This window comes from Chlorobium ferrooxidans DSM 13031 (genome assembly GCF_000168715.1).
Taxonomy (GTDB): domain Bacteria; phylum Bacteroidota; class Chlorobiia; order Chlorobiales; family Chlorobiaceae; genus Chlorobium; species Chlorobium ferrooxidans.
The window spans coordinates 1-115,343 of sequence record NZ_AASE01000005.1; the positions used below are offsets into that span (position 1 = coordinate 1).

Annotated in this window: 75 protein-coding genes, 2 pseudogenes and 1 CRISPR repeat array (1 of these 78 running past the window's edge); of the genes and pseudogenes, 52 read left to right on the forward strand and 25 right to left on the reverse strand. The window is 51.3% G+C overall.

Annotated features, from left to right (window positions below):
* From CFERDRAFT_RS04090 to CFERDRAFT_RS04155, 14 genes and pseudogenes are all read left to right on the forward strand, one after another.
* Positions 1-475, forward strand: a 475-nt coding sequence (locus tag CFERDRAFT_RS04090) for a PstA family ABC transporter permease (RefSeq protein WP_006365946.1), incomplete at its 5' end; no start/stop codon positions are given.
* 6 nt (positions 476-481) lie between these two features.
* Complete coding sequence (gene pstB, locus CFERDRAFT_RS04095; protein WP_006365947.1) at positions 482-1,342, forward strand: phosphate ABC transporter ATP-binding protein PstB; 861 nt, start codon at positions 482-484, stop codon at positions 1,340-1,342.
* Positions 1,343-1,360: 18 nt separating this feature from the next.
* Positions 1,361-2,037: pseudogene (phoU, locus tag CFERDRAFT_RS04100) on the forward strand (phosphate signaling complex protein PhoU).
* Positions 2,038-2,142: 105 nt separating this feature from the next.
* On the forward strand, positions 2,143-2,874 hold the full coding sequence (locus tag CFERDRAFT_RS04105; protein WP_006365950.1) for a PhoU domain-containing protein: 732 nt from the start codon (positions 2,143-2,145) through the stop codon (positions 2,872-2,874).
* Between the two features lie 207 nt (positions 2,875-3,081).
* Positions 3,082-3,300 (forward strand): hypothetical protein, encoded by a 219-nt coding sequence (locus CFERDRAFT_RS11660; protein ID WP_050770625.1) that lies wholly within the window; start codon positions 3,082-3,084, stop codon positions 3,298-3,300.
* Positions 3,284-4,186 carry an efflux RND transporter periplasmic adaptor subunit gene (locus CFERDRAFT_RS04110; protein WP_006365951.1) on the forward strand — a complete coding sequence of 301 codons (903 nt, stop codon included), beginning with the start codon at positions 3,284-3,286 and terminating at the stop codon, positions 4,184-4,186. Before CFERDRAFT_RS11660 ends, CFERDRAFT_RS04110 begins: the two co-directional genes overlap by 17 nt.
* The gene (locus CFERDRAFT_RS04115) at positions 4,183-7,299 is read left to right on the forward strand and encodes an efflux RND transporter permease subunit (RefSeq protein WP_006365952.1); all 3,117 of its coding nucleotides are present in this window, start codon (positions 4,183-4,185) and stop codon (positions 7,297-7,299) included. The genes CFERDRAFT_RS04110 and CFERDRAFT_RS04115 overlap by 4 nt, the downstream gene beginning before the upstream one ends.
* 79 nt (positions 7,300-7,378) lie before the next feature.
* A complete protein-coding gene (locus CFERDRAFT_RS04120; RefSeq protein WP_332248023.1) occupies positions 7,379-7,696 on the forward strand; it encodes a DoxX-like family protein in 318 nt (105 codons plus the stop codon).
* On the forward strand, positions 7,697-8,977 hold the full coding sequence (locus CFERDRAFT_RS04125; RefSeq protein WP_006365953.1) for a hypothetical protein: 1,281 nt from the start codon (positions 7,697-7,699) through the stop codon (positions 8,975-8,977).
* Positions 8,978-9,057: 80 nt separating this feature from the next.
* Positions 9,058-9,927: a glycosyltransferase family 2 protein gene (locus tag CFERDRAFT_RS04130; RefSeq protein WP_006365954.1), complete on the forward strand. Its 870-nt coding sequence runs from the start codon at positions 9,058-9,060 to the stop codon at positions 9,925-9,927.
* Positions 9,928-9,947: 20 nt separating this feature from the next.
* Positions 9,948-10,706: an SDR family NAD(P)-dependent oxidoreductase gene (locus tag CFERDRAFT_RS04135; RefSeq protein WP_006365956.1), complete on the forward strand. Its 759-nt coding sequence runs from the start codon at positions 9,948-9,950 to the stop codon at positions 10,704-10,706.
* Between the two features lie 228 nt (positions 10,707-10,934).
* Positions 10,935-12,215, forward strand: coding sequence for a hypothetical protein (locus tag CFERDRAFT_RS04145; protein ID WP_040433123.1), 1,281 nt, complete (start codon positions 10,935-10,937; stop codon positions 12,213-12,215).
* 339 nt (positions 12,216-12,554) lie between these two features.
* Positions 12,555-16,211, forward strand: coding sequence for a DUF3683 domain-containing protein (locus CFERDRAFT_RS04150; protein WP_006365959.1), 3,657 nt, complete (start codon positions 12,555-12,557; stop codon positions 16,209-16,211).
* Between the two features lie 94 nt (positions 16,212-16,305).
* The gene (locus CFERDRAFT_RS04155) at positions 16,306-18,966 is read left to right on the forward strand and encodes a cation-translocating P-type ATPase (protein WP_006365961.1); all 2,661 of its coding nucleotides are present in this window, start codon (positions 16,306-16,308) and stop codon (positions 18,964-18,966) included.
* Between the two features lie 13 nt (positions 18,967-18,979).
* On the opposite strand, the gene CFERDRAFT_RS04160 is transcribed toward CFERDRAFT_RS04155, so the two are convergent.
* Both CFERDRAFT_RS04160 and trmH read right to left on the reverse strand, forming a co-directional pair.
* On the reverse strand, positions 18,980-19,375 hold the full coding sequence (locus CFERDRAFT_RS04160; protein ID WP_006365963.1) for an NUDIX hydrolase: 396 nt from the start codon (positions 19,373-19,375) through the stop codon (positions 18,980-18,982).
* A gap of 24 nt (positions 19,376-19,399) precedes the next feature.
* Positions 19,400-20,047: a tRNA (guanosine(18)-2'-O)-methyltransferase TrmH gene (gene trmH, locus CFERDRAFT_RS04165; protein WP_006365964.1), complete on the reverse strand. Its 648-nt coding sequence runs from the start codon at positions 20,045-20,047 to the stop codon at positions 19,400-19,402.
* A gap of 306 nt (positions 20,048-20,353) precedes the next feature.
* Between trmH and CFERDRAFT_RS04170 the strand changes: the two genes are divergently transcribed.
* Positions 20,354-21,427, forward strand: a complete 1,074-nt coding sequence (locus CFERDRAFT_RS04170; RefSeq protein ID WP_006365965.1) for a metallophosphoesterase — start codon at positions 20,354-20,356, stop codon at positions 21,425-21,427.
* Between the two features lie 166 nt (positions 21,428-21,593).
* Here CFERDRAFT_RS04170 and CFERDRAFT_RS04175 read toward each other — a convergent pair whose 3' ends face one another.
* The 5 genes from CFERDRAFT_RS04175 to CFERDRAFT_RS04195 all read right to left on the reverse strand — a co-directional run bounded on the left by CFERDRAFT_RS04175 (position 21,594) and on the right by CFERDRAFT_RS04195 (position 25,978).
* A complete protein-coding gene (locus CFERDRAFT_RS04175) occupies positions 21,594-22,247 on the reverse strand; it encodes an HAD family hydrolase (protein WP_006365966.1) in 654 nt (217 codons plus the stop codon).
* A 49-nt stretch (positions 22,248-22,296) separates the two neighbouring features.
* Positions 22,297-22,947, reverse strand: a complete 651-nt coding sequence (locus tag CFERDRAFT_RS04180; RefSeq protein WP_040433140.1) for a class I SAM-dependent methyltransferase — start codon at positions 22,945-22,947, stop codon at positions 22,297-22,299.
* A 67-nt stretch (positions 22,948-23,014) separates the two neighbouring features.
* Positions 23,015-23,935, reverse strand: coding sequence for a C1 family peptidase (locus CFERDRAFT_RS04185; RefSeq protein ID WP_006365968.1), 921 nt, complete (start codon positions 23,933-23,935; stop codon positions 23,015-23,017).
* 139 nt (positions 23,936-24,074) lie between these two features.
* Positions 24,075-25,457 carry an argininosuccinate lyase gene (gene argH / locus CFERDRAFT_RS04190; protein WP_006365969.1) on the reverse strand — a complete coding sequence of 461 codons (1,383 nt, stop codon included), beginning with the start codon at positions 25,455-25,457 and terminating at the stop codon, positions 24,075-24,077.
* 143 nt (positions 25,458-25,600) lie between these two features.
* Positions 25,601-25,978 (reverse strand): rhodanese-like domain-containing protein, encoded by a 378-nt coding sequence (locus tag CFERDRAFT_RS04195; RefSeq protein ID WP_006365970.1) that lies wholly within the window; start codon positions 25,976-25,978, stop codon positions 25,601-25,603.
* A gap of 253 nt (positions 25,979-26,231) precedes the next feature.
* Here CFERDRAFT_RS04195 and CFERDRAFT_RS04200 point away from each other — a divergent pair, with 253 nt between their 5' ends.
* The 10 genes from CFERDRAFT_RS04200 to CFERDRAFT_RS12445 all read left to right on the forward strand — a co-directional run bounded on the left by CFERDRAFT_RS04200 (position 26,232) and on the right by CFERDRAFT_RS12445 (position 35,623).
* Positions 26,232-26,462 (forward strand): metal-sensitive transcriptional regulator, encoded by a 231-nt coding sequence (locus tag CFERDRAFT_RS04200; protein WP_040433141.1) that lies wholly within the window; start codon positions 26,232-26,234, stop codon positions 26,460-26,462.
* A 5-nt stretch (positions 26,463-26,467) separates the two neighbouring features.
* Positions 26,468-27,793 (forward strand): TolC family protein, encoded by a 1,326-nt coding sequence (locus CFERDRAFT_RS04205; RefSeq protein ID WP_006365972.1) that lies wholly within the window; start codon positions 26,468-26,470, stop codon positions 27,791-27,793.
* A 12-nt stretch (positions 27,794-27,805) separates the two neighbouring features.
* A complete protein-coding gene (locus CFERDRAFT_RS04210; protein ID WP_006365973.1) occupies positions 27,806-28,228 on the forward strand; it encodes an efflux RND transporter periplasmic adaptor subunit in 423 nt (140 codons plus the stop codon).
* Entirely contained in the window at positions 28,225-31,455 is a 3,231-nt protein-coding gene (locus tag CFERDRAFT_RS04215; RefSeq protein ID WP_006365974.1) for an efflux RND transporter permease subunit, read from the forward strand. Before CFERDRAFT_RS04210 ends, CFERDRAFT_RS04215 begins: the two co-directional genes overlap by 4 nt.
* Positions 31,452-31,760, forward strand: coding sequence for a hypothetical protein (locus CFERDRAFT_RS04220; RefSeq protein WP_006365975.1), 309 nt, complete (start codon positions 31,452-31,454; stop codon positions 31,758-31,760). The genes CFERDRAFT_RS04215 and CFERDRAFT_RS04220 overlap by 4 nt, the downstream gene beginning before the upstream one ends.
* Positions 31,761-32,000: 240 nt before the next feature.
* On the forward strand, positions 32,001-32,402 hold the full coding sequence (locus CFERDRAFT_RS04225) for an OsmC family protein (RefSeq protein ID WP_040433125.1): 402 nt from the start codon (positions 32,001-32,003) through the stop codon (positions 32,400-32,402).
* Positions 32,403-32,429: 27 nt separating this feature from the next.
* Positions 32,430-33,581 carry an NAD(P)/FAD-dependent oxidoreductase gene (locus CFERDRAFT_RS04230; RefSeq protein ID WP_006365977.1) on the forward strand — a complete coding sequence of 384 codons (1,152 nt, stop codon included), beginning with the start codon at positions 32,430-32,432 and terminating at the stop codon, positions 33,579-33,581.
* Positions 33,582-33,685: 104 nt separating this feature from the next.
* Positions 33,686-33,889: a YgaP family membrane protein gene (locus CFERDRAFT_RS04235; RefSeq protein WP_006365978.1), complete on the forward strand. Its 204-nt coding sequence runs from the start codon at positions 33,686-33,688 to the stop codon at positions 33,887-33,889.
* A gap of 82 nt (positions 33,890-33,971) precedes the next feature.
* On the forward strand, positions 33,972-35,426 hold the full coding sequence (locus CFERDRAFT_RS04240) for an NAD(P)/FAD-dependent oxidoreductase (RefSeq protein ID WP_006365979.1): 1,455 nt from the start codon (positions 33,972-33,974) through the stop codon (positions 35,424-35,426).
* A 38-nt stretch (positions 35,427-35,464) separates the two neighbouring features.
* The gene (locus CFERDRAFT_RS12445; protein ID WP_006365980.1) at positions 35,465-35,623 is read left to right on the forward strand and encodes a hypothetical protein; all 159 of its coding nucleotides are present in this window, start codon (positions 35,465-35,467) and stop codon (positions 35,621-35,623) included.
* Positions 35,624-35,806: 183 nt separating this feature from the next.
* Here the strand turns inward: CFERDRAFT_RS12445 and CFERDRAFT_RS04245 are convergent, their stop codons facing one another.
* The 3 genes and pseudogenes from CFERDRAFT_RS04245 to CFERDRAFT_RS12630 all read right to left on the reverse strand — a co-directional run.
* Positions 35,807-36,478, reverse strand: coding sequence for a DUF1847 domain-containing protein (locus CFERDRAFT_RS04245; RefSeq protein WP_006365981.1), 672 nt, complete (start codon positions 36,476-36,478; stop codon positions 35,807-35,809).
* Positions 36,479-36,512: 34 nt separating this feature from the next.
* A complete protein-coding gene (locus tag CFERDRAFT_RS04250; RefSeq protein WP_040433126.1) occupies positions 36,513-37,148 on the reverse strand; it encodes a flavodoxin family protein in 636 nt (211 codons plus the stop codon).
* 101 nt (positions 37,149-37,249) lie between these two features.
* Positions 37,250-37,659, reverse strand: a pseudogene (locus tag CFERDRAFT_RS12630) (AAA family ATPase); the annotation flags it as partial.
* Between the two features lie 587 nt (positions 37,660-38,246).
* Here CFERDRAFT_RS12630 and CFERDRAFT_RS04260 point away from each other — a divergent pair.
* Both CFERDRAFT_RS04260 and CFERDRAFT_RS04265 read left to right on the forward strand, forming a co-directional pair.
* Positions 38,247-38,801 carry a hypothetical protein gene (locus CFERDRAFT_RS04260; RefSeq protein ID WP_040433127.1) on the forward strand — a complete coding sequence of 185 codons (555 nt, stop codon included), beginning with the start codon at positions 38,247-38,249 and terminating at the stop codon, positions 38,799-38,801.
* Between the two features lie 12 nt (positions 38,802-38,813).
* Positions 38,814-39,215 (forward strand): helix-turn-helix domain-containing protein, encoded by a 402-nt coding sequence (locus tag CFERDRAFT_RS04265; protein WP_006365983.1) that lies wholly within the window; start codon positions 38,814-38,816, stop codon positions 39,213-39,215.
* A 2-nt stretch (positions 39,216-39,217) separates the two neighbouring features.
* On the opposite strand, the gene CFERDRAFT_RS04270 is transcribed toward CFERDRAFT_RS04265, so the two are convergent.
* Positions 39,218-40,435 carry an NADH:flavin oxidoreductase gene (locus CFERDRAFT_RS04270; RefSeq protein WP_006365984.1) on the reverse strand — a complete coding sequence of 406 codons (1,218 nt, stop codon included), beginning with the start codon at positions 40,433-40,435 and terminating at the stop codon, positions 39,218-39,220.
* A 298-nt stretch (positions 40,436-40,733) separates the two neighbouring features.
* On the opposite strand from CFERDRAFT_RS04270, the gene vapB reads away from it, so the two are divergent.
* Positions 40,734-40,967, forward strand: coding sequence for a type II toxin-antitoxin system VapB family antitoxin (gene vapB, locus CFERDRAFT_RS04275; RefSeq protein ID WP_006365985.1), 234 nt, complete (start codon positions 40,734-40,736; stop codon positions 40,965-40,967).
* On the forward strand, positions 40,967-41,368 hold the full coding sequence (vapC, locus tag CFERDRAFT_RS04280; RefSeq protein ID WP_006365986.1) for a type II toxin-antitoxin system tRNA(fMet)-specific endonuclease VapC: 402 nt from the start codon (positions 40,967-40,969) through the stop codon (positions 41,366-41,368). Before vapB ends, vapC begins: the two co-directional genes overlap by 1 nt.
* A 455-nt stretch (positions 41,369-41,823) precedes the next feature.
* Here the strand turns inward: vapC and CFERDRAFT_RS04285 are convergent, their stop codons facing one another.
* Positions 41,824-42,036 carry a hypothetical protein gene (locus CFERDRAFT_RS04285; protein ID WP_040433128.1) on the reverse strand — a complete coding sequence of 71 codons (213 nt, stop codon included), beginning with the start codon at positions 42,034-42,036 and terminating at the stop codon, positions 41,824-41,826.
* Between CFERDRAFT_RS04285 and cas1f the strand changes: the two genes are divergently transcribed.
* From cas1f to CFERDRAFT_RS04325, 8 genes are all read left to right on the forward strand, one after another.
* Positions 42,037-43,008: a type I-F CRISPR-associated endonuclease Cas1f gene (gene cas1f, locus CFERDRAFT_RS04290; protein WP_006365987.1), complete on the forward strand. Its 972-nt coding sequence runs from the start codon at positions 42,037-42,039 to the stop codon at positions 43,006-43,008.
* On the forward strand, positions 43,005-46,331 hold the full coding sequence (gene cas3f / locus CFERDRAFT_RS04295; RefSeq protein ID WP_006365988.1) for a type I-F CRISPR-associated helicase Cas3f: 3,327 nt from the start codon (positions 43,005-43,007) through the stop codon (positions 46,329-46,331). The genes cas1f and cas3f overlap by 4 nt, the downstream gene beginning before the upstream one ends.
* 59 nt (positions 46,332-46,390) lie before the next feature.
* Positions 46,391-47,740: a type I-F CRISPR-associated protein Csy1 gene (gene csy1, locus CFERDRAFT_RS04300; RefSeq protein WP_006365989.1), complete on the forward strand. Its 1,350-nt coding sequence runs from the start codon at positions 46,391-46,393 to the stop codon at positions 47,738-47,740.
* Positions 47,713-48,672: a type I-F CRISPR-associated protein Csy2 gene (gene csy2, locus CFERDRAFT_RS04305; protein WP_198002396.1), complete on the forward strand. Its 960-nt coding sequence runs from the start codon at positions 47,713-47,715 to the stop codon at positions 48,670-48,672. The genes csy1 and csy2 overlap by 28 nt, the downstream gene beginning before the upstream one ends.
* Positions 48,673-48,714: 42 nt before the next feature.
* Positions 48,715-49,761: a type I-F CRISPR-associated protein Csy3 gene (gene csy3 / locus CFERDRAFT_RS04310; RefSeq protein WP_006365991.1), complete on the forward strand. Its 1,047-nt coding sequence runs from the start codon at positions 48,715-48,717 to the stop codon at positions 49,759-49,761.
* Positions 49,762-49,765: 4 nt separating this feature from the next.
* The gene (gene cas6f / locus CFERDRAFT_RS04315) at positions 49,766-50,326 is read left to right on the forward strand and encodes a type I-F CRISPR-associated endoribonuclease Cas6/Csy4 (protein WP_006366022.1); all 561 of its coding nucleotides are present in this window, start codon (positions 49,766-49,768) and stop codon (positions 50,324-50,326) included.
* A 130-nt stretch (positions 50,327-50,456) separates the two neighbouring features.
* Positions 50,457-57,031: a CRISPR direct-repeat array (repeat unit 28 nt; unit sequence GTTCACTGCCGGACAGGCAGCTTAGAAA).
* 506 nt (positions 57,032-57,537) lie between these two features.
* Entirely contained in the window at positions 57,538-58,638 is a 1,101-nt protein-coding gene (locus CFERDRAFT_RS04320; protein ID WP_006365992.1) for a glycerol dehydrogenase, read from the forward strand.
* 185 nt (positions 58,639-58,823) lie between these two features.
* Positions 58,824-59,162, forward strand: a complete 339-nt coding sequence (locus CFERDRAFT_RS04325) for a zinc ribbon domain-containing protein YjdM (RefSeq protein WP_006365993.1) — start codon at positions 58,824-58,826, stop codon at positions 59,160-59,162.
* A gap of 35 nt (positions 59,163-59,197) precedes the next feature.
* On the opposite strand, the gene CFERDRAFT_RS04330 is transcribed toward CFERDRAFT_RS04325, so the two are convergent.
* The 9 genes from CFERDRAFT_RS04330 to argC form a co-directional block, all read right to left on the reverse strand.
* Complete coding sequence (locus CFERDRAFT_RS04330) at positions 59,198-59,527, reverse strand: hypothetical protein (RefSeq protein WP_050770630.1); 330 nt, start codon at positions 59,525-59,527, stop codon at positions 59,198-59,200.
* A 57-nt stretch (positions 59,528-59,584) separates the two neighbouring features.
* Positions 59,585-59,803, reverse strand: a complete 219-nt coding sequence (locus CFERDRAFT_RS04335; protein ID WP_040433130.1) for a hypothetical protein — start codon at positions 59,801-59,803, stop codon at positions 59,585-59,587.
* A gap of 32 nt (positions 59,804-59,835) precedes the next feature.
* On the reverse strand, positions 59,836-60,324 hold the full coding sequence (locus CFERDRAFT_RS04340) for a DnaA N-terminal domain-containing protein (protein WP_040433132.1): 489 nt from the start codon (positions 60,322-60,324) through the stop codon (positions 59,836-59,838).
* Between the two features lie 306 nt (positions 60,325-60,630).
* Entirely contained in the window at positions 60,631-61,833 is a 1,203-nt protein-coding gene (locus CFERDRAFT_RS04345; RefSeq protein WP_006365995.1) for an argininosuccinate synthase, read from the reverse strand.
* A gap of 16 nt (positions 61,834-61,849) precedes the next feature.
* A complete protein-coding gene (locus tag CFERDRAFT_RS04350; RefSeq protein WP_006365996.1) occupies positions 61,850-62,296 on the reverse strand; it encodes an arginine repressor in 447 nt (148 codons plus the stop codon).
* A 13-nt stretch (positions 62,297-62,309) separates the two neighbouring features.
* Entirely contained in the window at positions 62,310-63,326 is a 1,017-nt protein-coding gene (gene argF / locus CFERDRAFT_RS04355) for an ornithine carbamoyltransferase (RefSeq protein ID WP_006365997.1), read from the reverse strand.
* Entirely contained in the window at positions 63,323-64,246 is a 924-nt protein-coding gene (gene argB / locus CFERDRAFT_RS04360) for an acetylglutamate kinase (protein WP_006365998.1), read from the reverse strand. Before argB ends, argF begins: the two co-directional genes overlap by 4 nt.
* A 33-nt stretch (positions 64,247-64,279) precedes the next feature.
* The gene (gene argJ / locus CFERDRAFT_RS04365; protein ID WP_006365999.1) at positions 64,280-65,485 is read right to left on the reverse strand and encodes a bifunctional glutamate N-acetyltransferase/amino-acid acetyltransferase ArgJ; all 1,206 of its coding nucleotides are present in this window, start codon (positions 65,483-65,485) and stop codon (positions 64,280-64,282) included.
* 101 nt (positions 65,486-65,586) lie between these two features.
* Positions 65,587-66,618 (reverse strand): N-acetyl-gamma-glutamyl-phosphate reductase, encoded by a 1,032-nt coding sequence (gene argC, locus CFERDRAFT_RS04370; RefSeq protein ID WP_006366000.1) that lies wholly within the window; start codon positions 66,616-66,618, stop codon positions 65,587-65,589.
* A 230-nt stretch (positions 66,619-66,848) separates the two neighbouring features.
* Between argC and CFERDRAFT_RS04375 the strand changes: the two genes are divergently transcribed.
* The 4 genes from CFERDRAFT_RS04375 (at position 66,849) to CFERDRAFT_RS04390 (ending at position 71,791) form a co-directional block, all read left to right on the forward strand.
* Complete coding sequence (locus CFERDRAFT_RS04375) at positions 66,849-67,748, forward strand: PstS family phosphate ABC transporter substrate-binding protein (RefSeq protein WP_006366001.1); 900 nt, start codon at positions 66,849-66,851, stop codon at positions 67,746-67,748.
* Between the two features lie 150 nt (positions 67,749-67,898).
* Positions 67,899-69,191: a GGDEF domain-containing protein gene (locus CFERDRAFT_RS04380; RefSeq protein WP_006366002.1), complete on the forward strand. Its 1,293-nt coding sequence runs from the start codon at positions 67,899-67,901 to the stop codon at positions 69,189-69,191.
* Positions 69,188-70,459 carry an ABC transporter permease gene (locus tag CFERDRAFT_RS04385; RefSeq protein ID WP_006366003.1) on the forward strand — a complete coding sequence of 424 codons (1,272 nt, stop codon included), beginning with the start codon at positions 69,188-69,190 and terminating at the stop codon, positions 70,457-70,459. Before CFERDRAFT_RS04380 ends, CFERDRAFT_RS04385 begins: the two co-directional genes overlap by 4 nt.
* An 81-nt stretch (positions 70,460-70,540) precedes the next feature.
* Positions 70,541-71,791, forward strand: a complete 1,251-nt coding sequence (locus tag CFERDRAFT_RS04390) for an ABC transporter permease (RefSeq protein ID WP_006366004.1) — start codon at positions 70,541-70,543, stop codon at positions 71,789-71,791.
* Between the two features lie 123 nt (positions 71,792-71,914).
* Here the strand turns inward: CFERDRAFT_RS04390 and CFERDRAFT_RS04395 are convergent, their stop codons facing one another.
* The gene (locus CFERDRAFT_RS04395; RefSeq protein ID WP_006366005.1) at positions 71,915-72,982 is read right to left on the reverse strand and encodes a CobW family GTP-binding protein; all 1,068 of its coding nucleotides are present in this window, start codon (positions 72,980-72,982) and stop codon (positions 71,915-71,917) included.
* Positions 72,979-73,614, reverse strand: a complete 636-nt coding sequence (locus tag CFERDRAFT_RS04400; protein ID WP_006366006.1) for a GNAT family N-acetyltransferase — start codon at positions 73,612-73,614, stop codon at positions 72,979-72,981. The genes CFERDRAFT_RS04395 and CFERDRAFT_RS04400 overlap by 4 nt, the downstream gene beginning before the upstream one ends.
* Before the next feature lie 291 nt (positions 73,615-73,905).
* On the opposite strand from CFERDRAFT_RS04400, the gene CFERDRAFT_RS04405 reads away from it, so the two are divergent.
* Genes CFERDRAFT_RS04405 through CFERDRAFT_RS04415 form a run of 3 tightly spaced genes read left to right on the forward strand, consistent with a single transcriptional unit; the run spans position 73,906 to position 76,063 of the window.
* Positions 73,906-74,556, forward strand: coding sequence for a TMEM165/GDT1 family protein (locus CFERDRAFT_RS04405; RefSeq protein ID WP_006366007.1), 651 nt, complete (start codon positions 73,906-73,908; stop codon positions 74,554-74,556).
* A gap of 53 nt (positions 74,557-74,609) precedes the next feature.
* Positions 74,610-75,281 carry an ABC transporter ATP-binding protein gene (locus CFERDRAFT_RS04410; protein WP_006366008.1) on the forward strand — a complete coding sequence of 224 codons (672 nt, stop codon included), beginning with the start codon at positions 74,610-74,612 and terminating at the stop codon, positions 75,279-75,281.
* On the forward strand, positions 75,278-76,063 hold the full coding sequence (locus CFERDRAFT_RS04415; protein ID WP_006366010.1) for an ABC transporter permease: 786 nt from the start codon (positions 75,278-75,280) through the stop codon (positions 76,061-76,063). The genes CFERDRAFT_RS04410 and CFERDRAFT_RS04415 overlap by 4 nt, the downstream gene beginning before the upstream one ends.
* Here the strand turns inward: CFERDRAFT_RS04415 and lgt are convergent.
* Positions 76,046-76,903, reverse strand: coding sequence for a prolipoprotein diacylglyceryl transferase (gene lgt / locus CFERDRAFT_RS04420; protein ID WP_006366009.1), 858 nt, complete (start codon positions 76,901-76,903; stop codon positions 76,046-76,048). The genes CFERDRAFT_RS04415 and lgt overlap by 18 nt on opposite strands.
* 131 nt (positions 76,904-77,034) lie before the next feature.
* Between lgt and CFERDRAFT_RS04425 the strand changes: the two genes are divergently transcribed.
* Together CFERDRAFT_RS04425 and CFERDRAFT_RS04430 are read left to right on the forward strand one after the other, a co-directional pair.
* Entirely contained in the window at positions 77,035-78,231 is a 1,197-nt protein-coding gene (locus CFERDRAFT_RS04425; protein WP_006366011.1) for an ATP citrate lyase citrate-binding domain-containing protein, read from the forward strand.
* A 59-nt stretch (positions 78,232-78,290) separates the two neighbouring features.
* A complete protein-coding gene (locus CFERDRAFT_RS04430) occupies positions 78,291-80,123 on the forward strand; it encodes a citrate/2-methylcitrate synthase (protein WP_006366012.1) in 1,833 nt (610 codons plus the stop codon).
* Positions 80,124-80,135: 12 nt separating this feature from the next.
* On the opposite strand, the gene CFERDRAFT_RS12320 is transcribed toward CFERDRAFT_RS04430, so the two are convergent.
* Entirely contained in the window at positions 80,136-80,276 is a 141-nt protein-coding gene (locus tag CFERDRAFT_RS12320; RefSeq protein ID WP_156777992.1) for a hypothetical protein, read from the reverse strand.
* Between the two features lie 750 nt (positions 80,277-81,026).
* Between CFERDRAFT_RS12320 and CFERDRAFT_RS04435 the strand changes: the two genes are divergently transcribed.
* The 6 genes from CFERDRAFT_RS04435 to CFERDRAFT_RS04460 all read left to right on the forward strand — a co-directional run.
* On the forward strand, positions 81,027-82,619 hold the full coding sequence (locus CFERDRAFT_RS04435) for a ShlB/FhaC/HecB family hemolysin secretion/activation protein (RefSeq protein WP_040433135.1): 1,593 nt from the start codon (positions 81,027-81,029) through the stop codon (positions 82,617-82,619).
* Between the two features lie 187 nt (positions 82,620-82,806).
* The gene (locus CFERDRAFT_RS04440) at positions 82,807-83,553 is read left to right on the forward strand and encodes a SapC family protein (RefSeq protein ID WP_006366015.1); all 747 of its coding nucleotides are present in this window, start codon (positions 82,807-82,809) and stop codon (positions 83,551-83,553) included.
* A gap of 55 nt (positions 83,554-83,608) precedes the next feature.
* A complete protein-coding gene (locus tag CFERDRAFT_RS12325) occupies positions 83,609-95,170 on the forward strand; it encodes an autotransporter-associated beta strand repeat-containing protein (protein ID WP_006366017.1) in 11,562 nt (3,853 codons plus the stop codon).
* 37 nt (positions 95,171-95,207) lie between these two features.
* A complete protein-coding gene (gene cobU, locus CFERDRAFT_RS04450) occupies positions 95,208-95,723 on the forward strand; it encodes a bifunctional adenosylcobinamide kinase/adenosylcobinamide-phosphate guanylyltransferase (RefSeq protein ID WP_040433148.1) in 516 nt (171 codons plus the stop codon).
* Between the two features lie 653 nt (positions 95,724-96,376).
* Positions 96,377-108,787, forward strand: coding sequence for an autotransporter-associated beta strand repeat-containing protein (locus tag CFERDRAFT_RS12330; RefSeq protein WP_198002397.1), 12,411 nt, complete (start codon positions 96,377-96,379; stop codon positions 108,785-108,787).
* 733 nt (positions 108,788-109,520) lie between these two features.
* On the forward strand, positions 109,521-115,343 hold part of the coding region annotated (locus CFERDRAFT_RS04460) for an autotransporter-associated beta strand repeat-containing protein (protein WP_040433138.1) (this coding region is incomplete at its 3' end). The annotated region continues 20,341 nt past the right edge of the window; 5,823 of 26,164 annotated nt are visible.

Genomic DNA, 115,343 nt, shown 5'->3' on the forward strand with positions numbered 1-115,343 from the left:
CGAATCGAAAAGTGTTATTGCCGGTTCGCTCACGCTTGCGATCATGATTCTGCCGACCATTATCCGAGCGGCTGAAGAGGCGATACTTGCCGTTCCGAAAACCTATCGTGAAGCATCGCTCAGTCTCGGGTCAACCAAATGGAACACCATTGCCACCGTGATTCTTCCGGCAGCGCTCCCCGGTATTCTGACCGGCGGGGTGATCAGTCTCGGCCGTGCAGCAGGAGAGACCGCCCCGATTATCTTTACCGCCGCCGTCAGTGTCGGTTCCGCGATTGGTCTGGCCGATGTCTTCTCCTCTCCGACCCCGGCGCTTTCATGGAACATCTACAACCTTGCCAGTGAGCATGAAGCCGCCGCCCAGATCCGTCATGTCCAGTACGGTATGGTACTTGCGCTGGTGAGTATTGTTCTGCTCCTGAATCTCTCGGCGATTGTATTGAGAGCACGTATCTCCAAAAAATTAAAAGGTTAAAGAATAATGCTCATGACAGATGATGTTACGGTGACGTCACCCGATGTGCCGGCACAGAAATCCACCAGGGAGATCTATCTGCCCCCGGCCCGGAAGAAGATAACCGGAGGAGGTACTCCCCACATTGTTGCCAAAGAGTTCTCGATCTATTACGGGGAGTTCGAAGCGGTAAAGAAGGTCAGTGCCGATATTCTCTCAAAATATGTGACGGCCATTATCGGACCGAGCGGATGTGGCAAGAGCACCTTTTTACGCTCAATAAACCGGATGAACGACCTGATTCCAAATTGTCATACCACCGGAGCCCTGCTCTTTGACAATAACGATGTTTATGGGAAGTATACCGATGAGGTGCTGTTGCGCAAGAAGGTGGGCATGGTTTTCCAGAAACCCAATCCCTTCCCGAAATCCATTTTTGACAACATTGCCTACGGGCCCCGTCTGCATGGCGTCAATGACAAAAAAACGCTGGCTGATATTGTAGAGCGGAGTCTGAAAAAGGCGGCGCTCTGGAGCGAGGTGTGCGACCGGCTCGACAAGAATGCCCTCGGTCTCAGCGGAGGCCAGCAGCAGCGACTCTGTGTTGCCCGTACGCTTGCCGTTGAGCCTGAAGTGCTGCTGCTGGATGAACCGACCTCGGCGCTTGATCCGAAAGCTACGGCGAAGATCGAGGATCTGATCCAGGAGCTGCGGGGCAGCTATACCATCATGATTGTGACTCACAACATGCAGCAGGCTTCACGGGTCTCGGATTACACCATGTTTTTCTATGAGGGGATGCTGGTCGAGCATGCTTCAACCGCACAGCTCTTCACCAATCCCAGGGACTCGATGACCGAAGATTATATCACTGGAAGATTCAGCTAACGAAACCTATTCACTCCTATGTCAGACCGCCCGGTTCATGAACTTATAAAAGAGCTCTCGCTTGTTCTCGTACAACTTTCCGACAAGGTGCTTGAGAACTTTTTCAATGCTCTGCATGCAGTCAAGCACCAGGACGAACAGAGTGCCCGACGTATCAGGCTGGTCGATGACGAGATAGATGCAGCCGAGGTACGGCTTGAAGAGCGCTGTCTGGCTTTTCTTGCCCTGCAGCAGCCGGTGGCCAGAGATTTGCGTACCATCTGTCACCAATTATAAAAATCAATGATGATCTTGAGCGTATCGGTGACCTGGCCGTTCACATTATCGACCGGATGCCGGAAATCAGCCCGGAAATGCTGAAATCGTTTGAGTTCGAGAAGATGGGAGTACATGCCGGTGAAATGGTGAAAAAATCCATTCAGGCTTTCATCTCAAAGGAGAGACGTCTGGCTGATCAGGTGTGTGCCCTGGATGAAGAGGTTGATGTGATGCACCGTACGGTCTTCAAAAGGGTTACCCTGTTGATGAAAAGTCCTGACTCAGCGGTCGATGAGCTTATGGCTGCATTGAGCATCTCCCGCTACATTGAGCGTATGGCTGATCATGCCACCATGATTGCCCGTGAGGTGATCTATCTGGTGACCGGTGAAATCGTCCGCCATCAGGAGGGGTTTTATGATCAGCTGGAAGAGTAAAAAGAGCGTGATGTTGTTTTTTTCTTGCAATTAATCCCGTATCTCAGCTAAATTAGGGCCACTTCGGATTTTCTTAAAAAATATAACGCATGGTGCTTGAACCCTATGGCTAAACTGTTAGGAAAAATTTTCGGTGAATCTCCGAAAACATCAGCAACCCCGACCGCTTTTACCATCAAGATTGACCCGGTCAAGTTCAATCTTGCCACAAAACCCGAGGGTACCGTTTATGTGCAGCTTGAATCACTCAAGCAGAAGCTCACCAAACTCTCTTCGAACGTTGAAAACAACCTGATGCTCTCCATTCGGGCATCAACCAAGAAGAACGTTGAGCTTGCCTCATCAGCGTTCAAGTTTGATGAAGAGTATATTCGTAAAGGGAAGTTTGAAGTGGAATATCTTACTCTAGCCTACGCGACATTCCAGAATCTCGGTGAAGGGGATATCAAGTCGGTTAAAGATGCCCGAATGATACTCAGGGAACTTGAGAAAATTGCGCAGATAGCACTCAATATTGCGGATAAAGCCGAATATGTAGAGTTTGCAAATGTGCAGGAGCTGCATAAGGATGAGTACGGTCTGAAACCGATGGGCGACATTACCGCAGAAATGATCAAGAAGTCCGTGGAGGCTTTCGTAAGCGGAAATGCAAAGCATGCCAGTGAAACGCTGGTGATGATGAATGAGATCCAGTCACTTTACGATAGTGCGGTGGCGAAGATAAAGGCATCGGTGAATGATCAGAATATCACCAATCTTACCGGTATCCTTTCCGTTATTGAGCATGTCAAGGCGGCAGCAGATATCTCCTGTTCCATAGCAACCCATTTCTGTTGAGCTGATGCCGGTTAAAGCTTTTTTCCTCCGGCTTCCCTCTGGCGGATTTATCGATTGATTGTGATAAAAAAAGCGAACCGTAGTTCGCTTTTTNTTATTTGAAAATCAAAAGAGATGATAGTATTTCCTGAATTTACGGGGCTTGTAAAGCTTTCGTTACGAAACGTATGCCGATCTTGCCCATGACCATCTGATGAATTCTGAACAATGAAGAATGTTCGATCAACAGCCGGAAGGCTGATGAAAAACAAGCCGCTTTCTGTTTTTCTGTTTCTTCTGCTGCTCCTTGCTCTTTTTGTATTTATGCAGCGCCGTGAGCCCAAAAAAGTGGAGTCAAAGCTTTTTTTTGACCGTATTCCTGTTTCGGTAACCCGGAATTTCCAAAGCGGCTCTCAGAGACAGCCTGAGCATGACCGGTACGGTTGAAGCAATCAGGGAAGCGGATATTTTTTCGGAAACGGGGGGACTGGTAAAAAGGGTTTCTGCTGAACCCGGAGCACAAAAAAAGATCGGTGAAGGACTTTTTCAGATTGATGATGAGCTTGCCTCTGCCCGCCACAAGCAGGCAGAGCTGAACTACAGGCAGGCGAAAAAAAATGTTGAGCGATACACTACCCTCTACCGTGAAGGTGCGGTTGCTCTTTCCGCCCTGGAAGCGGTGCAGCTTCAGTGTGAAGGTGCTGAAGCCGAGTTTGTGGCGGCCAGCCGGAAATTCAGCAACTCAAGGATCAAGGCCCCTTTTTCAGGCGTTGTAAGTTCGCGTTTTGTTGAACAGGGTGAGCTGGTGCATGAGGGGATGAAGGTTGCCCATATGGTTGATCTGTCGAGTGTCAAGATCATTGTTTTTGTCTCTGAACGCGATATCATCAAGTTCACTCCGGGAGTTGCTTTAACGGTAACCTCCGATCTCTATCCGGCTGAGCGTTTCAGCGGCAGAGTAGGTTCGGTAAGTGACAAAGCGGGACGTGATCACACCTACAGGGTAGAGGTGGTGCTGAAGAACAGTGAAAAATCCGGTTTCCGTTCAGGAATGTTTGCCCGGGTGCTCTATCGTGGCGACGGCATGCGCGAAGCGCTCCTGGTTCCCCGAGCAGCTCTTCTTACCGGCATCCGTAATCCTGAGGTTTTTGTGGTACGCAACGGCAAAGCTTTTTTGAGGAAAATTGTCGCCGGTCTTGAGCTGCAGAAGAGCGTAGAGGTTGTCAGCGGACTTGAGGAGGGTGACAGTGTGGTGATCAGCGGTCAGGATGAGCTGCGCGACGGATTCGATGTGACGGTTATCACCGGGAAGAAGACCACTCCTCGCAAATGACACTGACTGAACTTTCCATAAAACGGCCGACACTCATTGTCGTGCTCTTCAGTGTGCTCGGTATTCTCGGCCTTTTCAGCTACCGTCAGCTTCAGTATGAGCTGTTGCCGAAAATGACTCCGCCGGTTGTTACGGTTTCAATCCGCTATCCCGGGGCCTCCCCCGGCGAGGTTGAGACATCGCTGACAAAGCCGGTTGAAGAGGCGGTTTCGGCAATTGAAAAAATCTCCTCTATTACATCGACTTCGTCTGACGGCCTCTCGATTGTTGCCATTGAGTTTTCCAACTCCGCGGATATCGAGAAGTCGCTGCAGGATGCACAGCGCAAGATCAATGAGGTTCGCGACCGCTTTCCCGGAGAGGCAAAGGCTCCGGTCATTACCCGCTTTGCGCTTGACGAGGTGCCGGTACTGCGTATCGGGGCAACCTCATCCCTGCCGGATACGGAGTTTTATCAACTGCTCAAGGATAATGTCAAGCCTTTGCTTTCAAGTGTTGACGGCGTCGGCCAGGTCTACCTTCTGGGGGGAAGTGAGCGGGAGATCAGGGTAAATATCGATCTTGAAAAGCTTCAGAGTTACAGTCTGACGGTTCCCGATGTTCTCAAGGAGGTCGGAAAGGCCAATCTTGATTTTCCGACCGGAAAAATTGATGATCGTGACAAGCAGTTTGTTGTCAGGCTTGCCGGCAAGTTTACCACTATTGAAGAGCTTCAGGCTCTTGCCCTGCGCTCTTCGGCCACAGCCGGAACGGTTTATTTGCGTGATGTGGCGGAAGTCGAGGACGGGTTCAAGGAGATCACCTCACTGACAAGGGTGAACGGCCGCAGTGCGGTCGGTATCGTTATCATGAAGCAGAGTGATGCCAACACGGTTGACGTAAGCCGTCTTACCAGAGTTGCACTCTCCCGCCTTGAAACCCTTTACAAGGACAGGAACCTCTCGTTTGATATTGCCCAGGATGCGTCAACTTTCACGCTTGAAGCGGTAACGGCGGTGCAGCATGACCTCTTTCTTGCCGTGCTGCTTGTCGCACTCGTTATGCTGCTCTTTCTGCACAGTCTCAGAAATTCTCTCATTGTGCTGGTCTCGATTCCGACATCGCTTGTCACCACCTTTATCGGTATGTACCTGTTCGACTTCTCCCTGAACCTTATGACCCTGCTCTCTCTTTCGCTGGTGGTCGGGGTGCTGGTTGATGACTCGATTGTGGTGCTTGAAAATATCTACCGCCATCTTGAACGGGGTGAAGAGCCTCGTGAGGCGGCTCTTGCCGGACGAAACGAGATCGGCTTTACAGCACTCTCCATAACCCTGGTTGATGTGGTGGTGTTTCTTCCGCTCTCTCTGGTCAGCGGGATTGTCGGCAATATCCTGCGTGAGTTCTCGATTGTCATGGTGATCTCCACACTGGTCAGTCTGCTTGTCTCCTTTACCCTGACTCCGCTTCTGGCCTCCAGATTCTCAAAAGTTGAAAAATATTCCGGTAAAAATCTGCTCGAACGTTTTGCCATCGGTTTTGAACGGAATTTTCAACGCATGCGCGAAACCTATCTGAAGACGCTTCAATGGAGTCTGAAACATCCATTGAAAGTTATGCTCTCTTCTATAGCACTGCTTTTTGCCTCGTTCAGTCTTCTGGCACTGGGCCTCATCGGCGGGGAGTTCATGTCGGTCTCCGATCGTGGAGAGTTTTCAGTGAAACTGGAGCTTGAACCGGGCACAAGGCTTGAAGATACCAATCGCCTGACCCGTATGGTTGAGCGCCGTCTCTCTCAGATGCCGGAGGTGCAGAAGCTTCTGGTGACGGTCGGAGCATCGACTGAAGGCTTTTTCAACCAGAGCGCCGACAATATTTCGGAACTCAATGTAAGGCTCTCCTCCAAGGAGGAACGGTCGAGTTCAACCAATGAGATTATGCAGAAAATCCGTGTCGGCCTGAAAGATATACCCGGACTCAAGACAAGCATCAATCCTATCGGTATTTTCGGAACCGCAAATGAGACACCGGTTATTGTCATTATCAGCGGCCCCTTGAGGGCGCAGGTGACGCGTGTGGCTGAAGCTCTCAGAGACAGCGTGAAAACCATTCCCGGAACTGCTGATGTCAAGTTGACCTCATCACCCGGCAGTCCTGAAATGCGTGTTGTCGTTGATCGGGAAAAAATGGCCTCTTTCGGTCTCTCCATTGCCGATGTCGGAGCTGCACTTCGCACAGCCTATGCCGGAGACGAGGCGGGAAAATACCGCGAAGGGGAGAGTGAGTACGATATCAGGGTTATTCTTGACAAGTATTACCGGCAGGATACCGGAACGCTTTCCGAGATCACCTTTCGCACCCCGCAGGGAGAGATGGTTCGTCTCGGCCAGTTTGTCTCCTTCGAGCAGGATCGGGGTTATACCATTCTTCAGCGTAAAGACCGTAACAATGCCGTCTGGGTAAAGGCCCAGGTTATCGGCCGACCGGTAGGCAGTGTAGGGCAGGATATTGAGCGGGTTCTCGGCAATATGAAAAAACGAGGAATCATGCCCTCTACGGTAAGCCACGCCTATGAATCGGACCTGAAACGGCAGGGTGAGTCTTTTACCACCATGCTGCTCTCATTTATGGTTGCCATCATCTTTGTCTATCTCATCATGGTAGCTCTTTATGACTCCTACGCCTGGCCGATGGTCGTGATGTTCTCCATTCCACTTGCCATTATCGGCGCTCTTTTTGCCCTTGCCATCACCGGTAAATCGCTCAGTATATTCACCATACTCGGCATCATCATGCTGGTCGGTCTTGTGGGAAAAAATGCCATTCTGCTGGTTGATTTCATCAACAAGTTCCGACTTGAGGGGATGGAGATGCATGAAGCGATCATTGAATCGGCAAAAGAGCGACTGCGGCCGATTCTCATGACCACCCTGACGCTTATTTTCGGGCTGCTGCCGATTGCACTCTCGGGCAGCTCGGGTTCCGAGTGGAAGTCAGGTCTTGCCGTTGCCCTTGTCGGCGGACTTGCCAGTTCGATGTTTCTCACGCTGCTTGTTATTCCGGTTGTCTACGTCTGGTTTGACAGGCTGCTTCAGAAGATTTCCGCCTTACGGCACAAACCCCAAGTCAAGTGAAGAGATTATTTTCAAACCAGACTCCTGCTCTTCTGATCTGCCGGGCAGCGCTCTCCTTTTCCTGGATCTATCAGGAGCTGTGCCTAAACTACTCTTTTGCAGCAGCGGCGAAACCGAACTTCTTGGCCACATTATTCCTGTCTATGCATGGGCATGCCTTGCTGTTACCTGGATGGGTGTTGCTGAAATTGCCTTCGGAGTGCTCCTGCTTGTTGCCCGGCGAGGTTGGGTCTTTTGGCTCAATGTGCTAACTTTAAGCGGACTGCTTCTTTTTGTCGCCCTGTTTGAACCCGGTATGTTTACCCTGCCGTTCAATCCCCTGACGCTTAATACGGCCTTGATTGCCCTGTCGATCATTGCTGTGATGGAATTGAAAAAATTAAACTCAGGAGTCTGAATGAAGCCGAATGATTTTGATGGTCAGTTGAGCACTATCGCCAGGCTCTTTCTTTCGGTATCCGTAACTGTTGTCACGGTTGCTGCTTTTATTGGAGCAGCAGGGGCCTGGACAGGCAATCTCTTTCTTTTGAAGCTGCATCCCTATCTGTTCTTTATCGGTTTCGGCAACTCGGCCATACTGCTGCTCAACAGGTATCTGACCTCAGCCATCTATCCGGAACTTGCTGTTGACCCTCAAAAGCAGCTGCGCTATCTCTTTGCTGTTCTCTCCTCGCTCGGGCTGATTACGCTTGCGCTCTTTATGGATTGGCCTCTTTTGAAGGCATTTACCGGCCTTTTACTCATCATTGTTGTTTCGGGTCCTCTCCGGGAGATTTTTACCACGCTTTCTGTGGCAAAAATCTGGAAGGAGGTCTCGGTTCGATATTATATCTTTGATGTTCTTTTTCTGCTTGTAGCCAATCTCGGGCTCTTTACGCTCGGTCTTAAAGAGGCCTTTCCCGATTCGGGAATTATTCCTTTTTTTGTGACCCAGTCATCATATTTTCTCGGCTCCTCCTTTCCGCTCAGTATCAGTGTGATGGGCTTTCTCTATACCTATGCCTGGAGCCGTTCGTCAAAAAAGGAGCTGATCAAGCGGTTGTTCAGTATCTGGTTTTATGTTTTCGTTGGTGGCGTTCTCTTTTTTCTGATTGTTATTCTTGCGGAATCCTATCTGGCAATGATGCTCATCAGCCATCTTCTGCTGCTCGGCGTCATGGCGCTTCTCGGAAGTTTTGCCCTCTATCTCCATAACTTTTTCAAAAAGAACTTTCACCATCCGGCACTCGCTTTTCTGTTGAGCGGCCTTTCGCTTCTCTTTGCAACAAGCGCTTTCGGAATCATGAATATCTTCTTCATGAAGGGGATTCATTTCGGCACCAAACCCCCGATTCCTCTCGACCGAATGTGGATTTATCACTCGCATACCCATGCCGCTCTGCTCGGATGGATCACCTTTTCATTTACCGGTATACTCTACATTGTCCTGCCGGCCATTGTACGCCGGAACTCGCTTGAAACGCTTCGAAGCGAGCTTGCTCTCTCCTCACTCCTTTCGCAACTCACCATGCAGCGGGCATTTAAACAGCTTACGGTGATGATGCTCTCGGCAATTGCGGTACTGCTCGCGTTTTTTCTCGAAAACAACATCCTGCTCGGCGCAGCCGGTTTTGTTTTCGGAATGTCAGTCTACTATCTCAGGATTAATCTCAACCGGGAACTCGACCGGCAGGCATAACATGCAGCCGGTTTGCCTCACTTCCCGGAGCACAGATACCGGCGGCATGTAACGATTGTTCAACTGGAGGATATTGCTCTATGGTATTTATACCCCGGCCATATGTCACGGTAGCCATACCGATGTACAATAATGGACGTTTTATCAGAGAAACAATCAATTCGGTACTGGCTCAGACCTTTACCGATTTTGAGCTCCTGATCTACGATGACCAATCTACCGATGACTCATACGAGATTGCATCGTCATTCATGGACAGACGCATCAGGCTCTACCGCAATGAGGAGAACCTCGGTCCGGAGGGTAACTGGAACAAGGCGATCAGCAATGTACGGGGCAGGTATGTCAAGCTGCTCTGCGGTGACGACATTCTTTTTCCGCACTGTCTTGAAAAACAGGTTGCTGCCTTTGATGAACCGCTGAACAGGGGCGTGAGTCTTGTGAGCAGCCAGAGGACCATCATTGATCCCGAAAGCAAGACCCTTATTAAAAAGCTCAATTTTATTGATGCAGGACGCAAGGATCCTGTTGAAGTGATCCGCAAAATTGTCCGCATGGGGACCAACATCATCGGAGAGCCTGTCTGCGGACTTTATCCTGCCGAACTGATTGAAAAAACAAGAGGGTACAGCGCGATTGTTCCCTATACCATCGATCTTGATTTCTGGATACAACTGCTTAAACATGGTGATCTTCTTGTTATAGATGAACCGTTGTGTGCATTTCGCATCTCAAACCTCTCCTGTTCGTCAAAGATAGGGGAGCTTCGCTATCAGCAGTTTCTGGAGTTTATGGTACAGGTGGCCTCTGATGAGAGTCATGAGGTTACCGATCTTGATCTCTTTATCGGCAAAATCAACTGCGCGGTACAGTCGATGACCAGCTTTATGGGATTCAGACTTTTTGCCGCGCCATCTTCCGAACGGAAATCCATGACGGTTCCGTCGTAATGCAGCATAAGGGAGGGCCCATGCGGCTGACAGGGAAAATTTCGCTCATAACCGGCGCAGCAGGGGGAATCGGAAGGGCTGCGGCACTCTGTTTTGCCGCTGAAGGAGCCATTGTGATTGCCTCCGACATCAACACGGCCGGATGCGATGAAACACTTGCTCTTCTTGAACTTGCCGGGGGAAGCGGGATGTCGGTGAGGGCCGATATGATGCATGAGGAGGAGATTTGCGAACTCTACGGCAGGATTCTGGAACGCTATGGGAAAATCGATATTGTGGTCAACATTGCCGGAGGGGACTGTGAGCCTGCGGCTGATGCTACCGGAATCGATTATCTGAAGATGAGTGCCAATCTTGACCTGAACCTGAAGTCCTGCATCATCTCCTGCCGGGAGGCCGCCCGCATGATGAAGAGTCAGGGTTCCGGCCGGATCGTGAATATGAGTTCGCTCGTATACCGTGGCAGTCCGAACCAGTTCTCCTACTCTGCGGCCAAGGGAGGGATCTATGCCTTTACCCGTTCGCTTGCCATGTCGCTCGGACAGTACGGCATAACCGTCAATGCACTTGCGCCAGCCCTTGTCGAGGTGCCTGCATTTGTTGCGGCTCTCGGGCCGGAACGCTGGGAGATGCTCAAGAGGGAGTGTGCAATGCGTTACCCGCTCGGCCGGGTTGCAACACCGGATGATGTTGCCCGCTGTGCGCTTTTTCTTGCCTCCGATGATGCTGCATTTATTACCGGTCAGATCATCGAGATTTCCGGAGGCGCGAGACTCTGAAACTTCCGGAACAGGGAAAAACCGCCAATTCTCATATTTTATTGATATCTGCCCTTTATTTATGCGTTTAAGAGTTTCAAAACGTCTCTTTTTCTTGTGATTATGTTTATGTAGTGCGTATATTGAGAGTAAATGAGATGCGGCGCATTGCTCTTTTTTTTGCTGCTGAATCCCTGTTTCTGTTTCAAACGTGAAGTATCGTTTCCCTCAACCAGAATACCATCAGTCATGAAGCCGATTCGCATTAATAACTACTGTTTTGACCGTATCCATGCATGGATACAGTATGACTGGCAGATCCCCCAGTTCATGGAGGTGGTCATCGAAGTTTTTTATCCTGAAAACCGCAAAGCAGAAGGCCTTGTCATGTTCAACCACGGCTTCCTGATCGGCAACGACCTGCTCTTTTATCCAAAAAAAATTATCGGTGCCTTCACTGATGACAATCCGCTTTTCGGTATCAATCCTTCAGCCTACTACAATTACTCCTCGGCAATTGTTGAAAAAAACTGGGCCATGGCCTTTGTTACCACCTCGCATATGCAGTTTGAAGGGGTTCCCTGGATTGATATAGGCGGCAATCCGAGAGTCGGACAGGAGGCCTATGCTGCAGCCTCCTATCTCATCAAGTATGGTGCTACCGATTTTTTCTTCCGGCAGGAAGAGAAAAACCGGGGGCTTGAAATTTTTGATCCAAATGCGGCCGAAAAAAACCGGTTCATGAAGCCGGGATGTAATAATGTGATTTTTGCCGGTCACTCAGTAGGCGGTGCGCATGCACAGGCAGCAGCCTGCGGCTTTGAGACACTGCAGGAGCTTGGAAGAAAATCATACCGGTTATTCGATCCGGTGATTTTTGATCGTGAGTTTTTACCGGAATACACGGAACGGATGTCAAAATGGCAGCCGCACGAGAGGGCTAATCCGGTAGGACTTTTGCAGCTTTCACCGGTTGACCAGAAAATCCTTCCTCCGTTGATTCCCGGTATGCAGCCATACCGCGAAGCTCTTGCTGCAAAAAAGCTCCCGATTCTGATGATTGTCGGCCAGTATGACTGTGCCTGCCTCAACAGTAAAAACTCCAACCCTCCCGCATGGTCTGCTACTCCGGGTGACACCAATACCCAGTTCGCTCAGCTTGCACCAGAGGGGAGCAACTCCTGGGCAGTGGTTGCCAATGTTGCTCGCGGCAGTCACAGTGGCTACCTGACTGAAAACAGCGAGTTGTGCGCTCTGGCTGACTCTGCGAAAAACTGTCCTGCCGGTGTTGGAAAAGATACCTACAAGTCATGCGGAGAGGAGAGCCTCTTTGTCAATGCCCTGCTGAAGGAGTTCATCAATATCTATCCTTCGGAAGGCGGCTTTCAGGGGGAGTTCTGCGACTGGATCAAGAGCGACTGCATACAATGGCTTAACCGCGAAAATCCCATTGGCAGCCTCAATCTGCTGCCAATGAATGGCGGGGGATATATCGATTATGCAGGCAAGTCCACCCGCTGCAAGCCGTAACCGTTCAGCGCTTTCATAGCGAAGAATGCGCCCTTTATTCGCCCGGAACAGGAGAAGTGTTCCGGGCGTTTTGTTTCCGTTCATCCACTTGAGCATTTGCAACTGCCCAGGAGATATTTTTTTCGGAATGTTCAACCTTTGAATGCGGTTTATTACCTTAAGGGACTGCTGTTGATTGTCGCGAGTGATGATCAATTGAACTATCGGTTTTATTGAGATTTCAACCCCTGTTATGCTGCGTCACCTCTTTCTGCCTGAAATCTGCATGGAAGAAAATCCGGAAACCATGATCGGGTTTCGGGATCAGCCGATGCAGGGGAACATTTTTTCTTTCTATCCATGACCTTAATGACAGGCCCTGAATCAGTGATTGCCGCCATAACTGCCCCGCGTGAAATCCCGTTCAACTATACCTCTGCCGGTGACCGGCAGGCGATCTCCTTTCTTATGGGTCCGGAGATTGTACGACTGCTTGATGAACTGCGCGAACGGCGGGTGACCGGGCGCTCTGCACGGTTGATGATGGGCATTATCGGCGAAATTCTTATTCACCGGCGCAACCCCTTTCTTTTTCAGGAGCTGGTAGACTCTCCAACCCGTCGCCGGCGGCTTTTTGAACGGGCATTCCAGGAGCTCGACACGATTGCCGGCTCTGCCAACGGCGAGACAAGGGTGACGGTTATTGTTGCCGCAGTACGGGAGCAGCTTGAGCGATTCCGTTCGGCTGTCAAAAAAACTCCGGAGCTTCGCCGCCGCCTGAAGCGCGAACTCGGCGCGGTTGTCGGTCCCGGAAATGTGCTTTTTGATCCCTTCTCCCTTGCTGCCCATGCAACTGATGCCACGGACTGGCGACTTCATCTGCCGTCAGCGGTTGTGACTCCTGACGAGGAGTCACAGGTTGCTCCGCTGATTACGGCTATTGCCGGTATGGGACTCAACATTATCCCCAGGGGGGCCGGTACAGGCCTGACCGGCGGGGCTGTACCGCTCCGCTCCCGCTGCGTGATTATCAATATGGAAAAACTTAACCGGATCAGGGGGATTTCGGTTCGCGACTTTACGCTTGACAACGGTATGTCGGCAGAGGCTTCGGTGATTGAGGTCGAGGCCGGTGTGGTTACTGAAAAAGCGATGGAGGAGGCTGATGAGCATGGCCTTGTTTTTGCTACCGACCCGACCAGCGAGTGGTCCTGTACGGTGGGCGGCAACATTGCTGAGAATGCCGGCGGGAAGATGGCTGTTCGCTGGGGTACCTGCATCGACAATCTGCTTGAGTGGAGGATGGCCATGCCCTCAGGCGAGAACTGGACGGTAAAACGGGTCGATCACCGGCTGCGTAAAATTCTGCATGAAGACCGGGTCACTTTTGAGGTGTGGAGCGATTCGGGCACACAGCTTGAATGTATTGAACTGCTCGGTACCGATATCCGTAAAAAAGGGTTGTGGAAGGATATTACCAACAAGGCGCTCGGTGGTGTTCCCGGTCTTCAGAAGGAGGGAACCGATGGAGTCATCACCTCTGCTGTTTTTGTGCTTTATCCCAGGTATCCCGAAAAAAAGACGCTCTGTCTGGAGTTCTTCGGGCCTGATATGGATGAAGCCAGCCGGGTTATTGTTGAGCTCTCGAAAATATTCCCGCTGCTTTCCGAGAATCGCGAAGCTCTGCTTGCCCTTGAGCATTTTGATGATGAGTATATCCGTGCTATCGACTACAAGGTCAAGGCCCCGAGAGCACAGACTCCCAAAGCAGTGCTGCTCATTGATATTGCCGGCAACAGCCCCGAAGAGGTGAAGAGCGGAGTTTCGCGGGTGGAGAGTCTGCTTGAGCACCATCCCAATACCCTTATGTTTGAAGCCGGGGACAGTGCCGAAGCGGTACGGTTCTGGGCGGATCGCAAAAAGCTCGGAGCCATTGCCCGGCGGACCAATGCCTTCAAGCTCAACGAGGACATTGTTATTCCCCTTGAAGCGCTTGCGGAATTTTCACGATTTATCGATGAGCTCAATATTGCCGAAGAGCGGTATGCACAACGACGGTTTGTCAAACGGGCCGCTGAAATTCTTTCGACGTCGAAGGTCAAGGATGATGATAGCCGGTTTGCCTCCAAGATTCCGGCAGGAGTGGAACTCTGTGGTTTGTTTGACGAAAAGATTGGTTCACTTTCGCCTGAAGCCCTGCGCATGCATACGATCATCGATGAGCTCCGCAGGGAGCTCGGCGAGCTGGTACAGGGCTATCCTGATATTGAATCCGCTCTGGATGGAGCATACCATCAGGTGCGGGACCGCCGTATTGTGCTGGCTACACACATGCATGCCGGTGACGGCAATGTTCATGTCAATGTGCCGGTTCTCTCCAACGATCGCCCCATGCTTGAGCGGGCGGACAAGGTGATTGACCGGGTTATGGAAAAAGTGGTTGCGCTGGGAGGCGTTGTTTCCGGCGAGCACGGTATCGGTGTTACCAAGCTTAAATACCTTGACAAGGCTATTGTCGAGGAGCTTAGAGCGTATCGTCTCAAGGTTGATCCGAAGGGGATGATGAACCCCGGTAAACTTGACGATTTTGAGGCACTTGAGCACATTTTTACCCCCTCCTTCAATCTGCTTGAACTTGAGGCGCATATTCTCAAACGGGCACAGATCGAGGAGCTTTCAAAGAAGGTCAACTACTGTATCCGGTGCGGCAAGTGCAAGACCGACTGCTGCGTCTACTATCCGGCAAGGGGGATGTTCTATCACCCGCGCAACAAGAATCTGGCGATAGGTTCGCTTATCGAAGCGCTGCTTTTTGACGCCCAGCGCGAGCGTACAACCGATTTTGATCTGCTGAAATGGCTTGAAGAGATTGCCGATCACTGCACGATCTGTCACAAATGCCTCAAACCCTGTCCGGTGGATATCGATACCGGCGAGGTTTCGGTGCTCGAACGGGAAATTCTTTCGGAGTGGGGTTTCAAACACTCCTCACCGGTCACGGAATTGACCCTGAGCTATCTTAACAGCCGCTCACCGGCATTTAACTCGCTCTTCCGTAAAACGGTGCTCCGCGCAGGCGGAATGGCCCAGCGGGCCGCGCACAGACTCTCTGCACCGCTTCAGCCGGAAAATGACCCTCCGGCACTCTATCCGCTCAGACTGCTTCGTTCTGCCGTGCCTCCTGTGCCGGAAGATACCCTGCGTGACCTTCTTCCTGAGTGCGGCCCCGACCAGGTACTTGTTTTTGAACCGGCGGGTGAGGTGAAAGGCAATATATTCTACTTTCCGGGATGCGGTTCCGAACGTCTGAACTCCACCATCTCGATGGCGGCCATTCATCTTCTGCTTGAGCTCGGCACAAGGGTGGTGCTTCCTCCTCCATTCCTCTGCTGCGGTTTTCCTGCGCATGTCAATGCCAAGAGCGACCAGTATTCGAGTATGGTACTTCGCAACACCGTGCTCTTCAGCCAGATCCGGGAGATGTTCTCCTACCTTGACTTTGATGCCTGTGTGGTTACCTGCGGCACCTGTATGGAGGGGCTTGATGCTATTGAAACCGGCAAGCTCTTTGGCGGCAAAATTATCGATGTTGCCGCCTACGGCATTGAAAAAGGATTGAAACTTGATGCACAGGGTGAGTATCTCTACCACGCTCCCTGTCATGACTCTCTTAACGGCAAGGCTGCAGAGACCCTTGGAGCAATTGGTGGTTTCAGCAGAGTGACTCCGGTGCCTCACTGCTGTTCGGAGGCCGGTACGCTCTCGCTCTCACGGCCCGACATTACCGATTCCATGCTGCATCGCAAAAGGGATGCCATTCAGGAGACGAGGGAGCACACGGCGAGCACGATCATTCTGACCAACTGTCCCTCCTGTGTGCAGGGGCTTGGCCGGAATCTTGACCTTGGAATAGAGCCGCTCCATATTGTGGTTGCACTGGCCGAAAAACTATCCGGTCCGGGTTGGCGTGACCTTATGCTGAACCAGGCCTCCAAAGCCTCCAGGGTGACGTTTTAACAGAACGTGACAGCCACGGTTATTATCGGGTGCCGCCCGACGCCGTAATCGGGTTTCGGAACAAACAGATGAGATCCACTTACCGGAGCTGAATATGATTGTTATGGTCTGGCATTCACTCTCTGCTGAAGAGACGCAACAAAAACTCGCATCAACTTCCGAGGGGCTCAGCTCCATTGAGGCGGTTTCACGGCTCGGCATATACGGACCGAACCGGATTGAGGCCGAGCGCAGGGCAGGAGCCTGGAAGCTCCTTCTTGATCAGTTCCGCAATGTGCTGATTATCACCCTTCTCATTGCAACACTTCTCTCCGCCTTTCTCGGTCACACGCTTGAGGCTGTAGCCATTGCTGTTATTGTTCTTTTTGCCGTGCTGCTCGGCTTTATACAGGAGTTCAAGGCAGAGAAAGCCATTGAGGCGCTTCGCCAGATGGCGGCTCCGCTGGCCAGAGTTCGACGTGACGGAAAGGAGGTTACCGTCAATGCTGTCGATCTGGTTCCCGGTGATCTCCTGATGCTTGCTGCCGGAGACCGGGTTCCGGCAGACGCGAGGCTGCTGCAAGCGCTCAACCTGCGTGCCGATGAGGCTTCACTGACAGGGGAGTCACTTCCTTCTGAAAAAGAGGCCGCCGCTATTCTCCCTGAAGCTGCAGGCCCCGGTGACCGGCGCAATATGGTTTTTGCCGGCACCTCAATCAGTTACGGGCGTGCCACCGCTGTGGTGGTCTCAACCGGTATGCAGACCGAGTTCGGCAGGATTGCCGCCATGCTGCAGCAGGTTGAGAGCGAAAAAACGCCCCTTCAGAAAAATCTTGACAAGGTCGGTTCGGCGCTTGCCCGTGCCGCTTTTGTTATTGTGCTGGTGATTGTTGCGCTCGGTGTTTTTCGCGGCCAGTCATTTATCGAGATGCTTATTTTCGGCATTGCCCTTGCCGTAGCCGTTGTACCCGAGGCGCTCCCTGCTGTTGTCACCATCTCCCTTGCCCTCGGCGTACAGCGGATGGTGAAGCGCCATGCCCTCATGCGCCGCCTCTCCGCGGTTGAAACCCTTGGCAGCACAACCGTTATCTGTTCCGATAAAACCGGTACCCTCACCCGTGACGAGATGACGGTACGGGTGCTCTATACCTCCGGTACCCTCATTGAGGTAAGCGGTTCGGGTTATAATCCGGAAGGTTCCTTCACGGTTCCCGGAGGAAAACCCCTTCCTGAAAGCCTGCATGAGCTGCTTTTAGCTGGCGTACTCTGCAACGATGCCCGGATGGTGAAAGAGAGTGAAGGGGGGTGGACGGTCGCGGGTGATCCGACCGAAGGCGCACTGCTTGTTCTGGCCCGGAAGGCCGGATTGCAGGAGGATCAGCTTCAGATCGAGCATGAACGGCTTGATGAGCAGCCCTTCTCTTCTGAAACCAAACGGATGATGACCACCAATCGGGACGGCGATTCAGTCAAAACCATTGCCAAGGGGGCGCCGGAGGTTCTGCTCGATCTTTGCACTCATGTTCGTATCGCTGAAGGTGTTCAGGAGCTGGATGAGGTGAAAAAATCGGCACTCCTTCTTGAAGCGGACGGGCTCGGCAGAAAGGCGCTTCGGGTGCTTGCTCTTGCTGTGAAACCCGGAGCTGCATTTGATGGTGCTGCCACAGGGATGACCTTTCTTGGTTTTGCAGGCATGATCGATCCACCGAGAGCTGAAGCTGCTGAAGCCGTCCGGCAGTGTATTGCCGCGGGTATCCGTCCGGTCATGATTACCGGAGACCACCCGCTGACAGCCGAAGCTATTGCCGGTGAACTCGGGATTCTCGCCGACGGCAGGGTAGTGACCGGCATGATGCTTCAGGGGATGAGTGACGAAGAGCTCTCCCGTTCGGCCGGTTCGATATCGGTCTTTGCGCGTGTGGCGCCCGAACACAAACTCCGCATTGTTGAAGCTTTGCAGAAAAACGGAGAGGTTGTGGCCATGACCGGTGACGGGGTGAACGATGCTCCCGCCCTCAAGAGAGCCGATATCGGCATCTCCATGGGCATTACCGGTACCGATGTTTCAAAGGAGGCATCGGCCATGATGCTCACCGATGACAACTTTGCCTCCATTGTTGCCGCCGTTGAAGAGGGGCGGGGGATTTACGACAACATCAAGAAGTATCTGACCTATCTGCTCTCCTCCAATATCGGCGAGCTCGGCCTGATGGCTTTTGCCACCCTGATGGGTATTCCTCTCCCCCTTACCGCCGTGCAGATTCTCTATGTCAATCTTGCCACTGACGGGTTGCCGGCCCTTGCTCTTGCCGTTGACCCGGCTGAAGAGGGTATCATGCTCCGTCGGCCTACCGATCCCAAAAAGGGGATATTTACCCGCCCGGTGCTTGCCCTGATGCTCACGGGCGGTATCTGGTCAACCATAGTCAATATCTCGCTCTTTCAGTGGGCGATGGCTTCCGGTCGATCGCTTCAGGAGGCCATGACCATGACCTTTGTCTCCCTTGTCCTGATCCAGTTTTTCAAGGCCTATAACTTCCGTTCCGAAACAAAATCGATCCTGCATCGTCCCTTCGCCAACAAATGGCTCAACATCGCCATCCTCTGGGAGCTGGTGATGCTTGCTGCCATCATTTTCATTCCGGTACTCCGCAAACCCTTCGGCACCTTCCTGCTCACCGGCGAAGACTGGCTCATTGTGATCTCTTCGGCCGCGACGGTTGTGCCTGTCATTGAACTCCTCAAATGGTTTTTGCGCAAGGGATTATTCAGGTGATTTCGCTCTTGAGTCAAGGGTTTAATGCGGCGAAAAAGTCCGAAACCACCAGGTTGAAGCCGTAGGCAAGTTCGGTATTTTCAACGTCACTTCGGCTGAACCACCGGAGCATCTCTCCTTCATGCAGCACAATTTCCTCAATGTTCAGTTCAGCCTGTTTCAGGAATACATACTCTGTCCGGTCTGAAAAATCATAGGAGCGAAAGAGTGTACACCCCTCAACATTGATCTCAATCTCTTCCATCATCTCCCTTGCAATGCACTCAGCAGGAGTTTCACCCGGCTCTACATGACCACCGGGCAGATCCCACATTCCGGGGTAGGGAATGGTGGGGATGTTATCGCGGAGCATGAGCAGAACCTGTTGCTTGCTGTTATGGAAGATGATACTGGTACCGGTGTGTTTCATGGAGATACAGTTATTTAATCATGATCAGCAAATTCTGCCCTCTTCATCAAGCCGGGGATACGGCGTCCCTTCCTGCCGGAGTTCACGGCTCAGACGCGGATATGCCAGTTCAAAAAGAGTCTGGTGGAATAATCCGGGTTCCATCTGCAAGGAGTCATACATCCCTTTTGCGCTTCTCTGACGCTGGGCTTCAAAAAGAATAAGAGCTGTGGCTACCGAGACATTGAGGGATTCCACCATCCCGAACATGGGAATTGCAATCGTCTGGTCCGCACCATGAAGTGCAGCTTCGGAAATCCCGTCCCATTCGGCACCGACAACAAGGGCGGTCGGCATCGTATAGTCGATGTTTCTGAAGTCCATGCACCCGGCACTGCTGGATGCAACAAGGATCTGCATATTCTGGTCGGAGAGCTTTTTATACACCGTTGCCATCTCATGGTAGAGGTGGAGGGTAGTCCATTTGCTTGCCCCTGCCGCCGCATCCTGCTCTGTATAGATCGATTTACGGTATGAAACCGCATGAAGCTCACCGATACCGACCGTATCGCAGCTCCTGATAATGGCCGAGAGGTTGTGTGCCTTGTTGACATTGTCCATGACAACGGTCAGGTCCGGCTGCCGATGAAGCAGCATGTGCCGGATTTTGCGGAATCGATCAGGAGAGATCATGATGGAAATCTGTAATGAAGAACAAGCAACCCGTTTTTTCGTGTTGCTTCAATTTTATGGATACGCTTCAGTTCCCGACCGGGGGGTGACACTACCCGATCCGACGGGGCCGGTTGCGAGGGTAAAAAAAAATAACTATATCAATAGTAAGTGTTTTAACGGGAATGGTTAGTAAATTTCAAACAATAATAACAGGGGGATAGCCATCAGCATCATCCCTCTTTCGGAACCGTATGAAGGAGAGCGTCGGGTTGGCCGGCGGGTGAAGTGTTCAGTTTCGCGCCGCAAGGATCTGCCTGTAATACTATGAGTATTCATGATAAAAAACATCCCCACCTTGACCGGCTTCTCAAGAAAGCAACGCCGGTAACTCTTGATCCATCATCAAGGGTGCTTATACTGAGTGACTTGCATATGGGCAATGGTGGCAGGCGTGACGAGTTTCGCCGAAATGCCGAACTTGTCAGGACCATGCTTGAGAGCTACTATCTGCCCGAAAAATATAATCTGGTGCTTAACGGTGATATCGAGGAGCTGCTGAAGTTTCCTCTTGACAGCATCGTTTCAGAGTGGAGTGCGTTGTACGATCTCTTTCTGAAGTTTCAGCAAAACGGGTTTTTCTGGAAAATCTACGGAAACCATGATTCGGGTCTGATTGAGGAGCCTGATTACCCGCTTGCTTCATCGATGATTGAATCGCTGAAATTTCATTACGGCGATGAAACACTCCTGCTCTTTCACGGCCATCAGGCTTCGGTACTCTTTTGGGAGACCTACCCGATTGTCAGCCGCTCAATCATCTTTTTCCTTCGCTATATAGCCAAACCTGTGGGTATACGGAATTTTTCAAGCGCCTACAACAGCCGCCGGAGGTTTGCCATAGAGAAGTCAATCTACGAGTTTTCAAACCAGGCCAAGATTGTCTCTATCATCGGCCATACCCATCGTCCCCTCTTTGAATCGCTCTCGAAAGTGGATTTTCTGAACTTTCGTATTGAAGAGCTCTGCCGGGCCTACTCGACAGCCGGGAGTGAAACCCGCGCGACTATCGAAAGAAAAATTGCAGCCCTGAAAACAGAGCTTGCAGCCTGTTACAAGGAGGGTAAAAAAATAGGTCTCCGGAGTGGCCTCTACAATAACCTCACCATTCCCAGTGTCTTCAACTCCGGTTGTGCTATCGGAAAACGGGGCATCACTGCGCTTGAAATCGAAGGGAGCAAGATCAGACTGGTCTACTGGTACAACGGCAAACAGAGCCGGAGATTTACCAGTGATCGCGATAACCGCCCCGTTGAGCTTGGTTCGACCGGTTTTTCACGGGTTGTCCTGAACGAGGACTCGCTTGACTATGTCTTCTCCCGACTCCACCTGCTCGCCTGAGGGAGACCGCTATTAATCTGTTCCGCAATTCGATAGCTTCGTTGGGCGGTGCTCGAAATCCTCATGTACTGCATGTACATTCCGGTTTCTTCGCTCCGTTCGCCTCGCTCTCTAACTGCTCACGACAAATAATAGCGGTGCCCTGAACGCCTCCCACTGCTTCCAGTCACTTTTCAATCAGGGTGATGATATCGTCCGGGTGGGCGGCAAGACTTTTGGCGCCGAACTCGAGCAGTTCGCTTTCGGGACGGAAGCCCCAGAGGACGCCGAGAGGGTAAAATCCGGCTCTTGTGGCGGTCTGCATGTCGATGCCGCTGTCGCCGACGTAGAGGATCTCTGAGGGCTCGGCACCGAGTTCTGCTGCGACAGAAAGGGCGCTTGTCGGGTCCGGTTTTGAGGGTATGCCGTTTCGCTGACCCATCACCACATCAAACTTCCAGTTCCCGAGAAGTTCCTCCGCACAAAGCAGGGTGAATTGATCAGCCTTGTTTGAAAGAATCGCTGTTTTTATTCCCCTCTTTTTCAGGGAGTCAAGCATTTCGGCTATGCCGGGATATGGTCGTGAATTGATGTTCCAGTTGAGTGTATACTCTTCCATAAATTCGGGTAGCAGTCGGTCAATAATATCCACGGTGGCGACACCTTCAGGCAGTGCCTTTCTGACCAGCTCTCTCATGCCGTGGCCGACCAGATAGCGACACTCGTCGATTGAGTGGGTGGGGTAGTTGTGCCGGGCAAGCACCGAGTTGAGTGTTGTGAGCAGATCCGCGAGGGTGTCGAGGAGGGTGCCGTCGAGATCGAATATAACCGCCTTGAACATAGGTTGTTTTCTGTTTATGGAGCGTGATGCCGGGATGGAGTTTTACCTTTTATCCTTTTGTTGCTGTGCAGAGAAATACGGGATACGCTGTTGTTTTTCCCTCACTGCTTTTCTTGTTCATGGTGTAAATCGTGTTGAACGAAATGCCTTGTAAACCCGCAGCTTCCATCATGGCCGTCAGTTCAGTGCGATCAAACCCGTGATGAACCTCTTCGTTCGGGTCGTCATGAAAGTGGCCGTCCTCACGCTCAAGATCGGCAATGGCAATGGAGCCGCCCGGAGCAAGCAGCGTCGCGATACGGCGGAGAAAACCGGCAGTATCTCTGATATGGTGGAGCGTCATGCTGCTGTAGATCAGGTCGAATGATTGTTGCCGCTCAACCGATGCAGAAGGGGAGGAGAGGTCGAGCAGGGCGGTCTCAACATTCAGGAGGCCGAGCGAACGGATTTTTTCCTGAAGAACATGCAGCATCTCCTGTGAGGTGTCGATGGCAGTCAACTGTTTGACGAGTGGGGCTATTGCCATGGAAACAAGCCCGGTTCCGCATCCGGCTTCAAGGGCCTGCATGGTTTTTACGGGAGAACATCTTGCGATGATTGCCTCTGCAACGGCTCCGGCCAGCCCCCTTCGGCGGGGATCACTATCCCACATTGAAGCTTCGGTATTGAATTTTTCAGTGCTGTTCCAGTTACCATTCATAGCGTTGAACATCAGATTTACTATAGGAGGAGGTTCAGGTCGTCCTGTTTTTCACTTACGGGCACCCCTATGCCTTGAAGATGCCCGTGTCGATCCACTCGTTTTTCAAAAGCGACCACCAGTCAATAGCCACCCCTTTCAGCACATACTCATAGGGGAGCCAGCCGTACCCCTCCATACCCCAGCCGCTGCCCCAGGAGTTTCTGATCAGCAGGGCTCCTTTTGTCTCTTTTGCTTCGATGGAGCTGTTTTTAATCCTGATGGAGTCATCATAGCCGACCGCAACAACGGCATGGCCTCCGACAACTTTTTCACCGGCTGCAGGAAACGGTATCATTCCGGATTTTGCTGCCTGTACAACAGAGCTGAATACCGTGAAGCCGAACATTGAGGGGAGACCGGCCGAAAGATTTGATTTGATCGTTTTCAGCAGCTCTTTTTCCCCGATTCCGGGAGCGTCCATTCGGTAGTAGCTTATTGCCTGAAAACTCTGGGCATAGGCGTAGCAGAACGCTGAGGGCTCTTTATCGAAATCAGCAACAACATAGGGGTAGTACTCTTCCGGCGGCACACCGAAAAGGACCAGTGCGCCCATGGTAGAGCGGATAAAAGCCCCGGAATCTCCACGCCATCGGAGCAGGTTTCGAGTGGTCTTGTAGAGGAAAAGCCTGGAGGCATCGGTATGCTTGCCAAAGGCCCGACGTTCAAAATACTCGACGATTCCAATGCCGGCGTGTGCCGTGCAGGAACCAATGGTAAGCTGGTTTTCAACAGGTGAACACCATGGCCGCAAATCTGAGGAAGAAGCAAGAGCGGGAGCAGGTTTTGCTACACCGACCTGTGAAAGCATGCTCTTGACGGAGTTTTTCTGACCCAATTGCTTGAGGTCTGTTGAGACTTTATTATGCTCGGCCGTGTAGTCCCTGAAATCGGGATAGTCCGGCAGCCATCCCATTCCCGGACCTCTGTTTTCTGCTGACTGAACCATAGAGCTCTCTCCGTCTAAGTTGCGTTGCGTGTTTCAGTAAAACATACAATTCATTACCGGCGGGTGTGGTGCATCTCTCTGGAACGGGGAGATGCTCACCTGAACAGTCGGTGTTTTTTTATATCCGGGCGGTTTCTGCTTAAAGCTTTTTTCTGGCCTCAACGATCTGCTTGGCCACCGAGTTAAATGAACAGCTTCCATGTGATTTTTTGGAATTCACACTTGCATCAGCTTTAAGCGCCGGATAGATATCCTCATCAATTGCCTCGGAGAACTCCCTGAATTGTTCAACCGGGATATTCGGCAGGGTGACGCCGGAGGCAATGCTCCAGGTGACGATTTTCCCGGTGATGCGGTGAGCGTCACGGAAAGGAACCTGCTTGCGGACAAGGTATTCTGCGATTTCAGTGGCAAGGCTGAGATCCTCATTGGTGAGTTTGGCCAGCTTCTCCTCCTTGAGGCGGGTATGCTCAAGCAGCCGGGCAAAAATTTCAACACTGCCGAGCGTTGTTTCGGCACTGTCGAATAGCGGCTGTTTGTCCTCCTGCATGTCGCGGTTATAGGAGAGCGGCAGTCCCTTCATGATGGTCAGCATTGCCATGAGATTGCCATAGACCCGGCCGGTTTTACCTCTGACCAGTTCGGCGATATCGGCATTTTTCTTTTGCGGCATAATGGAGGAGCCGGTTGCAAAGGCATCGCTGATCTCAAGATAGCCGAACTCGTACGAGCTCCAGAGAATCAGATCTTCGGCAAACCGGGAGAGGTGCATCATGATGACCGAGCAGGCGGAGATGAACTCGATGACCGTATCGCGATCGCTGACGGCATCAATGCTGTTTGCAAAGAGATCGTCAAAGCCAAGAAGCTCGGCACTGCGCTTTACGTTGAGCGGCAGGGTGCTGCCGGCAAAAGCCGCTGCACCGAGTGGAGAGATATTCACCCGTTTCATCAGGTCACCGAGTCGGTCACGGTCACGGAGAAACATGTTGAAATAAGCAAGGTAGTAATGTCCTGCAGATATGGGTTGGGCCCGCTGCAGGTGAGTATAGCCGAATATGATGGTGTCGCGATGGGTTTCCGCCTTTTCGACAAGTACCTTCAAAAGTCCGCTGATGGCACCCTGAAGCTCCTCAATCTGGCGGCGCATGTAGAGACGGGTATCGGTTGCGACCTGGTCGTTACGGCTTCTTCCCGAGTGGAGTTTGCCGGCTACTGCCCCAATTTTCTCCTTGAGCCGGTTTTCAATAACCGTATGGATATCCTCATCTTCCCACTCCGGAACCAGTGAACCGCTGCTCAGCTCCACTTCAATTTCGCCGAGTCCGGCAATGATCTGTGCAGCATCTCTATCACTGACGATACCCTCTTCAGCAAGCATGGTGACATGGGCAACGGAGCCTCTGATATCCTCACGATAGAGCTTCTTGTCGACATGAACCGAGGAAGAGAAGAGGAGAGCGCCCCGGTCAAAGGGTTCTGAAAATCGGCTCTGCCAGAGTAGTTCTTTATTCTTGCTCATAAGGGTACCAGGTTGAAAATGGGAATGAAACTGCCTGAAAATAATAAAATCAGGGGAAAAAGAGTTCCATTGATGTGTTCAGACCGATATGTTTGAGATAAACCACATCCATTTTCTCATGAGGTTATCCCGCTTCACCGCTGTTATGACATCCTGCTGAAAAGCTTCCTGAACCATGACCCGGTTGCCGGTTTCAGCTCTTTTTTGACCGGAAGCCCCTCTTTTTCCCAACCGGCAATTCCATGCTGCATATTAACCACTCTGGAGTAGCCGTTGTTCACCAGAAAACGGGTCGCTACCATGCCGCGATTTCCTACATGACATGCGATCACGACCTTGCGGTCAACAGGTATCTCCTGAAACCTCGTTTTCAGCTCGCGCAAGGGAATCTGTAAGACATTGGAAACGTCAAAAGATTTTTTTGAAACCTCCTTCGGCTCACGGACATCGACAAGCAGTGCGCCTTTTTTAATCAAGGCAAGAGCTTTAGCGGGGCTGATTTCCTGACTGTTTTTCATCATCTGTTTTTTTGCTGGTTTTGTGTTTTCTGGTTTGGATAGCTTATGGAAACGTTCTGATAAAAGACTTTGTTTTTAAAAGTCAACAAGGGAATCGAAAGAACGTTCTGTCTGTCAACGGTATCGAACTATTCAGTCGGCTTTGATTGAAATAAAATCTCTTGCATATGATAGACATTTTTGTGTAATATACCAGTACGGGGTATGGGTATATTAAAAATAAACGTATACTATCATGGTTGCAACCACGGATTCTATGAAAGATGTGATTATGAGACTGAGAAGGGTTGCCGGTCAGATTGAGGGATTGACAAGGATGATTGAACGCGAAGAGGAGTGCAGTCAGATCATCACGCAGTTCCAGGCCGCCAAGGCAGCTCTTGACAATACCTTTTCGCTGGTCCTTCACCGTAACCTCAAGGGGTGTATGAGTCAAGGTGATTCGGAGAGTGTAGAACAGATTTTAAAACTTATTTCAAAACAGTAATCATCATGAAGGTCTACAAGGCGTTGATCGCTTGTTGTGTTGCGGGCGCTCTCGGCTCTCCGCAACTGGCAGCAGCAGGCGATAAGACAATGAAACTCTCTTTATCCGAAGCCCTTACGATGGCTCGTGAAAACAATTACACCATCAAAGCCGCACGCAGCAAGGTTGACCAGGCTGAGGCAAGAATTGTTCAGAGCCGTCAGTCATATCTGCCGAAAGTAACCTTGTCGGAGACTTTTGTTGTCACCAACGATCCCGGCGCTGCGCTGGTTCTGAAGCTTCAGCAGAATATTGTGCAGCAATCTGATTTTGATCCGGCCAAGCTCAACAATGCCGATGTCATCAACGACTTCAATACCTCCATTCAGGTCATGCAGCCGGTTTACAATGCCGATGCGGCAATTGGCAGAAAGATGGCTTTTACAGCCAAAACTGCCCAGGAGCATATGACCGCCCGAACAGAGGAGTCTATCGGACTTCAGGTTACCAGAGTCTACTACGGTCTTATTCTTGCCCGCAAGAATATTGATGCCATTGAGCAGTCGATCCGGACCATGCAGGCGCACAGCAATGAGGCCGCCAGGGGGTTCAGTGCCGGTTTACTGCCCAAATCAGACAAGCTCTCCACTGATGTGCGCCTCTCCGAGCTGCTTGAGCAGAAAATGATGATGCATGATGAGATCAAAAATGCAACGGATGCGCTGAAGGTGATGCTGCGCCTTGATTCCGGAGTGACAATTGTTCCTACCGGTGATCTTGTTATTGACAGGGTTCTTCCTTCGGGCAGTGATAAAGCGGTTTCCGAAAACCGTTCCGATCTCAAGGCTTACGAAACCTATCAGCAGGTGGCACGCTTGCAGGAGGAGATGATCCGGGCTTCGAAGCGTCCCCGTTTGAATGCATTCCTTCAGACCAACCTGCATAGCGATAATATTTTCAGTGGCGGTTCCAGCTGGGCGCTCGGTATGAATATGCAGTGGAACATTTTTGACGGTATGGCAACCGCAGGTCGTATTCAGGAGGCGAAAGCACAGGAGCGGGAGGCGATGTATAACTATGAAGCGGCAAAGAGCGGCAGTATTGCTGAAGTTGAAAAGTCGATGCGCTCACTGAAAACATCGAGAGCCAGAATCGCCGTTGCCCAGAAATCGCTCGAAGAGGCCAGGGTAAGTCTTGATTATATCAGTTCACAGTTCAAGACCGGTATGGCCATGACCTTTGAACTCCTGATGCGCGAACAGGCCCATACCTACGCCAAAATGAGGCTGAACCAGGCGAAATTCGATTACTGCATGGCCAAAAGCGAGCTGGCATACTACAGGGGAAACTAAACAGCAATCAATATGAGGAGTACGAATAAAAGAGCGATGCGGTTTCTGCTTCCGGTTGCCATTGCCCTGCTTGTGTCGGGGTGCGGCAATCAAGCCGGGACTCATGCAGTAAAAGAACGGGAGCCCGCACCGGTTGCGGTCGGAACGCTTGTACCTGTGCGAACCAGCGGGGAGGCGGGAGGGCGTGAGGTGCTGCTTGTACCGGCCTCTTCGGTTTTCCGTAATGGAGAGCTTGCAGGTGTTCTTGTTGTTGGCAACGATCAGCGGATCACCCGCCGCTGGATCAGGATTGGACGCATCGTAAAAGGCGATGTTGTTGTCCTCGGGGGAGTAGATAAGGGAGAGCTTGTGGTGGGAGAGTATAACCCGGAGCTTGGTGAAGGAGTAACTGTAATAAAGAGTCCGAAAAAGACTGAGGAGGCAGAGAGCAAATGAATGAAGGTATTGCCGGTAAACTTGCAAAACAGTTTATCAATTCAAAAATAACGCCGCTACTGATGGTGGCATCGCTTCTGGTTGGCATTATGGCGACGTTTATGACGCCGCGTGAAGAGGAGCCTCAGATTGTGGTGCCGATGGTTGATCTCTATATACCCTATCCCGGTGCAGCGCCTGCAGAGGTTGAAGCCCGTGTGGCAAAGCCGATTGAGAGGACGCTGACCGAAATTCCCGGAGTCGATTATGTCTACTCCACCTCAATGCCCGACTTTGCTCTGGTGACGGTTCGCTACAAGGTTGGCGAAGATGCCGAGCGCAGTATGGTAAAGCTCTGGTCTACCCTGATGAAAAATATGGACAAGATGCCTCCCGGTGTCCAGTTCCCGCTCATGAAAAAGGTCTCTATCGACGATGTTCCGGTGCTTAATCTCACCTTCTGGAGCAAGACGAAGAGTCCCTATGAGCTTCGTCAGAGTGCAGTAACGGTGGCTGATGAACTGAAAAAAATAAGCAATATCGGTGATGTGGAGATAAAGGGCGGATTGAAGCGCCAGGTGAAGATTGAGCTCAACAAAGCCAAACTTCAGCAATTCAATGTCAGTCCGATGCAGATTGCCCGCCAGATTCAGCAGGGCAACAGCCAGATGACCTCCGGTGATTTCAAGCAGATGAACGAGGAGCTTGTTGTCCGGTCGGGGAAATTTCTTGAAAGCGCTGAAGAGGTCTCCAATATTGTTGTAGGAATCTACGGATCCGCTCCGGTCTATCTGCGTGATGTAGCCACCATTGTTGACGGCCCTGAAGAGGTCAATAACTATAACTTTTTCGGTTGGGCAGCGGCAGCCCCGAAAGGCTCGGTTTCCGGAGAGTATCCTGCAGTGACGCTTACCGTAGCCAAGCGCAAAGGCGGAGATGCCTCGGTACTTGCCGACAAGGTTATGTCGAGGGTCGAAGGGCTCAGAAAGACGGTTATTCCTTCAGGTATAACGGTGACTGAAACACGCAACTATGGCGCAACGGCTTCCGAAAAGGTGTTCACCCTTCTTGAGCACCTGCTCATGGCGGTTGTGGCGGTTACGATTGTTGTCGGCTTTTTCCTTGGATGGCGGGGCGCACTTGTGGTGCTCGCTTCAGTGCCGATCACCTTTGCCCTTACGCTTCTGATCTACTACCTGCTTGATTATTCGCTCAACAGGGTAACCCTCTTTGCGCTGATTTTTGTTACCGGTATCGTTGTTGATGACTCGATCATCATTGCCGAGAACATTCACCGCCACTTCGCCATGAAGCGGCAGCCGAAGCTGCAGGCAGCCATTACCGCCATCAATGAGGTCGGCAACCCGACCATTCTGGCGACCTTTACGGTTATTGCCGCCGTGCTTCCGATGGTCTTTGTTTCAGGCCTCATGGGCCCCTATATGAGTCCTATGCCGATCGGAGCTTCGCTGGCCATGATCTTCTCGCTGCTCGTAGCCCTTATCGCTACCCCATGGCTCTCCTATCGTCTTCTGAAAACCGAAGAGGGTCATCATGAAGAGTACGATATTACCAAAACAGGTTACTACAAGCTCTTCAACAACATCCTCTCCCCCTTTATCGAGAGCAGTTTCAAGAGATGGCTCGCTTTCGGTGTGGTTGGTCTGATGCTGGTCGGAGCCATTGCTCTGGTGCCGCTGAAGGCTGTACAGATGAAGATGCTTCCGTTTGACAACAAGAACGAGTTTCAGGTGGTTATCGATATGCCTGACGGAACCTCGCTTGAGCAGACTGCAAGAGTTGCCAAGGAGGTAGCATCCTACCTGAAAACGGTTCCGGAGGTAGAGAGCTACCAGTACTATGTCGGAACCAATGCGCCGATCAATTTCAACGGTCTTGTCCGTCACTACTACCTTCGCCAGAAGGCAAACATGGCTGACATCCAGGTTAACCTTGTCCATAAGGGAGATCGCAAGGCCCAGAGCCATGATATAGCCAAACGGGTCAGGGCTGATGTCCAGAAGATTGCCCTTCGCTATAACGGCAACGCCAAGATTGTCGAGATTCCTCCAGGACCTCCTGTGCTCTCGACCCTTGTGGCTGAAATTTACGGCCCGTCACAGGAGCAGCAGATAGCACTGGCAAAACAGGTGAAGCAGGTCTTTGAAGAGACTCCCGGTGTTGTTGATGTGGACTTCCTGGTTGAAGAGGACCAGAAGGTCTATAACCTGGTGGTAAACAAGGAGCGTGCAGCGTTCCGCGGTGTCAGTGCCGAACAGATCGCACAGACGCTGCGTATGTCGCTGGCGGGAATGGACGTCGGGGTGCTGCATACCGACAAGCAGCTTGATCCGGTTGCCATTCAGGTAAGGCTTCCGCAGTCAGGAAGAACCTCCCTGCAGGATCTCTCGGGGATATTTGTGCAGTCGCAGGGTATGGGAACCCTGACAACCCGTCTGCGTGCCGGTCAGATGATTCCGCTTTCAGAGCTGGTAACGGTTCAAGAGAAAATTCAGGACAAGAGTATCTATCGCAAGGATCTGCGCAGGGTTGTCTATGTGACCGCCGATGTTGCCGGTGCGACCGAGAGCCCGGTCTATGCGATGCTTGATATGGATAAAAAGATAGCGAAGCTCAAGCTTCCCGGCGGCTACTCCATCAGTCCGCTCTACACGGGATCGGGTGTGTCGGATGATAAACTGTCGATGAAGTGGGACGGAGAGTGGCAGATTACCTTTGAGGTCTTCAGGGATCTCGGTACGGCGTTTGCCGTCGTGCTGGTCATCATCTATCTGCTGATTATCGGCTGGTTCCAGTCCTTCAAGACGCCGCTGATCATGATGATTGCCATACCGTTGAGCCTTGTAGGTATTATTCCGGGCCACTGGCTGCATGGTGCATTCTTTACCGCTACAAGCATGATCGGCATGATTGCGCTTGCCGGCATTATGGTGAGAAACTCGGTACTGCTCATTGATTTCATTCAGATCCGCAGAGCGGAGGGAGCTGATCTCAAACAGGCGGTTATTGAGTCAGCTGCGGTAAGAACCCGGCCTATCATTCTGACCTCCGGAGCCGTGGTTATCGGTTCGGTTGTCATGCTTTTTGATCCGATTTTCCAGGGTCTGGCCATCTCGCTGATCTGGGGTGGTGTGCTTTCAACCATCCTGACGCTTGTTGTTGTGCCGCTTGTCTACTATATGGCGGAAAAGAAGTCTACAGTAACTGTAAAGAATAAAAGTAAATGAAATTTCTTGCCGTTATGGGACACGAGGAGAGCCGCCCGAAAGTGCGGGCTCTCTTCAAGGAACATCAGGTGATGATGTTCAGCAGCTTTGATATTATGGGGTGCAACTGCGAAAGCCATGGTGCCGAACAGCACTCCTGGTGGCCGACCGATGCCATGCCCGGAGCCTATTCATCACTCTGCTTTGCCATTCTGGATGACGAGAAGGCTGATGCAATCATGCTTGAGCTCGAAAAGAATCCGATAGCTGTCGAGAAGGATTTCCCTGCACGGGCGTTTCTTATGAATGTTGAGAAAACTGTATAAGCGACTCACCGGACGGTTGCAGGAGCGCCGTTGTCCACCGGATTACTACCATGCGATCCGGATTGTAAGCACGGTTTTCGGGGTGGCCACATGAACGAATGGAAGTCGACGGTTTACACTGACGACTTCCACATGTGGTTGACTATCAGAGGATAGGTGCCGTTAGCCATTAACTGTTTGCTCTCCATTAGTTCCTCACTAAATCAGAGCGTTTTTATTGCAACCACATTCTACTCTATCATGAAAAGCGAAATGATTGTAACATTCGGCGGCGGCAAAAAGGTTGATGCCGAGTTTAACGGGTTTACCATTCACACCGATCAGGCTGAATATGCCGGCGGAGAGGGTTCCGCACCCGAGCCTTTTTCCCTTTTTCTTGCCTCAATCGGCACCTGTGCCGGGATATTCGTTTTATCCTTCTGCCAGAGCAGGGGTATAGCCACTGATAAGATCCGGATTGTTCAGACTCATGTTGTCAAAGAGTCGGGACGCGGTATAGGGAAAATCGAAATCGCCATTGAACTGCCTGAAGATTTCCCTGAGAAATACAGGGATGCCGTTATCAGTGCAGCCAATCTCTGTGCGGTAAAAAGGCACATTATGGAGCCACCTGAATTTGTCGTGACAGCGGTTACTCGGTAACGTTCATTGCATAAAAAGAGCGTATCAATGCATAAGGTGCTGATTCTGGGTGGAGGCATTGGCGGAGTTGCTGCTGCCATCGCACTTCGTAAACAGGGTGTTGCTGTTGAGCTGGTTTCCGAGCGGGACTATCTCTTTATCTATCCATTGGCGATCTGGATACCAACAGGAGGAGCACAGTTCAGGGATATCGGGATTCCGTTATCAAAACTGGCCAGAAAGCACGGGTTTTCGCTCACCATTGACAAGGTCATTGCTCTCGATAGCGAACGGAAAACCGTCACTCTTGAAAAAACAGGTGTTCGTGATTCGGCGGCTTTTGTTGTGATCGCTCTTGGCGCATCCAAAATGAAACACGATGGCATTGAGCATACCACGTCAATTTGCGGCAAGCCGGAAGATTCACTGGTGCTCAAAGCAAAGATTGAAGCGCTGATCGAACGGGGAAGCGGCAGCATTGCATTCGGATTTGGCGGCAATCCAAACGATCCAAGCGCAGTTCGTGGCGGTCCGGGATTTGAGCTCTTTTTTAACCTGCATCATCACCTTACAAAACTCGGTATCAGAGAGCGGTTTGAGATGACCTTCTTTGCTCCCATGGCCGAGCCGGGCGCACGAATGGGCAAGAGGGCGTTTTCGGCAATGGCGGCCATGTTTGAAGCTGACAATTTTACCACCCGTTACGGGAAAAAAATCAGCCGTTTTGAAGCGGATGGTATTGTGTTTGAGGATCAGAGCAGGCTGAAAAGCGACCTCTGCATGTTTATTCCAGCCAGTGACGGGCATGAGACCGTCAGGAGATCAAACCTGCCCCAAAACAGTGCAGGGTTCATTCGCATCGACGATTACTGCCGCATTGAGGGGGTCAGGGGATGGTATGCAGTCGGTGATGCAGCAGCTCTTGAAGGTCCGGAGTGGAAAGCAAAGCAGGGGCATCTGGCTGAATTAATGGCACACAATGCCGCCGTTAATGCTTCAGTAGAGCATTTCGGGAGGAAGGAAGAGATGAGAGGGTATCAGGAGCATTTGAATATTCTCTGCGTGATGGATATGGGGGACGGCGCCGGATTTGTCTACAAAAACAGCAAAAGAGAGCTCTTCATTCCTATGCCGGTTGTTGGACACTGGCTGAAAAAAAGCTGGGGTCACTACTATAAACTCTCCAAGCTCTGGCTCTGATAACGTGCAGGGCTTATCGCACGGCACAGTGCCAGCGAGTCAGGGAAGTAAGCATATACAGGGAATTAACATTCGTTTTACCTAACCATTAACTACCTCTTTCCATGAATATCGACAGGCTTGTCTTCGCCATTGCGGGGGTTTTCATTCTTGCATCTGTTTTGCTCTCCATCTATCACAACCAGAACTGGCTCTGGTTCACCGGTTTTGTGGGGGCAAACCTATTTCAGGCGGCATTTACAGGCTTCTGCCCCCTGGCCAAAATCCTTAAGGCGGTTGGTGTTGTACCCGGTCACGCGTTCAAATGACCTTCCGGCAGTTGAGTAATTAACCTGCTCAATCAGGCATGATTGAAGCTTCATTCAGAATCTTTGAAAACATTACATCACTATGGCAAAAGTTGTGGTTTTAGGAGCCGGTGTGGCTGGGCATACCGCAGCCTCGTTTCTTAAAAAGAAACTTGGCAAACATCATGAAGTTGTCGTTGTTACCCCGAACAGCTACTATCAGTGGATACCCTCAAATATCTGGGTAGGTGTGGGTCAGATGACGATTGATGATGTCCGCTTTGAACTGAAAAAAGTTTATAACCGCTGGGGCATTATCCTTAAACAGGCCAAAGCGGTGGAGATCCATCCTGAAGGCGACGGAGAAACAGAGAAGGGGTATGTGACGATTGAGTATACCGATGGAGTGCGAAACGGAGAGATCGAAAAAGTTGACTATGATTACCTGGTCAATGCAACCGGGCCAAAGCTGAATTTTGAGGCTACAGAGGGGCTTGGACCTGATAAAAACAGCTTTTCGGTTTGTACTTACAGCCATGCAGCTCACGCATGGGAGAACCTGCAGGAGATATTCAAAAAGATGCAGGCGGGGCAGAAGCAGCGTATCCTGATCGGCACCGGCCATGCTATGGCAACATGCCAGGGCGCGGCTTTTGAATATATCCTGAATGTGGCCTATGAAATTAAAAAGCGCGGGCTCACCGAGATGGCTCAAATCACCTGGTTGTCCAATGAGTATGAACTGGGCGATTTTGGCATGGGAGGCGCATTTATTAACAGAGGCGGCTACTCAACCCCGACCAAGATCTTTACGGAATCCATCATGGCCGAGTACGGCATCAACTGGGTACGGCGTGCCGGAGTCTACAAGGTTGAGCCCGGCAAGGCATATTATGAAACGCTTGCAGGTGAAGAGCGGATACAGGAGTTTGATTTTGCGATGCTTATTCCCTCATTTTCAGGTGTCGGGCTGACCGCATTCGACAAGGCAGGTACTGACATTACCGACCAGATGTTCGCTCCGAACAAGTTTATGAAGGTTGATGCCAATTATACGGCGAAAGCGTTTGAGGATTGGAAAGCAGAGGATTGGCCATCAATATATCAGAACCCTCTGTTTAAAAATATCTATGCTCCGGGAATTGCCTTTGCCCCTCCGCATCCGATTTCGAAACCTATGACAAGCCCGAATGGACGGCAGATTTTTCCGACGCCGCCACGCACAGGAATGCCTTCCGGTGTTATGGGAAAAATTGTGGCGCTTAATATTGCCGAAAAGATTCAGGGCGCAACAGAGCATCGCCATAAAGCCTCAATGAGCAAAATGGGTGCTGCCTGTATTGTATCGGCAGGATTTGGTTCGTTTGATGGACTTGGCGCTTCAATGACCCTCTTTCCGGTTGTGCCTGACTGGGAAAAGTACCCTGAGTGGGGACGCGACATGAACTACTCGGTTGGAGAGGCGGGTCTGGCAGGACATTGGATAAAAGTAATCCTGCACTATCTGTTCTTCCATAAGGCAAAGGGCTATCCCTTCTGGTGGCTGATTCCTGAATAACGGTTTTCTTTTATAATAATCTTAAAACCTCAAAAGCCATGGGTACCAATAAAGTCAAAGCCTATTACGACGAAGCCTATCCTCCGGTACCGTCAGCAAGCACCCTCTACTGGAGGAAAAACCTGCTCTGGCAGCTGGTTCGCTTTGTTATTCTGAATGTGAAGATGCTTCGCATTGTTGCTGGCGGACACTCCTGACAACCGCTATGGATTGATTTTGAAAGCATGAACAAAGCAACCCGAGCTGACGGCAAAAGTTGCTTTGTTCATCTCTTCCATGAGAGAAAAGAGTGGAGAAATTGCCCGGAAGCGTTACAATGCTCCAGAAAGGGGGGAGTAGCCGCTATTGCCTGATCATGAGATCGCATGGCAACGCTAGGCTTATAATTTGCGCCCTGCGGTAAAAAGGCGTTTATAGTAAAATCCGCTGGTATAGAGCGCTGCCGCCGGGTTGTGTCCGAGCAACCGATCCTTGGTGATCAGTGTGGTAACGGGAGCGTCGGAATACTTCATAAACAGTGAGTCATGGCCGACACAGAGACCGATGATCACATTCAGCTCTGTTTGCTCCTGATTCAGCAGCTTCGCCTGCAGGATCGGATTGCAAAGTGATTCATGCGATCCCTTCTGAATTTTCAGATTCTCGCCGATCCCTATTTCGCTTTTATCGACAGAGCCAACCTTGCAGATGACCGAGTAGGGTTCGAGATCGTTGATTGTAAGTACCCTGGCAAAAATCCGTGACTCCTCCGATAAGCCTATGCATGTTGCAAGGCCGATCTTTTTTGCCCCGATCCGGTTGGCAAAGGCAATAATCTCTTCAACACGGGTCAGCTTGCCGTAGTAAGTGCCTTCAACCTCGGCGGAGGCGCGTGCTATTCTGGCATCAAGTGTTTCTCCCCGGTACTGCCCGGTTACCGAGTCAAGCTCTTCACTCCCGACAGCTTCGGTGGGGCAGAAATCCGGAAATCGGCGATCCTGCCGATAGCAGTTCAGGAGCCCGCAATCCGAACAGCCAGAGTGTTCCTCTCCTGGGGTGTTTACTTTTGTCATGATTGCATAGTGGATGAATGACGCACGCCCTCTTCTACCTGATGAAGCTGGTCATAATTTTGCTGACCGGTTCCGGCCCCGGAAGCGTGTTTTTTGTTGCTTCACGCATCCTGAGCAGCCACGCCATATTGCGACCGAGCACCTCCATAATCTGCACACCCTCACCATCCTGTAATACCTCTCCCGGTGTCCTTCCGTGGGTGATGTTCCAGTAGTTTGATGTTGCCTGAATCATCTCCGCAAAGGTGAGATAGTGGTTGAGGCAGTCAAATGTTGACGAGCCGCCCGTACGCCGAACCGCTACTACCGATGCAGCTACTTTCTGACGAAAGAGACCGCCATTGCATGCTGCAACATAGAATACCCTGTCGAGAAAACATTTCATGGTTCCGGCGACACCGGCAAAATAGACCGGTGAACCGAGAATAATTCCGTCAGCGTTTTTGATCTGCTGGATCCATTCATTCAGCGGATCCGAGGTGATGCTGCACTTCTCATCCCGATTTCTGGCACATGCCCCGCAGGCCATGCACCCTCTGACCGGCTTGTTGCCGACATGGATAATTTCAAACCCGATGCCGTTTTTCTGCAACTCGCTGCCGACACCGGCAAGCGCATGAAAGGTGTTGCCATCCTGTTTCGGACTGCCGTTGATCGCTATGACGTTCATTATGTTTTGCATGGGTTTGCGGTTATCTGCGTTCTTCCGCATAAAATATAAAATCCTGATGTCGTTGCAATGAGTCCTGTAATAGCAGCCGGGGAGAGGTGTCCTGCGTCGCAGAGTTCTGCAATTGATAACGGCAGAAGCTTCAGCAGTGCGGATCTTCCTGCAAGTGACTGGCTGATCTGGCGGTTCAGTTCAAATTGATGGCTTCCGGTCAGTATGAATTCGCCAGCGGTTTTGTGTTCATCGGCACGTACCAGGTCCATGAAAGTAATTCAGGCACACGCTGCGCTTTATCAAGAATGGCGCCATCCGGAAACTTTACCAAAAATCCTGCCGGATCATGCTGTGCAAAATTACGAATATCGGGTCGTTCCAGATTACGGTAAGGTGTTTCAGGAAAAGCTGTTCTGCAAAGAGTCGTTTTACCTGATTGCCTTGGACCGGTAAGCGTAACAACAGGATATTGTGTAGCCCTGTTCTGCAGGGTAGCCAAGAGCTGACATGCAAACATTTCATGCAATATTAAAGTTCAACTTTAGTGTTGCATGAAATCGTTTCATAATCAAGATAATCGGAAGGCAATTGAATTTGCGGTAGCACACAGCGTGAAAAGGCCACACGTTCACCTGGCGCTATAACGACGTATTGAGTGAGCCGGATTTTAACCCTCACGGTCAGGATTGTTGTTACACAACGGAAAATTTGCTTCCTGACGGGGCAGGTCGCAGGGCAATTCAGATAGCGTGTGATTGATAGCAAATTTACTCAAAATCCGGCATTCAGCATTCAATATCTCCTCAAGGTGTCATGCCGAACTGCAAGGAGGCATCTCTGTGCAATGCGGTTAGTGTTATGTAACTGTTACCGATGAATACCGTCCCCTCATTTGAATAAACGTTAAGGGCCAGAAGCCTGTAATGCAAGCTGTTTTTTTGTGCGTGATGTAAAAAATATGTAAATAATAAGTATCAGTTAGTGCCGTGCATGAAAAGTACGGATTTGGTCGTTGGCACTTCATTGCGATAGCCAACGATATTAGAGACATCAGAACCCGATTGCTCGATAAAATCCAGAAAATAAACTTATAGGTTGATTGTGATGGAGCTGATTCCTATATTTCCAAAAGAAAACCCAAGATTATTTGCGGTTAAATATGATGGGGAATCAGCAGACGAATACCACCGGATATTCGATCTGTGGAGTGACGTCGAGTACCTTGAAAGGTTTTTTCAGGACAATCCGGAAGATCTTTCAAAAGGTTACTACCGGTACCAATCTGTTGACGCAGCAGTTGAAAAAACCATTAACGACGCTGAATCTCTTGAGGATTATTTGCTGTACCTTGCAGCACGTTCATTCAGAGATCCTTTCAGTTTGCAGACGCTTTTCCAACCACTGAACAGTCACGAAACACATCTTGTGAGTATGCAGAAGAGCAAGGCGAAGTACAAAAAGAGCCCTTGGCTTCGTTTATATGCAGTTCGTATTGCTTCTGACCTGTTTGTCATTACCGGTGGCGCGATAAAACTTACAAAGTTGATGGAAGAGCGGGAACATACCCAACAAGAACTCTGCAAGCTTGATCTTGTCAAGAATTTTTTATTTGATCAGGGGCTTTTGGATAAAGATGATTTTGAATACCTGAAAACATAATAACTATCAATTATGGCCGTTGACAACATTCATGAAAAAATTGCAGCCATAGCCTCAAAAGAACTCTCCGGTTGGTTGAAAGATGCAGAGTGGCGAGTTGAAAACAGGGCGTGGTTAAAACATTCACAGGCTATAGCTCTGCGGATTTTGAGAACGTTGCGCGCAAAAAACATCTCACAGAAAGAGCTTGCCGAAAAAATCGGCGTTTCACCCCAGCAGGTTAATAAAATTGTTAAAGGCAGGGAAAACCTCACGCTTGAAACCATTGCAAAGCTTGAAACGGCCCTTGATGTTGTGCTTTTGACGCTGCCACCGTCAGGCGAGATCACCGGTGATAAACCTTCCAAAACCGCCAATGTGCCCCAAAAAACCGCGGTGAAAAAGCCTGTAGCGAAAACCCTGAAGTCTGTTTGAAGTTACACCCTCTGGGGTATCCGGCCGTTCCAGCAGCGGAGCGGCTCTTTTTCGATCATGATTGCGCAATAGTTGCACATGGTGCATCGCGAGGCATTCCGGCTTCCATCCTCAAACTTTTTCGCGATGGAGGGATCATTGATGAAAGGGCGTGACATCGAGACGAAATCGGTGGCTCCATCCGCAATAGCCTTTGAGGCATCTTCCAGTGTGTGAATGCCACCGACAGTAATGACCGGGATCGAAACACCCTTTCTGATGGTGGAGGCAACGTCGAGGTTGTAGGAGCGGTATGGTTTCGGGCTCGCAGGACTTATCATCGGCAGGATTCGGGCAATCACAGGTCTCAGCAGCTTTGGCAGGGCAGTCAGCTTGAAATTGGCAGCGAAGAGCGCTTCGGCGGGTATCCGGGGGCCGCGCATGACCGCCAGTCCTTCGCCAATCGTACCTGAAGAGATCTCCACGGCAGAACATCCGGATGCCTCAAGCATCATGGCGACCTTTACAGCCTCTTCCGATCGCATCCCGCCGGGCATACCGTCGTACCCGTTCATTTTTGCCAGTACCGGATAATTTCCGAGTTTTTGGCGGATGCCCGCCATAATCTCCGAAACGATCCTGAAGCGGTTCTCAGGAGAGCCGCCCCAGCGGTCCCTCCGTCGGTTGGTGTAGCCGGAGAGGAACTGCGCGAGCAGATACCCGTGCGCCAGATGCAACTGCACCCCGTCGAAACCTGCGGTCTGCGCTCTCACAGCAGCATTAATAAATGCATCGATGATCTCCCTGATGCCATCCTCTGTCAGCTCCATAGGAACCTCCTCGCTGAAATATCGGTCCCGTACCGGCGAGGGAGCAACCGTTTTCATACCGGTTACCGCCGAACGGGTCTGAGCGCCGCAGTGGGCAAGCTGTATGATTATCGGCACCCCCTCGTGATGCACCGCATTAACGAGCTTCCGGTAAGCGGGCACCAGCGCATCGCTATGCATCATCAGCATTCCGGGGAAACTGCACCTGCCCTGCGGATTTACACCCGCATATCCGGTCACAATCGCGCCGGCGCCGCCCCGTGCGAGGCGGAGGTAGAGCTTTTCAAGCGACTCCAGCGGAGCACCCTCAGCATCGGCCATGCCCTCATGCGTCGCCGAACGGATAAAACGGTTGCGAAGGGCTATGCCGCCGATATGCGCAGGTTCAAAGATTCCGGGAGATTCCGTCATGAAAGAGAAGAGTGATTACTGTATTTGAAACGGCAGTTTGTTCAATCTGGATAAAATAATGATATATCCCGCAACATTCACAGGATGGAGCATATGAGTGAGTGCACTGGTTTCTGACAGGAATGAATGTTGTCCCGGAATGTGGCCCTCCATGGAGAAGTACTGCAGCGTCGCAGCCATGCTCCGCGGCTCCGGATGCAACATAACCTGGAGCTCCGAACTCGTTTGAATGACGATTGCCTTTGTGGTGATTATTTGCTATATACTCTGAGTATATCCATTGACTCATGAGGCAAAAATGACTACAACTACCGTATTTATCAATAATCGCTCTCAGGCAGTCCGATTACCTGTTGATGTCCGGTTACCGGAAAATGTTAAAAAGGTAACGATCAGGGTAAAAGGCAATGAACGGATAATAGCTCCTGCCGGCCAGTCGTGGGAGAGTTTTTTCCTGGGCACGCAAAAGGTGACGGATGATTTTATGGAGGAACGTGACGATCAGGAACAATCAGAACGGGAAGCATTGTAATGCTGCGCTATCTTCTTGATACCAATATTGTCATGTATACTCTTAAGCGTCGTCCAATCGAAGTATTGGAGGTGTTCAACAGAAACGCAGAGCGAATGGCCATCTCGGCAATTACATTGTCCGAACTCTGTTATGGTGCGGAAAAGAGCAGCAATGTGAGTGCGAATCTTTCGGTGATTGAAGATTTTTGTAGCAGGCTTGAGGTTTTGCCATATGGCCCTAATGCATCATGGCATTATGGTGCTATACGTGCAACCCTTGCAAAAACCGGTCAGACAATCGGGGTTAATGATCTTCATATCGCCGCTCACGCCCGCAGCGAAGGCCTGATTCTGGTTACCAACAACATCAAAGAGTTTATCCGTGTTCCTGCTCTGCAGATAGAGAACTGGGTACAGTAACCTGATCGTTTACTCTTCTTCTATTGTACCATTCAAAATCCGGCATTCAGAATGCAATATCTCCTCAAGGTGTCATGCCGAACTGAAGGGAGGCATCTCTGTGCAATGCGGTTTGTGTTATGTAACTGTTACCGATGAATACCGTCCCCTCATTTTTGGTTGCCCATACCCTCGGGCGTCGCCGAACGGATAAAACGGTTGCGAAGGGCTATGCCGCCGATATGCGCAGGTTCAAAGATTTCGAGGGATTCCGTCATGAAAGAGAAGAGTGATGAATGTCTTTTGACGTGGCTATATGGTCGATCCGGATAAAATAATGATATAACGCACAAAATTCACAGGATGGAGCATATGAGGGAGTGCCCTGGCATTACAGAGTGAAGCCGGTTCATATGTCCAGACAATGCGGCGCATTGGTTTCTGACAGGAATGAATGTCGTCCCGGAATTCGGTCATCAGATTTTAATTGTTGTTTTCCCCCCTTCAGAAAGCTGTAACGCAAGCTCTTTCTTGTGCTTGGTGTGAATATTTTGTAAATAAGAAGTGTCGGCAGACGGAGTTGCGAGCATTCGTTTCATAATGCCTGTTGCCTGCATCATTGATTCACGACGATCACTCTTATACGACTTGATAGCATTGTACCAGCTTATAAATAAGGTGATAAGCATATGCAGGATATTTCCCCATCGGACCTTAAAACAATATTGCATTCCAAACGGGCAAATATTTATTACCTGGAACATTGTCGTGTACTAACGAATGGTGGTCGAGTTGAATACTTAACCGATGCTGGTAAAGACTCTCTATACTGGAATATTCCCATTGCTAATACTACGACGATACTTTTGGGTACGGGTACTTCAATTACGCAGGCGGCTATGCGTGGCTTAGCTAAAGCAGGAGTTTTGGTAGGGTTTTGTGGTGGTGGCGGGACCCCATTATTCAGCGCTAATGAATTTGATTTTGAAGTATCGTGGTTTTCGCCTCAGAGCGAGTATCGCCCCACAGAATACCTGCAATCCTGGGTTAAGTTTTGGTTCGATGACTCGCTACGCCTTGAGGCAGCAAAAGCCTTGCAACTGAAACGCTTGAACTTTATACGTTCTCACTGGTTTCACCAAGAGTTGAGTGCTGATGGCTTTTTAATTGATCACGCAGAGTTGAAATATACCCTTGATAAATTTTGTGACGATCTGCCTTTAGCGCAAGATACCACGCAGTTGCTTACCATGGAGGCGCGTCTGAGTAAACTGCTTTTCAGGTTTGCCGCCAGAGCAGTCAGTTATGGTGGCTTCGTGCGATCAAAGAGAGGCCAAGGCTCTGATCCAGCGAACAGGTTTCTCGATCATGGTAATTATCTGGCATATGGTTTGGGCGCTACAGGTACTTGGGTATTAGGTTTGCCACATGGTTTAGCGGTATTACATGGTAAAACACGTAGGGGAGGTCTTGTTTTTGATGCTGCGGATCTTGTAAAAGACTCGCTGGTTTTGCCGTTGGCTTTTATTTCTGCGGTACGTGGTGACGATGAAAGTGACTTTCGTCAGGCATGCATCAGGAGTTTCGTCAAACATGATGCTCTTGATTTTATAATTGATTCTTTAAAGGAGATCGCTTTAACTACCGGGGGAGCAAAATGAATGTTTTGTTCGTATCGGAATGCTCTAAAAATGCCCTACCTGAAACTCGCAGGATTCTTGACCAGTTTGCCGAGCGGTTTGGCAGCCGTACATGGCAAACACACATCACGATGGAAGGCCTCAATACCGTAAAAAAATTACTGAAACGTACGGCAAGGAGAAACAGCGCAATTGCATGTCACTGGATTCGGGGTCGGGATCGCACAGATTTGGTTTGGATTGTTGGGAATGCCTCTCAGTTTAATGAGCGTGGTATGGTTCCTACAAACAGTACAGAGCGTGATGTGTTACGAAAAAAAGATGAAAATGACTGGCATACCATACAGGATATCAAGATTTTGGCGTCAATCAGCGCACTTTTTCATGATTTCGGCAAAGCAAATCAAGGTTTCCAGAAAAAGCTTACCAGTAAAAAGCCTCTTGCTGACGCTTACCGCCATGAGTGGGTTTCATTGCGTCTATTTCAGGCATTTGTCACCAAAGCGATCATTGGTTTTGCTGATGATAATCGTGCAAAAGATATCGCTTGGTTAACCTGTTTGGCTGACCTTGGGAAGGGTAAGTCCGGCAAAGAACCGAATACTTTTTTTAACGCACTGGTTAAGGATGGCTTGGAAGACAATGCCCCAGTTAGTCCGTTTACAACGTTGCCGCCGTTGGCTCAAGCAATAGCCTGGCTTATTGTAACCCATCATCAACTGCCAAAACAACAGTGGCAACAATTGGATGGCCGGTTGCAAAAACCTCAGTTCAATCCAAAGCGGCTTAACTCTTTACTGGGGCAATTAGGTCCGGAGTGGAACGCGTCTCGTACTGAAGCGAGTAAACAGGAGAAGAGCCCTTTTTGGGCATTTAACAAACTGCCGATTAACAGCGTTCAGTGGCAAATACGTGCCCGATATCTGGCTGATTCAGCATTAAAACAGCCCGGTCTGCTTTCTGCAAACTGGCTGGACAATATCTACTCATTGCATCTTGCTCGGTTGGGACTGATGCTGGCTGATCATTACTATTCCAGTTTGCCTGAACAACCTGAACTCGGTGATGTCGGGTTTCCGCTCTTCGCCAATACTGACCGTGACACTGGTAAATGTAAACAGCGACTTGATGAGCATTTGCTTGGCGTGGAAAATAATGCCAGGAGGGTTGTGCAACTGCTGCCAATGCTTGAGCGATCTTTGCCACGGATTGCTCGACACAAAGGGTTTAAACAACGCTCAATTGATGAACGATATCTTTGGCAGGATAATGCCTATGACCTTGCCTGTTCAATACGTGGACAGGCAGTTACTAATGGCTTTTTTGGTATTAATATGGCTTCTACGGGCAGCGGTAAAACGTTTGCCAACGCCAGAATCATGTATGGCCTGGCAGATCCGCTAATCGGTGCCAGATTTACTATTGCTTTGGGTTTACGGACGTTAACCTTGCAAACGGGCGAAGCATATCGAACACGACTTGGATTAGAATCTGATGACTTGGCGGTTATGGTTGGCTCCTCAGCCGTTAAGACGTTGTTTTCACTGGAATCAGATACAAAGCAGGAAATTCAGAGTCAGGCAACTGGTTCAGAATCGGCTGAATTGCTGTTACCGGATAGCTATAATTATGTTCATTTTGATGGCGCTTTGGATATTGGCCCTCTGAAACGCTGGATCCAAACCACGCCTTCTGCTCAGTCCTTGATTGCCGCACCTATTCTTACCTGTACGATCGATCATCTTATCGGAGCAACCGAAGCGACAAAAGGGGGAGGGCAGATTGCCCCGATGCTGCGCTTATTGACGTCAGATCTGGTTTTGGATGAACCGGATGATTTTGATATAGCTGATCTACCAGCCTTGACCCGACTGGTACATTGGGCTGGTTTGCTGGGTTGCAAAATCCTTCTCTCATCGGCAACACTTCCTCCCTCTTTGGTTGAAGGCTTGTTTAAGGCATACAGTGCCGGGCGAGCTGAATTTCAAAAAGCAAGAGGTATTCCCGGGCTGCCAGTTAATATCTGCTGTGCATGGTTCGATGAACATAAAAACAGCGCTATATCCAGTTGTCATCATGAATCTTCGAGTTTTCGTCAAACACATGACAAGTTTGTTGCCTCACGTCTTAAAAAATTGAGTACAGCGCCAGTCCGGCGGCGAGCGATCATCGTGCCGTTAACAAGCGATAACAAGCAACAGAATAGTATACGGGCAGATGTCGCCAAGCAGCTTTATACCCTGTTGCACCAGTTACATAAGGATCATCACAGTGTTGACCCTCAGACACAAAAGAAGGTAAGTTTTGGATTGATACGGCTGGCCAATATTGATCCTCTCATTGACATTGCCCAAACTCTTTTTTCTCTTGGTGCCGAGCAAAATCACCAGATCAGGCTCTGCTGTTATCATTCCCATCACCCCTTGTTGGTTCGTTCAAATATTGAATCAAGCCTTGACCGTTTGCTTGATCGCAAAGAGCCCGAGAAGATTTTTCAGGATCCATTGCTGCGAACAATGATTGACGCAACCAGTGAAGACAATCTTCTTATTGTGGTTTTGGCAACGCCGGTAGCAGAAGTGGGTCGAGATCATGATTACGATTGGGCTATTGTGGAACCCTCGTCAATGCGTTCAATCATTCAGTTGGCTGGCCGGGTTAAGCGCCATAGACCTGAACCCTGTGTTACGCCAAATATCTATCTTTTGGGTACCAATATTAAAAGCCTTGAACACCGAAAGGGCAAGGCGACTTATTGCCGTCCTGGGTTTGAGACGGAATCTTTTTTGCTCAACACACATGATCTTGAAAATCTCTTAAATCCAGAGCAATACGTCGAAATTGATGCTTCACCGAGAATTATGGCAAGCAAAACCCTTTTGCCGAAAGATAATCTGGCTGATCTTGAACATGCAAGATTACAAGCATTGATGCTTGGTCAGGATAATGTTTTTGATGTTCCGGTCAATATATGGTGGGAATCTCAGGCGGTTTTGGCCGGTGAGTGGCAAAGGGCAACACCATTCAGAAATGATCCGCTGGGTAGACAACGGTTCGGGCTGCTCCTTGATGAATATGAGGAAGTCGCTTGTTTTTATGATCTGGAAGGGGCTATTCCAAAGGCTACTGATGGACTGTTTCCACGCATGGAGCTGGTAAAAGGTGAGCGCATAAACCCTTTTATAGAATCGGATTACCTGACAATGGTAAACACTTTGGCTGAACGCTTGTCAATTGACCGTAGAACATGCGCACTTCGCTTTGGGTGGGTGGATCTGCCAAAAAGAGGTGCTGAGCAAGGATGGCAGTACCATCATGTCCTGGGATTTCGCAGATTTTGCTGAAGAAATAACGTGACCGAGAGAAGAAGACGCAATCAAGAACTCTTAAATGACCGAATGAAATGGAACAAAACAACTCTGTTATGACCGAGGCGGCGGCTTTAAAGGATTTGATGCACAATTTTCTGCAGGAACGACTTGATAAAAAACTCGATGAGCTACAAAAGGAGGAACATAAAAAAAGCGCGACGATCATCCTTGATGAGGAGCTTGAAAAACTCAAAGATAAATATGAGGGAAAAAAGCAATCCCTGATTGAAAGCTATCAGCTCGAAGTATGGCTTGACGATGCAGCGAAACGTGTAAGGCAAATAACACTCGTGACTCATGCCATCAAATATCAAAATCCTGATGCAAAGGGGAGTTCTCTGTATGCAGCAATGGAAGAGAGAGATTCATTTTGTGTATCTACAGCATGCTTAGAGCATCCGGCTAATGATGTCGTTGGTAATGCCGCAGCATTGGATGTATACAAGTTTTTACAACTGAGTTTGAGTGATAACGGGGAGACTATTCTGTCCCGGATTTTTCGTAACGATGAAGCTTTACGTGCAGCATTGCCTGCTTCAGATGAGAAAAAAGAGAGGTGGTTCCAAGAGTTTAGTGCTATCAGGAGTCCTAAAATACTACCAACCACACATACCTTAGCAAAACAGCTTTACTTCCCGGTAGGTGATGGTAAATATCATCTGTTGGCCCCCTTATTTCCGTCCGCTTTGGCACATGAGGTTTACCTGAAGGTTCAAACCCGCTTTGATGATGAAACCAAAGAGGCACGCAAAGCAAAGCGGGAGAGCAGATATCATCCACATGGTTATCGCGACTATCCGAATCTGGCTGTTCAGAATTTTGGCGGAACCAAGCCACAAAATATTTCTCAGTTAAACAGTGAGCGCAGAGGGCAGGCTTTTTTGCTGCCATCACTTCCACCCATATGGCACTCTTCGGCAGTTCGTCCGCCCCTTGGAGTTGAATCTGTATTCCCGAAAATATTTGCAGGCAGGGTAAAGCGTCTTACCCATGAACTCAAGAACTTTTTGGTAAAGGTACAAGATCGCGAGAGTAATGCTGAGATGCGTCAAACAAGAGTGGAATTAGTTGGAAAAATTATAGACGAGTTACTACAGTACTCCTCGGAGGTTCAAGGCTTACCTCCAGGTTGGTCAACAAAGCCTGAGTGTCTGCTTGAAAAGGCACAGTTGTTCTGGTTGGATCCAGAACGAACTGATGACGAATGGCAACAGCAAAGGGAAGCAACAGGTTGGGAACAGCAGATAATCTATGAGTTTGCCAACTGGCTGAATGCAACCTTGCAAACTGATTATCTCCGATTTGGCGATGATGAGCGACAGGAATGGAAAAAACTTTTACAAAAAGAGCTGGCATGGCTCACACCGGAGAAAGCTCTATGAACCAGAATCCTGATGCGTTATTGGTATTGCCCTGGTTGCGGGTTCAAAACGCGAACTGTATTTCCAGCCCGTTGACCTGGGGGTTTCCTGCCATGTCAGCCATCCTTGGCTTTGTACACTCCCTGGAGCGTAAACTAAAACCACGATACACGGATCTGGGTTTTAGTGGTGTGGCTGTAATCTGCCATCGTTTTGAACCACAGATATATTCGCCTGATCGTGGTGATAAAGTTTTCCGCTTAACCCGTAATCCGCTCAACGAGAAAGGGGAGTCACCTTCTTTTGCTGAGGAAGGTCGAGCGCATATTACCATAAGTTTGTTAATTCAGGTTAAGAGTGAAAATTATTCAAACAATCTGAATCTATCCCAAAAAGAAGAAATGGCGGAGGAGATATTAAAGACTGCGCAAGGGTTACGACTTGCAGGAGGAAGCATCTTGTCTCCATTTACGAAAAAGTCGAAGGTTCGGTTGAGCGATTGGGATGTTATCGGGGATGCGCTTAAAGCTGAACTTCGTCGTTTATTGCCGGGCTTTTTACTGACCAGCAGAGAAGATCTGCTGAGCGAACGTACCACAGAATTGCAAACACTCGATCCTGAAGCAACATCTCTCGATGCGTTGCTTGATTTTTCCAGTCTCAACTATGAACCGATCAGTACGGAGCCCGATGCAGATGTTGTTGAATGGCAAGTACGTAAAAAACCTGGTTGGATTGTTCCTATTCCAGTTGGATACCGCTCTATTTCAACATGTTATGGTGCGGGGGAGGTTCTTAATGCTCGTGACACTGAAACTCCATTTTCCTTTGTTGAATGCATCTTTTCTCTGGGGCAATGGATCAGCCCGCATCGCTTAACCGATGCCGGAAAGATTTTCTGGAAGCATGAGGCTGATGTGGAAAAAGGCCTTTACCGCTGCATTTGTTCGTAACAATAATTTTTTATAACCGCAATAATTTAAAGAAGGTGAACCATGGCTGACATTAAAACCGCTTCAGTATTGGCTTTTGAACGTAAACTTGATCCTTCGGATGCCTTGTTTTTTGCCGGAAAATGGGCAGAGCGATCTGATTCCCACAAATGGCCACCAATAACAATTCGTGAAAAAGCAGTGCGCGGTACTATCTCTAATCGGCTTAAAGCTAAAGATTCCGATCCAGCAAAACTTGATGCTGCCATTGAAAATCCGAATCTTCAGCGTGTGGACGTGGCAACGTTACCAAATGATTGTGATACCCTGAAGGTTCGCTTTACCCTGCGGGTTTTAGGTGGTGCTGGCACTCCTTCAGCTTGTAATAATTCAGCATACAGAGAAAAACTGAGCCAGATTGTTCAGGGTTATGTGCAGGAAAAAGGATTTGGCGAACTTTCACTGCGCTATGCCTACAATCTTGCCAATGGCCGGTTTCTATGGCGCAATCGTTTGGGTGCAGAGGCTATTGAGGTGTTGGTTAGTAACCGAGATGGTGAGAATGCGAAAACATGGGATTTCGATGCCTTGAAATTCGGATTGCGTAATTTTGACGTTCCCCCGGTGTCCAATGAAGCCATAAAAGATTTAAGCACCGTAATTGAATCAGGGCTTGGGGGTGATGGTTATGTGTTATTGGATGTCGTGGCTTTTGTTCGCATCGGAGATGGTCAGGAAGTTTACCCAAGCCAGGAATTAATTTTAGATAAGGGGAGTTCCGGCAAAGGCCAAAAGAGCAAAACGCTCTATGCGATAGCAGATATTGCAGCCATGCACTCCCAGAAAATCGGTAATGCTTTGCGTACCATTGATACTTGGTATCCTAACGCAAACGACCCAGATAGTGTAGGACCTATTGCTGTCGAACCATATGGCTCTGTCACTACTGTTGGGAAAGCATACCGTCAACCTAAAGAAAAAGCTGATTTCTATTCTTTACTTGATGCCTGGGCAACTCGCGACAAAGCCCCCGCTGAAGAGGGAGCCCAGCATTTCGTGATGGCAACGCTGATAAGAGGCGGAGTGTTCGGCGAAAGCGAAAAGGAGTGAAAATATGAGTCATTATATAGAGTTTCGGATTCTCCCTGACCCGGAGTTTCCTGCAAGCATCATTATGAATCTCCTTTACAACAAGTTGCACAAGGCTCTGGTTCAGACGGGCAGCACCGATATTGGTGTGAGTTTTCCTGACTTCGACAATAAGAGAAACCGACTCGGAGAGCGATTAAGATTGCATGGCAGGGAAGTTCATATAAAATATTTGATAAACAATCTTTCATTGGCAGCACTTCTGGATCATCTGCGTGTGGGTGATGTTCAAGAGGTGCCAACGAGAGTCAGGCATGTTTCGGTGAAGCGGATACAATGTAAAAGCAGTGCGGAGCGAATAAGGCGACGACAAATCAAGCGTCATCAACTTTCTGATGAAGATGCACTGACCCATATTCCGGATTCTATTCAGAAACAATTAACCCTGCCTTATGTGACATTGAAAAGTGACAGCACTGGACAATCTTTTCGGTTATTTATTGATCAGCAGATAGCGGAAAATCCTGTGACTGGCACATTTAATGCCTATGCTTTAAGCAATGGGGCAACCGTCCCGATGTTTTAACCCTTTTTTTATCGGCATCCTGTTGCTCGTTAATAGATCAGGGTAAAAAGATCATTCTCCAAAAAGGGTGTTTCGCTTAAATAACCAGATAAACTCTTTTTGGAGAATGGTTTATTTGAAAATATTTGTAGTTCACTGCCGGACAGGCAGCTTAGAAAGGAACAACGGTATCCCCGAACCGCCGCTCAGCGTTCACTGCCGGACAGGCAGCTTAGAAAAAGTCCCCGCTCCGATTTGATCATCTTCAAAAGTTCACTGCCGGACAGGCAGCTTAGAAACGACCGACTTGCTTACCGAAACAGCCTCAACAGTTCACTGCCGGACAGGCAGCTTAGAAACGAGGATTTCCTCTTCGATTTTACGGATGGTCGTTCACTGCCGGACAGGCAGCTTAGAAAAAGGGATATGGACAGGCTGGTTGCCGGATCATGTTCACTGCCGGACAGGCAGCTTAGAAAACAAGGCACAGTAATACGCAAATCGTTATAAGCGTTCACTGCCGGACAGGCAGCTTAGAAATCTCAATGGATCGCTAGACCTTGATGAATTCCGTTCACTGCCGGACAGGCAGCTTAGAAAGGAGAAGTCTTCTACAAACGTCCCGAATATGCTGTTCACTGCCGGACAGGCAGCTTAGAAACCGGGAAACTTAACGTTAATCGAACATCGTTACGTTCACTGCCGGACAGGCAGCTTAGAAATCAAGGTTGTCCGGGCAGAAGAGGCTGATTTAGTTCACTGCCGGACAGGCAGCTTAGAAATGTATCAATGCTTCAACTCTGGCAGATTCTATGTTCACTGCCGGACAGGCAGCTTAGAAATTTTATCCACGATTTAACCAAAATGATTATGCGTTCACTGCCGGACAGGCAGCTTAGAAACGTTTGATACGGGGGTTTTGCGGGTAGAACTGGTTCACTGCCGGACAGGCAGCTTAGAAATGAGAGCAAGTGTCGGCGCAAACGGATCAAAAGTTCACTGCCGGACAGGCAGCTTAGAAAAGATACTACGACTATATGCTCGAATGCAGTGAGTTCACTGCCGGACAGGCAGCTTAGAAATGGGATTGCTGCTGGATGGTTCGATAAATTCAAGTTCACTGCCGGACAGGCAGCTTAGAAAAACCGCCTCAAGGATCGATGCTCCATAATTATTGTTCACTGCCGGACAGGCAGCTTAGAAAGCTGTACACGCACACTGTAAGCGCCGGTATCCGTTCACTGCCGGACAGGCAGCTTAGAAAGTCGATACCCGGAACTCTTGCAATGCGGATTCGTTCACTGCCGGACAGGCAGCTTAGAAAGGAAACTCGCGGGCTCTTGTGCTACAACCTCAAGTTCACTGCCGGACAGGCAGCTTAGAAATTTCGACCGGCTGACCATCTACCTCGAACTGCGTTCACTGCCGGACAGGCAGCTTAGAAAACTCGGCAACATCATTCACCGGCACATCAACAGTTCACTGCCGGACAGGCAGCTTAGAAATCGGCCTGGCCTCTGAACTCATAAGCAAATAAGTTCACTGCCGGACAGGCAGCTTAGAAAATAGTGTGGCAAGCTTGTCAGAAACATATAGGGTTCACTGCCGGACAGGCAGCTTAGAAATTGACGACAAAACTGAGCTGCTCCTTTTCCGGGTTCACTGCCGGACAGGCAGCTTAGAAAGTTGCACAAGGCCTTCTTGATCGCATCCTCGAGTTCACTGCCGGACAGGCAGCTTAGAAAACCGTAAACTTTTTTATAAGCTTCGCCCTGGTGTTCACTGCCGGACAGGCAGCTTAGAAATAGTAATGATTTAGCAGAAGTGCCGAGAGGCAGTTCACTGCCGGACAGGCAGCTTAGAAAAAGGTACCGGTTACCATTAGTCAACGCCCACCGTTCACTGCCGGACAGGCAGCTTAGAAATCCGACGTTTACCGATGTTGAGTTGCAGGCGGGTTCACTGCCGGACAGGCAGCTTAGAAACGCTGCTGCAATAGGAGGTGCAGCAAAAAGACGTTCACTGCCGGACAGGCAGCTTAGAAAATAATGCGGCAAGCTGGTCAGAAACATATAGGGTTCACTGCCGGACAGGCAGCTTAGAAATGTGTAGCTCTTACTGCTGCATCTGCTTGCTGGTTCACTGCCGGACAGGCAGCTTAGAAAAGCGATACCCATAACTATACCGTGTTCAACGAGTTCACTGCCGGACAGGCAGCTTAGAAATGTTCGCCCATGAATTTCTGGAAGTTGTCCCAGTTCACTGCCGGACAGGCAGCTTAGAAATACCAAAGTCGGTGGCCTCGTACACACCTCTGGTTCACTGCCGGACAGGCAGCTTAGAAATGGAAGGCCGGAACGGACATTGCGTTTACGCTGTTCACTGCCGGACAGGCAGCTTAGAAACCTACAAAAAAGTTCTATCTCAATCGCGGGTTGTTCACTGCCGGACAGGCAGCTTAGAAATTGATCTCAACGGGCACACAAAACCATAAATCGTTCACTGCCGGACAGGCAGCTTAGAAATTTCGGAATGGCACACCAAGCATCCCGTAATCGTTCACTGCCGGACAGGCAGCTTAGAAAGGAAACTCGCGGGCTCTTGTGCTACAACCTCAGTTCACTGCCGGACAGGCAGCTTAGAAATATATGATGCGGGTAGATATGGCACAAGTGGAGTTCACTGCCGGACAGGCAGCTTAGAAACCAACCAGAGCATCCACCTGCGCCTGAGCCGTGTTCACTGCCGGACAGGCAGCTTAGAAAGCAAGATCCCGGTTACTCTCCTTGCCGTCCCGGTTCACTGCCGGACAGGCAGCTTAGAAAAAAATCTGCAAGTAACGATGTTCGAGTCACATGTTCACTGCCGGACAGGCAGCTTAGAAAACCATGCCGCCGATGTAATGTCTACACCTCCAGTTCACTGCCGGACAGGCAGCTTAGAAATTTGTCCCGTAACCGGCCACGACTTGCCCGGTGTTCACTGCCGGACAGGCAGCTTAGAAAGGATTGCTGTCGGGGGTTAATGGGTTGTCGGAGTTCACTGCCGGACAGGCAGCTTAGAAACGGAGATTGAGCTCGCTCATAGCTTCCGGTCTGTTCACTGCCGGACAGGCAGCTTAGAAAAGCTACTGAAATGGCGGCTTGTGAGAACCTGGGTTCACTGCCGGACAGGCAGCTTAGAAATGCATAAACGGTTTCCGGGCGGGCACTGGACGGTTCACTGCCGGACAGGCAGCTTAGAAAAGGAACAATGCACCCTGCGCTGAGTGAATTAAGTTCACTGCCGGACAGGCAGCTTAGAAAAATGCCTGTCTACAGTGTACCTGGTCTTATAGGTTCACTGCCGGACAGGCAGCTTAGAAATTTTGAGGCCAAGGTAAGGCAGAAGTGAAATAGTTCACTGCCGGACAGGCAGCTTAGAAATGAATAACGAAATCTATGCTCAGGGAACATCTGTTCACTGCCGGACAGGCAGCTTAGAAATCCTGATCCAGAAGTTAATGCCATCACTTGGCGTTCACTGCCGGACAGGCAGCTTAGAAAGACACCGAAGAAACGACAGGAGGCTTGGCTGGGTTCACTGCCGGACAGGCAGCTTAGAAATTATTGATTACACAACTGGTGAAGTTCATGAAGTTCACTGCCGGACAGGCAGCTTAGAAATGAAAGTGTCTCCGGGGAGTGCTTCATCAGCAGTTCACTGCCGGACAGGCAGCTTAGAAAATTAACCCCCGACAGCAATCCGGACACTCCGGGTTCACTGCCGGACAGGCAGCTTAGAAAGGTTCGTTGAGAGTGCGGTCGGCACTGGCGACGTTCACTGCCGGACAGGCAGCTTAGAAACGATAGCTGCTCAATCTCCATGAGGATCTTCAGTTCACTGCCGGACAGGCAGCTTAGAAAGATCAGTGGGGCTAAAACCTATCTTACAACAAGTTCACTGCCGGACAGGCAGCTTAGAAATCAGAACGAGCGCTGAACATCTTTCCAGACTCGTTCACTGCCGGACAGGCAGCTTAGAAAGTTGCCGTAAGTCTCAAGCGATCCGCGCAACTGTTCACTGCCGGACAGGCAGCTTAGAAAGATAATTGTTATCAAAATCTGAATGGGTTTTTGTTCACTGCCGGACAGGCAGCTTAGAAAGGAATCGCGGTTGCTGCGCTCCTGATTTATAAGTTCACTGCCGGACAGGCAGCTTAGAAAGGTTGATGCGGTATTCGGTGGCGAATCAGACCGTTCACTGCCGGACAGGCAGCTTAGAAACGGAGGTCGAGCGCGAGACGACGGATGAGATTGTTCACTGCCGGACAGGCAGCTTAGAAATCAGACAAAAGAGGTGCTGAAAACAGCCAAGTGTTCACTGCCGGACAGGCAGCTTAGAAATGCCTCGCCCATTCGTTTTGAGTTGAGATTATGTTCACTGCCGGACAGGCAGCTTAGAAAAACGTATATCCGACGAGGCCAAACTACTCGAAGTTCACTGCCGGACAGGCAGCTTAGAAACAGTGCAATTCAGCCTTGTAGACTTGCCCTGAGTTCACTGCCGGACAGGCAGCTTAGAAAAGAATGGGTCGCTTATTGCGATTGATTGCCAAGTTCACTGCCGGACAGGCAGCTTAGAAATTTAAAAAGGCCGGTCTCACCCCTGCCAGTGCGTTCACTGCCGGACAGGCAGCTTAGAAATCTGAGATACTCCGGAAACCATTTCACTACTAGTTCACTGCCGGACAGGCAGCTTAGAAAACTTTATGCCACGCTTGCTCAGCAAATGGTATGTTCACTGCCGGACAGGCAGCTTAGAAATTGACGAGATAAAGGCGGCGTTTGATGAGGTCGTTCACTGCCGGACAGGCAGCTTAGAAATGGCAGGCGTCGCAATCCGCTTGTACTCTGTCGTTCACTGCCGGACAGGCAGCTTAGAAAGCTGAGGATGGAACCTTTAAACATGGGAGTGAGTTCACTGCCGGACAGGCAGCTTAGAAAATTCTCCGGCAGATGGATTTTAACGGTATGATGTTCACTGCCGGACAGGCAGCTTAGAAAACCGATGATGCAGGAACTTGAGTTGACTGAAAGTTCACTGCCGGACAGGCAGCTTAGAAAATACAATTTCAAGGGGTTTTTCATCATTGATTGTTCACTGCCGGACAGGCAGCTTAGAAATCCACAGTTATGGAACCGATGCAGTTATTGTTGTTCACTGCCGGACAGGCAGCTTAGAAATATACTTTTGGCGGAAACAATGCCGGGATTGGGTTCACTGCCGGACAGGCAGCTTAGAAAATTTTGATTTTTGTAAAATTGTTGATCAGTTAGTTCACTGCCGGACAGGCAGCTTAGAAATTTGATGCGTGGCAGTGTTGAGAGGGCTGTGCGTTCACTGCCGGACAGGCAGCTTAGAAACAGCGCGGAGCATCACCAGTCAAAGCGTTTTCGTTCACTGCCGGACAGGCAGCTTAGAAAGAGCTCGCCAAAGCCTTAGGTGTAGCTAAAACGTTCACTGCCGGACAGGCAGCTTAGAAAAAGTTTCTTGGACGTAACTGATTCAATGACTTGTTCACTGCCGGACAGGCAGCTTAGAAACGATACTACGACTATATGCTCGAATGCAGTGAGTTCACTGCCGGACAGGCAGCTTAGAAATAAGTATTTGAGCATCATTTACAGCTTTTGTATGTTCACTGCCGGACAGGCAGCTTAGAAACATTGTCGAGAGTATTCAAGTTTACAGCCGAGGTTCACTGCCGGACAGGCAGCTTAGAAAATCAACGGCTGCACAATCGGCATCATCCTTGTGTTCACTGCCGGACAGGCAGCTTAGAAAGGTCGAAAGACGGATCGTCTGTAACGAACGAGGTTCACTGCCGGACAGGCAGCTTAGAAAGATTATTCCTGCTATTTTTGGGTTAGCAAGAAGTTCACTGCCGGACAGGCAGCTTAGAAAGACGTCAAACCCGTCACAATCTTATCCATCAAGTTCACTGCCGGACAGGCAGCTTAGAAAGAAAGCATCGCACGGGTACCGGTCATCTTTGTGTTCACTGCCGGACAGGCAGCTTAGAAAGACAAGGCCTGGGCAGCTTCGCGGCGTCCCTGGTTCACTGCCGGACAGGCAGCTTAGAAAGGTTTCGGGTCAACCATGTCAACCGCGGAATTGTTCACTGCCGGACAGGCAGCTTAGAAATCCGCCGATCAATTCGCTTGCCATCCCGACAAGTTCACTGCCGGACAGGCAGCTTAGAAACCAGGCTAGCTGGATTGGAGAAACCACATTCGGTTCACTGCCGGACAGGCAGCTTAGAAAATGAGGATTAGAAGTATTTGATGTATGAGAAGGTTCACTGCCGGACAGGCAGCTTAGAAAGTAGACTTCCCGGTCCCCGATGGCGACGTAACGTTCACTGCCGGACAGGCAGCTTAGAAATGTGAAGATATTGCAAAAGCCTTCAAGAAAGCGTTCACTGCCGGACAGGCAGCTTAGAAAGGAAAGTGTCGGAGAGTGGCGGGGCGCGGGTTGTTCACTGCCGGACAGGCAGCTTAGAAATCAAGCATCCGAAGCTGCTTCGGTGATGCCATGTTCACTGCCGGACAGGCAGCTTAGAATGCAAAGTTCAAGGGGTCTGGCCGGGTACTTGTGTTCACTGCCGGACAGGCAGCTTAGAAAAGCGATACCCATAACTATACCGTGTTCAACGAGTTCACTGCCGGACAGGCAGCTTAGAAATGATTTCGCCGGAGCATGTGGGGAGTGACGTTCATGATTTCGTACACTTGCGTTAGCGAGGCAAAAGTGAATAGCTGATTATTGACCAAACGAATGTTTGACTTTGCGCATCTGGGTTGCAAAGGCCTTGATGTGTTCATCCCATGCGTTGTGCAAGACAGGGGCAAAGTCTGCTCTATTCGGCCATACGGTTGTTCCTGCTTCATCGTCAACAGTCGCTTGTCTGAAAAAGTCATGATCGCGTAGAGGTGTATAGAGTTCACCAAACAAAACGGATTCCAGATTGAGCTTTTCAGATCAAGTCCGCTTGCGGGAGATCCTTGAATTCCTCAACCAACTACTCTCCGTCCCGACTGACAACAAATCCTTTATGCATTGAGGTTTGACTATGATTCCTGAATCAGGTAAACAGAGCGGTGCATGCATAAAAAGGGGTGATAAACGCTATTCTCTGGTTATATTTTCTGATATGGTTTGACAACGCGATTATCTGAAGGAGATCTCCTATGCTGCAGAAGGCTTTGTTTCCGGGCAAGTATATCCAGGGCGCAGGGGCTCTCGGAGAGTTGCCGGCTCTTGTCAGGCTCTTTGGCAACAGGGGGATGATTCTTGCTTCTCCTTCTGTTTATACTGCCGTTCTTCCTGAGAGCGGGCTCGATCTGAAGGGCAGTTCGCTGCAAGCAGAACGATTCGGCGGGGAGTGCAGTGAAAAGGAGCTGTCGAGGGTGGCTGCACTTATTGCGGAGAACAGGGCGGATGTGCTTGTCGGCATGGGAGGCGGCAAAACAATTGATACGGCGAAAATTGCTGCTGACCGGGCGGGGATTCCGGTTATTATTGTGCCGACCATCGCCTCCACTGACGCGCCGTGCAGCGGTTGTGCCGTTATCTACACTGAAGAGGGGGTGTATGAATCGGCCTGCTATCAGAAATCCAATCCGGCAGCCGTGCTGGTGGATACCGAAATTATTGCAAAAGCACCCGTTCGTTTTCTTGTTGCCGGTATGGGCGATGCACTGGCGACCTGGTTCGAGGCAAACTCATGCAGCAGGACACAATCATCAAACGAGTGCGGCGGCCTCAGCACCCTGACCGGGCTCAGCCTCGCAAGGCTCTGTTATGATACGCTTATTCAATATGGCCCGAGCGCAAGAATAGCTGCCAAGCAGCACATCATAACACCAGCTCTGGAGCATATTGTGGAGGCCAATATTCTGCTCAGTGGAGTCGGTTTTGAGAGTGGCGGTCTTGCAAGTGCCCACTCCATTCACAACGGTCTTACGGCACTGGCTGAAACACACGCCTTTTACCACGGGGAGAAGGTGGCTTTCGGTTTGCTTGCAGGCCTTCAGCTCACTGATGCCTCGCCGGATGTATCGGAGCAGGTCTACGCTTTTTGTGAGGAGGTAGGCCTTCCAACCACCCTTGCCGATATCGGTCTTCGTGATTTCGACCGTGAACGATTGATGCCTGCCGCAGTAAAAGCCTGTGCACCCGCTGAATTCATTCATCACGAAGCGGGCAGCATCACCCCCGAAAAAGTCCTTCAGGCCATGCTCATGGCTGACGCTATCGGAGCATCGAGAAAAAAGAGGCAAAACGCATAGCTCTCGATTTTTGCTGTTTTACGGTTATCGCGCCGTACACTTTTCCGGACGGAAGAGAAGGGAGAGCGGAGTGTCTGGTTTATGAAAAATGATTGGTATGGTGTGATGTTTTCGGGAACCCTTTTGTTGAAAATTCTTATTATGTCGCAAAAGTTTTTGCTGTTAAATCTTGAAACAGGAGCATCATGAGTGACTTGCCTAACTGCCCGAAATGTAACTCTGAATATACCTATGAGGTCGGGGGACTGTTGACCTGCCCTGAGTGTGCCCATGAATGGACGGCTTTGTCCGGTGCTGCTGATGAGAAGGTGCGTGTCTGGAAGGATGCGAATGGTACCGTTTTGCAGGATGGCGACACGGTTACGGTGATCAAGGATCTCAAGGTCAAGGGCTCTTCATCGCCGATCAAGGGCGGCACGAAGGTGAAGAACATCCGTCTCATCGAGGGTGACCACAACATTGACTGTAAAATTGATGGCTTTGGCGCGATGGAGTTGAAGTCGGAATTTGTAAAGAAAGCCTGAATTGGTCTGGACGCTTTATTTATGACATTGTACGATCATTTAAAACTGTCAGCCAAAGCAAGGTCAACCGACGGATTTATACCGGGCGCAAGATAATTCAATGGCTCTCCATTTTTTCTTGAAGCAAGCAGAACGGGTTTGCCTTCGCAACTGCTGTTGTCGAACACCATAAAAAGATCGGCTTGTGGAGCAAACCAGCGTAATTGTTCATGGGACGTCCTGTGACGTTCAATTGCTTTTGCTGCATCTACGGAATGTCCTCCTTTTTCGACGCGTTCGCTGACACGCAGCGGTGACAATTCCGGGGGATAAAGTGATATATAAATTAGTCCGAATTTGAAGCCACGGGCCTTTGCTTTGGTCACGTCATCCCTGTATTTGCCCGTTGATAACACCGTTTCAACGACAAAACTTTGTCCGGCTTATATGCAGTTATCAACTTCGGCACCAACTGCAATGGCGGCTTTCAGATTGAGGTGGTTTGGTGGGTCGTCTGGAAACTGTTTTCGAAGTTCGAGCGTCCGTTCATCAGCGTTGAGTTTAACAAGGCCATGATCGCCAAGGTTCTTGAGAAAGGTTTCAGCAAAACCGGATTTACCGGCACCATTCGGACCAGCGATAATCCACATCCACTTTGCCATATGTGTGCTGGATTAGCGTATGTTGAGTGAGTTTATTGTTTGGAGTGTTCGCGAACAAGCAATTGACCGCAGATTGAGCCATGCGTAGTAATGCCAAGTCTATCATTTTCTTCAACAGCCTTCCCTGCAGCCATGACAAATGACGTTTGTGCGATTGCAATCAAAGTATCGGCTTCATCGGAAATTCCAGTCGTAACCGTCCCACCTTGTGATTTATCTTTGGAGATAGAATAGATCAATCTTGAATTCGGGCTGATTACATCATTGATAACCGCTTTTAATACGGATGAGTAGTTTTTAGCAATCCAATCATAGAAAAATTGGCTCGGTACCTCAATTGTCAGTTCGTGTCCGGAGAAGCTTAATGGTTTGATCGGGGAGAACCATGTTTTGAACTCCAGTGGGTCTGTTTTTTCTTTTATGGTTACCATGCAAGTATCCCATACCTGTTGTGCTTTTGAGGTATCTTGCTTCTTTTGTGTTTGCGGATACTTGATAAACGCCTTTGAGGTAATGCTCATATTTAACTCCTGAAGGCTGGCGCAGTGTCGTAATCGTGGCTATTAATAACTTAAACCTTGTGTCTGCGATGAAATATAGCTGATTGCTGTTTCTTTGTTAATACACCGGATCGGGTAACAATATAGTGATTATTAACGAACAAAGAGCAATGGCAAAAAGTTGTTGCTCTTTCAGACGTGGTTTACACTTTTCCATGGCAGTAAATGCAGGGGGAGTGCAGAAATCTCTCTGTATCGGTTTGGGGAACAATCAGTTAACGCGCAGGCGCATTGGTGTGCCTGCGCGTTTTTGCTGATGGCCGGGGATCAATAGCCGGGATTGACTTCACTGAAGGTTTTCAGTCCAAGCCCGTAGAGATGGATAAAGCCTGCGGCAGCCTTGTGGTTGAAGGTGTCGGCTTCAGTATAGGTGGCCAGCTCTTCGTTGTAGAGCGAGTATGGCGAGTTCCTGCCGAGAAGGGTGACGCCGCCCTTGTAGAGTTTCAGGCGCACAAGTCCGGTTACCGGGTGCTGTGTTTCGTTGACGAAAGCATCAAGCGCCTTTCTCATCGGTGAGAACCAGGTGCCGTTGTAGATCAGGTTGGCATAGTCCTGGCTGATGTTCTTCTTGTACTGGAAGACCGATTTTTCGAGTGTCAGTCTCTCCAGTTCGCGATGGGCAAAGTGGAGGATTGTGGCTGCCGGAGCTTCGTAGATCTCTCTTGATTTGATACCGACCACACGGTTCTCGATCATATCAAGCCGTCCGACACCGTTCTTTGCGCCGATCTCGTTCAGGCGGATGATGAGGTCCAGGCCGCTCATTTTTTTGCCGTCAAGCGAAACCGGAATACCTTTTTCGAACTCAATCTCCACAACAGTTGGAGTATCGGGCGCTTTTTCAGGTGACGTGGTGATCTGATAGGCATCCTCGGGAGGAGCAACCATCGGATTTTCAAGCACTCCGCATTCGATACTGATACCCCAGATGTTCTCGTCAATCGAGTAGGGGCTTTTCTTGGTGGCCGATACCGGAATGTTGTGCTCAAGGGCATAGGCGATCTCAGCCTCCCGTGAGGTGAACTCCCATTCACGAAGCGGAGCAAGCACCTTGAGGTGCGGCGCAAGAGAGGCGAAGGTTACTTCAAAGCGGACCTGATCGTTGCCTTTACCGGTGCAACCGTGAGCCAGCATGGTGCAATCTTCAGCAAGCGCGGCATCCACGAGGGCTTTGGCAAGCAGCGGGCGTCCAAGAGCCGTGGCAAGCGGGTAGACATCCTCATAGAGTGCACCGGCCTTGAGTGCGCGCCAGATGTACTCTTCGACAAACTCCTTGCGGAGGTCAACAAACTGGAATTTTGATGCACCTGTCGACAATGCCTTGCTCTCAAGGCCCTCGATCTCTTTGGTCTGGCCGAGGTTGCCGGTTACGGCCACGATTTCGGCATCGTATTTGTCTTTCAGCCATTTGATCATGACGGAGGTATCGAGTCCGCCCGAGTAGGCTATTGCAATTTTTTCCTTGCTCATATCAGTTGTTGTGTTATCAGTGTTTGAAAAGGTTGTTTTGAATATAGGCGATCACTTCCGAAATATTCTCTACGGAAGCAGGAATAACGAGAACCGTATCATCTCCGGCAATGGTGCCGATGATGAGCGGGTTTTTAAGCTGATCGAGATAGGAGCCTACCCCGTGCGCCCTGCCCGGCAGGGTTCTGATGATGATGGCTGTTTCATTGGCTTTTACGGCAAGCACCTCAACTCCGACCAGCCCCTTGATAATGCGTCCGGCGTTATCATCCGGCAGTGCCATCCGGTAACCGCTGTTTGTGCGTGAACGCACAAGGCCCAGTTCGGCGCAGTCTCGCGAAAGGGTTGCCTGGGCAACAGCCATTCCGCTGTTGTGGAGCAGTTCGAGCAGCTCATGCTGATTTCCAACCTGATGCTGCTGCAGAATCTCCATGATTTTCATCTGTCTGGCATGTTTGTTCATTCCTTAAGCTCCTTCATGCCTTGATTTTTTTTGCGGCATTGAGCAGCCGGTGGGTCAGATGAAATTTTCTGTACTCTTCATGGTTGAGCAGTTTTACGAGAAGCGCTTTCTGCACATGAAGCCGGTTTTCAGCTTCATCAATAATAATGGAGTGCGGTCCGTCCATCACCTCAGCACTGATCTCCTGACCACGGTGAGCCGGCATGCAGTGCATGACGACCGCGGCTGGTTTTGCTCTGCTGAGCAGTGAGCTGTTGATCTGATAGGGGCTGAATATCTTCAGGCGCTCTTTGGCCTCCTCCTCCTGGCCCATGCTTGTCCAGACATCGGTATAGAGCACATCGGCGTTGGCTGCCGCCTCGTTCGGGTCATGCATGATTTCAATTTTGCTGATTCCCTTTGCTCTTGCCGTTTCAAGAATTCCCTGATCGGGAAGGTACCCTTCAGGGCAGGTGAGCACAAAATGAAAGGGGAGGAGACCGGCCAGCTCAATCCATGAGTTGGCGACATTGTTGCCGTCTCCGACAAAGACAACCTTTATGCCGTCATTCCAGAGCCCCTTCTCATAAAGGGTAAAGGCATCGGCCAGAATCTGGCAGGGGTGGGAGAGGTCGGTCAGGGCATTGATAACCGGAATCGAGGCGTGCTCGGCCATCTCCTCAATGATGCTGTGCTCGTGCAGGCGCGCAACGATGGCGTCGTTGTAGCGTGAGAGCAGGAGTGCAATATCCTCAACGGACTCCCGCGATCCAACACCGATTGAACGGCCGTCGAGATTTATGGCATACCCGCCAAGTTCATGAATGCCAAGCTCAAAGGAGACCCTGGTTCTCAGGGAGGGCTTGTTGAAGATCATGGCAACCGTCTTGTCGCGCAGCGGCTGGAAACCTGAAACGGATGGCTTTTCAGCTCTCTTTTTCTTGATGAAGAGCGAGTAGTCGAACAGCTCGATAATCCGGGATGCATCAAGCGGTGCAAATCCGAGGAAATCTCGTTTGGCTGGCACGTTATTGTTTTTTACAAAAGTCATCGGGATTGGCTGTTTAAGGATTGATCACTCTCCTGATCGGCAATAAACTGGGTGCCGACCCCTTCATGGGTGAATATTTCAAGCAGGAGCGAATGGGTTGATTTTCCGTCAATGAGATGGATTTTTCCAACTCCTGAGTCAAGTGTCTTGAATGCCGAGAGCACTTTCGGAATCATGCCGCCGGATATGATACCCTGTTCAATAAAATCGGCCGCTTCTGTTTTGCAAATGGTTTTCAGAATTCTCTCGCCTACATGAATTCCCTCCACATCGCTGACGTAGATCAGCTTTTCAGCCTTGAGAGCAATGGCTATACTGCTGGCGGCATCATCAGCATTGATATTGTAGATGTTGCCCGTATCATCGAAGCCGATCGGTGCAATGACCGGGATGAGTCCGGCATGGCAGAGCAGATCGATATAGTCGGTATTGATATGCACAACCTCTCCGACAAGCCCGAGGGTATCGGCATTCTGATGGGGGACCGCCTTGATGGTGTCGGCATCCAGACCGCTGACTCCGACGGCCTTGCCGCCGTGCTGGCTGAGGAGCTGAACAATATCCTGATTGACCTTTCCGGCAAGCGTCATCTGAATAACCGAGATCATCTCCCTGTCGGTTACCCTCCGGCCATGCAGAAAACGGGAGTTGTGTCCGAGTTTTTCTGCGGTTTTCGTGATTGCGTCACCTCCGCCATGCACCAGTACAATATTGATGCCGACCTTGCGGAGCAGGGTGACATTCTGTGCCACACTGTTCTTCAAAGAGGCATCCTTCATGGCAGATCCGCCGTATTTAATCACAAAGGTCTTGCCTTCAAACTGCCGGATATAGGGCAGAGCTTCAATAAGTACCTGGCCTATAGCGGCTTTCGGGGCTTTTCTTGGCGATTTCGGCTCGCTGTTCTGTAGGTTCTCCATCAAGGACAATTGCTGTTAAAGGTTAACGTATTGTCAGCTTCTGTAGCTGCCGTTTATATCGACATACTCTTTGCTCAAATCACAGCTCCACATGGTTGCATGCCCCGGTCCGTCTCCGAGCCGCAGGGTTATGGTGAAGGCGTCCTTTGCCATGATTGCAGAAGCCTCCTCCTCTGAAAAATCAGCGATGAATCCCGGTTTCAGCACCGTCAGGCTGTCGAAAGAGAGTTCAAGATCATCCTGGTTGAAGCATGCCCCCGAGCGTCCTGCTGCGGCAATGATTCTTCCCCAGTTGGCATCTTCGCCGTGAATGGCGGTTTTAACCAGACTCGATTCGGCAACGGTTCTTGCGGCAAGTTCGGCGTCGTGGTTGTCCGTAGCGCCAGTAACCGTTATTTCCACAAATTTTGTTGCCCCCTCGCCGTCAATGACAATGAGCTTGGCAAGAAAGGTCATCAGTGCTTCAAGTGCCTCAGAGAAGAGCTCGTAATCGCGGCTTTCCGCCCTGATTTCAGGGCCGGTACCGCTCGCAAGAATTGCCGCCATGTCGTTGGTGCTGGTGTCGCCGTCAACGGTAATGGCGTTGAAACTTTTCCGGTTTGCTCCTTCGAGTGCATGCTGCAGGAGTGAGGGCGAAATGGCGGCATCAGTACAGAGAAACGCAAGCATGGTAGCCATGTTCGGGGCGATCATGCCGGAGCCCTTGGCTATGCCGCTGAGCCGGAGCGTGCCGCCTGAAACCTTCACGTCAAGAGAGAAAAATTTCGGGAAGGTATCGGTGGTCATGATTGCCTCCGCAGCCGCAATGCCGGAATTTCGATCGAGTTTTGAGGATAGATCGGAAATGCCGCAAAGAACCCTCTCCATCGGAAGGAGCTGGCCGATAACCCCTGTGGAGGCTACAAGTACCTCTTCAGGCTTGACGGCAAGTTCAGCCGCAACCGCTCCGGCCATGGCCCGGGCATCCTGCATCCCCTGTTCGCCTGTGGCTGCGTTGGCATTGCCGCTGTTGCAGACAATAGCGCGAATGGATGATGATGCCTGCTTCAGGTGTGTTCTGCAGAGCGTTACCGGTGCAGCGCAGCAGAGATTCGTCGTGAAGACCGCCGCAGCATTTGCGGGTGCATCAGCGGCGAGCAGTATCATGTCGTTGCGGTCGTATTTTATTCCGGCACAAACCGCACCTGAAGAGAAGCCTTCCGGCCAGAATCCGACCCCACCCGCCATCTCTCCCGGCATCGGGGTAACCGATTCCGGCCAGGATGTTGATGCCGAGAGTTTGTGAACTATCTGAAGTGCTTTTTGACGTTTCTGCACAGCTGTCTGAAAGAGTTAAAGAGTTATAATAAGAGGCCGGTCGTTTCATCAAGACCGAGCATGATATTCATGTTTTGTACAGCCTGCCCGGCGGCGCCTTTCAGGAGATTGTCAATGGCCGTAACTATGACCACGGAACCGGACCGGGTTGCCTGCGCAATATGGATATCGCAATAATTGGTATAAGCGACATGGCGCACCTCCGTCATGCTCTCCCTCACCCGCACAAACGGGGCGTTCCGGTAAAAGCTCTGGTAGATACCGTTCAGTGTTTCAATTTTTTCAGGACGTTCAAGCCGGATATTCAGGATACTGTATATTCCCCTGACCAGAGAGCCGATCATTGGCGTAAAGGTAAAGTCAAAAGAGGGCGTGGTGGCGGAGCTGCCGAGTGCCTGCATGATCTCCGGGGTGTGCTGATGGACTCCGACCTTGTATGCCCTGACGTTTTCACTCATTTCCGAGTAGGAGAGCTCTGTTTTGCTGCTTCTTCCTGCTCCGGAAATGCCGGAAACGGAGGTGCAGTTGACCGCACTGAGCGGTATAGGAGTGCTGCCTCCAAGAAAGAGTGGTGCAAGACCCAGAATGATGCTTGTGGCAAAACATCCGGGATTGCTGATCGAGTTCCCCTTCACTATCTGATCTTTGAAGAGTTCAGGCAGACCATAGGTCATGACGGCATCCGGGGATTTTTTCTGCTTGTAAAACTGTTCATGTTCCAGTGTGTTTTTCAGCCTGAAATCACCGGAGAGGTCAATGACGGTTTTTCCGGCTCTCAGGAGTGCCGGAACGTGGGCAAGCGCTTCACCGTGGGGAAGTGCAAGAAAGTAGATGTCGCTCTCCATTTGACCGCTGTAGGGCAGGTAGCTTTTGTTGCAGGAGAGTGAAGGGTAGAGGTCGGTAACCTGTTTTCCTGCCTGCGAAAAAGCATACAGCTCTTGCAGCTCGACGTTTGGATGATGAAGCAGCAGCCGGGTCAGTTCAGCACCGGAATAGCCGGATGCTCCGATTACCGACACGGTATGTTTTTTTGCACTATCCGACAACTGTGGCATTATGTAGGGAGTATTCGGTTAACAGGGGATCAGTGAAAATTACCGGCGATGAATAAATATCCATTAATGCGGAAATATTAACCTTTTTTACCCGATTATCAAGCGTGAAAATATTTTTTTCCATGAGTGAAACAGCCGTGCTGAACTTTATGTCAACATCTTTATTTTATTTATTTTAAAGGTTATTTTACCCGTTCTGCTCTCATCCGGACATCCGAAAATGAATAGCAATGAATAAAAAACGAGTCACAAAAGCATATAAACAGCTTCTCCCGCCACTTTCGCTGCTCTTAGTACTGCTCATGCTGGGCGGCTGCCGGGAGCGGTCTGCTGCTGAAACCGCCCGGAGTGGCGTATTGATTGTCTCCGTTGACCGCCAGCTTCAGGGTGTTGCCGATATTCAGGGAGAGGTGTTCAGCCGGCACTATCCGGACTCCCGGATCACCATTGTTCCGGCCGCTTCCGGAAAGACCCTGATGTCTCTCCTTGATCATAAAGCCGGGGCAGCCCTGATCAGTGGTGAGCTTCAGCCGCAAGAGGATTCGCTTGTCGCATCACTCAACCGTCCGCTGCGGCGTGAACCTGTCGGGCGGGACGCACTCGTCTGCATCGTCAACAGCAATAATCGGGTTGCCACTCTTTCGCTGAAGGAGCTGTCGGTTATGTTTTCACGGAAGGGGAGTGAAACAACCCCGCTTATCAGGGCGGATGATTATCGTCTTGAGACTCTCTTAGCCGGGAAAATCGGGAAAAAGAGAGAGGATCTCCGTGCCTGGGCATGCAGAAGTGACGGTGAACTGATCAGGAGGGTTGGTGCCGACAGGAGTGCCGTTGGTGTGCTGTTTCGGTCAGCACTCAATGCCGGGACGATTTCCGATGCGGAGCGTAACCTTGTCAGGGTGGTTCCTCTTGTTTCTGAACGTGCAGGCGGAAAAGCATTCCTTCCAACCCGTCAAAATATCTTCGACGGCAGCTACCCTCTTGTTACGACTGTTTACTATGTATATTATCCCGGTAACGTACTTGCAACGGGGTTCGGCTCCTGGCTCTCCAGCAGTGGCCAGACCGTATTTGAACGGAGCGCTCTTGTTCCCTTCAAGCTGCTTGAGAGGACTATTATTCTTAAATAACGGTATGGGCATCTCTATTACTTTATTCCGCGATTCAATTGCTTCTTTGGGCGGTGCTCGAAATCCTCAAGTACTCCGTGTACATTCCGGTTTCAGCGCTCCTTCCGCCTCGCACACAAACCGCTCACGACAAGTTATAGAGGTGCCCGTATGACGGAAGTATCTGCAGTCAAAAAATTTGCCACCCTGAAGGCTATTGTTGTTACCGGAATCATCAGTATCCTGCTTGTTCTTGCCGGAACCGTAGGATTGCTTGTCATGCAGAGTAATCTGCATGAGAATGTTGAAAAAAAACAGGCTTGTTATCTTGATCTCATCGCGTTCAGGGGCAAACTCATTGAATTTGAGTTCAACCGTCACCACCCTGGAGCCAATTTATCCAATATCGAAGAGCTTCCCGGAAAGCCGGAAGAGCCGGCAGGAGTGCTGCTTTTCATGTACGACAAGCTTGCTGTTGAGATGAAGGACGCCGGATTGAACTCGCTTCCCGTACTTCACGCGGCCCGACAGAACAGCCCCGCACTGCTTGCCCTCGAAAATCTTGAACTCTTTCGCTTTGAGCTTGACAACACCATTCAGAAAGTCGATCTGGAGACAAGGGGTGCAGCCGACAAACTTGTTGACATCAATCACTTCTTTCTTTTTTTTATTCTTGCCATCCTGCTCACGCTCAGTATCACGGCCGGCTGGCTGCTGCATAACAACTATCGTCAGACCCTCATTCCTCTTGCTCAACTGGCCTCACAACTGAAGCTGATCAATCGTAATATTCCGGAAAGTATACACGATACAGCCGAAGAGATGAAAAAGGAGCTTACGGAAACCGAACCATCAAGTGATATCACCCAGATTACCGAGTCGATCATGAGCTTTTGCGGTGACATCGAGGCAAAAAACAAAAAGCTTGATGAACTGCATATCCGTGATGAAAAAACAAATCTCTACAACTACCGTCATTTCAAGGACCGTCTTATTACGGAGGTTGAGCGGGCAAAAAGCCTTGAGAGCAAGGTATCGCTTGCCATGATAGATATTGATCATTTCAAGCGATACAATGATGCTCACGGTCATATTGCCGGTGATCATGTGCTGGAAATTCTTGCAGAACTCATCAGCAGTCAATGCCGGGCCACCGATGTACCCTCACGCTTCGGAGGAGAGGAGTTTGCCGTGCTCTTTCCCAAAACAGATTCCGATACCGCACGCGAGATTGCCGAACGTCTTAGAAAACTTATCAGTATCGAACCATTTCCCCATGAACAGCATCAGCCGGAAGGGCAGCTTACGGTCAGTATAGGAATTGCAACATTTCCTGGGGACGCGGCTGACTGGTATACCCTTATCAACAATGCCGACCGGGCACTCTATAAGGCAAAATCTTGCGGAAGAAATAATGTAGTTACCTTTGCCTCCATGAATGCCGACTCAACCACAGAGGGATGAAGCCGCAGCTCTATATTGCAAGAAGGTTTGCCTTCAAACAGCGTTCAGCTTCCAGACCGACCTTTATCATCATGGTCGCGGTGATCGGTATTGCGGTTGGAACGGCCGCCCTGATTCTTACCCTCTCCATTGTCAAGGGCTTTGCCGGCAGCGTTGAGCAGAAACTGATCAGTTTTAGCGCCCATTTGCAGATCCGATATCCTGATGATCGTCTTTTTCAGGAGCGGCGCCAGGATCTTCTGCGTATCACCCAACACCCCGATGTGACATCTGCCGCACCCTTTCTTGAAAAAAGTTTTGTACTCAGGAGCCGGAGAGGCAGCACCGGCGATACCTACGGAAGCAAGCCGGTCGTTGTAAAGGGTGTCACTCCTGAGCAGCGAACGATCTTTCTGACCCGGTTTCTCAAGGAGGGAAGCCCTGCTATGACGGCTGAAAGTGAGGCAATAGAGCTCTATGCAGGTGAGCCGCTGGCAGAACATCTTGGTCTCACTGTCGGACAAAAAGTTATGCTTGTCGGACTTGGCCGTGACTCGACAGGGGCCAGACTCATTACGGGCAACAAAAGCGTTGTTGACCTCCTCTCATCACTTGATCTGGAAATTGGCGTTATACGGGGTATTTACGATACGGGCCTCCAGGAGGGTTTTGATGATTTTGTGGTCATTACCGATCTGAAGCAGATGCAGGCGCGCTTCAATCCGTTGATGATCAGCGGTTATGATGCCAATGTGGAGCATTTCAACAAACTTCCCGATACGGTTAAGGAGATAGTTGCCACGCTCGGACTCCCGTTTTACGGCTATACGGTTTTTCAGCGATATTCAAATCTTTTTGAATGGCTGAAGCTCCAGAAAAACATCATGCCGATGCTGATTGTCACCATCACCATCGTGGCGGTTTTCAACATCATCTCCACCCTGCTTGTTCTGATTATTGAAAAAACAAGGGAGATCGGGATGCTCAGTGCTCTTGGCCTCGAACCGGCCAAAATCAGCCGTCTCTTTATGTCACAGGCATTTCTCATTGCGCTCTCCGGGATTGCGGCAGGCAATATCCTTGCGCTCTCCCTTTCGCTTTTCGAGCTCCGCTTTCATCTCATCACCCTTCCGGAGAAAAGCTATTTTATCAAGTATGTTCCTCTCCTGATTGATCCTTTTGATTATGCGGCGGTCTCTATTGCGGTCATGATACTGACGCTTCTCTTTGCCTTTATTCCTGCCCGGATTGCGGCGTCACTGAAACCGGGTACAGCTCTGAGCACCTGATGGGATACTGTGTTGCCTTGCTCTCAAACCGCTCACGACAAGCAACAGGAAACCATAAATTTTATTGATATTGATGCTTGTATGAAAACTGGATTATGGATAGCGCGCCGCTTCAGCTTTGCCCGCAAACGGTTCAGAATTATCAATGTCATTTCGGCAATCAGCCTTGCCGGTATTGTCATCGGCGTCAGCACCCTGCTTGTGGTCATGAGTGTTCTGAACGGATTTCAAAAACTTGCGCGTGATCTCTTTATTACCATCGACAGTCCGGCTCAGCTTGTTCCACTCAAGGGACGATCTTTTGCTGTTTCTGACTCACTGCTCAACTCCATAAGGGCTGTTGAGGGTGTCGGTTCTGCTGAACGGTTTGCAGAAGGAGAGGCAATTATGGCTACCCGTGATAAAAGTGAACTGGTGATCATCAAGGGTCTCAGCGATAAAGCACATCGCCGTCTTGTCAGTCAGACCCATGCAGCCAACCCGTTCTTTTCCGGTGAGACGATTGCGGTTGGTGAGCTTCTGGCCTACCGTACCGATCTCTATGCATTCAGTCAGGTGAAGATTTTCAGCCCCGAGTTGATCTCTTTCGGACTTGAATCACTTTCGCAGCCCTACATGATGCCGGTACTCACTATTCCGGAAGCCACCGTATCGTCACTTTTTTCCCTGCAGAAAATATTTGACGACCGCTATGTGCTCACCTCTGAGCGGTTCGCACAGAGAGTTCTGCTGCTTGGCAACGGACTCTGTTCAGGAGTTGATATCAGGGCAGGGGAGGGGGTTTCAAACGAAACGTTTATCAGAAGCCTGAGATCGTGGCTGGCTCGCAGCCCTGTTAAAACGAATTGCAGAATCAGGAGCCTTGATGAGAAATACAGCTCTGTTTTTGCGGTCATGAAGCTTGAAAAGTGGGTGAGTTTCGGAGTGCTGATGCTCATCATCCTTGTGGCCTCACTCAGTCTGACCGGAGCGCTTGCCATGACCGCCATTGACAAACAGCGGGAGCTCTTCTACCTGCGATGTCTGGGGCTCGAAAAACCGCAGTTCATGGCAATATTTATTATTCAGGGTGCCATGACCGGCGTGATCGGAACTGCTGCCGGGGCATGCATTGCCTGGAGCATCTGCACCCTTCAGGAGCTTTTCGGTATTGTAAAACTCCCCTCAAGAAGTGCCTTTATCATTGATGCCTACCCGGTCAGTATGCAGCTCAATGATTTTATTGCGGTTGCCATCCTGGCGATTCTGCTCTGTATTGCCGTAAGCCTTTATCCTGCACGCAAGGCTGCGATGATTGCGACGAGTCATTCGCTTGATTTGAAGACCAACTGATGGGCGCCAAGGGCGCCCTGAAAGGACTTCAGGGACAGCAAGGACAACAGCGACTAAGAGAAAACCGGCACCCGCTGTTCAGCAGGGCAGACACGCAGGTTTGCCCCTGCATCAATCCAAAATTCAGCATTCAAAATCTCCTCTTTCATCTCCACTCAGGCAGAGTGTATCGCGAAGCTGGCGGTCAATTTCGTCGGTGTGGAGCGGTGCCGGGTCCATGATTTCAAGGCGGGAGCTGTTGAGGGGAGCGCCGGATGACAGGGTGAACTGACCTTCACCGCCATTGATGCTCATCCATCCGTCCCGGCACTGCATGACCCCTTTAACGCGTTCAAAAGGAAGCGTGTTGAGGAGGGCGGCAAGGGCGGTTTGGCGGAAACGGTAACCGCTACCGATCAGCCAGCTCCCTGTCGAATAGCCCGATCCCGAACCTTCATGAAGAGTCCATGAGTCAGGGCGAACCGGCTCCGCTGTTTCCGGTTCTTTGTTTTGGCTGACGGCTGAAGCTGACGGTTCGTTTTTTCTGGTATGGGCATCGGGGAACCCGGCTGAACGGGACCTATTTCGCGGGTAATCGAGCAGCAGGGGATCGAGCTGGCCGAACGAAATTTCAGCGACCATTGCTTTGGGCGGTTCAGCGGATGCGGCGAGATTCAGGAATGCCGTCCTGTCACGTGCGGTGTAACAGTCAGCCTTGCTTGCAATCAGCAGATCGGCAAGGTTGAGCTGATCCTGGAACGAGGGGTGTTCTCGGTAGCGTACATCACCAAGTTTTCGGGCATCAACAAGACAGATGGTTGCTTTCAGGTCAAGCACCTCCTGGAAGTAGCCGGAGCAAAGGGTGCGGATGATTTTCAGCGGGTGACCTATCCCTGTTGGTTCAATAAGTATTCTTTGGGGGCTGGTGTCACGGATAAGGCGATTCAGTGCAGCTTCAAAAGAGGCCCCTGCCGTACAGCAGAGACACCCGCCGGAAATTTCCCGGATGGAGACCTCTCTCCGGGGGGAGAGAAGGGAGGCATCAACACCGACCTGGCCGAACTCGTTGACAAGCACCGCCCAGCGCTCTTTAGATGGCTTATGATTGAGCAGATGGTTGATTGCGGTTGTTTTTCCTGCACCAAGGAATCCGGTAATTATTGTGGTCGGGATGTGATGGAATTTTCCGTACGACCGGGCAGGGGCGTTCATGAAAACAGATCAAAATCCGATTTGGAGGCAAAACAGACAGGGCAGCACCAATCGGAAAAGAGCCGTTCAAACGAGGTTCCTTTTTTGATGTTGTTTTCACTGTCGCCCTCTTTCGGATCATAGAGCCAGCCGCACTCCCGGCACATCCAGGTATCAGTTTCACCTGACTTTATGGATGTTTCACCCGCAAGCACTTTTCTGAATACGACCATTTCTGACCGGGAAAACCCTTTTGATCGGTAGAATTGTTGCGCATGTTCGTTATCGCTGTCGGTCAGTAGCGTAATGCGCCCGAATCCCTCCTTTCGGGCAAACCCGATGGCATGTTCGACGAGGAGGGATCCGATGCCCCTTGTGCGCCATGCCGGGGCAACAATCATATCCTCAAGGAGTGCGACTTTTTTGCCGAGAAAGGTGCTGACGGTAAAGAGCAGCAGTACCATAGCCTGAATCTCTCCATCAATTTCACAGACAAATATCCGGCCCATGCCGGGATTTTCTATGATCATGGCGAGCCCTCTCGACTGCGCTTCGCTGTCGGGCGCAAACTCTTTCTCCTGGCTGAAGAGGAGCCCAAGCAGTGTTGTGCATGCCGCAATATCGCTCGCCGAAGCTGTCCTTATTTCTGGCATATTGTTGACTGATAGGGGTTGATGACTATGCGGTTTCGCAGATTGTTAACGGATAATTTCAGGATAATTCATCGCGCAGAGAAAATAGTAAGCTGAATTTATCCGTTTGTCCACTATCAGGCAAGTGGAGGATCAGGAAATAATGGTATGAAAATTCGGAGCGCGCGCTTAAAACTTGTAGTTCCTCACAGATTGCCCTATACTTGTTTTTTCTTTTATACAGAGAGCACAACAGCATTGCCTGGTGAGGAAGCGTTGTGTTGGTAACCGGTAACCGATAGTATAGTTCAAATGGACGCGTTCTGGCTTTCGCTTGTTATGATCTTTCTGGCCGAGCTTGGCGATAAAACCCAGCTTGTTGCCCTGACTCTGGCAACCTGCTATAAGACCGGTGTGGTGCTCTGGGGTATTTTCTGGGCGACTCTTGCCGTTCATGTTTTTTCCGCTGGAATCGGCTGGTTTATTGGCGGGAGTCTGCCGGTTGACTGGATTAAATTTCTTGCCGGAATTGCTTTTATCGTATTCGGCTTCTGGACCCTCAAAGGCGATACGCTCGATGATGATGAGAAGAGCTGCAAAACGGGTATTAACCCCTTCTGGCTGGTGTTCTCTACATTTTTCATGGCGGAGCTCGGTGACAAAACCATGCTCTCCACCATTACGCTTGCTTCCACGAATCCCTTTATTCCTGTCTGGCTCGGATCCACGATCGGAATGGTTATTTCCGATGGTCTCGCTATTATAATAGGAAAAATGCTCGGGACACGGCTTCCGGAACACATCATCAAAATCGGGGCTGCGGTCATCTTTTTTCTCTTCGGCATTATCAATATGTTCGATGGCGGTTCACGGTTCAGCCTCATTATCTGGGCGTTATCAGCTCTGCTTATCGCGATCACCGGTTACCTCTTTTTGCGTAAACCGGCTGATGTGGTTGCATAATTCATGAATGGGGTGTGTCTATTGAGCCAAATTGCAGATTTCCGACAGCAACAATGAATCCACTGCTTGAAATCAGGAAGCTCTCTTTTGGTTATGAGGGCTCTCAATCCCCTGTTTTTGACGCTCTTGATCTCACGGTTCGGACTGGTGATTTTATTCTGGTCAAGGGGGCTTCCGGAACAGGAAAATCAACACTGCTGCGTCTTATCTGCCGATTGAACCGTCCTGATGGAGGCACTATTCTCTTTCAGGGGAGCGATATCAGCTCGGTTGCCCCGGCAAAGCTCCGGAGCCTGATCAGCTATGTGGCCCAGATTCCGCAGATGATTGACGCTTCAGTCGAGGAGAATCTGCTTTTGCCCTTTTCGTTTGCTGCAAATGCATCCAAATCCCCTCCCCGCCGTGATGAGCTGAGAGCAATGCTCCGGAAGTTCTATCTCGAAGAGGTAACTCCCGATCAATCAGCGCTGAAACTCTCTGTGGGGCAGAAACAGCGGCTGGCGATTATGAGAGCCCTGTTGCAGGAGCCGCTTCTTCTGCTGCTTGATGAGCCGACCTCCGCACTTGACCGGGAGAGCGCCTCAATGGTCTTTGCCCTTATGGAGCATCTGAATGTTGAGGAGGGGAAAACCCTGATTACGGTCACCCACACTGACTACAAACCGGAAAAAGTTCAACCTCTGAACTATATGCTTGAACAACACCGTCTCCATTTACTGCCATGAACCGGATTGTTGACATTTCGACCGCTCAACTGCTTCTGGCACTGCTCTTTATCCTTATAGCCCAGGCAAGTTCATTCATCTATCATCTCGGTTTGAACCGCGATATCACCATAGGCACCATCCGTACCTTTTCGCAGCTCTTTCTTATGGGCTATGTGCTGACGTTTATCCTGAAATCCTCCAGCCTGTGGCTGGTGATTTCGGTGTTTGTGGTTATGGTTGTCTCTGCGTTGTTTATTGTAAAGGGCCGGGTGAAGGAGACGCAGATCGCCTATATCATCCCGACATTTCTGACCATGTTCATCAGCTATTTTGCGACAGCACTCTTTGTTTCGGGGCTGATTGTCGGTATAACCCCATGGTGGGATCCAAGGTATTTTATTCCTGCCGGAGGGATGGTGATCGGAAACTCCATGTCGGCGCTGGCTATTGCTCTTGAACGGCTGTTCAGGGATCTTCGTGAGGAGAGAGAGCTTGTTGAGATGAAACTCGCTCTTGGAGCAGATTACCGTGAAGCAAGCGATGATATTTTCAGAAAAGCGATCCGGGCAGGCATGATTCCATCCATCAATGCCATGATGGGGGTCGGACTTGTTTTTATTCCCGGAATGATGTCGGGCCAGATCCTGGCAGGAACCGACCCGCTTATTGCAATTCGCTACCAGATTGTTGTTATGCTGATGCTGGTGGGTTCAACGGCGGTAACCTCCGTCGTGGTGATGCTCATAGTCCGGCGCCGTTGTTTCGGAAGCGGGGAAGAGGTCTTACTGACCCCCCGCTGAACGCACAGCAGCCTCTCTTTGGACAAGATAGATGGTGATACCGGCAATCATCATGAAAAAGCAGAGTACCTGTCCCATGGAAAAATTAAAGAGTACAAAGCCGAGCTGTGCATCCGGCTCCCGGAAGTATTCGATAAAAAACCGGAAAAATCCATATCCGAACAGATAGATGGCCGAGAGAAACCCCGGAAACGGAGATTTTTTTCGAAGCAGCCAGAGTATGATAAACAGTACGATGCCTTCAAAAAATGCTTCATAGAGCTGTGATGGATGGCGCAGTTCATAGGTTGGTGCAAGCGGGAAATACATCCCCACTGCGGCATCAGTCACCCGTCCGTAGAGTTCTCCGTTGATGAAGTTTCCGATGCGCCCGAAGGTGTAGCCGAGCGGAACAGCGGGAATGAGCAGATCAAAGGTTTTGAAAAAACCGGTTTTCTGTGAACGGCTGAAAAGCAGGAGAGCAAGAACAACCCCGATCACACCTCCATGATAGGACATCCCGGTGACGCCCGTGAATCGGCATCCGCCGGGTGCAGGAATCCACGGGATTACGGTGCCGAGCGGATCTGAGAGAAAGGAGTCCATCCCGTAGAACAGGATATAGCCCAGTCGTCCGCCTAAAACAACACCTCCCATAGCCCAGGTGAGGGCATCGCCGACAAAGGAACGGTCGAAAGGAAGCTTTTCACTTGCAAGACGATATCGGGTAAGCAGATAGACTATTGCGAAGGCGATGACATACATCATGCCATACCAGCGGACGGCAAAACTTCCCGAAGAGAAGAGCACAGGGTTCATCTGTGCCGGAAGATTCTGCCACCAGAGTGATAAATCGTTCATAAAGCTGAATGTTTCAATGAATTTCAGGTAAAAAAAGTCCCGGGTCTATTGGATCGAAAAAAAATATAGTTAACTTTTAATCTTGCGCATTTTCTGTATTTCTACCCATTAACATACAAATACCGATAAGTATGGCTAAGATACTTGAAGGGCCAGCCATGAAACTATTCAACAAATGGGGCATTCCTGTGCCAAATTATGTTGTGATCATGGACCCCAACCGCCTTGCCCAACTTGGGGAAGCTAATAAATGGCTGAGAGAATCAAAACTCGTTGTTAAAGCTCATGAAGCAATCGGCGGGAGGTTCAAGCTTGGACTGGTAAAGCTTGGGCTCAACCTTGAACAGGCCCTTGAAGCAGCACAGGAGATGATTGGCCGTGAAATCGGTACTTCGGTTATCCGTCAGGTCATTGTTGCTGAAATGCTTGATCATGATGAAGAGTACTATCTCTCAATTGCAGGTAACCGTGATGGAGCAGAGCTGCTCCTTTCCAACAAGGGCGGTGTGGACATCGAAGATAACTGGGATACTGTCAAGCGACTCTTCATTCCCCTTGATGAGAACCCGACTATCGAAGAGATTACTGAAGTTGCCCATCAGGCCGGTTTTACCGGAGAGGTTGCCGAGCGTGTTGCAAAAATCGCTTCACGTCTTATTCTCTGTTTTGATAATGAAGATTCGCAGTCAATCGAGATCAATCCGCTGGTCATTCGCAAAAGTGATATGCGCTTTGCTGCTCTTGATGCGGTCATGAACGTTGACTGGGATGCCCGTTTCCGTCATGCTGACTGGGATTTCAAGCCGGTTTCTGAAATCGGCAGGCCCTTTACTGAAGCCGAGCAGCAGATCATGGATATTGATGCCCGTATCAAGGGCTCGGTAAAGCTGGTCGAGGTTCCCGGTGGTGATGTTGCCCTTCTGACAGCCGGTGGCGGCGCTTCGGTTTTCTATTCCGACGCAGTTGTGGCCAGAGGAGGCACTATTGCCAATTATGCCGAATACTCCGGTGATCCGCCGGACTGGGCAGTAGAGGCTCTGACTGAAACTATCTGCAGGCTTCCGAATATCAAGCATATTATTGTCGGCGGCGCAATTGCCAATTTCACTGATGTCAAGGCGACCTTCAGCGGTATCATCAACGGGTTCCGTGAGAGCAAATCGAAAGGATACCTTGAGAATGTGAAAATCTGGGTGCGTCGTGGCGGACCGAATGAAAATCAGGGACTTGCCGCCATCAAAAAGCTGCAGGAAGAGGGATTTGATATCCATGTCTACGACCGCAGCATGCCGATGACCGATATCGTCGATCTTGCCCTGAATTCATAAGGTGTGCTTTCCGCAGGAAAGCCTAAAGAGAAACTTCTAATTATTAACCGGAAAGAATCGTGAGCATTTTAGCAAATAAGGAAACACGAGCGGTCATCATAGGCGGTGTTGCCGGATTGAATGCCGCCAGGCGTATGGCCCAGTTCGACTTTCTGATCAACCGGCCTTTGACAGTCCAGGCTTTTGTCTACCCGCCTGAAGAGGGCCAGCAGAAAGAGATATATCGCGGTGGTGAGCTCAATAACGTTACCGTCTATTCATCGCTTGAACAGGCGCTTGAGGAAAACCCTCAAATCAATACAGCACTGATCTATATCGGCTCATCGAGAGCTTATCAGTCAGCCAAGGAGGCTCTTGATGCAAAAGGGATCAAGCTTGTCTCCATGATCACGGAAGGCGTGCCGGAAAAAGATGCCAAACGGCTGCGCAAGTATGCGCTTGAGACGGGCAAGATTTTCAACGGCCCATCCTCAATCGGTATCCTTTCTGCCGGCGAGTGCCGTCTCGGAGTTATCGGTGGCGAGTACAAAAACCTGAAACTTTGTAACCTCTATCGCTCTGGTTCTTTCGGCGTTATTACAAAGTCGGGCGGACTCTCCAACGAGGCGATGTGGCTCTGCGCCCAGAACGGTAACGGTGTCACAACAGCCGTTGCAATCGGCGGTGACTCCTATCCGGGAACGGACTTTGTCACCTACCTTGAGATGTTTGAAAATGATCCAGAAACCAAGGCGGTTGTTATTGTCGGCGAAGTCGGCGGTACGCTTGAAGAGGAGGCTGCAGATTGGCTCGGAGCTGAAGTGCGCCGCATCAAGGTTATTGCCGCAATCGGCGGAACCTGTCAGGAGGTGCTTCCCCAGGGTATGAAATTCGGTCATGCAGGAGCCAAGGAGGGCAAGAAGGGTCTTGGCTCTGCACGCTCCAAAATGAACGCACTTCGTGATGCCGGCGCTGTTGTGCCGGATACGTTCGGCGGACTCAGCAAAGCCATCAAGCAGGTCTATCAGGAGCTGCTTGCAAGCGGAGCGATCAAGCCGGAACCGGAACTCGATGAAAAACTTCTTCCGGCACTTCCTCCAAGTGTTCAGGAGGTCATGAAGCAGGGTGAGGTTATCGTTGAGCCGCTTATTCGTACCACCATCTCCGATGATCGTGGAGAAGAGCCCCGTTATGTCGGTTATGCCGCTTCCGAACTCTGTGAGAAAGGGTATGGTATTGAGGATGTTATCGGTCTTCTCTGGAACAAGAAACTTCCCTCCAAAGAGGAGTCGGAGATCATCAAGCGTATCATCATGATCTCTGCCGACCACGGCCCGGCGGTCTCCGGAGCATTCGGTTCCATTATTGCCGCATGTGCCGGAATTGATCTTCCTCAGGCTGTATCGGCCGGTATGACCATGATCGGCCCCCGATTCGGCGGAGCCGTGACCAATGCCGGTAAATATTTCAAGTATGGCGTCAAGGAGTATCCCAACGATATTTCCGGCTTCCTCTCCTGGATGAAGCAGAATGTCGGTCCGGTTCCAGGTATCGGCCACAGGGTTAAGAGCCTCAAGAATCCGGACAAAAGGGTTAAGTATCTGGTTGACTACGTTAAAAACCATACAACCCTGCACACTCCATGTCTTGACTATGCGCTCGAAGTGGAGAAGGTTACCACCGCTAAAAAGGATAATCTTATCCTCAACGTTGATGGTACCATCGGCTGTATTCTTGTTGACCTTGATTTCCCGGAGTACTCACTGAACGGCTTCTTCGTCCTTGCCCGTACAATCGGTATGATCGGGCACTGGATTGATCAGAACAATCAGAACTCACGTCTTATCAGACTCTACGATTACCTGATTAACTATGCAGTAAAAGAAGAGCGCGAAGTGCCGGAAAAAAAATAAGCCGCTTCGTTGTCAAGAGTTGAGATGTTCAATTCTGAAAGCGAAGTAAGCCTTCTGAAAACGCAGAAAAGCGGAATCAACCCTGATTCCGCTTTTCTGCGTTTTACCCGTTATTATTTTTGCCATCCTGTTTACGGTCACTTCACCGTTCATGCCCGATTGTAATGCACGGGTAACCCTCTTCTTATCCGGAATACATGAGACGAATATGAGACAGGTATGAGACAAATACGCTTATTTTCCCGAGTGATCTGCACTGTTGAAGTGTTCACGGTGTTTTCTGTGAAATCCCTGTTGGAAATATTTTTAAGTAACTATAGATAAGTAAGATATGGTTTATGCTGGTGGACTTTTGCTTTTGTTGTTTCGTTGGCTGGCAGGGAAAAATAGGGAGAATATCTTCTTTTGATCCCTTGGGCTGATGCCTGTACGTGTCTTGATTTGTGTCGCAATATGCCTCATATTGAGACAGTTATTGCTGTCGAGACACTCCCGGGGGGATGGAGAAGTGCTGAAATAGTGATGGCCCGGCCTGTAGGCCGCGAATTTCGGGCTTGCCGGTGATGGTTTCTCTCTGATAATTTGAGTGGCCCGCTATTTGCACATAAATTTAGAAGTTAAAAGTGATTTTAATTCGCTGATAAATGGTGTGTTTTCGGTGGCGGTTTGCCCTGACACCATCTCGTCAAGCTGACGTTATTACAATGTTCTGTTTGAACAAAAACCGGAGGATCTTTTGTGATGAAATTATCGGAACGATATAATCTTCATTACGATAAGCACGTATTGTGTCGCGCAGTCGCCATTGCCATAGGTTCAATATCGCTGCTCTTATCTTCAGTTCCTCTTTTTGCAAATCCCATTCCCGATGCCGGAAGTATTTTGCGCGATCAACAGAATCAGATGCAGAACCTTCCTCAATTGCCTTTTTCCGCTCCGGTAAAGGAAGCGCTCCCTTCGGATGAAAGTACCCTGCGTGTCAGTGTTAAGGCTTTTGTTTTTTCGGGTTATGAGGGTCTTGCAAGTGAAGCCGAGCTTCAGGCAGTTGTTGCGGGAGCTGTCGGCAAAAATCTCTCATTCGCTGAGCTGTCAGGGGAGGCGGAGAAGGTTACAGCGTATCTCAAGCAGAAGGGGTGGTTTCTTGCGCGGGCATATCTGCCCAAACAGGATGTCACCATGGGTACTATTGAAATTGCCGTTACTCCGGGTAAAAGTGACGGAAACCTTACCATAAACCGCGACAAAGAGGTAAGAATATCCGATAAAAAACTTCGAGGCTTTGTCAAGAGCGCTCTGGAGGAAGGCAAGCCGATCAATGAGCGTGCGCTTGAGCGTTCGGTGCTGCTCATCAGCGATCTGCCGGGTATCTCAGCCCGCGCCTCCCTTGCTCCAGGTACCATGACCGGCACCAGTGGAGTTGAGCTTGCAGTAGCTGAAGGTCCTGTGTTTTCAGGATCAATCTGGAGTGATAACCAGGGCAACCTCTACACCGGTGAGTGGAGAGCCAACTCCATGTTCACTTTTAATGACCCTTTCTGCTGCGGTGACCAGGTAACCTTACTGCTGACAGAGGGAGAACGACTGCGTCAGGGACGTGTCGGCTATCTCTTTCCCATTGGTTATGACGGACTCAAGGGAAATCTCGCCTACACCGCTATGAACTACGAGCTTGGAAGTGATCTCCTGATCCTTCAATATGGTGGTAAGAGCAGCAGTATTGACGCTGGTTTGAGTTATCCGATGCGCCGGAGCAGGGCGGGAAATATCATAACGAGCATCTCGTACAGCAACAAGTCACTTATCGACAGTCAATACGAAATTGAACTCCATCACAAGCGGGTAAACAGTGTGCTCTTTACGACCAACGCAGACCATTACGATACGATTTTAGGCGGAGGATACAGCAGCCTGAATATAGCAGTGACTGCCGGAACAGTGCATGAAGCCAACCAGCAAGCTGCCGCCGCCGCGTCAAACAGGAGCGAAGGCCGTTATGCCCGTTTGAATGTTACCGTTATGCGCCAGCAGCGTTTGACAGAGAAGATCAATCTCAATGTTTCTGTGAGTGGCCAGAGAGCCGATGACCTGCTTGACAGCAGCGAAAAATTCTCCCTTGGAGGGCCAAACGGTGTTCGGGCCTATCCCATCAGTGAGGCTTCAGGTGATGAAGGCGAGCTGCTGAATGCTGAGATCCGATATTCACCTGCAGTCCCGAAGGGGTGGGGAAGTCTTCAGTTCAGCGGGTTCTATGATGCCGGACATATCAGACTCCAGAAGCATGAGGTGGAGATTCCGGCTACAGCGACCAATCTGAACAGTTACTGGCTTCGTGGAGCCGGATTCGGTATCAGTTACGCTATTGACGGGAGATTGACTCTGCGAGGAAGCTGGGCATGGGTGATCGGAGATAATCCAGGAAGAAGCGTTGCCGGAAATAACGCGGACGGCAGGAGTGACAAGAGTCGGATGTGGCTTATGGCACTCTTCTCCTTTTAGCAAAGCGCGTTAGCTCGTGAGACGCAAAGTTGCAGTATTTCTTTTCGCTATCCATATTTTATTCTTTTAAGCCTTTAATTTTAACAAGTAAGCAGAGCTGAACCACTCATTGACCTCTTTGGTCGTGAAAAGCAGCAGACAGATTGTACACAAGAGCAGCTGTTAACCAGATAAACCAACAATAAAAATGGAAAAAAATATACCCCTTGAGAATCTGCCACTGTTTTACAGTCGTCCGATTCCGCTTAACAGGGAGGCGCATGCATCATTGACCGTGAGCCCGAGTCCGGAAGGATACCGGTATGCCGCATCAGCCCGGACTGTTTTGCTTGCAACGGCAGAATTTTTTGATGCCGGACGTTTCTATCCGATTATTTTCAGCAATACCTCCGACAATGTCATTCTTCCTGTCGCACTTTTGGGGCTTGAGGAGAATGAAAACCTTTTTGTGGATGATGAAGGTGCCTGGCAAGGCCACTATATACCGGCATACATCAGACGTTACCCGTTCATTACCACGGACGGTACGGAGGGGCAGACCACCGTCTGTTTTGACGAGGATTTTGACGGCTTCAATCTGGAAGGCGGCCTTCCGCTTTTTGAGGATGGAGAGCCTGCACCGAAAATGCTTGAAATCCAGGCTTTTCTTCAGGACTATCTTCTTCAGATGGATCGGGCTCGGCAGTTCGGCGCCCAGCTTGCCGAATACGGATTGATCAGAGCGGTTGATCTGCAGGCTACTCCAACAGAAGGGAGCCCTATTGCACTCAATGGCCTGCTTGTGGTTGATGAGGAGAAGCTTGCACAGCTTTCAGATAGCGAAGTAACAAAATTGTTCCGCAGCGGCGCACTGGCGCTGATTCATGCGCATCTGCTCTCCCTGCGCAACGTTGATGCTCTTGTGGAGCGAAAGGTTCAGGGAGCGCAACGCTGAATAAAACAGAAGAGGTTATAACATGTTGTGTAAGGTTGCATCGAGATAACCGACAGTGAACAGGGTTTTCAACATCATCTGGTCGAAATCGAAGGAGCGGTGGATAGTCGTTTCCGAGAAGGTCAAGACCAGTGGCGGTGTGCCCAAATCAAGGCTTAAAAGTCTTGCGGTTCTCATCGCGCTGTTTGCCTCCGCAGAGCGGGCCTATGCCCTTGATCCCGGCTCCCTCCCTTCGGGCGGTGTGATCACCTCCGGGGAGGGAACCATTACCACCAGCGGCACTCAGTTGACCGTTAACCAGTCAACACCGCAGATGATTGCGAACTGGCAGAGCTTCAACATCGGAGCCGATGCCGGAGTGCGTTTCAACCAGCCCAACAGCTCTTCAGCAGTTCTCAACCGTATCACCGACCAGAACCCCACACAGATCATGGGTTCGCTCTCGGCCAACGGCCGGGTATTCCTGCTCAATCCCTCGGGTATCATCTTCGGCAGCACAGCGAGGGTAGATGTCGGCGGGCTGGTGGCATCGTCGCTCAATATGCTTGACAGCGACTTCCTTTCCGGCAGGTACAGATTCAGCAACAGCGGCAGTGCCGGTCATGTTATCAATCAGGGAACTATAACGGCGATGCCAGGCGGCGTGGTGGCGCTGATCGCACCCAAAGTAACCAACGAGGGGAGCGTTTCGGCCCCAGGAGGAAGCGTGGCCCTGGCCGGTGGCAATCAGGTCTCCCTTGATTTCCATGGAGACGGACTCATCACCCTTACGGTGGATCAGGGTGCGGTTGACGCCCTCGCTGAGAACAAGGGATTGATCAAGGCTGATGGAGGCCGGGTGATCATGACGGCCAAAGCGGCCGATGCCCTGGTTCAGTCGGTGGTGAACAACAGCGGAATTATTGAGGCAAGAAGCCTGCAGGCGAGAGGCGGCAGGATTATTCTTGACGCCGAGGGCGGCATGACAATGATAGCCGGCAAAGTGGATGCATCCTCACCCGACGGAAAGGGTGGGTCGGTGATTGCTACGGGAGATCGTGTTCTGGTGAAGGATGGAGCACACCTCACCGCCTCAGGCGCAACCGGCGGAGGAGAGGTGCTTGTTGGTGGAAGCTGGCAGAACAGCGACCCGCAGGTTCGTCAGGCGACCGGCACCATTGTTGAGCAGGGAGCCCTGCTTGAAGCGAGTGCCATCGACACCGGCAATGGCGGCACCGTGGTAGCGTGGTCGGACGTGACCAATCCGAACTCCTTCACCCGGGCATACGGCACCTTTGAGGCGAAGGGCGGAGCAAACGGTGGTGACGGCGGCAGGATGGAGACCTCAGGGCATCAGGTAGAGATCACCTCTTCTCACATTGACGCGGGTTCCCCTCATGGATCAGGCGGTATCTGGTTGATTGATCCCTACAACTATACAATCGATGCAACCGCAGCGACAACAATTGTTACTTCACTGAATTCGGGTACCAGTGTTACCATTGATACGGCAAATTCTGGCGGGCCAGGCGAAATTGGAAGCGGTACCGGAAACATTACTGTAGATAGTGCCATTTCGACAGGTACGGAAACCGGAACCAGGACACTGACGCTGACGGCAGACGGGAGCATTGTGGTCAATGCAGCCATCGGTAATACCACAGGCACCCTTGATCTGACACTGAACGCCAATGGCGGTTCGATCAGTGGTAACGGCGCTATCAGCGGCACAGGTACGACCACCTTCAATGTCGGCAGTAGCAGTGGCACATACAGCGGCATCATCAGCAAGACAACTCTTGTCAAATCGGGTCCAGGAACGCTGACGCTTGGTGCAGATAACTCCTATACAGGTCAGACAACGATCAGCGCCGGCACGCTGGAATTGGATGCAACCGGCAAGATAGCGAACAGTTCCCACGTCTCGAACAATGGAACGTTCACCATAGCCGCCGACAAAACAATCGATTCAATCTCTGGCGGGGGGGCAACCACCCTTGGTAGTTATATCCTCACGATTGGCGACGGGACCAACAGTTCGTCAGCATACAACGGGGTGATCTCCGGCAGTGGAGGAATCAACAAGGCTGGTACAGGCGTGCTGCTGCTCATGGGTACGAATACCTACAGCGGCGGGACAACGCTGACATCGGGGACACTCTCCCTTGGCTCTTCAGGTGCTATCGGCAGTACAGGTGCCATTACTTTTAGTGGCGGTACACTCCAGTATACCGCAAGCAATACAACCGATTACTCTGGTCGGTTTAGCAATGAAGCAAGCCAGTCATACAAGGTTGATACCAACGGTCAGGATGTCACCCTCGCCAGTGTACTGAGCAGCAGTGGAGGAACTCTGACCAAATCGGGTTCGGGTACGCTGACACTCTCCGGAGTGAACAACTACACCGGAGTGACTACTGTCAGTGCCGGAACCTTGAAGCTCGGAGCTGCAGGCGATGCAACGAATACACCGCTCGGTACCATTGATGGAGCAACAAGCATCATCTCCGGCGCAACCCTTGACCTGAACGGTTTTACACTCGGTACGGCTGAAGGATTGACGCTTAATGGAACGGGTGTCGGGGGCACAGCGGGAGCCCTGACCAACAGCTCCGGGTCAGCGGCAACATACAGTGGTCTGATCACCCTCGGCAGTGCCAGCAGCATTTTTTCCAGCAACGGTGATATCATTATCTCCAATTCCGGTACGATAACGGGTGGGACACGCACTTTGACGCTTGGGGGTACAGCTTCAGGCAGCTCTATTTCAAGCATAATAGGGAATTCTACCGGAGGTGTTACCAAGACAGGTTCCGGAACATGGACGCTCTCCGGTAACAGTACCTTCGCCGGACTGACAACCATCAGTGAAGGAACCCTGAGGCTTGGATCTGCGGGAAGCGGAGCAAATACGCCGCTTGGTACAACCGGAAACAGAACAGTTGTTGCAGAAGGAGCAACCCTCGACCTGAACGGCTTCTCGCTCGCTACGGCTGAAGCACTGACGCTTAATGGAACGGGTGTCGGGGGCACAGCGGGAGCCCTGACCAACAGCTCCGGGACAGCGGCAACCTACAGCGGTCTGATCACGCTGGGAAGTGCGAGCAGTATTGTTGCGAACAACGGCAATCTTATCCTCTCCAATGCAGGTACGATAACAGGTGCGACTTTCGGACTGACCCTTGGAGGCAGCAATACAGGCAGTTCTCTTGCCAGCATCATCGGTACAGGAGCCGGGACGCTGACCAAGGCGGGTGCCGGCACCTGGACCCTTGGGGGCATCAATACCTATACCGGTCTGACAACGATCAGTGGAGGAACCCTGTCGCTCAATGCAACGGGCACGATAGACTTGAGCTCCGGAGTGTCGAACGGAGGGCAGTTCACTATTGCCGCAGCCAAGACGATCGATTCGATGACAGGATCGGGGGGTACAGCCCTTGGAGCGAACACCCTGACGATTGGTGATGCAAGCAATACCTCAGCATCATACTCGGGAGTGATTTCCGGGGCGGGGGGCGGTATCACAAAGGCCGGAACAGGCACGCTGACATTATCTGGAGAGAATACCTATACAGGCCTTACCACGGTGAGTGCCGGAACCTTGAAGCTTGGAGCAGCAGGCGATGCGACGAATACACCACTTGGCACCGTAGCTGGCGGGACAACCATTACTGCCGGTGCGACCCTTGACTTGAGCGGTTACACGCTTGGCATATCTGAAGCTCTTACACTCAACGGAACGGGTATTTCGGGTGGCGGGGCTTTGTCGAACAGCTCTGCGACATCGGCAACCTACAGCGGCCTCGTCACACTCGGAAGTGCAAGCAGCATTGTTTCGAACAGTGGTGATATTATTCTCTCAAATACCGGAACGATTACCGTCTCCTCCGGACCGGGATACGGTCTGACCCTTGGCGGCACATCTGCAGGGAGCACTCTGGCAAGCATCATCGGAACCGGTAACAGCGGGACACTGACCAAGGAGGGAAGCGGAATCTGGAGATTGACGGGTGGCAACATTTATGCGGATATAACCAGCATCAATGACGGGGAGATTATTCTCAGTGGTAATGGACAAATATTTTCAGCGCAGAATACGGCTATAACGGTTAATACCGGCGCACGCCTGACACTTGACAATACGGAGTCAGGAACGAATATTGACCGAATTCACAATAATAAACCGATTACGCTTGCAGGCGGGGAACTACTCTACAAGGGCAGCAACTCGATAGCGGTCGACGAAACGATTCTTTCCCTGACGCTCTCCTCCGGAGCTTCAACCGTTACCCTCAACTCCGGTACAGGGGGTGGTACTTCGTTAACTTTTGGCAGTATCTCCAGAATTGCCGGTGCAACGGTGCTCTTTCGTGGAACAAACCTTGGTGCCGCTGCAGCCGCAGCAGGGAATACCAATCTCATCTTCACAGATGCATCGGGATTGACTCTTTCCGGTTCAAATGCAGGTCAGACTACAAGAGCGATAGTTCCTTATGCAATAGGCGATAGTAACCCAGGAGGCGCAGGCACTGACTTTGTGACATATAACTGGAATTCTGGTGGCAATACTACCAATACTTTTGGAATAAGGCCGCTGGTTGCAACTGAGTATGCAACTACTGCGACTGACGGTGTTAATCTGAAAATCGCATCAAGTGCATCACCCAATGCGAGTTATACCATCAACTCCCTGCTTCTGACCGGAGGCTCCACCTATACAATCGGTTCCGGAGGAGGAGCCAAAACGCTGACCATTTCATCCGGTTCGATTTTTTCTGCATCCGGAGTCGCAAATATCATTACAGGAACCACTACCCCTGACTTACTGACGTTCGGCGCTGAAGGTAAAATATTCTCAGTCGGTGATCTGACACTCAGTAATGCTGTTGCTTCAGGAAGTGCAGGTCTGACCAAATCGGGTTCAGGTACATTTACCCTTTCGAGTGTCAGTACCTATTCCGGTACGACCACACTCAATGCCGGCAGGCTGGCGCTTGGAGCTGCTCTTCCCAATACAGCGGTGACAGTTAACGGGCGTGGAGCTGTATTGGATATCGGCACAATAGCTCATACTGTTGGAGCGGTTACGCTGAATAATGGTACCATATCGGGTACGGGCACGCTCAACGGCACGGCATTCACCATTGATAATCTGTATGGAACAGCGACAATCTCCGCCATTCTGACCGGATCGGGAACACTGACCAAGTCCGGAGTCGGAACAGTGACACTCTCCGGAGCGAACACCTATACCGGAGCGACAACCATCAATGCAGGGACTTTGCAGGCAGCTCATGCAACAGCGATGGGTTCAACTGCTGCCGGTACGACCGTGATTTCAGGTGCAACACTTGATATCAATGATGTGGCGATCGGGGATGAGGTGTTGACTCTCAGGGGTATCGGTGTACTTGGTGCGGGAGCACTTACGGGTTCCGGTACAGCCTCATTGTCTGGAAACGTGGTGATGGATACTTCGACGCCGACGATAGGCGGCAGCGGAGTTCTTACGCTCAGCGGGGTGGTTTCCGGTACAGGCACGCTTACCAAGGTCGGAACCGGCACATTGCTACTGTCGGGAGCTAACTCAAGCTATGCTCAAACAATCACTGTCAGTTCAGGAACACTCAGAGCATCCCATGCTTCGGCATTGGGTACGACGGCTGCTGGTACTACCGTGCTTGCCGGGGCAACCCTCGACATTAATAATGTTGCGATCCTTGCAGAGGGTTTGACCCTTGACGGTACTGGGGTCGGCGGCGCAGGAGCGCTTACCGGTACCGGTACGGCGTCACTCTCAGGCGCCATATCACTGGGAACATCAACCCCGACTATAGGGGGAGCCGGGATCCTTACCCTGAGTGGCGTGATTTCCGGAACCGGAAGAACCCTCACCAAGGTTGGGGCCGGTACCTTGATTCTTTCAGGTGCGGGTAACAACACATACACCGGTGAAACGACAATAAGCGAAGGGACTTTGCGGGCCTCTAAAGCTGTAGCATTGGGTACGACAGCGGCAGGCACCATTGTGCGTGCCGGGGCAACCCTCGACATCAATAATGTTGCGATCGGCGCAGAAGGTTTGACCCTTGACGGAACAGGCGTCGGTGGCGCAGGAGCGCTTACCGGTACCGGCGGAGCCTCACTTTCAGGTGCTATATCACTGGGTGCGAACACTCCGACTGTTGGGGGAGCAGGAACCCTCACCCTGAGTGGCGTGATTTCCGGAACAGGAAGATCGCTCACCAAGGTTGGGGCCGGTACCTTGACCCTTTCTGGCAGTAACACCTATACCGGAGCAACGACGATAAGCGGTGGTACGTTGCAGGCATCCAATGCGTCAGCTTTGGGTACGAACTCTGCCGTAACCCTGTCAAACACCGCAAACGTTTCGTTGAGTGTTAACAATACACTTCAGATAGGTTCTCTTGCCGGTGGCGGTTCAAATGGTGGGAATGTGACGATCGGTAGCGGTGTGCTGCTCACTATTGGTGGTGACAACTCCGACACGGCTTATGAGGGAGTGATTTCCGGTGGTGGTATAACCAAGACCGGCACCGGAACGCTGACCCTTGGCGGCCAGAACACCTTTACCGGAGGGGTTCGGATCAATCAGGGTACCCTGAGTGTCGGAACAATCGGCGATGGTGGTGAAGCAGGAAATCTTGGAGCTGCAGGTTCAAGTGCAACTTTACTTCAACTTGGTGGGGGCACGCTGCAATACACAGGCACGACGGCTTCAACGAATCGTAGTTTTACCATAACGAATGGAACGATCTCCTCAATTGCCGTAACAAATGCCGGGACAAACCTGACCGTGACAGGTAACTCAGGCAGTTCCATTTCTACCGGAGGATTGACCAAACTCGGCAGCGGCACATTGACAATGTCAGGTTCAAACAACTACTCAGGCTTGACGACGATCAGTGAAGGGACAATGAAGCTTGGCACGCAAGGCTCATCTGTTTCTTCGACACCATTGGGTAACATGGGTGGAGGAACGGTGGTTCTGGCCGGAGCAACACTTGACCTTAATGGCTTTACACTATCTTCATCCGAAGCCCTGACACTCAACGGCACCGGAGTCGGAGGTGCGGGAGCGCTGATCAACAGCTCAGGGACAGCAGCAACCTACGGCGGGTTGATCACGCTGGGCAGTTCAAGCACTATTGTTTCGAACGGCAGTATTATACTCTCCAATACCGGTACGATCACCGGTGCAGGATTTGGCTTGACGCTTGGCGGCACCGGCAGTGCGAGCAGTCTGGCAGGCATTATCGGAACCGGTGCAGGCAGTCTGAGCAAGGAGGGGAGCGGTACCTGGTCTCTGTCAGGAACAAATACCTATTCCGGATCGACTACTATCACAGCAGGAACGCTGAAGCTGGATGGCAGCGGCACCCTGGGATCAGGCAGCTACGCCAGTAATATCCTTAACAGTGGAGCGTTTGTTGTCAACAGCAGTTCAGCTCAAACACTTTCGGGTATTGTCAGCGGAACCGGCACACTGACCAAATCGGGGACAGGCACCTTGACGCTGTCGGGCACGAACACCTATGACGGCGGCACGACGATAAGCACGGGAACGCTCATTGCAAGTAATGCGCAGGCGCTTGGCACAGCCGGTACCTTGACGATGGCAGGAAGTACGACGCTGTCAGCAACGGAAAATCTCAATCTTGGCACACGAGGCGTAACGCTGACGGGAAGTTCGACACTGAATGTTGCAGAAACAAAGACGCTGACAGCAGGCGGAGTGATAACCGATGGAGATGGAAGTTTCGGATTGACGAAGAGTGGATCCGGAACGCTGACGCTGTCGGGCACGAACACCTATGACGGCGGCACGACGATAAGCGCCGGAACGCTCATTGCAAGTAATGCACAGGCGCTTGGCACAGCGGGGAGCTTGACGATGGCAGGAAGTACGACGCTGTCGGCAACGGAAAATCTCAATCTTGGCACACGAGGCGTAACGCTGACGGGAAGTTCGACACTGAATGTTGCAGAAACGAAGACGCTGACAGCAGGCGGAGTGATAACCGATGGAGATGGAAGTTTCGGATTGACGAAGAGCGGAGCAGGAACGTTGACGCTGTCGGGCACGAACACCTATGATGGCGGCACGACGGTAAGCGGTGGAGTGCTCTCGATAGGGGAAGATCGGAACCTTGGAAATGCACCGGGTTTATTGACGTCAAACAGCCTGAAAATCAACGCTGGAACACTTGCGACAAGAAACAGCTTTACCCTTAACACACTCCGTGGTATCACATTGACGGGTGCAGGAACGCTTGATACGGCGACTGGCACAACACTGACGTATGGCGGCGTGATAACCGATGGAGGCAGCAGTTTCGGATTGACGAAGAGCGGAGCAGGAACGTTGACGCTGTCGGGCACGAACACATACACAGGCGGTACGACAGTAAGCACGGGAACGCTGTCGATAGGAGCAGGTGGAGCGAGCGGCTCGATATCCGACACCGGAACGTTGAGCAATTCGGGAGCAGTAGTGTTCAATCGTTCGGATGACTTTACGTACAGTGGAAAAATAAGTGGCGCCGGAAGCTTGACGAAGAGTGGTAACGGAACGTTGACCCTGTCAGGTACGACGAGTGATTACACTGGAGCGGTGACGGTAAGCGTAGGCACGTTGAAACTCGGTCATGTTTCGGCGCTGGGCACAACAGCAGGCGGGGTGACGGTATCAAATACCGCGACGCTGGATCTGAACGGCATATCGATAGGAGATGAAGCGCTGACACTGAACGGCCTTGGTGTCGGTGGCACAGCAGGAGCTCTGACCAACAGCTCCATAACAGCATCGACCTATAGCGGCCTTATATCGCTCGCCAGTGGAAGCCGTATTGTATCGAACACTGGCACCGCACTTACTTTGAGTGGCACCATCAATGGCGGATATGCGCTCGGTATCAACGGATCAGGCAGTGTGACGCTTGGCGGTACGATTGGAAACTCCACGTCATTGGCATCGTTCACCGGTGATGCAGCTACAACACTTGTCATTAATGGTGCATCAATAACAACGACAGGAAATCAGACCTATAATGGTGATACCACTTTCGGAAGAGCAGCAGGCACAGCACTGACAACAACATCAAACGGTAGTATTACCTCGACAGGAGCAAACGGAAAGATGACGGCTACCGCGGGTTCGCTTTCGTTAGCTGCCAACGGTACCGGAGATATTGATTTCAGCAATGTTTTGAATGACTTTTCCATCGTTACGGTGACGGATGCAGATGCCGTTTCGCTCGTTGATAAAGACGACCTGACGGTTTCCGGTATTGCAGCATCAGGAACTGTTGATGTGTCGACCCAGAGTGGAGATTTGACACTGACGGGCAATCTCTCCACGACGGATGGCTCGGCAACGGCAATCAGGCTGAACGCCGGAAAATCTGCGACGGCAGGTGCATCGGTCGGGACTGATACGGGAGGCAACATTATCGTCACTGGTTCGCCGTCGATAACGGTCGGAGCAGGAGGTGTCGCATCCTTCTATACAGGAAGCATCTCCGGAAGTACCGGTTTGAGCGCATTCATCGGAACGGGAACAGGCCGTTTCCGCTACAACAGCGATGAATCGGCATCGAATTATACGACTGTTCTTGCTGCGGGCAAGAACGCCATCTACCGTGAGAAGCCGACAGTCACCGTTACGGCTGCCAATGAAACGATTACCTATGGCACTGCACCAACTCTCGACTACACCATCAGTGGAGAACAAAACAGTGATACGAAAGCACAGGCGTTATCAGGCGGATTAAGCGTATCCGGTTCCACCTCTTCATCCGGCAAATATACAGCAGGTACTCATACCATCGGTCAGTCCGGATTGACCAGTCTGCTTGGATATGGCATCTCCTATGTTTCAAAAACACTGACGGTCGATCAGAAGCAGCTCCAGGTAACGGCGATCGGCGACGGAAGTTCGACCTACGGAAACTCGCTTGTATATGGTGCGGTGATGGATAACAGGATCACCGGAGATGTGCTTGATGTGACGCGAACGCTGGTAAATGCATCGTTGAGTACAAGCGGCAACACAAAAGTCGGCAGTTACAAGCAGAAAGCAAGCGGCATAACAGGAACGGATTCCGCGAACTACAGCTGGGGAGGTGACTTCACGACGGCCACGGAAAACTATGCGATCAGCCGTGCGAACCTGACGGTGAGTGGCCTGAGTGCATCGAACAAGGTCTATGATGCAACGACCACGGCAACGCTGACAGGAACAGCGAGGGTAACTCCGATTGGCAGCGATGTGGTGACGCTTGGCGGCACACCAACAGGAGCCTTTGCAGACAAGAATGTTGGAACCGGAAAAACAGTGACGGTGACAGGCAGCACCATAAGCGGAGCGGATGCAGCAAACTACAACCTGCTTCAGCAGAGCGCTCTGAATGCCGAAATCAGCCGGGCTAATCTGACGGTGAGCGGCCTGAGTGCATCGAACAAGGTCTATGATGCAACGACTACGGCAACGCTGACGGGCACAGCGAGGGTAACTCCACTTGGCAGCGATGTGGTGACGCTTGGCGGCACACCAACAGGAGCCTTTGCAGACAAGAATATTGGAACCGGAAAAGAAGTGACGGTGACAGGCAGCACCATAAGCGGAGCGGATGCAGCAAACTACAACCTGTTGCAGCAGAGCGCTCTGAGTGCTGAAATCAGCCGCGCGAACCTGACGGTGAGCGGCCTGACGGCATCGAACAAGGTTTATGATGCAACGACCACGGCAACGCTGAGGGGCACAGCGAAGGTGACTCCGCTTGGCAGCGATGTGGTGACGCTCGGCGGTACTCCGGCAGGAACCTTTGCAGACAGGAATGTTGGTACCGGAAAGAGTGTGACGGTGACAGGCAGCACCATAAGCGGAGCGGATGCAGCAAACTACAACCTGCAGCAGCAGAGTGGTCTGACGGCTGATATCAGTGAAGCACCCGTGACAGATACAGAAAGTAAAACCACATCAGAGACAGTTCTGCCGATTATTACGACAACTCCCGCATCGCCCGCAGGCACAACACTGTCAAGCCTGATGCCCCCAAATCCAATAACTACGACGGCTCCGGCTTCAAGTGCATCAATAACGGTTGCGCCCTTAACCATTACCAATACACAGGCAGTCGCTCCGGTCGGCAGTTCAATCGAGTTCGCCCCGGTTATGAACCTTGATAACCTGTCTGATATGAAGAGTGGTGATGTCAGCAGCACCGTAGCAATGACAACCGGAGGGGGCATAACTTCGGATATCAGCCAGGCAACTCTTCCTGTTACCGGATCATCTTCCGGAAGTGAGATGCAGAAACCGTTTACCGGAGTGATCAATGTTTTTCTTGGCGGAAAGCTGGTTCGTCAAACAGCAAATGCGGTCATTCCTCTTCCGGATGAGATTAAAACCGGTCTTACACAGGGTGTTGGCGGTGAGCGGGTTACCTTGCTCAACGGTTCCCAGCTGCCTTCATGGATAAGCTACAATTCGGGAACCCGCACCTTCAAGATCTTAAATGCTCCGAGTGAAACCTTCCATATCAAGGTTCGGGTCCAGGATCAATCCCGGAGCTGGGTGGTGGATATTGCGAGCAATAAATCCAGTACATGAACACTTTCCCGTTTAGGGGTAACTCTATCTTTTAATGATGCATAAGGTCATATATGTAACTGGCGGGGCGAGAAGCGGCAAAAGTACCTTTGCCCTGCAACTGGCAAACGGATACCGGAACAGGGTTTTCGTTGCGACAGCTGAACCCTTTGATGAAGAGATGCAGCGTCGTATCGGCAAACATCAGGAGGAGCGGTCGAACCGGTTTATGACGATAGAGGAGCCGCTTTTTCCCCAGCGTGCATTACAGAATCTGACGGAAGGAATCGATCTGGTGCTGCTTGACTGCCTGACGGTGTGGACGGCAAATCTGATGCACCATCTTGTCGATCAACATGCGATTGATGAGCAGATCGCTCTTTTTTTTGATGCTCTCAGCAAGCCCCCCTGCGATATTATTCTTGTGTCCAATGAGGTCGGTATGGGTATCGTACCCGATAATGCCATGTCCCGACAGTTTCGGGATTTAGCCGGGATCATAAACCAGAAGGCCGCCAATATTGCCACCGAGGCATGGCTGCTTTGCAGCGGCCTCTCCCTTCGTCTGAAGTAGACGCTTCTGTTATCAGGCGACATAGCGCAATCATTGAGAGCAACCCGCCTGTTTCAGTTGATTGATTGGCTAAAGGTTTGCTGTTTGGTAAATCAGGAGCTTTTTGAGCGGTACATGAGACAATAGTGAGACAAATATGAGAACTATCCATTCCGGTGTATACGCATACTATCTGTCGGTAACCTATCGAAGAACTATCAGGGACAGACTGTGTAGTACAGGCGTTTATGTACAAAAAAACAGATAAATAAGATTATTTATTCTTGTCGGCTTTTCCCCTGCCCTCTACTGCTATCGGGACAATAATACCTGCTCTGAACTATTTCCGAACCCCTTTTGTCCGATTCTCCAAATATCGGAAAACGTATCACTCTATGCTCATTCTCGTACGGGTTGTCTCATTTTGAGTCACCAAAGGTATTCCATCGAGCATGAGGATATCCGGTTAAACGACATAACCTGCGCAACAGATTGAATGATAGTGATATAGAGATTTCTCTCCTGTTTGAGTAAGTCGGAATGGCGTGATATTTGCTGAATATTTTATGAGTGCGTTCTTGAGTGAAGGCACTTTATATAATAAAGCCTTGTTTCTATTAATGGGTCGCAGGCAGAGGGTTGTTTTAATTCATGAAAGCCGATTACACCCGCACGTGAACAGAATTTTTAATATCATCTGGTCGAAGACGAAGGAGCGGTGGATAGTCGTTTCCGAGAAGGTCAAGACCAATGGAGGTGTTCCGAAATCGAGGCTGAAAAGCCTTGCGGTTCTCATCGCGCTGTTTGCTTCAGGCCAGATGGCCTACGGCCTTGATCCAGGAGCCCTTCCGTCCGGCGGTGTGATCACCTACGGTGGAGGAAGCATCACCACGAGCAGCAACCGGATGACGGTTGATCAATCAACACCGCAGATGATTGCCAACTGGCAAAGCTTCAACATCGGAGCCAATGCCGGAGTGCGTTTTAACCAGCCCAACAGTTCATCGGCAGCTCTTAACCGCATCAGCGACCAGAACCCCACCCAGATCATGGGCTCGCTCTCGGCCAACGGCCGGGTATTCCTTCTTAACCCCTCGGGTATCATCTTCGGCACCTCAGCGCGGGTAGATGTCGGCGGTCTGGTGGCATCGTCACTCAATATGCTCGACAGCGACTTCCTTTCCGGCAGATACAGACTCAGCAACAGCGGGACAGCCGGGAAGGTTCTTAACCAGGGAAACATAACTGCCATGCCGGGTGGTGTGGTGGCGCTTATCGCACCCAAAGTGACCAACGAGGGCACTATTACGGCTCCTGGCGGAAGCGTGGCGCTGGCCGCTGGCAATCAGGTCTCCCTTGATTTTTATGGTGACGGGCTCATCACCCTTACGGTGGATCAGGGCGCGGTTGACGCTCTGGCTGAAAATAAGGGGTTGATCAAGGCCGATGGCGGCCGTGTGATCATGACGGCAAAAGCGGCCAATGCTCTGGTTCAGTCGGTGGTGAACAACAGCGGAATTATTGAGACTGCGAGTCTGCAATCGAGAGCGGGCCGGATCATTCTTGATGCCGAGGGCGGCATGACGACGGTCGCAGGCAGGGTTGATGCATCTTCGCCTGACGGCAATGGAGGTTCGGTTATAGCCACGGGTGACCGTGTTCTGGTGAAGGATGGCGCACACCTTACCGCTTCGGGCGCAACCGGCGGAGGAGAGGTGCTGGTTGGCGGAAGCTGGCAGAACAGCGACAGTTCGGTTCGTCAGGCGAGCGGCACCATCGTTGAGCAGGGAGCCCTGCTTGAAGCGAGTGCCATCGATACCGGTAATGGCGGCACGGTTGTGGCATGGTCTGACGTGACCAACCCGAACTCCGTTACGCGCGCTCACGGCACCTTTGAAGCGAAGGGCGGAGTAAACGGTGGTGACGGTGGAAGAATCGAGACCTCCGGTCACTGGCTTGACACTGCTGGGTCAAAGGGCGGAGCATCCGCAATCAGGGGCGCTGCCGGACTCTGGCTCTTCGATCCGTATAACGTAACCATTACAACTGCGAGTGCGAACGGCACATGGGGCGGCGCCAATCCTGATATCTGGACACCGGGAGCAACCGGTTCCACCATTCTCAATTCCGACATAACCTCCCGTCTTGATGCGGGTACCAATGTTACCGTTACAACCACAACCTCCGGTGCGGGCTCGGAAGCCGGAAATATTACAGTTGAGAGCGCGATCTCTACAGGTACGACAGCCGGAACCCGGACACTGACGCTGACGGCAGACGGGAGTATAGCTGTAAATGCCGCCATAGGTAACACCACCGGTACGCTGAATCTGACGATGAACGCCAATGGAGGTTCAATCAGCGGAACCGGAGTTCTCAGCGGCTTGGGCACTACCACCTTCAATGTCGGTAGCGGCAGCGGCACCTACAGCGGCGTTATCAGCAAGACAACTCTTGTCAAATCGGGGGCAGGCACACTTGTGCTCTCGGGAGCAAACAGCTATACCGGAACGACAACGATCAGTGCAGGTGCTCTGCGGGCAATTAATGCAACAGCTCTTGGCACAACCGCAACGGGCACAACCGTGGCTTCAGGGGCCGCTCTTGAGCTTGCCGGAGGTATTGTGATCGACTCGGAAACACTGAGCCTTAACGGGACAGGCATCTCTTCGGGCGGAGCGCTCCGCAATATCAGTAGTGACAACAGCTATACCGGAGCGATTACGCTTGCTGCTGCAGCCCGGATCAACTCCGATAGCGGTACGCTTACGCTCGGTTCTATTTCTGCAGGAGCTTTGGGGTCGACATTTGGAGGAGCAGGGAGTGTTACGGTTCCCGGTCAGATAACCGGAACAACGAGTACGCTAACAAAGGATGGTACAGGCACGCTGACACTTTCCGGGGCTAATACCTATACGGGACTGACTACTGTTGGCGCCGGAACGCTCAAGCTTGGTGCGACAGGTGACGGCACCAATACCCCGCTCGGTACAACCGCTGGAGCAACAAGTATTACCGCAGGCGCGACACTCGACCTGAACGGTTTTACACTCGGTACGGCTGAAGGATTGACGCTGAGAGGAACGGGTGTAGGAGGCACAGCGGGAGCCCTGACCAACAGCTCAGGGACAGCGGCAACCTACAGCGGTCTCATCACTCTCGGTGCTGCCAGCACTATTGTTGCGCAGAGCGGAAATATCATTCTCTCCAATACCGGTACGATAGGGGGCGCAACTTTTGGATTGACGCTTGACGGTTCAGCTACAGGCAGCTCTATTGCCAGTATTATCGGTACCGGGACAGGAACGCTGACCAAAGCAGGCACCGGAATATGGACGCTTACGGGTGCGAACACCTATACCGGAGCGACCACTATCAACGATGGAGGAGTCATACTCACCGGGGCTGGTACCGCGACCGGTTCTGCGTTTACAATCAACACAGGCGGCCGCCTGACGCTTGATAACACGGACACGAATAATGCTGACCGTTTTGGCGATTCAAAGGCGTTGACGCTCAATGGCGGTGAACTGGTATTTGCTGGATCCAAAAGTACGAATGCCAGTGAATCGATCGGTGCCCTGACTCTCACTTCCGGTTCATCAACTGTTACACTCAACCCCGATTTACTCTCCCAGGGATCAGGCGGTTCTACCATTTTGACTTTTGCAAGTGTCGCCCGAACTGCCGGAGCGACCGTACTCTTTCGTGGAACAAATCTTGGTGCTACAGCCGGTGCCGGAGCGACCAATATCATGGTTACCACACCGGCAGGTCTTGGCCTTGTTGGAGGAAACAGCAGCCAGGTTATCAAACCGATCGTACCTTATGCAACTGGAGATACCAATGCCGCGGGATCGGGAATGGGTTTTGTCACCTACAACATCGATCCGGCCAGCAACGCCGCCAACACCACCGGCATCAGGCCGCTTGACCTGACCAATGAGTATGCGGTTGCGGCGGCGACCGGTGTTAATCTGAAGATCGCATCAAGTGCATCACCCAATGCGAGCTATACGATCAACTCCCTGCTTCTGACCGGAGGCTCAACCTATACGATCGGCTCATCCGCTCCGGCCAAAACCCTGACCATTTCATCGGGATCAATATTTTCCGCATCCGGAGCAGCCAACACCATAACAGGTTTTACGACGCCTGATCTGCTTGCGTTCGGCGCCGTGGAGGCGAAAATCTTTACTGTTGGAAACCTTTCGCTGAGCACAGCGCAAGCAACCGGTACAGCAGGTCTCACCAAGTCGGGAGCAGGCACCCTGACGCTTTTGAGTACGAATCAATATACGGGAACGACCACCATAGCAGATGGCACGCTTGCTTATGGCGTAACCAATGCTATCTCAACCGGAGCTGTGACGGTTAACGGCAGGGCTGCTGTACTTGATCTTGGCACATATAGCGACACTGTCGGAGCCGTTACCCTTACAAACGGGACAATTACGGGTAGTTCCGGAGTGTTGAGCGGCTCCAGCTATGCGATCAACAACAGTTACGGCACCACGAATGTATCGGCTGTTCTCGGCGGAGCGGTAGCCCTGACCAAATCGGGAGCAGGTACCCTGAATCTCTCTGGATTAAACAGTTATACCGGGTTAACCACAATCAGCGGCGGCAAACTGGCGTATGGCATAAGCGACGCATTGGCGGGCGGGGCCGTAACGGTTAATGGTGCCGGAGCCGTCCTCGATTTGGGCAGCTATAGTGATACGGTTGGAGTGGTTACCCTCACCAATGGCTCGATAACGGGTACCACAGGGGTATTGATCGGCAGCAGCTACAGTATCAATAATTCTACCACCGGTACAGCAACAATATCTGCTATTCTTGGCGGAGCGGGATCCCTGACAAAATCAGGAACAGGAAGGCTTACGCTTTCCGGAGCAAACAGCTATTCGGGATTGACGACAATCAGTGGTGGTGCCCTGAGGGCTTCCCATGCGACAGCATTGGGGACAACTGATGCGGGTACGACTGTTGCTTCAGGGGCAGCTCTTGAGCTTGAAGGCAGTATTGTGATTGTCGGAGAATCGCTGGGTTTGAGCGGTACAGGGATCTCTTCGGGTGGTGCGCTCCGTAACATCAGTGGCGATAACAGCTATACCGGAGCCATCACGCTTGCGGCAGCAGCCCGTATCAACTCCGACAGCGGTACGCTCACGCTTGATTCCATTACTGCCGGAACTTCCGGATCGACATTTGGCGGAGCCGGGAATGTTACTGTTGCCAATCAGATAACAGGAACAACCACAAGCAGCACATTGACAAAGGATGGAGCAGGCACCCTGACGCTTTCAGGTGCGAACACCTATGAGGGCGTGACCACCATCAGCGTCGGAACGCTCAAGCTTGGAGGGGGAGGAGATGGCACCAATACACCGCTAGGGACAACGGCAGGAAGAACGGTTGTAGCAAGCGGAGCAACGCTCGACCTGAACGGATATACCCTTGGCACTGCGGAAGAGCTGACGCTTAACGGGACAGGTATATCTGCCGGAGGAGCATTGAAGAACAGCTCCGCCATAGCCGCAACCTACAGCGGATTAATTACGCTTGCCGGAGCGAGCAGCATTGTGGCAAACAACGGCAGTATAAATCTGACCAATCCCGGTGAGATAACCGGAGCGACGTTCGGTTTGACGCTTGGCGGCACCGCTACAGGCAGTACTCTTGCGAGCATAATCGGTACCACTACAGGCTCAGTAATCAAAGCCGGAACCGGCAGATGGACACTCACAGGAGCGAACAGCTATGCGGGAGTGACCACCATCAGTGCCGGAGCTCTCCGTGCATCAAATGCGACTGCGCTGGGCACAACTGCTGCAGGTACAACCGTAACCTCCGGGGCTGCGCTTGAACTTTCCGGCGGTATTGTGATCGGTGCAGAAGCGCTGAGTTTGAACGGAACAGGAATCTCGTCCGGAGGTGCTCTCCAAAACATCAGTGGAGAGAACAGCTATGCAGGGGCTGTAACACTTGCAGGAGATACCCAGATCAACTCCGACAGCGGGTCACTCACCCTTGATGTGGTTTCGGGCAATGGCATAACGGGGACAAATAGAACCCTGACCGTAGTTGCCGGTGGAGGAAATGTCACGATAGCTGATCCTATCGTTACCGGGACCGGTGGCCTGACGAAATCGGGAGCAGGTACGCTGACGCTCTCGGGCGTGAACACCTATACCGGTATCACGACAGTAAGTGCAGGTACGCTGGCGTACGGCATAACCAATGCGCTTGCAAGCGGAGGGGTGACGGTCAACGGAAGCGGAGCGGTTCTTGATATCGGGGGATATAGTGATACGGTTGGCGCAGTAACCCTGACCAATGGCACAATAACCGGCTCCACCGGAGTATTGAGCGGCAGCAGCTATGTTATCAATAATGCTTCCGGTACGGTGAACATCTCGGCAATTCTCGGAGGAGCAGGAACCCTGACCAAGTCGGGAGCAGGCACGCTGACGCTGTCGGGAGCGAATGTCTACACCGGAGCGACGAGCTTAAGCGGCGGCACCCTGAAGGCGGGAGTAGTCTCGGTAGCCAATACGAGCGGAGCATTCGGAAATAACTCGGCCATAACACTCTCCAATATTGCGGGAGTTGTGCTTGATATTACGGACTTCAATACGCAGATCGGTTCACTGACCGGCGGCGGCACAACGGGCGGCAATGTGACGCTTGGCGGCGCAACGCTGACGATTGGCGGAAACAACAGCAGCCCTGCGGTCTACGGCGGTGTGTTGTCGGGAACGGGCGGTATCACGAAGATCGGAACAGGCACCCTGACGCTGGGCGGAATCAATACCTATACGGGTCAGACAACAATCACCCTTGGTACGCTCTCGATCGGAGCCGGAAGTACAACCGGATCTTTGTTCGATAGCGGATTATTGGTGAATAATGGAGCACTCCTCTTCAACCGTTCGAATGCGATTGCTTATGGCGGTGTGATATCCGGCAGTGGAACATTGACGAAGGCCGGAGCAGGCACGCTGACACTCTCGGGAGCGAACAGTTACACCGGAGCAACGAGCGTGAGCGGCGGCACCCTGAAGGCGGGAGTGGCCTCGGTAGCCAGTACAAGCGGAACCTTCGGAAATAACTCGGCCATAACACTCTCCAATACGGCGGGAGTTGCGCTTGATATCACGGGCTATGACACGCAGATCGGTTCACTGACCGGCGGCGGCACAACGGGCGGCAATGTGACGCTTGGCGGAGCAACGCTGACGATTGGAGGAAACGACAGCAGTCCGGCGGTCTACGGCGGCGTGTTGTCGGGAACGGGAGGCATAACGAAGATCGGAACAGGAACGCTGACGCTGGGCGGAATCAATACCTATACGGGCCAGACAACAATCAGCGAGGGTATGCTCTCACTTAATGCAACGGGAACGATAGCCCCGAGTTCGGGAGTGTCCAATGACGGGACCTTCACGATAGCCGGAGCCAAGACGATAGACTCGATGACGGGAACAGGAGGAACAACGCTTGGAGCCAATATCCTGACGATAGGCGATGCGACGGGCAGCTCGTCAACCTACTCTGGAGTGCTCTCCGGTACAGGCGGCATCACCAAGGCCGGAGCAGGCACGCTGACGCTGTCGGGAGCGAACAGTTACACCGGAGCGACGAGCGTGAGCGGCGGCACTCTGAAAGCGGGAGTAGCCTCGGTAGCCAATACGAGCGGAGCATTCGGAAATAACTCAGCCATAACACTCTCCAATATTGCGGGAGTTGTGCTTGATATCACGGGCAATGACACGCAGATCGGCTCTCTGACCGGCGGCGGTACAACGGGCGGCAATGTGACGCTTGGCGACGAGACGCTGACGATTGGCGGAAACAACAGCAGCCCTGCGGTCTACGGCGGTGTGTTGTCGGGAATTGGAGGCATAACGAAGATCGGAACAGGAACGCTGACGCTGGGCGGAATCAATACCTATACGGGCCAGACAACAATCACCCTTGGTACGCTTTCGCTCAATGCAACAGGAACGATAGCCCTGAGTTCGGGCGTATCGAATGACGGGACCGTCACGATAGCCGGAGCCAAGACGATAGACTCGATGACGGGAGCGGGAGGAACGACACTTGGAGCCAATATCCTGACGATAGGTGATGCGACAGGCAGCTCGTCAACCTACAGTGGAGTGCTCTCCGGCACAGGCGGCATCACCAAGGCCGGAACAGGTACGCTGACGCTCTCCGGTGTAAACCTCTATACAGGCCTGACCACCGTCAGCGGCGGCACACTTGCCTACGGCATAACCAATGCGCTTGCAAGCGGAGCAGTGACAGTCAACGGAAGCGGAGCGGTTCTTGATATTGGTGGATACAGTGACACGGTAGGAGCAGTAACCCTGACCAATGGTTCCATAAGCGGGACAACCGGAGTATTGACCGGCAGCAGCTACGTCATCAATAATGCTTCAGGTACGGTGAATATCTCTGCAATTCTTGGAGGAGCAGGAACCCTGACCAAGTCGGGAGCAGGCACTTTGACGCTCTCGGGAGCGAACAGTTACAGTGGAGCGACGAGCGTGAGCGGCGGTACTCTGAAAGCGGGAGTGGCCTCGGTAGCCAATACGAGCGGAGCCTTCGGAAATAATTCGGCGGTAACACTCTCCAATACGGCGGGAGTTGTGCTTGATATCACGGACTTCAATACGCAGATCGGATCACTGACCGGCGGCGGTACAACGGGCGGCAATGTGACGCTTGGCGACGAGACGCTGACGATTGGCGGAAACAACAGCAGCCCTGCGGTCTACGGCGGTGTGTTGTCGGGAACGGGCGGTATAACGAAGATCGGTACAGGCACCCTGACGCTGGGCGGAATCAATACCTATACGGGCCAGACAACAATCACCCTTGGTACGCTTTCGCTCAATGCAACAGGAACGATAGCCCTGAGTTCGGGCGTATCGAATGACGGGACCTTCACGATAGCCGGAGCCAAGACGATAGACTCGATGACGGGAGCGGGAGGAACGACACTTGGCGCCAATATCCTGACGATAGGTGATGCGACGGGCAGCTCGTCAACCTATAGTGGAGTGCTCTCCGGCACAGGCGGCATTACCAAGGCCGGAGCAGGCACGCTGACGCTCTCCGGTGTAAACCTCTATACAGGCCTGACCACCGTCAGCGGTGGCACACTTGCTTATGGCATAAACAATGCGCTTTCAACCGGAGGAGTGACAGTAAGCGGCGGCGGAAAGTTGAATCTCGATACGTATTCTGACAGTGTTGGTGCCGTTACGTTGACTGATGGCAGCATAACCGGTACCGGTACAGCTACCTTGACGAGTACATCAGGGTTTACGGTGTCGAATGGTGCTATCAGTGCTGTTCTTGGTGGTGCAGTCAACATGACAAAAACCGGCACAGGTACAGTGACGCTGTCAGGAGTAAACACCTACACAGGTGTGACGACGATTAATGCAGGAGTGCTGAGTGTCGGAACAATAGGTAATGGTGGTGTTGCAGGAAATCTCGGAGCCGCAACCAATGTCGCTGCCAATCTGGTTTTTGGCGGAGGAACCCTTCAATATACAGGAGCCACGGCATCTACTAATCGTGCCTTTACCCTGACGACAGGCACTTCATCATCGATTGATGTTACCGCCAATAACCTGACGATTACCGGCATAGGAGCCAATACCACCGGAGCCTTGACCAAATCGGGAGCAGGCACGCTGACACTTGGGGCGGCAAATCTCTTTACTGGTTTAACCACCATCAGTGGTGGCACACTGGCTTATGGTGTGGCAAATGCGCTTTCAACCGGAGGCGTGACGGTAAGTGGCGGTGGAACGTTGAATCTCGATACGTATTCTGACAGCGTTGGTGCCGTAACGTTGACTGATGGCAGTATAACCGGTACCGGTACAGCTACCTTGACGAGTACATCAGGGTTTACGGTGTCGAATGGTGCGGTCAGTGCGAAACTGGCAGGTACAGTTCCTTTGACAAAAACCGGTAGCGGTACCGTGACACTCTCTGGAGCAAACACCTATACAGGCGTGACGACAATCAATGCAGGAGTGCTGAGTGTCGGAACAATAGGTAATGGTGGTGTTGCAGGAAATCTCGGAGCCGCAACCAATGTCGCTGCCAATCTGGTTCTTGGCGGCGGAACCCTGCAATATACTGGATCAACGGCGTCTACCAATCGCGCTTTTACCCTGACGACAGGCACTTCATCAACGATTGATGTTACCGCCAATAACCTGACGATTAGCGGCATAGGAGCCAATACCACCGGAGCCTTGACCAAATCGGGAGCAGGCACGCTGACGCTGTCGGGAGCAAACCTCTTTACAGGCCTGACCACCATCAGCGGCGGTACGCTGGCGTATGGAATAACCAATGCGCTTGCAAGCGGAGGGGTGACGGTCAACGGAAGCGGAGCAGTCCTTGATATCGGGGGATATAGTGATACGGTTGGCGCAGTAACCCTCACCAATGGCGCCATAACCGGCACAACCGGAGTATTGAGCGGTACAGGATATACGGTTTCAGATGGAACGGTCAGTGCGAAACTGGCTGGAGCAGTTCTTTTGACCAAAACAGGTACAGGAACAGTAACCCTCTCAGGAGCGAATACCTACAGTGGAGGTACAACCTTGTCAGGCGGAACGCTCTCTCTTGGATCGTCCGGAGCTATAGGGTCGTCTGGAAGCATCAGCTTTGATGGAGGGGCTCTGCAGTTCAGCTCTGGCAATACAACTGATTATTCATCACGTTTCAGCAGCGCTGCAAGCCAGGCTTATAGTATTGATACCAATGGTCAGGATGTTACTCTCGCCACTCTCCTGAGCAGTAACGGAGGGACGTTGACCAAATCGGGCAGTGGCACGCTGACGCTCTCGGGAGCAAATTCCTACACCGGTCTTACCACGGTCAGTGCCGGAACACTGAAGCTCGGATCTGCGGGTGGTGCAACCAACACCCCGCTCGGCACGACAGATGCCGGAACGGTTGTTTTAAACGGAGCCACGCTCGACCTGAACGGATTTACACTCGGTACCGCTGAATCCGTGACGATCAACGGAACAGGTGTCGGAGGTACGGCGGGAGCACTGGCCAACAGTTCCACTTCCCCGGTGCTCTATAGCGGTTCGATTATCCTTGGCAGTTCGAGCACTATTGTTTCGAGCGGGAACTTTACGGCAAGCGGGGTTGTGACAGGTACGGCAGGCACGCTTACTCTTGATGCCGGAACCAGCGGCGATATCGTTTTCACCAACACGGCGAATGACTTTTCAACGGTTGCAGTGACCAGTGCCCGGGCTGTTTCGCTTATAGATGCCAACGCGCTGACACTCTCCGGCATAAATGCATACGGAACGGTTGATGTTTCGACTCTGAGCGGCGACCTGACGGTTACCGGTAATCTCTCCACGACTGACGGTTCGGCCACAGCCATCAGGCTGAACGCAGGGAAATCTGCGCTTGCAGGAACGGCAACCGGAGGCAATATCATTCTCTCCGGCACTCCGTCGATAACCGTCGGAGCAGGAGGTATTGCATCCTTCTATACCGGAAGTATCTCCGGAAGTACCGGTTTGAGTGCACTTGTCGGGACGGGTACAGGCCGTTTCCGTTACAACAGCGATGAGTCGGCATCGAATTACACTACGGCACTCTCATCGGGTAAAAACGCTATCTACCGCGAGCAGCCGACGGTTACCGTTAAGGCTGACAATGAAAGTAAAACCTATGGAACGGCACCCTCGCTGACCTACACACTGAGTGGTGAAGCAAATGGCGATACCGATGGACAGATCTTGTCCGGAGTTGGTATTGGTGTTGGCGGCACAACCTCTACCTCAGGAAACTATGTTGCCGGTTCGCACACCCTGACACCGTCGGGAGCAACCAGCCTGATCGGCTATGCGCTCTCCTATTCAACCGGTACACTGACGGTCGCACAGAAGGCATTGACGATAAGCGGTATAACAGCGTCGAACAAGGAGTATGACGGCACGACAGCGGCGACTTTGGTAACGAGCACTCTGACAAAGACGGGTCTGGTATCCGGAGATATATTGACGCTCTCTTCGAGCGGCATGTTCGGAGACAAGAATGTAGCGACCGGCAAGACGGTCACGCTGAGCAGCAGCTATGGAGGAGCAGATGCCGGAAACTATGCGCTAACCTCCCAGCAAAGCGCGAATGCGGACATTACGAAAGCCAACCTGACGGTGACGGCAACTGATGTAACGAAAAAGTACGGCGAGGTTCCTTCGTTAACCCGTTTTACGAACAGCACACTGAAGAACAGCGAGACAATAGGGAGCGTAACGCTGAAGAGCGCGGGAACGGCAGCCTCAGCATCGGTTGCAGGCAGCCCCTACTCAATCGTGGCTTCTGATGCTGCGGGAGGCACCTTCTCACCGGACAACTACACTATCAGCTATGTTGACGGTCAGCTTAGGGTTGAAGGCTCATCGCAGACCACAGTTGTTCCGGTCATCTTTCTCCCGACAAGCGGTTTCAGCATCGTTCCGTCAGGAGTATCCATGCTCTTTCCTGCAAGCCCGATCCAGAATTTGATTGTATCGGGAACGGTTGCTTCAGCCTCATCATCAGGAGGAGTGGGTGTTGCCACTGTTGATACTCCGACAGGAGCGCTTTCGGAGATGAACGGGGGTGAAGTTTTGACTGCCGGCAGCAGTAACGAAACCGTAAATGCGGCAATGAGTGGAGAGAGTTCAACATCGGATATCAGTCAGGCAAGTCTTCCTCTTTCGGGATTGTCATCCGCAAACGACACTCCGGCACCATTTACCGGAATGATTACTGTTTTCATTGGAGGAAAACAGGTTCGTCAAACCGCAAATGCGGCGATCCCGCTTCCTGATAATGTTATGAAAGGCCTTTCCAGGGGATCGGGAAATGAGAAGGTTACGCTTGATAATGGCTCGCCGCTTCCTTCATGGCTCAAATATGATTCTTCCAGTCGTTCTTTCAGGATCATCAGCAAGCCTGACAACTCTTTCAGGATCAAAATCAGGATACAGGATAAAAAGAGGAGCTGGATAATGGATCTCTCCAGCTCATGATAAACGGATCATCCATCCGCATTCATCCCGCCTTACGAAAAAATCCTGTTAAATGTTATATTCTGTCACTTTATCAGAGGTGATGAGCTCTCCTGATAAAATTCCTTGACCCTCATTTTTGCATGTACAGACTTTTGTTTGACAAGAACAATATGAGACAAAAGTGATACATATTTAACAACAAAATGTTCAGCTGCATAAGAGTGGAAACTTCTTGAAATATTTCAGTATTGTATCCGGCCATGATTCCACTTTAAATTCTTTCATAATTCTAACTGTAAATAAAATAGTTAAATAAATGTTTTTTTGATGTTTTCTCACTGGAGGAACTATTGTTGCGTATGGAATGAAAAGAGAATTTCACGATAGCAAATGCCTGTAGAGAATGAACAGGCGAATTTCTTGTTCTGTCTCATAATAGGTTGTTTTTATTGGGTGCGTCTCAAGTTGAGACACTTTTTCGTGTTCTTCGGGTTTTTTTAAAAAGCGCATTGTTTTATGCGTATAATATGGTCGATTAATTGCGGATAGTGAGTCGTTTCTGTTATTGTGCTCATTGGTACAGTATTTGCAGTGTAAATATGGTCATAAATGATCCGGTTTTACGGGTTAAATCGGGGAGTATGAGTGATGAGGTTTTTTTGCTCATGAACTCAAAGATCATGTTCTCAAGCATATCGAATTCATAGTTAAATGCATGTTTTTATAGGATGACTGGCGATCATTACCGCACGTGAACAGGATTTTTAATATCATCTGGTCGAAATCGAAGGAGCGGTGGATAGTCGTTTCCGAGAAGGTCAAGACCAATGGCGGTGTACCCAAATCAAGGCTCAAAAGCCTTGCGGTTCTGCTCGCGCTGTTTGCATCCGGAGAGCGGGCCTATGCCCTTGATCCCGGAGCGCTGCCGTCCGGCGGTGTGATCACCTCCGGAGGCGGAAGCATTACCACCAGCGGTACTCAGTTGACCGTGAACCAGTCAACACCGCAGATGATTGCCAACTGGCAGAGCTTCAATATCGGAGCCAATGCCGGAGTGCGTTTTAACCAGCCTAACAGTTCATCGGCAGCTCTTAACCGGATAACCGACCAGAACCCTACGCAGATCATGGGTTCGCTCTCGGCCAACGGCCGGGTATTCCTCCTTAACCCCTCGGGCATCATCTTTGGCACTACAGCGCGTGTAGATGTCGGCGGTCTGGTGGCATCGTCGCTCAATATGCTTGACAGCGACTTCATTGCCGGCAGAAACAAATTCAGCAACAGCGGCGCAGCCGGAGCAATACTCAATCAGGGCGCTCTTACGGCTATGCCGGGTGGAGTGGTGGCGCTGATTGCCCCCAAGGTAACCAACGAGGGCACTATTACGGCTCCTGGCGGAAGCGTGGCGCTGGCCGCTGGCAATCAGGTCTCCCTTGATTTCCAGGGGGACGGGCTTATCACTCTTACGGTGGATGAAGGAGCTGTTGACGCTCTGGCCGAGAACAAGGGAGTGATCAGGGGTGATGGCGGCATGGTGATCATGACGGCAAAAGCAGCAAATACGTTGGCCCGTTCAGTCGTCAACAACAGCGGAATCATTGAGGCCCGGAGCCTGCAGGCGAAAGATGGCCGGATCATCCTTGATGCTGATGGAGGCATGACGACGGTCGCCGGCAGGGTTGATGCATCCTCCACTGACGGAAAGGGCGGTTCGGTTATAGCCACGGGTGACCGTGTTCTGGTGAAGGATGGCGCACACCTTACCGCTTCGGGCGCAACCGGAGGAGGAGAGGTGCTGGTTGGCGGAAGCTGGCAGAACAGTGACCCGTCGGTTCGTCAGGCGACCGGAACCATCGTTGAAGAGGGAGCCCTGCTTGAAGCGAGTGCCATCGATACCGGTAATGGGGGTACGGTTGTGGCATGGTCTGACGTGACCAACCCGAACTCCGTCACCCGTGCTTACGGCACCTTTGAAGCGAAGGGCGGAGCCAGCAGTGGTGACGGCGGAAGAATCGAGACTTCCGGTCACTGGCTTGATACCGCAGGTTCAAGGGGCGGAGCAGCTGCGATCAGTGGATCCGCCGGACTTTGGCTCTTCGATCCATATGACGTAACCATTACAACTGCGAGTGCGAACGGCACATGGGGCGGCGCCAATCCTGATATCTGGACTCCCGGGGCAACCGGTTCCACCATTCTCAATTCCGACATAACCGCCCGTCTTGATGCGGGAACCAATGTTACGGTGACCACAACCGGTGGTGGTGCTGAAGCCGGAAATATCACTGTCAGCAGCGCTATCTTGACGGGTACGGCAGCAGGAACACGTACGCTGACGCTGACGGCAGACGGGAGTATAGCTGTAAATGCGGATATCGGTAATTCCTCCGGGACCCTTGATTTTACGATGAACGCCAATGGCGGTTCTATCAGCGGAACCGGAGCTCTCAGCGGCACGGGCACCACCACCTTCAATGTCGGAAGCGGCACAGGCACCTACAGCGGCATCATCAGCAAGACCACTCTTGTTAAGTCGGGAGCCGGGACGCTGACGCTGGGGGCAGTTAATACCTACACCGGAGCGACAACGATCAGCGGAGGCATACTTGCGCTTAATGCAACGGGCACCATCGCCTTGAGTTCCGGCGTTTCGAATGAGGGTGTGTTCACGATAGCCGCAGCCAAGACGATCGATTCGATGACGGGATCGGGAAGCACAACTATCGGTGGAGCCTTTGCATTGACCATTGGTGACGTGAGCAACACCTCTTCAACCTATGCCGGAGCTATTTCCGGAACGGGAGGCATTCTCACCAAAGCAGGCACCGGTACACTGACGCTCTCGGGTGCGAACTCCTACACAGGTGCGACCAATATCGGTGCTGGTGTGCTCAGGGCGTCAAACAACACAGCCTTGGGCACGACTGCCGGAGGTACGACGGTCTCCACCGGGGCCGCTCTCGAGCTTGCAGGTGGCATTACGATTGCAGCAGAAGCGCTCAGTCTCACCGGCACTGGCATTGCAGCAGGCGGTGCGCTCCGAAATATCAACGGAGATAACAGCTATGCCGGTGCGATCACTCTTGCAGGAAATACCCAGATAAGTTCCGACAGCGGGACGCTTACCCTTGATGTGGCTTCAGGTAATGGAATCACGGGAACAAACAGAACCCTGACAGTAGGCGCCGGTTCTGGCAATGTAACGATAGCTGACCCGATCGTCACCGGTACCGGAGCCGTTACAAAAACAGGCACCGGTACCCTGACACTTTCGGGGGCTAATACCTATACGGGAGTGACTACCGTCAGCGTCGGAACGCTCAAGCTTGGTGCTGCAGGAAGCGGAGCAAACACGCCGCTTGGCACAACAGGAGCGGCAACAACGGTTTCGAGTGGCGCAACCCTTGACCTGAACGGGTTTACTCTTGCTACAGCTGAAGCGCTGACACTCAATGGATTGGGGGTTGGAGGCATAGCGGGAGCCCTGGCCAACAGCTCCGGGACAGCGGCAACCTACAGCGGCCTTGTTACGCTCGGCAGTGCAAGCAGTATCGTTGCGCAGAACGGAAATATTGTACTCTCCAATACCGGTACGATATCGGGAGCCACTTTCGCATTGACGCTTGGCGGCACCGCTACAGGCAGCTCTCTTGCCAGCATCATCGGCACCACTACAGGAACGCTGACCAAGGTGGACAGCGGAACATGGACGCTTACGGGTGCGAACACCTATACCGGAGCAACCACCATCAACGAAGGGGGAATCACCCTCAGCGGCGGTGGAACGGTAGCTAATTCTGCGTTTACCGTCAATACGGGAGGTCGTCTGACGCTTGATAATGCAGCAACGAATAACACCAATAGAATCAGCAATACCGCAGCGTTGACGCTCAATGGCGGAGAGTTTGTTTTTAACGGAACGAATATTGCAGCAACCAATGCCAGTGAATCGACCGGAGCCCTGACGCTCTCTTCCGGAGCATCGACCATCACGCTCAATTCGGGCACAGGCGGTTCTACCACATTGACCTTTCCGAGTGTCGCCCGAACTGCCGGAGCAACCGTACTCTTTCGTGGAACAAATCTTGGTGCTACAGCCGGAGCCGGAGCGACCAATATCATGGTTACCACACCGGCAGGTCTTGGTCTTGTTGGCGGAAATACCAGCCAGGTTATCAAACCGGTCGTACCTTATGCGACAGGCGATACCAATGCCGCGGGATCGGGAATGGGTTTTGTCACCTATAACATCAACCCGGCAAGCAACGCCGCCAACACCACCGGAATCAGGCCGCTTGACCTGACCAATGAGTATGCGGTTGCGGCGGCGACCGGTGTTAATCTGAAGATCGCATCAAGTGCATCACCCAATGCGAGCTATACGATCAACTCCCTGCTTCTGACCGGAGGCTCAACCTATACGATCGGCTCATCCGCTCCGGCCAAAACCCTGACCATTTCATCGGGATCAATATTTTCCGCATCCGGAGCAGCCAACACCATAACAGGTTTTACGACGCCTGATCTGCTTGCGTTCGGCGCCGTGGAGGCGAAAATCTTTACTGTTGGAAACCTTTCGCTGAGCACAGCGCAAGCAACCGGTACAGCAGGTCTCACCAAGTCGGGAGCAGGCACCCTGACGCTTTTGAGTACGAATCAATATACAGGAACGACCACCATAGCAGATGGCACGCTTGCTTATGGCGTAACCAATGCTATCTCAACCGGAGCCGTGACGATTAACGGTATGGCGGCTGTACTTGATCTTGGCACATATAGCGACACTGTCGGAGCCGTTACCCTTACAAACGGGACAATTACGGGTAGTTCCGGAGTGTTGAGCGGCTCCAGCTATGCGATCAACAACAGTTACGGCACCACGAATGTATCGGCTGTTCTCGGCGGAGCGGTAGCCCTGACCAAATCGGGTGCGGGTACACTGCTTTTGTCGGGTGCGAACACCTACACCGGCCTCACCACCATTGCTGCCGGCATACTGAAGCTTGGAGCTGCAGGTGATGCTACGAATACCCCGCTCGGCACCACCGGTGGTGCTACAAGCATAACCTCGGGTGCGGTACTCGATCTGAACGGTTTCACACTGGGCACGTCAGAAGCATTGACGTTGAGAGGAACGGGTATCTCAAGCGGCGGGGCACTGATCAACAGCTCTGCGACCGCAGCAACCTACAGCGGCCTGCTCACACTCGGCAGTGCCAGCAGCATTGTTGCCAATTACGGCGATATCGTTATCACCAATGCGGGTACGATAACGGGTGCAACCTTCGGACTTACACTTGGCGGTACCAATACCGGAAGCTCTCTTGCCAGCATTATCGGCACTACTACCGGTACATTGATCAAGATCGGTACCGGAACATGGACGATTTCGGGCAACAGTACCTATACCGGTCTAACTACGGTAAGTGCCGGAACCCTGAAGCTCGGAGCTGCGGGTACGGCAACGAATACTCCGCTGGGAACGACAGGTGGTACGACCAGCATTATCGCTGGCGCAACCCTTGACCTGAACGGGTTCACGCTTGGTGCGGCAGAAGCATTGACGCTGAGAGGAACGGGTGTCGGTGGAGCGGGAGCGCTGACCAACAGCTCAGCGTCAGCAGCGACCTACAGTGGTCTCATCACCCTTGCTGCTGCCAGCAGCATTGTCTCAAACAGTGGTGATATCATTCTCTCCAATGCCGGCACCATTACGGGAAATACCTTCGGCTTGACGCTTGACGGTACCGCGACCGGAAGCTCTCTTGCCAGCATCATCGGCACAACTACCGGTACATTGACCAAGATCGGTACCGGAACATGGACGATTTCTGGCAACAGTACCTATACCGGTCTAACCACGGTGAGTGCCGGAACCCTGAAGCTCGGAGCTGCAGGAAGCGGAGCAAACACGCCGCTTGGTACCACAGGAGGTGCAACAACGGTTTCGAGTGGCGCAACCCTCGACCTGAACGGCTTTTCGCTCGCTACAGCAGAAGCGCTTACTCTCAATGGATTGGGTGTCGGTAATACCGCAGGAGCCCTGACCAACAGCTCCGTGACAGCGGCGACCTACAGCGGTCTTATCACGCTCGGGAGTGCAAGCAGTATCGATGCGCAGAACGGAAATATTGTACTCTCCAATACCGGCACAATATCGGGAGCAACCTTCGGCTTGACGCTTGGCGGCACCGCAACAGGCAGCTCTATTGCAAGCATAATCGGCAACACGACAGGAACGCTGACCAAGGTGGAGAGCGGAACATGGACGCTCTCGGGATTGAACACCTATACCGGATTAACCACGGTGAGTGGTGGTACACTGGCTTATGGCGTAACCGATGCTCTTTCGAGTGGAGCAGTGACTGTTAACAGCGGTGGTACCTTGAGTCTCGGTGCTTTTTCCGATACTGTAGGGGCAGTAACGCTGACAGACGGAAGTATAACCGGTTCGACAGGTGTGTTGACCGGAACCAGTTACTCGGTCTCCAACGGTACGATCAGTGCGATTCTGGCAGGAGCTGTTTCCTTGACCAAGACAACAGCAGGCACGGTGACGCTCTCTGGCGCGAAC

Excerpts from the sequence above, each read along its gene's own strand:
- pstB (WP_006365947.1), top strand. The coding sequence starts at position 482 with ATGCTCATGACAGATGATGTTACGGTGACGTCACCCGATGTGCCGGCA.
- CFERDRAFT_RS04105 (WP_006365950.1), top strand. The coding sequence starts at position 2,143 with ATGGCTAAACTGTTAGGAAAAATTTTCGGTGAATCTCCGAAAACATCA.
- CFERDRAFT_RS11660 (WP_050770625.1), top strand. The coding sequence starts at position 3,082 with ATGAAGAATGTTCGATCAACAGCCGGAAGGCTGATGAAAAACAAGCCG.
- CFERDRAFT_RS04110 (WP_006365951.1), top strand. The coding sequence starts at position 3,284 with ATGACCGGTACGGTTGAAGCAATCAGGGAAGCGGATATTTTTTCGGAA.
- CFERDRAFT_RS04115 (WP_006365952.1), top strand. The coding sequence starts at position 4,183 with ATGACACTGACTGAACTTTCCATAAAACGGCCGACACTCATTGTCGTG.
- CFERDRAFT_RS04125 (WP_006365953.1), top strand. The coding sequence starts at position 7,697 with ATGAAGCCGAATGATTTTGATGGTCAGTTGAGCACTATCGCCAGGCTC.
- CFERDRAFT_RS04130 (WP_006365954.1), top strand. The coding sequence starts at position 9,058 with ATGGTATTTATACCCCGGCCATATGTCACGGTAGCCATACCGATGTAC.
- CFERDRAFT_RS04135 (WP_006365956.1), top strand. The coding sequence starts at position 9,948 with ATGCGGCTGACAGGGAAAATTTCGCTCATAACCGGCGCAGCAGGGGGA.
- CFERDRAFT_RS04145 (WP_040433123.1), top strand. The coding sequence starts at position 10,935 with ATGAAGCCGATTCGCATTAATAACTACTGTTTTGACCGTATCCATGCA.
- CFERDRAFT_RS04150 (WP_006365959.1), top strand. The coding sequence starts at position 12,555 with ATGACCTTAATGACAGGCCCTGAATCAGTGATTGCCGCCATAACTGCC.
- CFERDRAFT_RS04155 (WP_006365961.1), top strand. The coding sequence starts at position 16,306 with ATGATTGTTATGGTCTGGCATTCACTCTCTGCTGAAGAGACGCAACAA.
- CFERDRAFT_RS04160 (WP_006365963.1), bottom strand. The coding sequence starts at position 19,375 with ATGAAACACACCGGTACCAGTATCATCTTCCATAACAGCAAGCAACAG.
- trmH (WP_006365964.1), bottom strand. The coding sequence starts at position 20,047 with ATGATCTCTCCTGATCGATTCCGCAAAATCCGGCACATGCTGCTTCAT.
- CFERDRAFT_RS04170 (WP_006365965.1), top strand. The coding sequence starts at position 20,354 with ATGAGTATTCATGATAAAAAACATCCCCACCTTGACCGGCTTCTCAAG.
- CFERDRAFT_RS04175 (WP_006365966.1), bottom strand. The coding sequence starts at position 22,247 with ATGTTCAAGGCGGTTATATTCGATCTCGACGGCACCCTCCTCGACACC.
- CFERDRAFT_RS04180 (WP_040433140.1), bottom strand. The coding sequence starts at position 22,947 with ATGAATGGTAACTGGAACAGCACTGAAAAATTCAATACCGAAGCTTCA.
- CFERDRAFT_RS04185 (WP_006365968.1), bottom strand. The coding sequence starts at position 23,935 with ATGGTTCAGTCAGCAGAAAACAGAGGTCCGGGAATGGGATGGCTGCCG.
- argH (WP_006365969.1), bottom strand. The coding sequence starts at position 25,457 with ATGAGCAAGAATAAAGAACTACTCTGGCAGAGCCGATTTTCAGAACCC.
- CFERDRAFT_RS04195 (WP_006365970.1), bottom strand. The coding sequence starts at position 25,978 with ATGATGAAAAACAGTCAGGAAATCAGCCCCGCTAAAGCTCTTGCCTTG.
- CFERDRAFT_RS04200 (WP_040433141.1), top strand. The coding sequence starts at position 26,232 with ATGAAAGATGTGATTATGAGACTGAGAAGGGTTGCCGGTCAGATTGAG.
- CFERDRAFT_RS04205 (WP_006365972.1), top strand. The coding sequence starts at position 26,468 with ATGAAGGTCTACAAGGCGTTGATCGCTTGTTGTGTTGCGGGCGCTCTC.
- CFERDRAFT_RS04210 (WP_006365973.1), top strand. The coding sequence starts at position 27,806 with ATGAGGAGTACGAATAAAAGAGCGATGCGGTTTCTGCTTCCGGTTGCC.
- CFERDRAFT_RS04215 (WP_006365974.1), top strand. The coding sequence starts at position 28,225 with ATGAATGAAGGTATTGCCGGTAAACTTGCAAAACAGTTTATCAATTCA.
- CFERDRAFT_RS04220 (WP_006365975.1), top strand. The coding sequence starts at position 31,452 with ATGAAATTTCTTGCCGTTATGGGACACGAGGAGAGCCGCCCGAAAGTG.
- CFERDRAFT_RS04225 (WP_040433125.1), top strand. The coding sequence starts at position 32,001 with ATGAAAAGCGAAATGATTGTAACATTCGGCGGCGGCAAAAAGGTTGAT.
- CFERDRAFT_RS04230 (WP_006365977.1), top strand. The coding sequence starts at position 32,430 with ATGCATAAGGTGCTGATTCTGGGTGGAGGCATTGGCGGAGTTGCTGCT.
- CFERDRAFT_RS04235 (WP_006365978.1), top strand. The coding sequence starts at position 33,686 with ATGAATATCGACAGGCTTGTCTTCGCCATTGCGGGGGTTTTCATTCTT.
- CFERDRAFT_RS04240 (WP_006365979.1), top strand. The coding sequence starts at position 33,972 with ATGGCAAAAGTTGTGGTTTTAGGAGCCGGTGTGGCTGGGCATACCGCA.
- CFERDRAFT_RS12445 (WP_006365980.1), top strand. The coding sequence starts at position 35,465 with ATGGGTACCAATAAAGTCAAAGCCTATTACGACGAAGCCTATCCTCCG.
- CFERDRAFT_RS04245 (WP_006365981.1), bottom strand. The coding sequence starts at position 36,478 with ATGACAAAAGTAAACACCCCAGGAGAGGAACACTCTGGCTGTTCGGAT.
- CFERDRAFT_RS04250 (WP_040433126.1), bottom strand. The coding sequence starts at position 37,148 with ATGAACGTCATAGCGATCAACGGCAGTCCGAAACAGGATGGCAACACC.
- CFERDRAFT_RS04260 (WP_040433127.1), top strand. The coding sequence starts at position 38,247 with ATGGAGCTGATTCCTATATTTCCAAAAGAAAACCCAAGATTATTTGCG.
- CFERDRAFT_RS04265 (WP_006365983.1), top strand. The coding sequence starts at position 38,814 with ATGGCCGTTGACAACATTCATGAAAAAATTGCAGCCATAGCCTCAAAA.
- CFERDRAFT_RS04270 (WP_006365984.1), bottom strand. The coding sequence starts at position 40,435 with ATGACGGAATCTCCCGGAATCTTTGAACCTGCGCATATCGGCGGCATA.
- vapB (WP_006365985.1), top strand. The coding sequence starts at position 40,734 with ATGACTACAACTACCGTATTTATCAATAATCGCTCTCAGGCAGTCCGA.
- vapC (WP_006365986.1), top strand. The coding sequence starts at position 40,967 with ATGCTGCGCTATCTTCTTGATACCAATATTGTCATGTATACTCTTAAG.
- CFERDRAFT_RS04285 (WP_040433128.1), bottom strand. The coding sequence starts at position 42,036 with ATGCTTATCACCTTATTTATAAGCTGGTACAATGCTATCAAGTCGTAT.
- cas1f (WP_006365987.1), top strand. The coding sequence starts at position 42,037 with ATGCAGGATATTTCCCCATCGGACCTTAAAACAATATTGCATTCCAAA.
- cas3f (WP_006365988.1), top strand. The coding sequence starts at position 43,005 with ATGAATGTTTTGTTCGTATCGGAATGCTCTAAAAATGCCCTACCTGAA.
- csy1 (WP_006365989.1), top strand. The coding sequence starts at position 46,391 with ATGGAACAAAACAACTCTGTTATGACCGAGGCGGCGGCTTTAAAGGAT.
- csy2 (WP_198002396.1), top strand. The coding sequence starts at position 47,713 with ATGGCTCACACCGGAGAAAGCTCTATGAACCAGAATCCTGATGCGTTA.
- csy3 (WP_006365991.1), top strand. The coding sequence starts at position 48,715 with ATGGCTGACATTAAAACCGCTTCAGTATTGGCTTTTGAACGTAAACTT.
- cas6f (WP_006366022.1), top strand. The coding sequence starts at position 49,766 with ATGAGTCATTATATAGAGTTTCGGATTCTCCCTGACCCGGAGTTTCCT.
- CFERDRAFT_RS04320 (WP_006365992.1), top strand. The coding sequence starts at position 57,538 with ATGCTGCAGAAGGCTTTGTTTCCGGGCAAGTATATCCAGGGCGCAGGG.
- CFERDRAFT_RS04325 (WP_006365993.1), top strand. The coding sequence starts at position 58,824 with ATGAGTGACTTGCCTAACTGCCCGAAATGTAACTCTGAATATACCTAT.
- CFERDRAFT_RS04335 (WP_040433130.1), bottom strand. The coding sequence starts at position 59,803 with ATGGCAAAGTGGATGTGGATTATCGCTGGTCCGAATGGTGCCGGTAAA.
- CFERDRAFT_RS04340 (WP_040433132.1), bottom strand. The coding sequence starts at position 60,324 with ATGAGCATTACCTCAAAGGCGTTTATCAAGTATCCGCAAACACAAAAG.
- CFERDRAFT_RS04345 (WP_006365995.1), bottom strand. The coding sequence starts at position 61,833 with ATGAGCAAGGAAAAAATTGCAATAGCCTACTCGGGCGGACTCGATACC.
- CFERDRAFT_RS04350 (WP_006365996.1), bottom strand. The coding sequence starts at position 62,296 with ATGAACAAACATGCCAGACAGATGAAAATCATGGAGATTCTGCAGCAG.
- argF (WP_006365997.1), bottom strand. The coding sequence starts at position 63,326 with ATGACTTTTGTAAAAAACAATAACGTGCCAGCCAAACGAGATTTCCTC.
- argB (WP_006365998.1), bottom strand. The coding sequence starts at position 64,246 with ATGGAGAACCTACAGAACAGCGAGCCGAAATCGCCAAGAAAAGCCCCG.
- argJ (WP_006365999.1), bottom strand. The coding sequence starts at position 65,485 with ATGCCGGGAGAGATGGCGGGTGGGGTCGGATTCTGGCCGGAAGGCTTC.
- argC (WP_006366000.1), bottom strand. The coding sequence starts at position 66,618 with ATGCCACAGTTGTCGGATAGTGCAAAAAAACATACCGTGTCGGTAATC.
- CFERDRAFT_RS04375 (WP_006366001.1), top strand. The coding sequence starts at position 66,849 with ATGAATAAAAAACGAGTCACAAAAGCATATAAACAGCTTCTCCCGCCA.
- CFERDRAFT_RS04380 (WP_006366002.1), top strand. The coding sequence starts at position 67,899 with ATGACGGAAGTATCTGCAGTCAAAAAATTTGCCACCCTGAAGGCTATT.
- CFERDRAFT_RS04385 (WP_006366003.1), top strand. The coding sequence starts at position 69,188 with ATGAAGCCGCAGCTCTATATTGCAAGAAGGTTTGCCTTCAAACAGCGT.
- CFERDRAFT_RS04390 (WP_006366004.1), top strand. The coding sequence starts at position 70,541 with ATGAAAACTGGATTATGGATAGCGCGCCGCTTCAGCTTTGCCCGCAAA.
- CFERDRAFT_RS04395 (WP_006366005.1), bottom strand. The coding sequence starts at position 72,982 with ATGAACGCCCCTGCCCGGTCGTACGGAAAATTCCATCACATCCCGACC.
- CFERDRAFT_RS04400 (WP_006366006.1), bottom strand. The coding sequence starts at position 73,614 with ATGCCAGAAATAAGGACAGCTTCGGCGAGCGATATTGCGGCATGCACA.
- CFERDRAFT_RS04405 (WP_006366007.1), top strand. The coding sequence starts at position 73,906 with ATGGACGCGTTCTGGCTTTCGCTTGTTATGATCTTTCTGGCCGAGCTT.
- CFERDRAFT_RS04410 (WP_006366008.1), top strand. The coding sequence starts at position 74,610 with ATGAATCCACTGCTTGAAATCAGGAAGCTCTCTTTTGGTTATGAGGGC.
- CFERDRAFT_RS04415 (WP_006366010.1), top strand. The coding sequence starts at position 75,278 with ATGAACCGGATTGTTGACATTTCGACCGCTCAACTGCTTCTGGCACTG.
- lgt (WP_006366009.1), bottom strand. The coding sequence starts at position 76,903 with ATGAACGATTTATCACTCTGGTGGCAGAATCTTCCGGCACAGATGAAC.
- CFERDRAFT_RS04425 (WP_006366011.1), top strand. The coding sequence starts at position 77,035 with ATGGCTAAGATACTTGAAGGGCCAGCCATGAAACTATTCAACAAATGG.
- CFERDRAFT_RS12320 (WP_156777992.1), bottom strand. The coding sequence starts at position 80,276 with ATGAACGGTGAAGTGACCGTAAACAGGATGGCAAAAATAATAACGGGT.
- CFERDRAFT_RS04435 (WP_040433135.1), top strand. The coding sequence starts at position 81,027 with ATGCAGAACCTTCCTCAATTGCCTTTTTCCGCTCCGGTAAAGGAAGCG.
- CFERDRAFT_RS04440 (WP_006366015.1), top strand. The coding sequence starts at position 82,807 with ATGGAAAAAAATATACCCCTTGAGAATCTGCCACTGTTTTACAGTCGT.
- cobU (WP_040433148.1), top strand. The coding sequence starts at position 95,208 with ATGCATAAGGTCATATATGTAACTGGCGGGGCGAGAAGCGGCAAAAGT.